This window comes from Vibrio gazogenes (genome assembly GCF_002196515.1).
Classification (GTDB): domain Bacteria; phylum Pseudomonadota; class Gammaproteobacteria; order Enterobacterales; family Vibrionaceae; genus Vibrio; species Vibrio gazogenes_A.
In genome coordinates this window covers 1,441,788-1,557,130 of sequence record NZ_CP018835.1, presented here as the reverse complement: position 1 = coordinate 1,557,130, position 115,343 = coordinate 1,441,788, and the positions used below count along the sequence as shown (strand labels likewise).

Sequence of the window (115,343 nt, the reverse complement as noted above, 5' to 3'; positions counted from 1 at the left end):
CTATATTACTGAAGCTGGTAAAATCGTACCAAGCCGTATCACTGGTACTAGCGCTAAATATCAGCGTCAGCTAGCTCGTGCTATTAAGCGTGCTCGCTACCTAGCTCTATTGCCATACACTGACAAACATCAGTAATCGGCACCGTTTATTAAGAAAGAGGATTAAACAATGCAAGTTATTCTACTTGATAAAATCGGTAACCTAGGTGGTCTTGGTGATACAGTCAACGTAAAATCTGGTTATGCTCGTAACTTTCTTATCCCTCAAGGTAAAGCAGTTATGGCAACTAAAGCAAACGTTGAGATGTTTGAGCACCGTCGTGCCGAATTAGAAGCTCAAGTCGCTGAGCAACTCGCTGCTGCACAATCACGCGCTGACCAAGTAAACGCTCTGGAAGCTGTTGTGATTGCATCAAAAGCTGGTGAAGAAGGTAAACTGTTCGGTTCTATCGGTACTCGCGATATTGCTGATGCAGTGACTGCTGCTGGTGTTCAAGTGAGCAAAAGTGAAGTTCGTCTTCCTGAAGGCGCGCTACGCAATGTTGGCGAGTATGACATCAGCATCCAACTTCATTCTGAAGTGTTTGCAGACGTTAAACTACAGGTTGTTGCTGAATAGTTATCCAGTTGCTCCAGTATTGAAAAACACCAGCTTATGCTGGTGTTTTTTTATGTTTTCAAAACATAGAAAATATTGTTTTAGCATTCAGAAATGGTAGACAACATTGATTGACGTTGCGCTGTCCGCTTTTTTGAGACTATCAGGGACGCGTGAGTGATATGAACGAGAGTAATCCAGCTTCAAAGCAAGATTTTGCGTAATATCATTGGTCAGATTGATTTTGGTAGTCAGCAATGTGTTGCTATCTCCTGAGACAACGGTGACATCTCCGCCCAGCGTCACTGTTTTTGTCAGACTCCAATCGATTCTGGCATTTCCTCGGGCAATTGGTTCTCTCACCGTTTCAGGGAAAATTAGATCATCATCATCGAGTTCATCGAGGTTTGGTTTTTGATATCGATAACCCGGACCGATTTCAAGCTCAACGGTTAGCATATCAGTATGTGTCAGCTGATAACCGTAACCTGCCGAGAAGGTATAGTCCTTAAAATAAGCACTATATTTAGAATCAATCCCATTGAAGCTACCATACACATAACCTTTTGGACTGACTTTGTAGTCAGACTGGAGTGTATAGGTCGATTTTCTTTTGTATTCACCGCCATATTTATCCAGTCGGTAAAACTCCCATTTGCCTGTTGTCCGGTGCCTCCCTTCGGTGTATTCAGCCATTATATTCACATTGAGCGATTCTGTATTTGTATTCCCTGCATGCCTTTGATAGCCGAGCTCGACCTGACCCTGAAGCGGAGCTGGCATTTCTTGTTCTGTTGATTCTTCTTCTGCATGAACAGCACTGATAATACAAAGACTGAAGGGCATCAGCCAACACCTAAGCACACGAAACCTCTAGAAACTAACCATTAAGCTAAAGACAATACTAGAGTGGATGGCCCAGTCAATAGTCAGTTCTGGGTTAATTCTGCATGAGATAATTACAAATTCTATATTCTCGTTATAATGGGCACACTTTGTTGTGTTATTGAGAAAAGTCATGGTTAATTCCAAGTTTGAAAACAGAAATCGTAAGCAAACTGACGCACAAGTTGAAGGCATTAAAATGCCTCCCCATTCGCTAGAAGCGGAGCAATCCGTTCTGGGAGGACTGTTGCTGGATAATGAGCGGTGGGACACCGTGGCCGAACGTGTGGTGACCAGTGATTTTTTCAGCCGACCACACCGTTTGATTTTTGATGGTATTAAATCAATTCTGGAAGGCGGCAAACCACTTGATTTGATTACACTCTCTGAGTTTCTGGAACAGCGTGAGCAACTGGATGATGTCGGTGGTTTTGCCTATCTGACCGATCTTGCCAAAAATACGCCAAGTGCTGCAAATATCAACGCCTATGCAGATATTGTTGCTGAACGGGCTTTGGTCCGTAATCTGATTGGTGTGGCCAATGAGATTGCCGATGCAGGCTATGATCCCCAGGGGCGCAGTTCAGAAGATTTGCTAGACTTTGCTGAAAGTAAAGTCTTTGCAATTGCAGAGTCGAGAACCAATGAAAATGAAGGCCCACAAAATGTTGATTCGATTCTGGAGAAAACATTAGAAAGAATCGAAATCTTGTACAAAAGTCCTCAGGATGGTGTCACTGGCGTCAATACCGGCTTTACTGACTTGAACAAGAAAACGGCTGGATTGCAGTCTTCCGACCTAATCATTGTTGCTGCTCGTCCATCGATGGGGAAAACAACGTTCGCGATGAACTTGTGTGAAAACGCAGCGATGGAGCAAGACAAACCGGTGCTCATCTTTTCTTTGGAGATGCCTTCTGAGCAGATCATGATGAGGATGCTGGCATCGCTATCTCGTGTCGATCAAACCAAAATACGAACCGGTAATCTGGATGATGAGGATTGGGCCAGAATTTCTTCCACCATGGGCATTCTCATGGAGAAGAAAAATATGTTCATCGATGACAGCTCAGGGCTGACACCTACAGAACTTCGCTCACGTGCTCGTCGGGTTGCCCGAGAGCATGGCGGGTTATCATTAATCATGGTGGACTACCTGCAATTAATGCGTGTTCCGGCACTGTCTGATAACCGGACTTTGGAAATTGCAGAAATATCGCGTTCCCTGAAAGCGTTGGCGAAAGAGTTAAATGTGCCTGTGGTTGCCCTTTCCCAGTTAAACCGCTCTCTGGAGCAGCGGGCAGACAAGCGACCCGTTAACTCGGATCTGAGGGAGTCAGGATCTATCGAGCAGGATGCGGATTTGATTATGTTTATTTACCGTGATGAAGTTTACCATCCGGATAGTGCGATGAAAGGAACTGCCGAAATCATACTTGGTAAGCAGCGGAACGGTCCGATTGGTTCGGTGCGCTTAACGTTCCAAGGCCAATACTCTCGTTTCGACAACTACGCAGGGCCTGCGTTTGATTTTGATGATGAGTGATCATTTCACTCATCCAATTTTTCGTATCAAACCAAGCTTTAGAATGAAATTGCGGTTACTCTCCTGAAATGGTCGCAACGATCCGTCGTTGTCCACCATGATTCCGATGTTCCCCTAAATAGATCCCCTGCCAGATTCCCATGGCCAGTTCCCCTTGAGTAATCGGGATCGTCAGGCTTGCCCCAAGTGTTGATGATTTAATATGAGCAGGCATATCGTCATCACCTTCATAGGTATGCTGATAGTAGGGGGCTTTTTCCGGAACGCTACGATTAAAGTGAGCCTCCATATCAAGACGAACCGTTGGATCTGCGTTTTCATTTATGCTTAAACTGGCTGATGTATGCTGAATAAATAAATGGAGCAGCCCGATGGAAATTGATTGAATTTGAGGGAGTTGTTCGACAACTTCGTCGGTAATCAGGTGAAATCCGCGCTGTTTCTCCTGAAGATAGATGATGGTTTGTGACCACATTGTAAGCACCTATTAGAACGATTGTTAATTTCACTCGTGTCTGTATAGTGGGGTGTTTCTAGTTACCGTACAATCACTTTTTTGTACCAATGGAATAAAAATTGACTCGTTTGATTTGAGCTAAAACATAATTTCGCTCTGAAAATTAAGTATAATCAGCGAATCGGATACAAATCGGGATATGGCTGTGACCTCGTTAGATGAATTGGTACATTAGCTACAATTGATTTGTTTTTTGTCTCTGGAATTCTGTAACGATCACTCATGCTGCTCGGCAGAATAGGACCTATTAAATTCGGGATAGATACCATGCTAAAAAATATCAACCCAACAGAAACTCAGGCTTGGAAAGCACTGTCTGCTCATTTTGAATCGATGAAAGGTGTTGACTTAAAAACACTTTTCAATCAAGACAGTCAGCGCTTTGAAACGTTCTCGCAACGTTTTGGCGATGATATTCTGGTCGATTATTCTAAAAACCTCATCAATGAAGAGACCGTGAAACTCTTGTTGGCTCTGGCGGAAGAAACAGACCTGAAAAGCGCAATTGAAGCCATGTTCAGTGGTGAAAAAATTAACCGGACAGAAGATCGGTCTGTTTTGCATGTGGCGCTGCGGAATCGTTCTAATACACCGATTTATTCAGATGGTGAAGACGTGATGCCAGCAGTGAATGCGGTACTGGAGAAAATGAAATACTTTTCCGAACGTATCATCTCTGGTGAGTGGAAAGGGTATACCGGCAAAGCGATCACTGATGTTGTCAATATCGGTATCGGTGGTTCTGACTTAGGGCCATATATGGTGACAGAAGCGCTGAAGCCTTATAAGAATCACCTCAACATGCATTTTGTCTCCAATGTTGATGGGACGCATATTGCTGAAGTACTCAAGCAGGTTAATCCAGAAACAACATTATTCCTCGTTGCATCCAAAACATTTACTACGCAGGAAACCATGACCAATGCCCACACCGCGCGCGATTGGTTTCTTGCGGAAGCAAAAGATGAATCTCAAGTCGCAAAACATTTTGCAGCGCTTTCAACCAATGCTGAAGCGGTTTCTGCTTTTGGTATTGATACCGACAATATGTTTGAATTCTGGAGCTGGGTTGGGGGGCGTTATTCGTTGTGGTCTGCAATCGGTCTATCAATTATTTTGGGGATCGGTTTTGACAATTTTGTTGAATTGCTCTCTGGTGCGCATGAGGTTGATCAGGCATTTGCTTCGACGCCATTTGAAGAAAATATCCCGGTATTGTTGGCTCTGATTGGCATTTGGTACAACAACTTCTATGGTGCGGAATCAGAAGCGATCCTGCCTTATGATCAATACATGCATCGGTTTGCTGCTTATTTCCAGCAAGGAAATATGGAATCAAATGGTAAGTATGTTGATCGTAATGGTCAGCCAGTTGATTATCAAACAGGGCCGATTATCTGGGGTGAACCGGGAACTAATGGTCAACATGCTTTCTATCAGTTGATTCACCAAGGCACAAAAATGATTCCTTGTGATTTCATTGCACCTGCGATTTCACATAATCCGACATCGGATCATCATCCAAAACTGTTATCTAACTTCTTTGCGCAGACAGAAGCTTTAGCGTTTGGTAAAACGACAGAGCAAGTAGAAGCTGAGTTTATTGCTGCTGGTAAAACAGCTGAGGAAGTTGCTGAGCTTGTACCGTTTAAAGTATTTGAAGGGAACCGTCCGACCAACTCAATTCTGGTCAAGCAAATTACACCACGGGTACTGGGTCAGTTGATTGCGATCTATGAACATAAAATCTTTACACAGGGCGTAATCTGGAACATCTTCACTTTTGATCAGTGGGGCGTTGAGCTGGGTAAACAGTTGGCAAATGCAATTTTGCCTGAGCTGGAAAGTGATGAGCAAGTGACATCTCATGATAGTTCAACCAATGGACTGATTAATGCGTATAAAGCATTACGTTAAGACTGAACATTTTGCGTGATGCAAAAAAACAAACAGGGGATGGTAACGCCATCTCCTGTTTTTACATCGTTACAAATCAGAAAATTACTCGAAGCAGATTTCGATAAATGCATTTCCCCACGCAGAGGTGAAAGGCATGATAATAATCGCACCTTCGCATTTATGGCGAATAGTATGACCGCGCCCAGATACAACAACGGGGGTTGCCATATTGAAATCAAAGCCACTTTCAGCAAGAATTCTTTTGGCCCCGCCAGTCACCATGTTGGTGATTTCACCCACCATATCGGTCACTTCTTCATTCAAGCCATTCGGGCGTTCGCCCAACATGTTCTGCATGATTTCCAATGCGAGGCTTTCATCAAAAGTAATCGACATCGATCCTCGGGTTTGATCTCCGACCATACCGATCAGACCCGAAATGTCACCTCGGGCAATTTCATCTTTCTTGACTCTTGGCTTCTGAGGTTTTAATTCAAGTGAAGCCATTGTTTTTAATACGTTCATCAGAGACGCTAAAAACGGATTTACAAACTCAGCGCGCATAATCTTTTACTGTATCTCTCTTTGTTTCTGAGGAGCACGTTTGGCAAATTCCATGAGATTCAATGACATGGTTTGTAATCTTAAATCCGTGCTTCTCTGCATTATGTTCCAGTGATAAGACCAATGTCTCATCCTGAAGTTCGGTCACATCACTACATTGTTTGCAGATTAAAAGATGTGAGAAGTGTTTATGAGCATTACAAGAGCAACATGAAATGTAGCTGTTTGTTGATTCTACGCGGTGGATGAAGCCTTGCCCCATCAGGAAATCGAGTGCCCGGTAAACGGTTGGTGGTTTCGCCTGCGGTTCGCTTTGCTGTAGCGCTTCAAGCAGCTCATAGGCACTGGATGCTTTCCTACTGGAACAGATAAGCTCAAAGACCTGTTTGCGTTGAGAAGTCAACCTGACACCTCTTGCTGCGCATATCTCTTCTATCTGTTTTGTTAAACTGTGGTCCAAATTCATCACCATAACCACTGGAGTCTTTTAATAATATACTATTTCAACTGTAATATCGTTCAACTTTTCTAATATTTCCTAGCGGCTGTTGACCTTTCGTGATGGTTTTTGCAGCAATTTGTCGTGCATTTAGTCAAGACAGGTCATGTGAAGTGTAGCGATCTACATGAACCATGACCTAACGCTGGATAAATGAGCGACCAATGCTGCCCAGAGGGTTCATCTGAACGAGTCTTGCTCTTTGTTGCGGGTCATTTGCTTCGGATAGCTAAGCGGTATGCCCCGCGCCGCGATCAATACCTGTTCAGATTGAACAAAATTCAACCACGAAAGGTCAACTGCCCCTAGTGTAACAGCAATCATCCTGTCAGTAGAGTAACATTCTCTCAGATGGTTTCATTTATCTTTTCCTCCTGAGAGAAAATACAGCTGTCTGACTCAGCTCTTTTATACCGTATATCCCAATTAATAGCCTTGTTTGTGATCCAATTTATTTCAAAATCATGTTGCCATCCTGAACGCATCAGACGTATCAGAGCCCTGTTGTGATTCATATCTCTCTTCAATATCAGTGGGACTGATGCATGGTGTGATGTCTGAGCGAATCGGGTTCAAGGAAGAGGGTTTGAGTCTTTTATTACCCAAATGTGAATATTTATTATGACTGTTTATCACTAGAAGATGGGGGTAAGAGCAGTTGAGCATGGGGCGCTTTTATTATTATTTTCTATTAAATTAAAGAGGTTTTTTATCTTTTTCTAATTTAATGATTTTTTTTGAATGGTGTGAGTTTAATAATCCGACGGTGTCTATATACACATTTAATATGTATTTTTTGTGAAATTTTTCACCAAATAGCATATTAAATACATTTCATTTGGTTATTTTTTTTGAGTTTTTACACTAATTTTAGTAGCGGTATCGATATGTATAATAAATATATCAACAGCGTTATTTTTCGTCCGCTATCTATTTAATGTTATTTTTGTCATTGAGCTCCTTTATTCAATGCTATGTGAAAAAGTGTGTTTTAAATTAAAAGATCAGAGCATATAGCTGATGAGTTTATATTTAGTCTGTATTTTCATGATTGCTATGAAAAATTGTGAAAATCTTATAGTTATTATTGAGATTGATCAAACTTTTTAAAAATAGTCATTATTTGGGTTGAGAATTATAGAATGTAGGATAGTACGACGGTAAAGACTATTTTGATGAATGTGTTGTTTATTTGAATTTTTTTGGTTGTTTATTCTGTCTTTTAGTTAATTATTTTTAATATATTCTTATTTTTGTTCTGGTTAGACCATGGATCGAAGTATGATTCTTTTGTATTTATAATTTTTTGGTATTTTTGATTTTCTATATCTCTATGTTTTTTAATGATTATTCTATTTTTTGTGCAAAATTTACCCTATGAATGTGACTTGCGTTCCGCTAAATTTTCTTTGAATTTTATTATATAAAAATATCACTATCTATTCATGAGTTGTTCGGTATTTGCGTGGTTTATCCAAGAGTTTGAGTGTATTTTTGATTCTTTTATCATTATATGTGAATGATTATTGGTGTTTTTGATATTTATAATTTTGTTATTTTAATCTGTATTTATGTATCACCGTCATTTTTAGTATGACAGCATGGCGTCAAAATAATGTCACTTGATTGTCAGAGAGCGAATGAGGTAATTTGGATTGTAAATGATATCTATCAGCTCAAGTTCGTTATAAATATAAAGCCTAAGGATAGAAAATATAAATAATAATACGTTTGTCATTAACTGATTGTAATTTTTGGTTACATCATATCTAGCATATATGAGGTTTTAGTGTCTGGTATTAAACATATCAGATGCTCTTTGTCTTATGCGTAAAATACAAATAATAAAAAAATAACAAATGAAGGTTGGTGCTATATGAATTCGAATATTCGCAAAGCAAGTAAGCAAGGTTCGCATCTTCACGCTCAGTCCAATGTGTCTCCTCCTATACCACTTTCGACACCACAGAAAGGAATCTGGTTCGCTCAGCATATTGTTGACCATGTCGGCCCACGGGTATTCAAAGTGGCTGGTTATCTGGATCTGCCGGGGCAGATTAATCCTGAAATGATGGAAGCAGCGGTGAGACAAGGTGTCGGAGAAGCTGAAACATTTCATATCGAAGCGGGTTACCACGAAGAGACATTGCAGCAAACGGTTGAGTATTTTGCTGATTGGGAACTCCCTTTTATTGATTTATCTCGGGAGGCGGATGCTGATGCGGTAGCAATGGCATGGATGGAAAAACGACTTGATCATCCTGTCTCGGCTGGTGATAGAACACGCCTATTCGAGTTTGCTTTGCTAAAAGTTCATGCCGAACAATATTATCTCTACTGTAGCGCCGACCATATTACCACTGACGGATATGGCTTCATGATGGTTTTGGCGCGTTTTGCTGAAATATATTCTGCATTACATGCCGAACAGCCGATTCCTGAGTGTCAATTACTCGGGGTTGAAGCCTTGTTGGAGGCTGAAAGCGCTTATCGTGATTCTACGGGTTTTACGCGTGATCGTGAATACTGGCTGAACTATATGGCGCAGATGCAAACCTACCAACCGGTTTGTCTGGCTGGACAAAATGCGGCATGTTCTCAAGTGCTCAGTGAATGGCATCAGCTTCCCCTTGATGTTTATCAGGGATTGCAGGGATTAGCCGAACGTTACAAGACCAATCTCGCAACACTGATGACCGCGCTGACTTCGGTTTATCTACATTTGATGACCGGAGAATCATCAATGATGCTCGGTTTTACCCACCGAGGACGAATGGGGCGAACGCTACGTAAAACAACAGGTATCGCGGTCAATATTTTGCCTCTCGGTATTCATATCCATGCGGATATGACATTCGATGAGCTGCTCGAACAAGTTGCCCTACATGTTGGGAAAACATCCCGACATTCTCGTTATTACAGTGATGACCTGCGACAAGAATCGAAACATTCAGGCGAGCAAGAATGTTGGTATAGCACCGTACTTAATTTTGTTCCTTCGGAATATGAACTGTTTTTTGGCGATGTCTCCGCAACAGTCGTCAATACAGCAATTGGCCCGGTTGATGATCTATCGTTTACATTTTATGACCGCGGGCCGCAGCAGGGATTAACGCTCTATCTCAATGCCAACCATGACCTGTATGAAAGGCACGACATTCAGCGTCATTTGAAGCGATTGGAATCCTTTCTGACAGACTGTGTTCGTGCTGAATCGGATGTGACTTATCCCGCGCAGTTAAGTGTTTTGTCTCATGAAGAGCGCCATCTCGTGCTCGACACCTTTAACCAGACCGCAATGCCCTATCCCGAGCAAGCATGTCTGCACCAGTTATTTGAGTCACAAGCGGCGCAGACACCCGATGCTACCGCGGTGGTTTCAGGGAATGACTCGCTGAGTTATGCCGCATTGAATACGCAAGCCAATCAGTTAGCCCACCGTTTGATTGCACTGGGTGTCACACCGGGCAGCTATGTTGCGGTGATGGTTGAGCGCAGCTGTGCCATGGTCACGACCTTGCTGGCGACCCTCAAAGCGGGCGGTGCCTACGTCCCGCTCGACCCGTTGTTCCCGTCCGAGCGATTGCAATACATGGTGGCCGACAGCCGTCCGGTGGTTCTGATTAGCGACGGCAGCGTTGATGTTGCGCAGACATTCGGTGAGCAGGCGGCCCAGTTACAGGTGCTTGAGCTCAATCGTGAATCGCTGGCGGATGAGCCGGTGAGCAATCCCGAAGTGGCAACCCTGAGCGGTGATCATCTGGCGTATGTGATTTATACCTCTGGCTCAACCGGACAACCCAAAGGGGTGATGGTGCCGCACCGGGCCGTGGTCAACTTCCTGACCAGTCAGCAGCAGCAACATCAGGTGAGTGGTGATGACCGTTTATTAGCGGTGACAACGATATCCTTTGATATTCATGTGCTTGAAATCTATCTGCCTCTGTCCAGTGGTGCCGCCCTGCATTTGGCGGATAAAGCGCTGGCCCGTGATGGTGAAGCATTGGCTGCTTATCTGGATAATCAGGCGATTACCCTGTTTCAGGCAACCCCGGCGACATGGAAACTTTTGCTGGCAGCAGGGTGGCAGGGCTCGCCCCGTTTAACCGGACTGATTGGCGGAGAATCCTTCTCGAAAGTGCTGGCGGATGAGATTGTTGGTCGCGTCGGTCGTTTGTGGAATATGTATGGCCCGACGGAGACGACGGTCTGGTCAGCGACCCATCCTTTGCACGTCAGTGATGCGGGTGTCCTGATTGGTCAACCGATTGGGAATACCCGAATTTATATTCTGGATGAGAGACACCAGCCGGTTCCGGTGGGAGTCAGTGGTGAGATTTACATTGCCGGCGCCGGGGTAACGGCCGGATATCTCAATCGCGATGATTTAACCGCCGAGCGGTTTATCGCAGACCCGTTTGTTGCTGAATCCGGAGCGTTGATGTACCAAACCGGTGACTTGGGTCGTTGGGATAGTGAGGGTCGGATTCGCTGTTTAGGCCGGAGTGACTTTCAGGTCAAGATTCGGGGATTCCGAATCGAGCTGGGTGAAATCGAGTCGCTGATGCAGGGGTATGCTGGCATTGCAGATGCGGTGGTTGCTGCGCCTGAGATGGCGGACGGAGAGCCACGGCTGGTGGGTTATTATGTGGCGGAAGACACTGCGCAATCCGGTGAGGATTTTGAGGAAGGATTGAAGGCCGAGTTACGCCGTCGTTTGCCGGATTACATGGTGCCGGGGATTTATATTGCGTTAGATGCTTTTCCGTTAACCCCGAATGGCAAGGTTGACCGAAAGGCTTTACCGGCGGTTGATGCAAGTGACTTACCGCAACGGGCTTATGAGCCGCCACAGGGAGATGTGGAAGTTCAGCTGGCTGAGATTTGGTCGGGTCTGTTGGGTGTGAGTCAGGTAGGGCGTCATGATGACTTCTTTGAACTGGGCGGTTATTCGCTGGTTGCGATGCAGTTGATTTCCCGAATTCGTCAGCGATTTCAGGTTGAACTGGCATTAGCCACCGTGTTCAGCCAATCGATGCTATCTGCATTGGCAAGCGCGATTGATGAAGCCACACCGACGCAACAAAAAACGGTTATTGAACCGTTAGACGCTGATGTCGTGCCGCCTTTATCTTTGGCGCAACGGCGGTTATGGCTGCTATCGCAAATCGATGATGTGGCAACAACAGCGTACGTGATGGTCGGGCGTTTCACCTTGCGTGGTCAACTGGATGTCACTGCATTACAACAAGCGTTTGACCACATGCTTTCCCGTCATCACATCTTACGGACTTGTATTGATATCCACGATGGTGAGCCGGTGCAGAAAGTACTGCCGGATGGGCAGCGGATGAGGCTCACTCAGATCAATGCTGATGATGTTCAAGCGATTGCCTCATTTGCCGCCGATATGGATCTATTCTCTGGGCCGCTATTTCAGGGGCAATTGATTGCTATCGATGCAGAAACACATATTTTGCGTCTGGCGATGCATCACATTATTACCGATGGTTGGTCGATCAACCTCTTGATGAAAGAAGTTAGCCAACTTTACCGGGCTTTGGTTGAAAATACGCCGAATCCATTATCACCGTTGACGATTCAGTATGGCGATTTTGCCGCATGGCAACAGCAACATATTCAGGATGCGCTGTTACAGCAGCAAAGTGAATATTGGGTTGAACAGTTACGCGGCATTCCAGAGTGTCTGACATTGCCTGCTGACCGCGCTCGTCCATCCAAACAGTCCTTTGACGGCTCAGAAGCAAAACTTGTTCTCGATAAAACATTGACCACAGCACTGCAAAAATTGAGTCGGGCACACGGTTGTACCCTCTACATGACTTTATTAGCCAGTTGGTCCGCATTGATGGGACGTCTTGCCAGTCAGGATGATGTGGTGATTGGCTCGCCGATCGCGGGCCGGACCCGGGCTGAACTTGAGCCACTGATCGGCATGTTCGTTAATACGCAGGCGATGCGAGTCGACTTCTCTGACAATCCAAACACGATTGACCTGTTGTCACAGGTGAAAGCAACTGCTCTGGCGGCACAAGCGCATCAGGAGATTCCGTTTGAGCAGGTGGTGGAATCCGTCGCACCGAAACGCAGTTTATCGCATTCGCCGATTTTTCAGGTGATGTTCGCTTTACAGAATGTCCCTGATGGTGATTTGCAATTACCGGGGCTGTCGATCTCACCGGTTGAAGCTGAAGTCTCAACCGTACAGTTTGATTTGAGCCTATTTGTGTCTCCGACAGATGATCAGCTTGAAGCAACCCTGCATTATGCCACGGCTCTCTTTGATGCAGGCACCGTTGAACGCTATCTCGGATACTGGCACGCTTTGTTACAGCAGATGGTCTCGGTACCTACCCAAGCGGTTGGCTCACTGAATATCCTCCCGGACGAGGAACGTGACCTTGTGCTCAATCAGTTCAACCAGACCCAAACCGCATTCCCTGACGCATCCTGTCTGCATACGCTGATTGAAGCGCAGGTGGCTCGCAGCCCAGACGCGACCGCGGTGGTGTTTGACGACCAGTCGCTCAGTTATGCCGAGCTTAATGCGCAGGCGAACCAACTGGCGCACTGGCTGATTGAACAGGGCGTGCGTCCGGATAGTCGGGTTGCGGTCTGTCTGGAAAGAAGCTGTGAGCTGGTGGTATCTCTGCTGGCGATTCTCAAAGCGGGTGGCGCGTATGTTCCGCTCGACCCGGGTTATCCGAGTGAGCGACTGACGTATATGTTATCCGACAGTGCGCCGGTGGTCTTGCTGACCTGTGACAGTTTAGTGGCACGTCTGGGAGAGATTCCGGACACCACACGTTTAGTCGATTTGGCCTCTCCGGTGCAACCATGGCTTGATAGTCCGACAACCAATCCTGTGGTAGCTGAGCTGACCAACCGTCATCTGGCATACATCATTTACACGTCGGGCTCGACCGGCTTACCGAAAGGGGTGATGAACGAGCACCGCGGTGTGGTCAATCGTCTGCACTGGATGCAACAAGACTACGGGTTTGGTCCGGATGATGTGGTATTGCAGAAAACCCCGTTCAGTTTTGATGTGTCGGTGTGGGAATTCTTCTGCCCGCTTTGGTCGGGGGCGACATTACTGATGGCGAAACCCGAAGGGCACAAAGACCCGGATTACTTAAAAACCCTTATGACCACCCAAGGGGTAACGATTGTGCACTTTGTCCCCCCAATGTTGCAGAGCTTCCTTGAGGTGGTCAGCCCTGATGATTGTCCGAGCCTGCGCTTGGTGTTCTGTAGTGGTGAAGCGCTACCGGCGGAAGCGATACGCAAGAGTTATGCGCGTTTACCCCAGATTGAATTACATAACCTGTATGGGCCGACGGAAGCGGCGGTGGATGTGACAGCATGGCACTGTCCACGGCAACTAGCGGGAGACCGGGTTTCAATCGGTCGTCCGGTTGCGAATACTCAGATGTATGTCCTCGATAGTGAGGGGCATCCGGTACCGGTGGGTGTTGAAGGGGAGTTATACATTGGTGGTGTTCAGGTCGCACGGGGTTATCTCAACCGTGATGAGCTGACGGCTGAGCGGTTTGTTGCCAATCCGTATACCGCTGATGAGCACGCTCATCCGTTGATGTACCGTACCGGCGATGTGGGTTGCTGGTTACCGGACGGCACGATTGAATATCGGGGCCGCAATGATGACCAGGTCAAAATCCGTGGTTTCCGGATTGAGCTGGGTGAAATCAGCTCAGCGCTACAAGGTTGTACCGGTGTACAGGATGGTGTGGTGGTTGCGCGAGCCTTCGGTACCCGTTCTGAAAAACAGAGCGCTGATAAACAGTTAGTCGGTTACTACACGGCGGTTGACACGAATGTTGTGCCGGATGTGGCAGCCCTGAAAGCCGAGTTGTCTGAGCGCTTACCGGCGCACATGGTACCGGCGGTGTATGTGGTGATTGATGCGATGCCATTAACACCGAACGGCAAAGTGAACCGTAAGGCATTACCGGAGCCGGATATCAGCGCGGTGGTACGGCATGAATATCAAGCGCCGGTGGGTGATGCGGAGCAGCAACTGGCAGCCATTTGGTCAGAGCTTTTGGGTGTTGAACAGGTGGGTCGTGCCGACAACTTCTTTGAGTTGGGCGGTCACTCCTTGCTGGCGGTGCGGATGGCCGATCGTTTGCGACAACACGGTTATCAGTTAGTGATCCGTCATCTGTTTTCCCGTATCACACTGGCAGAATTGGCTGAAACATTAGAAATACAAGAAGCGAGCTCTGAGAACGAGATTCCAGCGAATCTGATTCCGGCTAATTGCCAGCATATCACGCCGGAGATGTTACCGTTGGTGACACTCGATCAGAAGGCGATCGATGTCATCAGTCAGACCGTTGAGGGCGGAACCGCCAATATTCAAGATATCTATCCGCTGGCACCGCTACAGGAAGGTATTCTGTTCCACCATGTGTTGGCGCAGCAAGGTGACCCTTATGTGACGCGTGTGATTCAAAGCTTCAATCATGAAGCTGATATTGATACTTTCATCACGGCGCTTCAGCACGTGGTGCAACGACATGACATTCTGCGCACTGCGGTTGTCTGGGATGGTATCGACACTCCGGTTCAGGTTGTTTGGCGCGAAGCCCCGGTTGTGTTGCAAACATTATCAGTCACTCAACTGGATGATGCTCATTGTGGCGATGATGGGGACCTTGAGCGAGTGGCGGATCGTTTATGTCGTCACTTTGAACCGGCGCACACACGAATGGATATTCAGCGCGCACCGATGATTGAAGCCTATAAAGTGGCCGATCCTGCGGAAGGCCGTTGGTTACTCTGTTTTCTGCTTCATCACTTGTGTAACGATCACACCACACTGGAATTACTGATCGAAGAGGTGCAAGCCTATATTGCCGGTCGTGAAGCGTCACTGCCAAGACCATTGCCGTTCCGTGACTTTGTCGCGCAAACAACGCTGAACGCCAATCACGATGCACATCTTCACTATTTCCGTGAGTTGCTGGGTGATATCGATGAACCTTGTGACCCATTCGGGCTACAGGCATCCGGTGACGATGCGCACGTCGAAGCAACCCATGTGGCGATAGCTGACGATGTCGCACGAACGATTCGTGAGTTGTCCCGTCGTTTCAGTATCAGTCCGGCGGCGCTGTTCCATCTTGCTTGGGGCGTGGTTGTTCAGCGAGCTACCGGACAAGACGATATCGTCTTCGGTACGGTGCTGTTCGGCCGTATGGCCGGTGGTGAAGGCGCGGATCGGGTCTTGGGGATGTTCCTCAACACATTACCATTACGGCTCTCTTTTGCGGATGCATCGGTTGAATCGGCACTGATACAGACTCAACAGCGTTTGGCTGAATTACTGGAACATGAACATACGTCTCTTGCCTTGGCACAACAGTGCAGCGGTTTGAGTAATCACACCCCACTGTTCAGTTCGCTTTTGAACTATCGTTATCAAGGGGGCAGTGCTCAGACCGATTCGGCAGACCAAGAGATACTCGGCTCCCTTGAGATTGCCGCAGAAAATACCAACTATCCGCTGACAGTCGCTGTCAACGATATTGTGACGGGTGGTTTTTCACTGGATATTCATGTCAATTCGCGTCTTAGTGGTGAGCGACTTGGTGGCATGTTGATGACCGCCTTGACCGAACTCGTGAGCACTCTTGCTGCTCAACCATCTGCACCCGTAAACCAACTCACCATTTTGGCGGATCGTGAACGCGACCTCGTGCTCAATCAGTTTAACCAGACCCAAACGTCATTCCCTGACGCATCCTGTCTGCATACGCTGATTGAAGCGCAGGTGGCCCGTAGCCCAGACGCGACCGCGGTAGTGTTTGACGACCAGTCGCTCAGTTATGCCGAGCTTAATGCACAGGCAAACCAACTGGCGCACTGGCTGATTGAACAGGGCGTGCGTCCGGATAGTCGGGTTGCGGTCTGTCTGGAAAGAAGCTGTGAGCTGGTGGTCTCTCTGCTGGCGATTCTCAAAGCGGGCGGCGCGTATGTTCCGCTCGACCCGGGTTATCCGAGTGAGCGACTGACGTATATGTTATCCGACAGTGCGCCGGTGGCCTTGTTGACCTGCGATAGTTTAGTGGCACGTCTGGGAGAGATTCCTGAAACAACCCGTTTAGTCGATTTGGCCTCTCCGGTGCAACCATGGCTTGATAGTCCGACAACCAATCCGGTAGTGGCAGCGCTGACCAACCGTCATCTGGCATACATCATTTACACGTCGGGCTCGACGGGTTTACCGAAAGGGGTGATGAACGAGCATCGTGGCGTGGTCAATCGTCTGCACTGGATGCAACAAGACTACGGGTTCAACGCAGATGATGTGGTATTGCAGAAAACCCCATTCAGTTTTGATGTGTCGGTGTGGGAATTCTTCTGCCCGCTGTGGTCGGGCGCTACATTATTGATGGCGAAACCCGAAGGGCACAAAGACCCGGATTACTTAAAAAACCTTATGACCACCCAAGGGGTAACGATTGTGCACTTTGTCCCCCCAATGTTGCAGAGCTTCCTTGAGGTGGTCAGCCCGAATGATTGTCCGAGCCTGCGCTTGGTGTTCTGTAGTGGTGAAGCGCTACCGGCGGAAGCGATACGCAAGAGCTATACGCGTTTACCCCAGATTGAATTACATAACCTGTATGGGCCGACGGAAGCGGCGGTGGATGTCACGGCATGGCACTGTCCACGGCAACTGGTGGGTGACCGAGTTTCAATCGGACGTCCGGTTGCCAATACGCAGATGTATGTGCTCGACAGTGAGGGGCATCCGGTACCGGTGGGTGTTGAAGGGGAGTTATACATTGGTGGTGTTCAGGTCGCACGGGGTTATCTCAACCGTGATGAATTGACGGCTGAGCGGTTTGTTGCCAATCCGTACGACAAGCATCACTATCCGGTGATGTACCGTACTGGCGATGTGGGTTGCTGGTTACCGGACGGGACGATTGAGTATCGGGGCCGCAATGATGACCAGGTCAAAATCCGTGGTTTCCGTATCGAGCTGGGTGAAATCAGTTCAGCACTACAAGGTTGTACCGGTGTTCAGGATGGTGTGGTAGTTGCGCGAGCATTCGGTACCCGTTCTGAAAAACAGAGCGCTGATAAACAGTTAGTCGGTTACTACACCGCGGTAGACACGAATGTCGTGCCGGATGTGGCAGCCCTGAAAGCCGAGTTGTCTGAGCGCTTACCGGCGCACATGGTACCGGCGGTGTATGTGGTGATTGATGCGATGCCATTAACACCGAACGGCAAAGTGAACCGTAAGGCATTACCGGAGCCGGATATCAGCGCGGTGGTGCGGCATGAATATCAAGCGCCGGTGGGTGATGCGGAGCAGCAACTGGCAGCGATTTGGTCAGCGTTGTTGGGTGTTGAGCAAGTGGGCCGTGCCGACAACTTCTTTGAGTTGGGCGGTCACTCCTTGCTGGCGGTGCGGATGGTGTCACGGGTGCGTGAGCAGTTGGGGCGGGAATTATCACTGACGACACTGTTTTCTCATTCGACATTACATGAAGTGGCAGCGCTGCTTGAGGATGCACAAGGTTCAACCTTACCTGCGATTACGCCACTGCCAGAGGGGCAAGCCATTCCACTATCTCTGGCGCAAAAACGCTTGTGGTTCTTATCTCAGATGGATCCTGACTCTGTTTCAGCCTATGTGATTTCCGGTGGGTTGCGTCTGGAAGGTCAGTTAAACATTGATGCATTACAGCGGGCGCTGAATCAGATTGTGTCGCGACATGCACCGTTACGGACGCACTTTGTCGATCTCGATGGTGTTCCTGTACAGGTTGTCGGTAAAGCCTGGCATGAGTTTCCGATGTCTTGGCTGGATGGGGAGACATTAATCGATGAGTTGTCACCATTCCAGCCTGAATTCGAGTTAACCCGAGGCACATTGATTCAAGGACAATTGATCCGTATTCACGAAAACGAGCATTGGCTGCGCATAGCGATGCACCATATGATTGCTGATGGTTGGTCAATTGGCGTGCTGACCCGTGAACTTTCGACATTGTATCGGGCATTCTGTCAGGGACTACCCAACCCGTTACCACCATTGCGTATTCAGTATGGTGATTATGCGGCATGGCAGCAGGCCCATTTGCAGGGCGAGGTATTGCAACGTCAACAGCAGTATTGGACGAAGCAACTGCATGATATTCCGGATTGTCTGACATTACCGACAGACCGACCTCGTCCGGCGACACAGAATTACACCGGTGCGGCGGTTTCGGTTCATTTATCGCCATCACTCACTGCGTCTTTACGTGAGTTTAGCCAACGCCATCGCAGTACGCTCTATATGACTTTATTAGCCGGATGGTCTGTGGTCATGAGCCGTCTTTCCGGTCAGGACGATATTGTGATCGGTTCTCCGGTCGCCGGACGGACGCAAACTGAACTGGAAGACCTGATTGGGATGTTTGTTAACACTCAGGCACTCCGGGTCAACTTAAGTGAACAGCCGAATAGTGTTGCGTTGTTAAATCAGATTAAAACAACGTCGTTGCAGGCACAGGCGCATCAAGATATTCCGTTTGAGCAAGTGGTTGAGGCGGTTGCTCCCACACGAAGTCTCGCTTACAGCCCGATTTTTCAGGTGTTGTTTGCATTACAAAACTTACCGGAAGAGAAGATTGAGCTTGGTGGGATGACCTTGTCGTTATTGGCTGAAGAATCCACGAGTGCCCAATTTGATCTGAGTTTAATCGTCCATGAATCAGCGGATCGCATTGAAGGGATGCTCAATTATGCAACTGCGTTATTTGAGCCGGAAACCGTGCAGCGTTACCTCAGTTATTGGATCACCGTATTAGAAGGGATGGTCCGTCAGCCTGAGTTACCCGTCGATGCTCTGCCGATGCTTACCGACAGTGAGCAGCAGCATATGCTGCAACACTTCAATCAAACCGACTTTGACTACCCGTCCGATTGTGGGGTTCATACGCTGTTCAGCCAACAGGCGAGCACTGCACCGGATGCCATCGTGCTCATCACCGAAGCGGGTGAATGGCGTTATAGCGAGCTAGAGGGAAGTGCCAATGCGCTGGCGCACCGCTTACAAACTTTGGGTGTGATCCCCGGTCAGCGAGTCGCCGTGCGGTTGCCGCGTTCAGCCGCGTTAGTGGTGGCAGAGCTGGCGATTTTAAAATGTGGTGGGGTGTATGTACCGCTCGACCCGGCAGCGCCGACGGAGCGACTGGATTATGTATTAAGCGATAGCGGCGCAACGCTCATGCTTGCAGAAGCGGGGACTGCGGATGATGATTCATCTTTACCCGTCCTGGAGATAACCTCATCGCTGCTTAATGAAACCCGTGATGAAGCCGTGTCGGTTGCGGTACAAGGTGACTCACCTGCCTATGTGATGTACACCTCAGGCTCAACCGGTCAGCCAAAAGGTGTCGTGGTACCACACCGGGCCATTGCAAGGCTGGTCCTGAACAACGGCTATATGGCGGTGCAACCTTCAGACCGGATTGCGCTGGCGGCTAACCCCGCATTCGATGCGACCACGTTAGAAGTGTGGGCACCGCTGCTCAATGGCGCGGCGGTGGTGGTGATTGAGCAAGAGACGCTCCTGAACGTCCATGCCTTTGCCCAAGTATTAACGCAGCATCAGGTCAGTATTCTGTGGCTGACGGTCGGCTTGTTTAATCAGTATGCCCAAGGGTTGCAATCGGTATTCCCCAACCTGCGTTATCTGTTGGTCGGTGGTGATGCGCTTGACCCGGCGGTAATTCGTCGGGTGCTGTCTGAGAGTGCCCCGCAGCATCTGCTCAATGGTTATGGTCCGACGGAAACCACAACATTCGCCCTGACCCATGAAATCACCGCGGTGGATGAACATGCGGTGAGCATTCCGTTGGGTCGTCCGATCGGCAATACCCAAGTGTATTTACTCAACAGTCACGGTCAGCCGGTACCGCAAGGTGTGGTTGGTGAGCTGTATATCGGCGGTGACGGGGTGGCATTGGGTTATCTCAATCAAGCGGAATTAACCGCAGAGCGGTTTGTGCCGGACCCGTATGCCTCGTCAGCGAATGCACGGATGTACCGGACGGGAGACCTGGGGTATTTACGCGCAGACGGAACGATTGAGTTTGTCGGTCGCAATGATTTTCAGGTCAAGGTGCGCGGTTTCCGGATCGAGCTGGGCGAGATTGAGTCAGCGTTAGTGTCGTGTGGCGTGGCTTCAGCGGTGGTCATCGCGACGGGTGATTCCGCATCAAAACGTCTGGTGGCTTACTTCACTCAGGGAGAAGAGAGACTGACAGCGGGTGAGCTGAAGTCCCGTTTGGCGGCATGTTTACCGAGTTACATGGTACCGGCGGCGTATGTTGCGCTGGCAGAGATGCCGTTGACGGCTAACGGTAAAGTTGACCGCAGAGCATTGCCGGAGCCGGATGAAACGGCGTTGGTTCGTCAGGAATATGAAGCACCGCAGGGTGAATTGGAAGAGATGGTTGCTGAGATCTGGCAAGCGTTACTGCCGGTAGCCGCCGTCGGTCGTCAGGACAGTTTCTTCGAGTTGGGGGGACATTCATTGCTGGCTGCCCAATTAATTTCAAGAATTCGCAATGAACTGGATTTGGAAGTGCCATTGGTTGAGCTTTTCTCTCATCCCACATTAGCCGCGTTCAGTCAACGTGTGGCTTATATCGGTCTTGCTGAGTTTGATGTCAGCGATTTAATGGATTTAGCAGAATAATGGGAGTCATACACCATGAGTACAAATGATGATTTGGGTGCATCGATGAATAACTTGTCTGGCGATGATGTCGTCAAATTATTTGAGCTGGCAAAAGCAAGAGGCCTGAAACGAAAAAAGAAAGACAAGCCTGCCGCCATTGAACCTGTCGCCCGCTCTCCGGAAGGAGAGCCTTTAGCACTGGCACAGCGACGGATCTGGTTTCTGTCTGAAATGGAGACGAGTGCATCCGACGCCTATATTATCAACGGTTCATTCCGGCTGAAAGGTCTGCTGAATATCGACATCTTACGACAAACACTGGATCACATGGTCTCCCGCCATGAAGCCCTCAGAACCATTTTTATTACGCGGGACGGGCAACCTTTCCAGCAGATGATGCCAGCGGATACCGGATTCTTACTTGATGAGATCAATCTTGATCAAGTCGATCTCTCTGAGCCTTATTTGCCCCATTTTGATCTCTCGGCAGGGCCATTGGTCAGAGCTGAATTGATCCATGTTCAACAAAATGAGTTCGTGCTGCGTGTTGCCCTCCACCATGCCATTGCCGATGGATGGTCGATGAGCGTGTTTATCCGCGAAGTCGGTACCTTATATGCCGCATTGTGTCAGGGACAAAGTAACCCGCTGCCCCCGTTACCGATTCAGTTCGCTGATTATGCCCACTGGCAACAATCCCTCGCTGAATCTGTTATTCCCCGTCAACGGGATTACTGGGTCGGACAACTGAAAGATGCACCGGAGTGTCTGGCGCTTAAAACCGATTTTCCACGTCCGTCGGTGCAGGATCATGCCGGTGCCAGTGTGAATTTTACGTTGGACCGGACGTTAACTGCTGCTTTGAAAGCCTTGGGACAGCGCCATGATACCACCCTGTTTATGACGCTGTTTGCCAGTTGGGCGACGTTAATGAGCCGTCTGGCCAGTCAGGATGATGTGGTGATCGGTGCGCCTGTCGCCGGGCGAAATCGTGCTGAGTTAGAAGGTTTGATTGGGATGTTTGTCAATACGCAGGCGCTGCGAGTTGATTTAAGTCAGCAACCCAATACGCCCGCGTTACTGGCACAAGTGAAAACCACGGCACTGGCTGCGCAGTCCAATCAGGATATGCCGTTTGAACAGGTGGTTGAGGCGGTACTGACGAACCGTAATCCAGCGTATACACCGTTATTTCAGGTGATCTTTGCCCTCCAGAATCTGCCGGACTCAACCTTGAGTCTCCCCGATATCTCTTTATCTCCGGAAGAAGAACCGTTTAGGACTGCAAAATTTGATTTGAGTCTGCTGCTCAGTGAATCTGGCGACACGCTGTCTGGTTATCTGAATTATGCGACTGCTTTGTTTGAAAAAGCGACGGTTGAACGCTATCTCGGCTATTGGATCCGTTTACTGCAAGGGATGGTCGAGCAGCCTGAGTTACCAGTGACTGCATTACCAATACTCGATGACGAGCAATTTCACACCGTCATCCATCAATACAATCAGAATCGTTACGATTATCCCGCAGATAAGGGCGTTCATACGCTGTTTGCTGAGCAGGTCAATGCATCGCCCGATGCGACAGCGGTGGTGACTGATGATGGTGATCTGACTTATGCGGTACTGGAGGCGCGGGCGAATGCATTCGCTTACCGACTGCAAACACTTGGCGTTCAGCCGGGACAGCGCGTCGCTATTCTGCTGCCGCGTTCAGCAGCTTTGATTCAGGCGGAACTGGCGATTCTGAAAGTCGGCGGGGTGTATGTGCCGCTTGATCCAACGGCTCCGACAGAACGACTGGATTATATACTGGACAATAGTGGTGCGACGGTTTTGATTGCTGAGCCCGGTGCGACAGCGGATTATCCGACGCTCACGGTATTGGAGATCGATGCATCATTGGTCAATGAGACTCGCGAGCAACCCGTGTCGGTTCCTGTCAGTGGAGATGCACCGGCTTACGTGATGTACACCTCGGGCTCAACCGGTCAGCCAAAAGGCGTTGTAATCCCTCATCGGGGCATTGCCCGACTGGTGATCAATAATGGTTATATAACCGTTCAGCCTGCGGATCGGTTTTCGTTCTCAGCCAACCCCGCGTTTGATGCAACCACCTTCGAAATATGGACACCATTGCTCAACGGTGCTGCGGTGGTCGTGATTGATCAAGATACCTTATTGAACGTCCAAGCGTTTGAGCAAGCATTGATTGATCATCAAGTCAGTGTTTTGTGGATGACGATCGGTCTATTCAATCAATATGCGCAAGATTTGAAAACCGTGTTACCGGGACTGCGCTATGTACTCTTTGGCGGGGATTCGCCTGATCCAATGGTGATCCGACGGATGCTGTCCGAGGGCGCCCCACAGCATGTGGTGCACTGCTATGGCCCCACAGAAACCACCACATTTGCGACAACACATGAAGTAACAGCCGTGGATGAGGATGCGGTGAACATTCCGCTTGGCTATCCGATTGGCAACACACAGATATATCTGCTGAACGATCAGAGACAACCGGTGCCACAAGGGGTTGTCGGTGAATTATATATTGGTGGTGACGGTGTCGCGTTGGGATATCTTAATCAAGATGAATTGACCGCAGAACGTTTTATTCCTGACCCGTATTCATCACAGCCGAATGCACGGATGTATAAAACCGGTGATCTGGGTTACAGACACCCTGACGGCACACTCGAATTTATCGGCAGAAATGATTTTCAGGTCAAGATTCGCGGATTTCGTATCGAGTTAGGTGAAATTGAAGTGGCATTGCTTTCAAGCGGTGCTGACAGTGCGGTCGTGCTTGCCCAAGGTGAAGATGCCGGCTCGAAACGGTTAGTGGCTTATTTTACCACTCAAGATCCGCAGATCACGGCAGCGGAACTGAAATCACGATTAGCTGAGCGATTGCCTGATTACATGGTGCCGAAAGCCTATGTTGCACTGGATCACATGCCGTTGAACGCCAATGGTAAAGTTGACCGCAAGGCTCTGCCGGAGCCGGATGAAAGTGCGTTTGTCCGTCAAGCGTTTACTGCACCAGAAGGTGTCGTTGAATCGACTTTAGCTGAGATCTGGTCGGCGTTACTCGGTGTTGAACAAGTGGGCCGGGATGATAACTTCTTTGAGCTCGGAGGTCAGTCGTTACTGGCTGTGCAAATGATCGAACGGTTACGTCAACAGGGCTATCAGATGGTGATCCGGGATCTGTTCGCCCGGCCAACTTTGGCAGCATTAGCTGAAACCTTGGTCGCTCATACCACGAACCCACAAAGCAAAATTCCGCCGAATCTGATTCCCGCAGGTTGTCAGCATATCACACCAGAGATGTTACCGTTGGTGACGCTGAGCCAGCCAGAGATTGATCGGATCAGTCAGACCGTCGCTGGCGGTGCCGCGAATATTCAGGATATTTATCCGCTGGCACCACTTCAAGAGGGGATCTTATTCCACCACTTACTGGCCGAACAAGGTGACCCATACATTACCCGATTTATTCAGAGTTTCAGATGTGAAGCGGAAATCGAGACATTTATCAGCGCCCTTCAGCATGTGGTGCAGCGGCATGATATTTTACGGACGGCTGTCGTTTGGGATGGACTGGAGACCCCCGTCCAAGTGGTGTGGCGCGAAGCGCCGGTCGTGTTGAAAACACTTCAGGCAGCGCAACTTGAGCACGTTGAACCGACGGGGGATGTGGCTGATGCGCTGAGTCGTCACTTTGATCCGGCCCGGACACGGATGGATATCCAGCGTGCACCCATGATTGAAATCTACAAAGTCGCAGATCCGGCGCAAGATCGCTGGCTGTTATGCTTCTTATTCCATCATCTGTGTAATGATCACACCACACTGGAGTTACTGGTTGAAGAAGTACAGTCTTACATGACGGGGCGGGAAGCGATGCTGCCCAAGCCGTTACCGTTTCGTAACTTTGTCGCGCAAACTACTCTGAACCAATCTGACCGCGATGAACATTTGCGCTATTTTCAGGCATTGCTGGGTGATCTTGATGAGCCTTGTGTGCCATTCGGCCTACAAACACAAAGTGAGCTGACGGAAGGGGTACATGTCGCGATTGATCCGCATTTGGCAGATCAGGTGCGCGTACTGGCACGTCAGAAAGGTTTGAGCCCTGCCGCGTTATTCCATCTTGCCTGGGGGCTGGTGGTGCGCATGGCGACGGGGCAGGACGATGTCGTCTTCGGCACGGTACTGTTCGGCCGGATGGCCGGCGGTGAAGGGGCTGATCGCGTGCTAGGCATGTTCCTCAATACGTTACCATTACGGATCTCTTTTGCAGGAGCATCGGTAGAATCAGCGCTGGCTCAGACCCAACAGCGATTGGGTGAGTTACTTGAACATGAACATACGTCATTGGCTTTGGCGCAACAGTGTAGTGGCTTGAGCAATCAGACACCGTTATTCAGTTCTCTTCTCAACTATCGTTATCAAGGCGGCAGCGCACAGCATACTGAGGAGAGTGATGCGCTGGGAACCGTGGTTTTTGCTGCCGAAAATACCAATTACCCATTGACCGTGGCGGTTAACGATATTGTCAACGGTGGTTTCTCGTTAGATATCCATGTCAGTCGGAGCATCGGTGGCGATCGGATTGGCGCCATGCTCGTGACGGCACTGAATGGGTTGGTGAACACGCTGATGACACCGTCTGATATCTCGCTTCCTGAGACATCCATTGACCAATTGGATCTGTTGCCTGTTGAAGAGCGCCACCTTGTGCTCGACACCTTTAACCAGACCACAATGCCCTATCCCGAGCAAGCATGTCTGCACCAGTTATTTGAGTCACAAGCAGCGCAGACACCCGATGCTACCGCGGTGGTTTCAGGGAATGACTCGCTGAGTTATGCCGCACTGAATACGCAAGCCAATCAGTTAGCTCATCGTCTGATTGCACTGGGGGTCACACCGGGCAGCTATGTTGCGGTGATGGTTGAGCGCAGCTGTGCCATGGTCACGACCTTGCTGGCGACCCTCAAAGCGGGCGGTGCCTACGTCCCGCTCGACCCGTTGTTCCCGTCCGAGCGATTGCAATACATGGTGGCCGACAGCCGTCCTGTGGTTCTGATTAGCGACGGCAGCGTTGATGTTGCGCAGACATTCGGTGAGCAGGCGGCGCAGTTACAGGTGCTTGAGCTCAATCGTGAATCGCTGGCGGATGAGCCGGTGAGCAATCCCGAAGTGGCAACCCTGAGCGGTGATCATCTGGCGTATGTGATTTATACCTCCGGCTCAACCGGACAACCCAAAGGGGTGATGGTGCCGCACCGGGCCGTGGTTAACTTCCTGACCAGTCAGCAGCAGCAACATCAGGTGAGTGGTGATGACCGTTTATTAGCGGTGACAACGATATCCTTTGATATTCATGTGCTTGAAATTTATCTGCCGCTGTCCAGTGGTGCCGCCCTGCATTTGGCGGACAAAGCGCTGGCCCGTGATGGTGAAGCGTTGGCTGCTTATCTGGATAATCAGGCGATTACCCTGTTTCAGGCAACCCCGGCGACATGGAAACTTTTGCTGGCAGCAGGGTGGCAGGGCTCGCCCCGGTTAACCGGACTGATTGGCGGAGAATCCTTCTCGAAAGTGCTGGCGGATGAGATTCTTGGCCGCGTCGGTCGTTTGTGGAATATGTATGGTCCGACGGAGACGACGGTCTGGTCAGCGACCCATCCTTTGCATCTCAGTGATGCGGGTGTCCTGATTGGTCAACCGATTGGGAATACCCGAATTTATATTCTGGATGAGAGACACCAGCCGGTTCCGGTGGGTGTCAGTGGAGAGATTTACATTGCCGGCGCCGGGGTAACGGCCGGATATCTCAATCGCGATGATTTAACCGCCGAGCGGTTTATCGCAGACCCGTTTGTTGCTGAATCCGGAGCGTTGATGTACCAAACCGGTGACTTGGGTCGTTGGGATAGTGAGGGTCGGATTCGCTGTTTAGGCCGGAGTGACTTTCAGGTCAAGATTCGGGGATTCCGAATCGAGCTGGGTGAAATCGAGTCGCTGATGCAGGGGTATGCTGGCATTGCAGATGCGGTGGTTGCTGCGCCTGAGATGGCGGACGGAGAGCCACGGCTGGTGGGTTATTATGTGGCGGAAGACACTGCGCAATCCGGTGAGGGTTTTGAGGAAGGATTGAAGGCCGAGTTACGCCGTCGTTTGCCGGATTACATGGTACCGGGGATTTATATCGCGTTGGATGCATTTCCGTTAACCCCGAATGGCAAGGTTGACCGAAAGGCTTTACCGGCAGTTGATGCAAGTGACTTACCGCAACGGGCTTATGAGCCGCCACAGGGAGATGTGGAAGTTCAGCTGGCTGAGATTTGGTCGGGTCTGTTGGGTGTGAGTCAGGTAGGGCGTCATGATGACTTCTTTGAACTGGGCGGTCACTCATTAATCGCTATTCAGCTCGTGTCTCGGATCCGAGTTGCACTTGGGCTTGAAATCTCGCTGACCACGCTGTTTGCTCATCCGGTACTGTCTGAGTTGGCTGCCACATTGCAAGACCGCGATCTGACGCCATCACAGCAACGTCTTCCTGCGATTACGCGGGATGCCAGTCAACAAACCCCACCGTTGTCGTTGGCACAACAACGGCTATGGTTCCTGTCACGGATGAATCCGGCAGCATCATCGGCTTATATTATTGCCGGTGGCACCAGACTGCACGGACGATTGAACATCGAAGCACTTCAACAGGCGCTGGACCGGATTGTCGCCCGGCATGAAATTCTACGCACACATTTCATTGAATGTGACGGGCTGGCAACGCAGGTCATCACATCTGAAACCGTTGGTTTCCCTTTGGTGATGGAAACGCAAACGGACGTCCCTTTCCAGCCTCAATTCAGTCTGGATAGCGGACGCTTACTTCAAGGACAGTTGGTTCGTATCAGTGACGAAGAGCATTGGTTGAGAATTGCGATGCATCACATCATTTCCGATGGTTGGTCGGTCAATGTGTTCATCCGTGAACTGGGAGAATTGTATAACGCGTTTACTCAAGGTGATGCGGATCCGTTGCCACCGCTGAGCATTCAGTATGGTGATTTTGCCGCATGGCAACAGCGCTATCTACAAGGGGACGTTCTGCAACAGCAACAAGCTTATTGGGCGCAGCAGTTGCAGGGCATTCCTGAATGCCTGACTTTACCGACCGATCATATCCGGCCTGCTTATCAGTCCTATGACGGTGCAGTCATTCCAGTGCAGTTTGATCAGGCCATCACTGACGGGCTGAAAGATTTAAGCCGTCGTCATGGTTGTACGCTTTACATGACTTTATTAGCCAGTTGGTCCGCATTGATGGGACGTCTTGCCAGTCAGGATGATGTGGTGATTGGCTCGCCGATTGCCGGACGTACCAGTGCGGAAGTTGAACCTTTGATCGGCATGTTCGTCAATACACAGGCGATCCGAGTTGATCTGTCTGATCATCCGAACACGATTGATTTGCTGGCGCAGGTGAAAGACACGGCACTGGCGGCACAGGCCCATCAGGATATTCCGTTTGAGCAGGTGGTGGAGTCGGTTGCACCAACAAGAAATATGTCTCATCCGCCACTGTTCCAAGTGATGCTGAGTTTGCAAAATACACCGCAAGAAACACAGGCGCTATCTGGTGTCACCCTTTCCTTATTGGAAACCGAACGTCGGACCGCGCAGTTTGATTTGAGCTTAGATCTCTTTGAAATGGATGGTCAGCTCTCCGGAACGCTGAACTATGCCACGGCTCTCTTTGATGCAGGCACCGTCGAACGCTATCTCGGATACTGGCACGCTTTGTTACAGCAGATGGTCTCGGTACCTACCCAAGCGGTTGGCTCACTGAATATCCTCCCGAACGTTGAACGCGACCTCGTGCTCAACCAGTTCAACCTGACCCAAACCGCATTCCCTGACGAAGCTTGTCTGCATACGCTGATTGAAGCGCAGGTGGCCCGCAGCCCAGACGCGACTGCGGTGGTGTTTGACGACCAGTCGCTCAGTTATGCCGAGCTTAATGCACAGGCAAACCAACTGGCGCACTGGCTGATTGAACAGGGCGTGCGTCCGGACAGCCGGGTTGCGGTCTGTCTGGAAAGAAGCTGTGAGCTGGTGGTCTCTCTGCTGGCGATTCTCAAAGCGGGCGGCGCGTATGTTCCGCTCGACCCGGGTTATCCGAGTGAGCGACTGACGTATATGTTATCCGACAGTGCGCCGGTGGCCTTGCTGACCTGCGACAGTTTAGTGGCACGTCTGGGAGAGATTCCGGCGACAACCCGTTTAGTCGATTTGGCCTCTCCGGTGCAACCATGGCTTGATAGTCCGACAACCAATCCTGTGATAGCAGCGCTGACCAACCGTCATCTGGCATACATCATTTACACGTCGGGCTCGACGGGTTTACCGAAAGGGGTGATGAACGAGCACCGCGGTGTGGTCAATCGTCTGCACTGGATGCAACAAGACTACGGGTTCAACGCAGATGATGTGATATTGCAGAAAACCCCGTTCAGTTTTGATGTGTCGGTGTGGGAATTCTTCTGCCCGCTGTGGTCGGGGGCGACATTACTGATGGCGAAACCCGAAGGGCACAAAGACCCGGATTACTTAAAAACCCTTATGACCACCCAAGGGGTAACGATTGTGCACTTTGTCCCCCCAATGTTGCAGAGCTTCCTTGAGGTGGTCAGCCCTGATGATTGTCCGAGCCTGCGCTTGGTGTTCTGTAGTGGTGAAGCGCTACCGGCGGAAGCGATACGTAAGAGCTATGCCCGTCTGCCCCAGATTGAATTACATAACCTGTATGGGCCGACGGAAGCGGCGGTGGATGTCACCGCGTGGCACTGTCCACGGCAACTGGCGGGTGACCGGGTTTCAATCGGACGTCCGGTTGCCAATACCCGGATGTATGTGCTCGACAGTGAGGGGCATCCGGTACCGGTGGGTGTTGAAGGGGAGTTATACATTGGTGGTGTACAGGTTGCGCGGGGTTATCTCAACCGTGATGAGCTGACAGCGGAGCGGTTTGTTGCCAATCCGTATACCGCTGATGAGCACGCTCATCCGGTGATGTACCGTACCGGCGATGTGGGTTGCTGGTTACCGGATGGCACAATTGAGTATCGGGGCCGCAATGATGACCAGGTGAAAATCCGTGGCTTCCGTATCGAGCTGGGTGAAATCAGCTCAGCGCTACAAGGTTGTACTGGTGTTCAGGATGGTGTGGTGGTTGCGCGAGCCTTCGGTACCCGTTCTGAAAAACAGAGCGCTGATAAACAGCTAGTTGGTTACTACACCGCAGCACAGGCGGATGCGGTGCCGGATGTGGCAGCCCTGAAAGCCGAGTTGTCTGAGCGCTTACCGGCGCACATGGTACCGGCGGTGTATGTGGTGATTGATGCGATGCCATTAACACCGAACGGCAAAGTGAACCGTAAGGCATTACCGGAGCCGGATATCAGTTCAGTGGTACGGCATGAATATCAAGCACCGGTGGGTGATGCGGAGCAACAACTGGCAGCGATTTGGTCAGCGTTGTTGGGTGTTGACCAAGTGGGTCGTGCCGACAACTTCTTTGAGTTGGGCGGTCACTCCTTGCTGGCGGTGCGGATGGTGTCACGGGTGCGTGAGCAGTTGGGGCGGGAATTATCACTGACGACACTGTTTTCTCATTCGACATTACATGAAGTGGCAGCGCTGCTTGAGGATGCACAAGGTTCAACCTTACCTGCGATTACGCCACTGCCAGAGGGGCAAGCCATTCCACTATCTCTGGCGCAAAAACGCTTGTGGTTCTTATCTCAGATGGATGCACAGGCCACGGCGGCTTATACCGTGCCGAGAAGTGTGCGTTTGCAAGGCAAATTAGATGTCGATGCATTGCAACGGGCGCTGGATCAGATCGTTGCCCGACATGCTGCATTACGGACTCATTTTGCACTTGTTGCTGATGAGCCGATACAAGTGGTGAGTGCACCGAGTGTCGGGTTCCCGTTAACCTACCTTGACGGGGAAGGCGTGATGGATGAGCTTGCGCCACTGTCGCCAACGTTTGATCTCACTCAGGGCCCCTTGATTCAGGGACAATTAATTCGCGTATCTGATCGGGAGCATTGGTTACGGATTGTCATGCACCATATGATTACCGATGGCTGGTCGATGGGGATCTTTAATCGTGAGTTGGCTGCACTGTACACCGCTCACTGCAATGGTCAGGTTGATCCGCTGCCGCCACTGACGCTCCAGTATGGTGATTATGCGGCATGGCAACAGACGCATTTACAAGGCGAGGTGTTGCAACGTCAGCAACAGTATTGGCACGAGCAGTTACGTGATATTCCGGATTGTCTGACATTGCCGACGGATCGGCCTCGCCCGGCGCATCAAGATTACAGTGGCGCAAGTTTACCGATCACGGTCAGTCGCGAGTTGACCGAGCAACTGCGTCAATTGAGTCAACGCCGTGGTTGTACGCTTTACATGACGCTATTGGCCGGGTGGTCCGTGGCGATGGGGCGTCTCTCCGGTCAGGACGACATCGTGATTGGTTCTCCGATCGCCGGACGAACCCAGAGTGATGTGGAAGGCTTGATCGGGATGTTTGTCAATAGTATGGCAATGCGGGTTCAGTTGACCGAAGGGCTCAATACACAAGATTTGCTTGCGCAAGTCAAAGAGACGGCACTGGCGGCACAAGCCAATCAGGATATGCCGTTCGAACAAGTGGTTGAAACTGTTGCACCGGTGCGCAGTTTGTCTCATGCACCGATTTTCCAAGTGATGTTCGCGTTGCAAAATACGCCGACAGATCAGATACAACTTCCTGAACTGACTCTGGAAGCGTTAGACAATGCACTTTCAACGGCCCAGTTTGACCTGAGTCTTGAAATTCATGAACACGACGGCGGCCTCAATGGTTATTTAACCTACGCAACTGCGTTGTTTGAGCCGGAAACCGTGCAGCGTTACCTCAGTTATTGGATCACCGTATTAGAAGGGATGGTCCGTCAGCCTGAGTTACCCGTCGGTGCTCTGCCGATGCTCAGCGACAGTGAGCAGCAGCATATGCTGCAACACTTCAATCAAACCGACTTTGACTACCCATCCGATTGTGGGGTTCATACGCTGTTCAGCCAACAGGCGAGCACTTCACCGGATGCCATCGCGCTCATCACCGAAGCGGGCGAATGGCGTTATAGCGAGCTAGAGGGAAGTGCCAATGCGCTGGCGCACCGCTTACAAACTTTGGGAGTGATCCCCGGTCAGCGAGTCGCCGTGCGGTTGCCGCGTTCAGCCGCGTTGGTGGTGGCAGAGCTGGCGATTTTAAAATGTGGTGGGGTGTATGTACCGCTTGATCCAAATGCGCCTGCCGAACGTCAGCGTTATGTTCTGGATGACTGTGGTGCCGAGGTGTTACTGACTGAGTCGGAAACGACACCGGATAGCTTATCACTCAAAGTCTTGACGCTGAGTGAATCACTGCTGAACGAACATCGCGAAGAAGCGGTGTCGGTTGCGGTACAAGGTGACGCACCTGCCTATGTGATGTACACCTCAGGCTCAACCGGTCAGCCAAAAGGTGTCGTGGTACCACACCGGGCCATAGCAAGGCTGGTCCTGAATAACGGCTATATGGCGGTGCAACCTTCAGACCGGATTGCGCTGGCGGCTAACCCCGCATTCGATGCGACCACGTTAGAAGTGTGGGCACCGCTGCTCAATGGCGCGGCGGTGGTGGTGATTGAGCAAGAGACGCTCCTGAACGTCCATGCCTTTGCCCAAGTATTAACGCAGCATCAGGTCAGTATTCTGTGGCTGACGGTCGGCTTGTTTAATCAGTATGCCCAAGGGTTGCAATCGGTATTCCCCAACCTGCGTTATCTGTTGGTCGGTGGTGATGCGCTTGACCCGGCGGTAATTCGTCGGGTGCTGTCTGAGAGTGCCCCGCAGCATCTGCTCAATGGTTATGGTCCGACGGAAACCACAACATTCGCCCTGACCCATGAAATCACGGCGGTGGATGAACATGCGGTGAGCATTCCGTTGGGTCGTCCGATCGGCAATACCCAAGTGTATTTACTCAACAGTCACGGTCAGCCGGTACCGCAAGGTGTGGTTGGTGAGCTGTATATCGGTGGTGACGGGGTGGCGTTGGGTTATCTCAATCAAGCGGAATTAACCGCAGAGCGGTTTGTGCCGGACCCGTATGCCTCGTCAGCGAATGCACGGATGTACCGGACGGGAGACCTGGGGTATTTGCGCGCAGACGGAACGATTGAGTTTGTCGGTCGCAATGATTTTCAGGTCAAGGTGCGCGGTTTCCGGATCGAGCTGGGCGAGATTGAGTCAGCGTTAGTGTCGTGTGGCGTGGCTTCAGCGGTGGTCATCGCTACGGGTGATTCCGCATCAAAACGTCTGGTGGCTTACTTCACTCAGGGAGAAGAGAGACTGACAGCGAGTGAGCTGAAGTCCCGTTTGGCGGCATGTTTACCGAGTTACATGGTACCGGCGGCGTATGTTGCGCTGGCAGAGATGCCGTTGACGGCCAACGGTAAAGTTGACCGCAGAGCATTGCCGGAGCCGGATGAAACGGCGTTTGTCGTCCGGCAATACGAAGCGCCGAAAAATGCCATGGAGACGACGCTGGCTGACATTTGGTGTCAATTACTCAATGTCGAACGAGTGGGACGTCAGGATGACTTCTTTGAATTAGGGGGACACTCATTATTGGCGGTCCGGCTGATTTCTGAAATTCAGCACCACCTCCATATTGAGGTGACGATTACAGAACTTTTTGAGCACTCAGTGCTATCTGCGTTAGCGATGAAGCTGGCTTACATCAAACTTTCTGCTTTTGCATCACAAGATATTGAAAATATGGCGCAGCGTTTAGCCAAAGGAAAGAAATAACCATGACTGATACACGCTTTTCTATTGATGAATTGTCACCCGAAGAAATGATGGCAATTCTGGAACAACTTGAACAAGACGGGGCTGCACAGCCCCAACTTCCCAAGCAAGATATCATCGTGGCTGCTGATGAAAGCCAACGAGAATTTCCATTGTCGCTGGCCCAGCAACGGTTATGGGTGATGTCACAAATGGATTCTGCGACAACCGCGGCTTATGTGATTGCTGCCGGGCTGCGCATTGAAGGGCCGCTGAATATGACGGCTTTAACGCAGGCGTTGGATCAGTTGGTGGTTCGCCATGCCGCTTTGCGAACGCATATTGAGGTTCGTGAGGGGCAACCGATGCAAATCATCGGTGCACCGGATTGCGGTTTTCCGCTGGAGATTTGTCACTCGGTTGCGGGTGAGGCGGAATCCGCTTATGAAGCTCCCCAGTTTGATCTCACCCAAGGGCCATTGGTGCAAGGGCGTTTGATTCGTCAAACGGACACCGACCACGCCCTGTATATCATGATGCACCACATCGTCGCGGATGGTTGGTCGATGGGTATCCTGACTGAAGAGTTAAGTGCCTTATACCATGCATATGTTCAGGATGGCATCGATCCACTACCGAAACCGACTATCCAGTTTGGTGATTACGCACAGTGGCAACAAGACCATATCCAAGGCGAAGTGCTTGAGCAACAGCAGCAGTATTGGGTCACTCATCTGCAAGGTGCGCCAGAACTGCTGTCATTACCGAGCGATCGTCCTCGCCCTGAACAGCGCGACTATCTTGGTGACAATGTTAGTGTCACGCTGGATGCCGAACTGACTGCTCGGCTGAGAGCGTTAAGTCAACGTTATGGATGTACTTTGTATATGACGCTGTTCGCCAGTTGGGCAGCACTGATGGGGCGTCTGGCAGGACAGGATGATGTGGTGATCGGCACGCCGGTCGCCGGTCGAACCCGCAAAGAAGTCGCTCACCTGATCGGAATGTTCGTCAACACACAGGCGTTGCGAGTGGACTTATCGCAACCGTTGAATACCGAGGCGTTACTGGCTCAGGTCAAAGCGACCTCACTGGCAGCACAATCCAATCAGGATATTCCGTTTGAGCAAGTGGTTGAGGCTGTCGCACCGCAACGTAGTTTGTCTTATTCTCCGGTCTTTCAGGTCTTGTTTTCCTTGCAGAATCAACCCCGCGTTGAAGCGGCATTGGACGACATGCGACTGTCTCATATTGATGTTCCCGATCATTCTGCCAAAGTAGACTTAGCGCTGCTCATGACCGAATGTGATGACCATTTGTCCGGTACGCTGAACTATGCGACAGCACTGTTTGATTCCGCCACGATCAAGCGTTATTTCGGTTACTGGAAATGCCTGCTGGAAGGAATGGTTGCTGAGTGTGATGCTGATGTCCGCACGTTGCCGATTCTGCCGCAATCCGAGCGGGATTACCTCATTACCACGTTGAATCAGACCGCTATGGCATTTCCTGATGATGCCTGTATTCATCAACTGTTCGAATCGTTTGTTGATGAAACACCGGAGGCAACCGCGCTGGTCACTGATGGTGAGTCATTGACCTATGGTGAGCTCAATATGCGGGCGAATCAATTGGCACATTGGCTGGTTGAACACGGTGTCGGTCCCGACAGCCGTGTGGCGATTGCTCTCCCCCGGAGTGCTGATTTGTTGATTGCGATGTTAGCGACGATGAAAGCGGGCGGGGTGTATGTGCCGATGGATCTCAATTATCCTGACGAGCGTCTGATTCATATGCTGACCGACAGTGCACCGCAGGTGTTGATCACTCATGCAGACGTGCTGCCGCGGCTCGGTGAAATCGCACCGGAATGCACGGTTGTAGATGTGGATGCCCATCGCCATATGTGGGCTGACTATGCGACGACCAATTTGGATGTTGCCGCGCTTGGTCTGACGGCACAACATCTGGCCTATATCATCTATACCTCCGGCTCGACTGGCAAACCGAAGGGGGTGATGATTGCCCACCAAGGGATATGTAACGTGTCATATGCGCAGCGAAATATGCTCGCTGTCGGCCGGGGAAGCCGGGTATTACAGTTCAGTTCAATCAGCTTTGATGCGAGTCTGTTTGAGATAGTCTTGGGAATCTGCTCTGGTGCCGAGTTACATTTTGCCGGGTCGGAGCAGCCCCTCGGAGAAGCGTTACTGACGATTCTCAAATCGCGCCGCATTACGCATGCCCCTTTACCGCCCGCAGCGCTGGGGAGTCTGCGCACCGATGTGTCGTTACCGGATTTGAAGATGCTGTTAACTGCGGGAGAAGCCGTCACCCGGACAGTGATTGAACCTTGGCTGACCGAAGGTCGCATGGTGTATAACGGTTACGGACCGACAGAAACTACCATCTGGGGGACGACATGCGCGTTACATCAAGGGTTTAACGGTGAACCACCGATTGGATTACCAAGACCCAACGGCACGATTTATATTCTTGACGCCCGCGGTGAGCCGGTGCCCCACGGTGTGACCGGTGAAATCTACCTCGGTGGTGTCGGGATTGCCCGCGGTTATCTGAATCGTCCTGAACTGACGGCCGAGCGCTTCTTGCCCGATCCATTCTCACCCCAAGCCGATGCGCGGATGTACCGCACTGGTGATTTAGGATGTTGGAAGCAAGACGGCCTGATCCACTATCAGGGACGCTGTGACAATCAGGTCAAAATCCGTGGCTATCGTATTGAGTTGGGTGAAATTGAAACCGCACTGCGTCGCTGCGAGGGGATTCAGGAAGCGGTCGTCACCGCGCAAAAAGATCAGCGCGGCAATCAACGTTTGGTCGGCTATTACACGCAGACTGTTGGTGTCACCGTTGACTTGGCTGCGCTCAAATCTCGTTTACATCAGAGCCTGCCGGATTACATGATTCCATCGGCTTATATGTTACTGGAACAATTACCGCTGACACCGAACGGTAAAGTGGATCATAAGGCCTTGCCTCCGGCTGATGAAAGCGCATTTGCCCACCGGATCTATGAAGCGCCACAAACCGAGGTTGAACAGTTACTTGCTACCCTCTGGTGTGACTTATTGGGCCTTGAACGGATTGGCCGCCAAGATCATTTCTTCGAACTGGGCGGGCACTCACTCCTGTCGGTTCAGTTGATCGAACAACTGCGTCAGCGTGGCTATCATCTGAGTGTCAAAGCGTTGTTCAATCATCCGACACTGGCTGCGCTGGCAAACGCGCTGACAGAAAACGCTGTGCCACTGGCTGCAAGTGTACCGAGCAATCAGATTCCTGAAGCGTGTACGCAGATTCTTCCTGAGATGTTGCCGCTCACCGAGCTGACCGCCGCAGAGATTGATGTGATTACCGCCAGTGTGTCGGGTGGCGCCGCCAATATTCAGGATATTTATCCGCTGGCCCCGTTACAGGAAGGCATTTTGTATCACCATATCCTGCAGAAGGAGAGTGACCCATACATTACGCCCGTGATCCTCACCTTTGATCAACAATCGCGGATGACGGATTTTCTCAATGCATTACAGGCTGTGATTCAGCGTCATGATATTTTACGGACCGGTATCGTCTGGGACGGACTACGGGAAGCGCATCAGGTGGTGTGGCGTCAAGCGCCACTTGCGATTCATGCGCTACAGATGGAGCAACTATTGGCGGTTTCATCTTCGCATGACGGAGCGGACAACAACGCTGCGTCGTCGCCCGACCTGGTGGCGCGACTACAGGCCTATTTTGCGCCTTCCCGCGTGCAGATGGATGTCTCTCAAGCCCCAATGTTAGCGGTTCATTATATTGCCGATCCGGCGCAACAACGTTGGGTCATGTGCTTACTTCAGCACCATTTGTGTATGGATCACACCACGCTGGAATTAGTGATCGAGGAAGTGCAGGCACATTTGCTGGGACAGGAGCATGCATTACCACAGCCCATCTCATTTAGGAATTTTGTCGCTCAGGCGCGAACCGAACTGAGTCAGCAAACATATCTCGATTATTTCCGTGAGCAGTTGGCTGACATCGAGCAGCCTTCTGCACCGTTTGATTGGCTGGAAACACAGAGTCATGGCTATGAGATTGAATCGTTACGCCACCCGGTTCATGATCGGCTGGCACAGCAGATCCGTTCTCAGGCCCGGCAATATGGCGTCAGTGCAGCGAGCCTGTTCCATCTGGCATGGGGATTGGTGGTTCGGGCCACCACGGGGCGGGATGATGTGGTTTTCGGCACTGTACTGTTCGGCCGGATGGCCGGCGGTGACGGGGCGGATCGCGCGTTAGGGATGTTTCTCAATACCTTACCGCTGCGCTTGTCTCTTGGGCAGATGAAAACCGGGGAAGCGGTGCAGATGACCCATCAGCGACTGGCCGAATTACTTAACTATGAGCATGCACCGCTATCTCAAGTACAGAAATGTAGTGGTGTCAGTGCCCCGGCACCATTATTCACGTCACTTTTAAATTACCGTTATCAAGGCGGAAGTGCCCAAACGGATATCGACGCTGCACAATCGGTTTCGGCGTGGGAAGGCATTGAGATGCTCGCCAATGAAGAACGGACCAACTATCCGGTCGGGCTGTCGGTCGATGATCTCGAAGGCGTGGGTTTTAGTTTAGATTTTAAAGTTGATCACCGTATCGGCGCGAAACGGATGGCGGAAATGGTCGAGCAAGCGCTGACCGCGTTAATGACGACCTTAACCGATGCACCGGCGCGTCCGGTTGGTCAGTTAATCGTGCTGCCCCATGCTGAACGCGACCTCGTGCTCAATCAGTTTAACCAGACGCAAACGTCATTCCCTGACGCATCCTGTCTGCATACGCTGATTGAAGCGCAGGTGGCTCGTAGCCCAGACGCGACCGCGGTGGTGTTTGACGACCAGTCGCTCAGTTATGCCGAGCTTAATGCACAGGCAAACCAACTGGCGCACTGGCTGATTGAACAAGGCGTGCGTCCGGACAGCCGGGTTGCGGTCTGTCTGGAAAGAAGTTGTGAGCTGGTGGTATCTCTGCTGGCGATTCTCAAAGCGGGTGGCGCGTATGTCCCGCTCGACCCGGGGTATCCGAGTGAGCGACTGACGTATATGTTGTCCGACAGTGCGCCGGTGGCCTTGTTGACCTGCGACAGTTTAGTGGCACGTCTGGGAGAGATTCCTGAAACAACCCGTTTAGTCGATTTGGCCTCTCCGGTGCAACCATGGCTTGATAGTCCGACAACCAATCCTGTGGTAGCTGAGCTGACCAACCGTCATCTGGCATACATCATTTACACGTCGGGCTCGACGGGTTTACCGAAAGGGGTGATGAACGAGCATCGTGGCGTGGTCAATCGTCTGCACTGGATGCAACAAGACTACGGGTTCAACGCAGATGATGTGGTATTGCAGAAAACCCCGTTCAGTTTTGATGTGTCGGTGTGGGAGTTCTTCTGCCCGCTGTGGTCGGGGGCGACATTACTGATGGCGAAACCCGAAGGGCACAAAGACCCGGATTACTTAAAAAACCTTATGACCACCCAAGGGGTAACGATTGTGCACTTTGTCCCCCCAATGTTGCAGAGCTTCCTTGAGGTGGTCAGCCCTGATGATTGTCCGAGCCTGCGCTTGGTGTTCTGTAGTGGTGAAGCGCTACCGGCGGAAGCGATACGCAAGAGCTATGCGCGTCTGCCACAGATTGAATTACATAACCTGTATGGGCCGACGGAAGCGGCGGTGGATGTCACCGCGTGGTACTGTCCACGGCAACTGGCGGGTGACCGGGTTTCAATCGGACGTCCGGTGGCGAATACGCAGATGTATGTCCTCGACAGTGAGGGCCATCCGGTACCGGTGGGTGTTGAAGGGGAGTTATACATTGGTGGTGTTCAGGTTGCGCGGGGTTATCTCAACCGTGATGAGCTGACGGCTGAGCGGTTTGTTGCCAATCCGTATACCGCTGATGAGCACGCTCATCCGGTGATGTACCGTACCGGCGATGTGGGTTGCTGGTTACCGGACGGCACGATTGAATATCGGGGCCGCAATGATGACCAGGTCAAAATCCGTGGTTTCCGGATTGAGCTGGGTGAAATCAGCTCAGCGCTACAAGGTTGTACCGGTGTTCAGGATGGTGTGGTGGTTGCGCGAGCCTTCGGTACCCGTTCTGAAAAACAGAGCGCTGATAAACAGTTAGTCGGTTACTACACCGCGGCACAGGCGGATGCGGTGCCGGATGTGGCGACACTGAAGGCCGAGTTGTCTGAGCGCTTACCGGCGCACATGGTACCGTCGGTATATGTGGTGATTGATGCGATGCCATTAACACCGAACGGTAAAGTGAACCGTAAGGCATTACCGGAGCCGGATATTAGTTCAGTAGTGCGGCATGAATATCAAGCACCGGTGGGTGATGCGGAGCAGCAACTGGCAGCAATTTGGTCAGCGCTGCTGGGTGTTGAGCAAGTGGGTCGTGCCGACAACTTCTTTGAGTTGGGCGGTCACTCCTTGCTGGCGGTGCGGATGGTCGGTGAAGCGCAGCGACAGGGGATGACGCTGGACTTGGCGAGATTAATGACAACGCCTGTTCTGCATGAACTGGCAGCAACATTTGCTCAGGCGCAGGATGCAGCGACCCAAGACGCTGACAGTACCGCGCAGCACGATCACGATCAGGCCATCCCGTTCCGTACCACCGGGAAACAACTGCCGCTGTTTATCGTCCCTGAATTCAGCGGAGAATTGTTATACGGACCGACGTTGACAGCGAACATCGATCCAGATATTCCGGTCTACGGATTATCGGCACCGGATCGGATGCAGACCTCATTGAAAACCTATCAACGGATGGCAGAACGTTATGTCAGTATGATCCGTCAGATCCAGCCGCAAGGGCCATATCGTCTGTTTGGCTGGTCTTCCGGTGGTGTGTTGGCTTATGAAGTGGCGGCGCAGTTACTCGGTCAGGATCAGCAGATTGAATTTATCGGTATGTTAGATAGCTGGGTACCGAGCATCATTGAACAGCCGGTGCAGACTGATGACGAGATGATCACGGCGCTGAGCCATCATATCGTCGAATATCTTGCCGGACAGATGCGCGGTGCTGCTGTTGAACTGCCAAAGCAAGACCACTGGCAGGACTACTATCGCATCGGATGTACTGAGGGCTATTTACCTCAGGCGTGGACGGAAACGTATTTTCATCAGATGTTAATCCATCAGAAAGACTTTCTCCGCGCAGCGTATCAGCCATTGCCTTTACCGATTCACCTCGACTTGATTGCGACACAACAATCACTGGATATTGAGCCGCTGCTTGGGTGGTCACAAATTCTACCGCGTGAAAATATCCACTGTGTCACCGTCCCCGGGACACATTATGAGTTGATGAGTGCCCCTTATATTGCAGATGTCGGTGCAGCGATTTCACAAGTGATTGCCCATCGCGCAGATTTTTATCGGCACAATCCAGTATATCCGGTCGCGGATGAGACCCCGGTGATGAAATTGCAGAACGGTAAATCCGGTCAACCACTTGTCGTCTGTATTCCCGGTGCCGGGGATAATGTGTTCTCGTTTGTTGATTTTGTTCAGACCATGCCATCTGACTGGACGGTTCTGGCGATTCAACCGCGGGGATTATGGGGTGGCGGTATTCCTCATAGCAGTGTTGAGGCGGCGGCATCTTTCTATCTCGATGCATTACGAGATCAACTGGGCGCACATGAGCTGCACATTGTCGGTCACTCATTTGGTGGCTGGGTCGCTCTGTCGCTGGTGACTCAGATGGAGGCACAAGGCATTCCGGTGAAATCACTGACAATCGCAGATTCCCGGGTGCCGATGCGCACCTATCATCAGGAATACAGTGATCTTCAGGCTTTGATCCGTCTGATTGAGTTATTTGAAATGCGCGGCTGTTCACTCGGTTTAACATCAAGCGAGCTGGCACCGCTCTCGTATCATGCGCGTCTTGCGTTGACGTTAAGTCGTTTGATTGACAGCGGCCTGCTGCCGAAAAGCACCCGGAACAGTGACTTTGAAGCGATTTATCGCGCTTTTGCAACGCACATTCGTATTTGGTTTACACCGGCGGTTTTACCGGAAACGCCGACCACGCTGGTGATCGCACAAGGTTCGTCACCGGAACGTTTTGTCGGTTGGAAGACACTGATGCCTGACATCAGCGTGCGACAAAGTTTGGGAAATCATATGACATTATTAAAGCAACCCGACGTTCGTCTGCTGACGGATACGATTCAGGGTCAGACTGCTATTTAACTGAAGATGTTGTGGCCACTGTATTCGAGCGTGCAGCCACATTCAAATAGATGAGGAATTGAGATGTTTAAATCCATTTTAAGTCGTTTTAAATGGCAGATCTTCGCAGCAACCGTCCTGAGTGTGGTTGGTGCGTTAGCGGGGATTATGATGCTGAGAATCATCACGGCTCAGGTCAGCCTGATTGGTGCCGGAAAATCACCCGGCCCAAATGCGTTTCTGATTTTTGTCGGTGTGGTGGCGACGGTATTATTGTTCAGCCTCGCCTCCCGTTATCTGTTGGCAAAATTGAGTGCCCGGGTGGTGTATGAGTTTCGTGATTCACTGGCGAAGCGGCTGCTTTCAACATCGTATGCGATGCTGGAACAGATTGGTGGTCACCGTGTAATGGCGGCGATGAAAACGGATGCAGCCAAGTTATCTGACGGACTGTTGATGTTGCCGGGCTTTATCTACAGCTTAGTGACGGTGATGCTGTGTCTCGGATATATGGTGTATACCTCATGGGAACTGTTCTCGGTCGTCTTCGTCTTGATTGCGTTGATTGTCGTGATTGCTAAGTTTTTCCTGAAACGCGGATTCCACCATTACATGCTGCTACGTGAGTATGAAGATGATATGTTCAGTGGTCTCAAAACCTTGGTTGACGGGATTAAAGAGCTGAGTATCAATGCCAATCGTCGCCGTTTTACCTACAATCAGCTCCTGGAGCCGAACTTTAAAGCGATTCGTGAGCGGAGCGTTAAAGTGTCGGTGATCTTTACCATGATGGGCAGTATGGCTTCGACGTTAGTGTTCTTCGTGATTGGCATTATTGTCTTCGGCAGTCGGATTTATTTTCCCAATGTGCCGCTGGAAGTGATCGTCACGTTTGTCCTGACCATTCTGTATATGGTGAATCCATTGCAGGGTGTGATTGATTCGATGAGTCGCTTCAGTGACTGTTCAAGCTCTTACCGCAATATCGAGAGCCTTGAACTGGCGGAGCTGGAAGATTTTCAGCGCACCACGGAAGCGGAGAAAAAACCACCAGCGGAAAATGAATCATGGCAGCGCCTGACCGTTCGGGACATGATGTTTCAGTATCAATCGGAAGATGATGAATATTCATTCCATGTCGGCCCCGTGAATGCTGAATTTCAGCGTGGTGAGGCGATTTTCCTGACCGGTGGAAACGGTAGTGGTAAATCGACATTTGCCAAATTGTTGGTTGGCTTGTATCGCCCGAATCAAGGTACGATTCAGCTCGATGATAAAGTGGTCTCGGAGTCAATTGATATGCATGAATATCAACAGATGTTCTCGACTATTTTCTCGGATTTCCATTTATTTGAGCATGTTCTCAATGGTGAGGGTGAGCCGGAAAAAGACGAAGTGATCCAAAAATATCTCGCTGATCTGGAACTGACCACGAAAGTCACTTCCAAGGATGGCAAGCTCTCCTCCGTTGCGATGTCTCAGGGACAGAAAAAACGGTTGGCATTACTGATGTCATATATCGAAGATACGCCGATCTGTCTTTACGACGAGTGGGCTGCGGATCAAGACCCGCGTTTCCGCGAGATCTTCTACACCCGGATCATTCCTGAACTGAAACGTCAGAATAAACTGGTGTTGGTCATCAGCCATGATGATCGTTATTTCCATCTTGCCGATCAGCTGATTAAGTTCGAAAGCGGCAATATTGTGGAAAATCACATTCAGAATAGATACAAGGGCGCAGCAACCGAAGCTGTTGAGGAAGAAGAAATGATGACGATATCGGTTTAACGTCAAGCGACAATTGAACCGGAATAATTCTAGGGCGGCAGTTGATCAACTGCCGCCCTAGTGCGTTTAAAGCGGTCAGCAATATATCGATTACAACATCAATAAAAAATTCCTTTTTCTGAAGATATTTCAAATGAATTAAAAAATGGACTCAATTCTGTTTATTTGTCGAAAGTGACCATCTTATTATCTCTGTTTTGATTCAGATGAGAATAAAGGTTATGGCTAAAGGCGCAAAAGTTGGTGATATGGGAAGCGATCACGATGGGTTTCCGCCAACGCCTATTATATCTGGCTCACCGACGGTCAAATTTGATGGGATTCCAGCGGCTCGCGTTGGTGATCCGCTGACCGCCCACGATAAGCCCAAACATTCCCCGCATCCAAGGACGATTTCTTCTGGCTCATCAATGGTGATGATAGATGGCAAACCAGCAGCAATGTCCGGATGTTCTATCAGTTGTGGCGGTATCGTCAATGTTGGCAGTGGTACAGTCAATATCGGTGATGGCCCGGGCGGAACAGCAGCAAGTACGCCAGTAAAACCGCTGGCAAAAATAGCAAACCGGACAAGTCAGCCTGCTTCATCCGTTGCCGCGCAGTATTCAGAAAGTATATCCAGTGTTGCCAGTCGTACCTCAAGTGTGACTCAGACCGGAAGCAATACTCGCACGATTAAAATAAATCCGAACAATATGTACTGGCCGGAATATGGTTTATCAAAAGAGGTACAAGTTGTCTACGAGCAGGAGACGGTGAAATTTGCGGTTTTGGCACCGGAGGAGTGGAAAGTTTTCTTTGATAGTCTGGATGCTGCCAAAACGGTCAAAGACACGGTAACCGGGTTATATAATGCCAGAGACACAGCGAAGGCTTTGGGTGGTCTGGGAAGCGTTGCTTTTATTAAAGAAGTCGACGGAGTTGAATACTTGCTCCTGAAAGATTATGACAAATGGAAGCAAACTTTACTTTATGGTGGTGTGTTTAAAGCCAACAATGAACAAGTGGTAAAATTAGGACTTGGGGCGCTGGATTCCACAAAAGGCATGGTACGGTATGTGAAAGTGTCAGGATCACTAGAGATATTAGTTGGATCTGCAATTAATTCACTCCAGTTCATTGTCAATGATGCATATACTCTTAGAAAGCTAGGAATAGACGAAGCGAAATTGTTGGTGAATGCTTTTGCAATTGCAAGTGGTCAGCTTCTTGCGAGTGCTATCATTGCTCCGCAAACGATAGTCGCAAAACTAGCAATTCTTGTTATCGTATCTTTTAGTATTTGGGCTGTTGACAAAGTTACAGATTTTGAAAAGAAAATCGTAGAAAAAACAATAGAAACATTTGATGAAAAATGAAATTAAAGTGAGACAAATCATAATCATAACCCTTGGGGTTATATTTATTTTATTAATGGCTTGGGTTATATGGGAAGCATTCCTTCAAACGTTGTTTAGGAGTACCAACGCTGTTATGTTTTCTTTTTCTGGCATCATCCCAATGAGCTGTTTTGTTCTTGTTGTATGGCTTTCTATAGGTACTTACTGCCGTTCATATGAATTGGTTCAAAATAAAAAATATGGTGATATTAAACCGAAGAGTAATGTTTTGATAACATTGTTAATAGCGTCTGCTATGTTAGGACTCAGTATTAACTATGCTAATTATTTCTTAATTATTAAAGCAAATAACTTCATAGAGTGCCCACGTAAAAGTGGATACAAAGAAAATCTCATGCGTGATTATGTAAAAGACATAAGTCAGTGTGAAAGGCTTTGAATGATGAGGGCTCACAACATGGTGAGCCTTTTCGTATCAATTATTTGTCTTATTCCATATGCCATATGGCGGTGACTCACTCCAATATTTCCATTATCCATTATAAGACGGAGCCTGACATTTGGTTTCCGTGACACTTGCTACATAAAATCGGGATGATGCAAGTTTTGAAAAACTTGTGAGCTTGAGCATAGAAGTGTTTTTAATGACTTAACCGTCGGACTTTAGCAGCGTCTTCAGTATAATGTCCCCAATGTCGTATTCAACGCTTTTGGGCTATTCTCGATGACTAACAACAACTTCTCTCAAACCGCCGCTTTTATTTGGTCGGTGGCTGATCTGCTGCGCGGTGACTTCAAACAATCTCAATACGGTCGTGTGATCCTGCCGTTTACCCTGCTTCGTCGTCTTGAGTGTGTACTGGAACCGAGCAAAGATTCTGTAGTTGCCGAGCATGAACGCATCAAAGTGATGAATCTGCCAGAAGAAGCACAAGAAAAATTCCTACTACGTGCTACGCAGTCACCAGCACAGCCAGATGGCTTGGCTTTCTTTAATACCTCGCCGATGAACCTTGGCAAGATGGGGCAAAGCAACATTAAGGCGAACCTTGAGAAGTACATTCAATCTTTCTCTAAAGATGCGCGTGAAATCTTCGAGCACTTCAAGTTTGATGAATTTGTCGGTCTGCTGGAAGATGCCAACCTGCTTTATAAAGTGGTGAAGAAGTTTGCCACCACCGATCTTAGCCCAACCAAGATCTCTAACTATGAGATGGGTTTAGTGTTTGAAGAGCTTATTCGCCGCTTTGCGGAAAGCTCGAATGATACTGCTGGTGAGCACTTTACTCCGCGTGACATCGTGCGTTTAACCACCTCTTTGGTGTTTATGGAAGACGACGAAGCCCTAACCAAAGATGGCATCATCCGCACCATCTATGATCCAACAGCGGGTACAGGCGGCTTCCTTTCTTCTGGTATGGAATACGTACACGAACTCAACCCGAAAGCGGTAATGCGTGCGTTTGGTCAGGAGCTAAACCCGGAGTCCTACGCTATCTGTAAGGCAGATATGCTGATCAAAGGGCAAGACGTTAGCCGCATCAAACTGGGTAACACCCTGTCTAATGACCAACTGCCAGCAGATCAGTTTGACTACATGCTGTCTAACCCGCCGTTTGGTGTGGATTGGAAAAAGATTGAAGGTGAAATCAAAGACGAGCACCAGCAAAAAGGCTTTGATGGGCGCTTTGGCGCAGGCTTGCCGCGTGTGTCTGATGGTTCGTTACTGTTCCTGATGCACCTTATCAGCAAGATGCGTGATAAGAAGAATGTCGACAACCAAGTGATCGATGGCGGTCGTATTGGCATTATCCTTAATGGTTCTCCACTATTTACTGGTGGTGCGGGTAGCGGTGAGAGTGAAATACGCCGCTACATCCTTGAAGCTGATCTACTTGAAGCGATTGTCGCACTGCCTACCGACATGTTCTACAACACAGGCATTGCGACCTATGTTTGGGTACTGAGTAACAAAAAAGACCCTGCACGTAAGGGCAAAGTGCAATTGATTAATGGCGCTAACTTAAGTACAAAAATGCGTAAGTCATTAGGCTCTAAGCGTCACTATTTAACTGATGACGAAATTCGCACTATCACGAAAAACTTTGGTGACTTTGAAGAAATCGATACCTTGACCCAAGATGGTGTGACGGACAACCAAAAACACTTCGCCAGCAAAATCTTCGAGACGCATAAGTTTGGCTATCGTCGCCTCACTATTGAGCGCCCACTGCGTCTGTCAGCACAAATCACCGATGAAGCTGTGGCATCATTGCGCTTTGCACCTAAGCCATTGAATACCGTGATGCAGGCAGTTTTTGAGCAGTTTGGCTCGGAGTGGACGGAAGACACGTACGGCTCACTAACTGATGTGGAAAAAGAAGTTCGTGTCTTGATCAAAGCCGACTTCCCAGAGCTAAAAGAAAAGCAAATTAAGGATGTGCTGGATAGCAAACTGTGGCTCAGCCAGAAAGCCCTGATGGATGATGCCAAAGCCCTGCAAGTAGCCGTTGGCGACAGTCTTGGCGGAAGGGCGCAGCAATCCGACGACTTCAACCAATTTGAACTGACCTTGAAAGGCGCATTCAAGACCACTGGCATCAAGTTCGATGTCAAGCAGAAGAAACAATTGATTGATGCGGTCACATGGAAAAATCCAGATGCTGAGCCGGTGATCAAAAAAGTGCTCAAAGAAGACGCACAGCCGCTATACGGGGCTTTTGATTACAAAGGCAAGGTTGTTGAGTTCCAGCAAGATGGCGACCTACGTGATAACGAGAACGTGCCACTTGATCCATCTGTGACAACATCAAACTTAATCGAAAGCTACTTCAAGCGCGAAGTGCAGCCACACGTTGCCGATGCGTGGATCAACGCGGATAAGCGCGATGACCAAGATAATGAGATTGGTGTAGTCGGCTACGAAATCCCTTTTAACCGCCATTTCTATGTCTATCAACCACCCCGTAATTTGGCAGAAATTGATGCTGATTTGGATGCCGTCAGTGCCGACATTATGAAGCTGCTGCAAGAGGTGCATTCGTAATGGGGAAGTATCAGGCATATTCGGAATATAGAAGCTGGAACAACGAATGGATAAGTCGCTTACCAGCATCATGGCAGCTTGTACCATTGAAGTATATTTGTTCTGGTTTTGTAAAAGATGGCCCTCATGAGACGCCTAAATTTATGGACGATGGTATTCCCTTTTTATCAGTTGATGGAATTCAAGATAACAAATTGGTTTTTAATGGTTGCCGATATATATCAGAAGAAGACCATATACGTTACTCAATGAAATGCCATCCAAAGCAAGGTGATGTTTTGCTGGGTAAGGCCGCATCGGTGGGAAAGGTTGCCTATGTTGACAGTAATATAGATTTTAATGTTTGGTCGCCTTTAGCTGTCATCACAGCAAAGAGTAACAGATATGGGAAATATATATATTACTGCCTGCAATCAAATATGCTTCAAGCCCAATGTGAAGTATTTGCTAATTCAAACACTCAGAAAAACTTGGGCATGAACACAATCGATAACCTCGACATGCCGTTACCGAGTGAAAATGAAGCAGATGTTATAACTAACTTCCTCGATCACGAAACTGCCAAAATTGACACCTTGATCGAAAAGCAGCAGCAACTGATTAAGCTGCTGAAAGAAAAACGCCAAGCGGTGATTAGCCATGCGGTGACTAAAGGATTGAACCCCCAAGCACCCATGAAAGATTCTGGTGTAGAGTGGTTAGGGGAAGTGCCTGAGCATTGGGATGTGGTGCCGTTAAAATATTTAGTAGATGAAAAAGCCGCTGGTCCGTATGGAGCCTCGTTAACAAAAGCAATGTATACAATATCTGGAATCAAAGTATATGGGCAGCAACAAGTCATCAGCAATGATTTTACCGTTGGTGATTACTTTATTTCTGAAGATAAATATAAAGAAATGACAAGATATACAGTATTTCCTGATGATGTTCTTGTATCAGTAATGGGAACTGTTGGCAAAGTTGCTGTAGTTCCTAAGAGTGCAGAGTTTGGCATCATAAACCCTCGACTTGTCCGGTATAAATTTGCTTCAACGAAAATATTACCTCGTTTTGTTCAAGCGTTAATAATGAGCCTACGTTATCAAAGTCGCTTAAGTGAAGCTTCTCAAGGATCGACGATGGAAGGTTTGAATATGGGAATCTTGGGTGATTTGCCACTAGCTTTCCCAAATTTAGAAGAGCAGGCACAGTTGTTAGACTTTATTGATAAAAAAATAACAAAGTATTCAACTGCAATAAACAAAGCTCAGGAGTTCGTTGAGCTATCTAGTGAACGCCGAACAGCGCTTATCTCGGCTGCAGTCACAGGTAAGATTGATGTGCGTAACTGGCAAGCACCAACATCTCAGAATCAAGCGTTGGAACAAACCGCTTAAACCTATTGCCACTCTAGCTTAAGGAAGCAGAGTGTTTTTTTCTCTTTGGTTGGCTAACAAGAATTAGAAGAACAAGGTTATGAAAGACACAACACAAGAACGGGCACAAACACCACAAACTAACATGGCAATGGATATAACGCTTTGGAGTAAATTAATTGGTTACTCCTCAATTAAAAGCTATCCATTATTGCCTTGTCCTCACTGCCAAAAAAACGAACTAAAACTAGAGCATGAGAGTATTCAAAGTAGACAGCTTAGCAAAGAGTCTCTTGCTAAAAATCGCAAGTACAAAGCGGAAAAGGCAAAACTTCTTCAATCAAGTGAACCAATGACACAGTCTATAAAAGCAGAAGATATTACTTTGTGGAAAATCATTGGAGCGGTAGCGTCAGTGCATGACTCATATACCAATCCTATCAATGGAAGCCCACATTTACTGAACTGCTTTTTTACTTGCCAAAGTTGTCAAGAAAGCGTTTCAGCCTCTGGAATTAAGTTGATTCCTGAAAAAGGTTTCTTAAATTCAGATGATGTTATTCCACACGTGAAATTTGATCACTTTTCTCCTCCGCTGGTGATGTTTCCCATTTCTAAAAATGTTCCTGACAGCATTAGCGAAGAGCTTTTTGATGCCTTCAAATATTTCCATTTTGATCCATCCTCTTCTGCTGCGAAGTTACGCAGAGCCATGGAGCGATTTTGTGACCATCAACAAATCGAAGGTAACAACCTAAATCGTAAAGTACAAAATTTAGCAAAGCCTCATCCAGAAGAAGCCATGTATCTTGAAGCACTGAAACTGGTTGGAAATGAAGGCACTCACGGCAACAATGTTGATGAATTAGACTTACTCTATGCTTTTCAGATTTTTGAATTCGTACTCGAACTCTATGACAGACAAGCACGCTTTGATGCTCTGCAAAATGTATACGATAAATTAGCGGAGAAAGTAGGTAAGGAAAAGCTTCAGCTTAAATATGAGCCTCCGATTATGCATGAGGCTTTGCCCACCAAATGCGATAAACAGGGTTAAAGTATGACTGACGCGACAAGGGAAAAAATATTTCAGGACGACATCATCAGTCAAATGGTGGCTAATGGCTGGGTGCAGGGTACTGGTGAAGGCTACAACCGCGAATCGGCTCTCTATGAAGCGGATGTGCTGACGTTTATCAAAGAGACTCAGCCGAAAGAGTGGGAGAAGTTTTGCAAAGTCTTCCCGACCGACTCAGAGCGCCACTTCCTTGATGCCTTGGTCACGCAGCTTAAAAAAGCCGATGAAAATGCTACCGACCGCGCATCACGCACTTTTGGCACCTTGGGCGTGCTTCGTCATGGTTTAAAAATCCGCAATGCCCGTTTTGAATTGTGTCAGTTTAAGCCAGAGCATGACCTCAACCCTGAAACCTTGGCGCGTTATCAGCAAAACATCTGTCGTATTGTGCCAGAGCTGGTTTATAGCCCTTATGCTACGCAAGCTGAATTCGAGGCGACTGGTAAACAGGCTAAGAAATGGCGCATTGACTTAGTGCTGTTCGTTAATGGCTTGCCAGTTTCTACCCTCGAGTTGAAATCTGAGTTCAAACAAGCAGTAGAAAACGCCATTGCGCAATACAAACTGACCCGTTTACCGAAAGACCCTGCCACCAAAAAGCCAGAGCCACTATTGAGTTTTAAACGCGGTGCATTAGTGCATTTCGCGGTAAGTCAGTATGAAGTTCACATGGCAACCAAGCTTGTGGGTGAAGAGACATTCTTCTTACCGTTTAACAAAGGCACACATGATGGCGGTAAGGGCAATGACATTCCCGAAGATGAAAACCGCTACGCGACTGATTATCTGTGGAATGAAGTATTAACGCCAGACAATCTGCTCAATATCATCGGGCGCTTTATCCATCTTCAAATTGAAGAAAAAGAAGATTGGGAGGGTCGTAAGACCAAGAAAGAAACCCTGATCTTCCCGCGTTACCACCAGTGGGATGTCGTCACCAAGCTGGTTAATGCCGCGATTGAAGAAGGCACAGGCAATAAGTACCTCATCCAACACAGTGCAGGTTCGGGCAAGTCCAACTCGATTGCATGGACAGCGCACCAACTTTCGACCTTGCATGATGCCAACGGCAACAAGCAGTTTGATTCGGTGATTGTGGTGACTGACCGCACCGTTCTGGATGATCAGCTACAAGATACCATCTATCAGTTTGAACATGCTGATGGCGTGGTGGGGCGCATCAACCGCAAAGAGGGGGATGGCTCTAAATCAGAGAAGCTAGCAACAGCATTGGAAACCTCTCAGCCTATCATCATCGTGACCATTCAAACGTTCCCGCATGTATTAAAGGCGATCGAGAATTCAACGTCACTGAAAGAGCGTCGTTACGCCATTATTGCCGATGAAGCGCACTCGTCACAAACAGGTGCAACCGCTCGCCAGCTCAAAGAAGTGTTGATGACGGATGAAGCCGATGATGATACCGAACTTTCCTCAGAAGATATTCTTGATGCCACCGTTGCGGCTCGTCGGGGCAGTGCTAACCTGAGTTATTACGCCTTTACCGCCACACCAAAGCCAAAGACTCTGGAGTTGTTTGGTCGCAGACCTGACCCAGAGCAGCCAGCATCTAAACGCAATTTGCCAGTGGCTTACCACATCTATTCAATGCGTCAGGCGATTGAGGAAGGCTTTATTCTTGATGTTTTGAGGAACTACACCAACTACAAGGTGATCTATCAGCTCAAGCAAAAGCTGGAAGCGGAAGATAAAGAGGTCGATTCAGGAAAGGCCAAGCTGAAACTCAATAACTGGGTGCGCCTACATGACCACAATATCTCGCAGAAAGTGAAAGTGATTGTTGAGCACTTCAAAAAGAACGTGATGGGCTTATTGGGTGGTCAAGCTAAGGCTATGGTGGTCACTAGCTCTCGTAAAGAGGCTGTGCGCTACAAACTGGCTTTTGATAAATACGTGGCAGAAAATAGTTATGCGGGGATTCGTGCGATAGTCGCGTTCTCTGGAGAAGTGGAATTTAATGCCGCCGACCCAGACAGCACGGCGTTTATGGATCAGAAATTTACTGAGCACAACATGAACCCTGATCTTAAAGGTCGTGAGATGCGCAAAGCCTTCAACACCGATGACTATCAAGTGATGTTGGTTGCCAACAAGTTCCAGACAGGCTTTGACCAACCGAAACTCTGTGCAATGTATGTAGATAAGAAGCTGGCTGGCGTTGAGTGTGTACAGACACTTTCTCGCCTCAACCGTATCTATCCGGGGAAAGCAGAATGCGGTACTTTCGTGCTCGACTTCTATAACGATCCGCAAGATATTCTTGATGCTTTCCAGCCTTATTATCAAGTGGCAGAGCTGGAGGATGTCACTGACCCTGACAAGATTTTTGACCTATCAGAGAAGCTGCGTGCTAGCGGTATTTTCTTATGGTCGGAGGTCGAGCAGTTCGTTGATGCTTTTTTTACCAAGAACAAGTCTAATGCGGCCATCAGTAATATCTGTAAGCCAGCCATTGATCGATGGCGCAAGCGCTATACCTCTGCGGTCGAAGAATATATTCATGCCAAAAACGTGTTTGAACGCACCAAGAAGACTGGTGATGCGGTGTTAATTGCCAATGCAGAGAACACCTTTAAAGCGTGTAAGCAGGAAAAAGACCGTTTAGAAATCTTCAAGAAGGATTTAGGCAGTTTTGTTCGTTTCTATGAGTTTATGTCGCAGATTGTTGATTACGACGACAAAGAGCTAGAGAAACTCAGCCTTTATGCGCGCCATCTTCGTCCAATGTTGCGCGAGAAGGTGATTGAAGAGGATGAGCTTGATCTGGGTAATGTGGTGATGAGCCACTATCGTCTGTCGAAGATCCGTCAACAGGACATTCAGCTAAAGGAAAATACGCCTGAGTACAAGTTGCACCCAAGTAACGATGTAGGCACAGCCAAACCAAAGGATAAGAAAGAAGAGTTCCTGTCTCACATCATTGAGCGACTGAATGAAGTGTTTGTCACTGACAATCTGACCGATAAAGACATGATCAATTATGCCTTCACCGTGCGTGACAAGTTGACTGAAAACGAAACGGTGATGAGCCAAATCGCCAATAACACTCGCGAGCAAGCCATGTTAGGTGACTTTCCGCGGGCGATTGATGACGCAATTCTGAATAGTAGTGATGCCCACCAAGAGCAGATGATGCAGCTACTATCCGACCCGAATAAGACCAAGCAATTTGCTCGGGTGATTTTTGATTTATTGAGCGGAGTGAAGTAATGGCAATTTATGAGTGGGCTGACGATGCTCTCGTTCCGGTAGAGAGCACTTCATTTGAAGCAATTGGTGGCGGTATGTATAATCCCGCCTCCTTAGACTCGAACGACCTGCATCGTGTCTCTAGATTTGCCTTGCTTGGCTATAGTGGCTTGTATAGCTAAGGTTCTGAAAAATAGTGAGATTTAAACTATGTATCCTACTTGCCGCTTTTCCGTTGCACCCATGCTCGACTGGACGGACCGTCACTGCCGCTATTTTCATCGATTGCTGACTTCGCAGGCGCTGTTGTATACCGAGATGGTGACGACCGGGGCGATCATTCATGGGAAAGGTGATTTTCTCGCTTACAATGATGAGGAACATCCGGTTGCACTTCAGCTCGGTGGCTCGAATCCACAGGATCTGGCAACGTGTGCTAAATTGGCTGCTGAACGTGGCTATGATGAAATTAATCTCAACGTTGGTTGTCCGTCTGACCGAGTCCAGAATGGCCGGTTTGGTGCGTGTTTGATGGCTGAGCCTCAGCTGGTTGCTGAGTGTGTCGCTGCAATGAAAGCTGAAGTCGATATTCCGGTGACAGTGAAAACAAGAATCGGGATTGATGAGCAGGATTGTTATCAATTTCTGACGGATTTCATAACGATCGTGGCTGAACAAGGTGGCTGTGAGCAGTTTACCATCCATGCGCGTAAAGCCTGGTTGAATGGCCTGAGCCCGAAAGAGAACCGGGAGATCCCACCGTTAGATTATCCCAGAGCTTATCAGTTAAAACGGGATTTTCCCCATTTGCAGATTGCTGTGAATGGCGGTATCAAAAGCCTCGAAGAAACCAAAGCCCATCTGGAGCAACTTGATGGCGTGATGGTTGGTCGTGAAGCATATCAGAATCCATATTTACTGGCGGAAGTCGATCAGCAGATCTTTGGGCTAGAGACGCCAGTGAAAAAGCGCTCACAGGTTGTCGAGGAAATGTATCCGTATATTGAATCGCAATTATCGAAAGGTGCATATCTTGGGCACATCTCTCGTCATATGATCGGGTTGTTTCAGAATATGCCCGGAGCCCGACAATGGCGTCGTTACATTAGTGAGAATGCGCATAAAAAAGGCGCGGGAATCGAAGTGATTCAAACAGCACTGTTGAAAATCCCTGAATCTTTAAATGTGTAAATTTGACCAGAGATTCGTCAGATTGACCGATTGTCAGCGATTGATTTGGCATAAGGTCATTCTGAGGCTCGGAAAATCAGTGGGTTCAGGTTGTGTTGAGTTGGCCTGATTTCTGCTTACTCATAGAAAATAAAGCTGGGAAAATAAAGGAAAAGAATGATGATTGAACTGCTGTATTTGTTGATCTTTGCAGGCGTGCTATTTTTTACAGGTGTGACGCTGTTTGGGGTTATGTTGTCGATTGGCTTGTCATTCTTGTTTGTCTTGGCGTTTGGTATGTTCGCCATGTTGATTAAGATGCTGCCTTGGTTACTTGTGATTGTGCTTGGTATTTGGTTATTTAAGAAATATGCATAATTGCTATTTCTTTTGGTTATTAATTGGTATCTTTATATTTTATTTTTATATATTTATCGGTAAAAGCTTAACTTTTCGTCCATCATCTTCCATGATGACATAAGCGTGTTGGTGATCAGCATGGAGGAACAAGAGATGACGCTTGAAGAACTGAGAGCCCTGTATCGGGAAAACCTTTTGGTGGAAGCGATTGTCGAGCCTTTTTCTGACAATGGTATGTGGATTGTTGAGTTCAGACACGCGCACGGACCTTTTATTCTGTTAACCGATGACGATGGCGAAGAGTGCCATTACACCAATTTAGATATGGCTTCTAAATCCGCGATGGATGTCGGTTTTAAACAAGTCCGAATCGAATCTCTTGAGTTATAGCCTTTCTTACTCCCAAAAGTTATAAAACATTCTCATCTATTCTTTCTTGTTATTAGTGAGCTTGGTTACTCTATCGTCATGCAATGAATAGGGAAGTCGTGACGATGTCTTCAGCTAACAATAATATTTCCAACCAGAGTGGTTTATTTTCTAGTCCACTCAACGATACGCAACTTAATCAGTTGCAACACACTGTTTCACAACTGTCGCCGCAGCAATTAGCTTGGGTCAGCGGATATTTCTGGGGATTGAGTCAGTCTCAGACTGGTGAGGTTGCCGGTGCGGCGACGATGTCTCCGCTTGCTGCCGCAAAACCTGCCGATAAACTCACTATTATTTATGCTTCCCAAACCGGGAATGCAAAAGGGGTTGCTGAAGCACTGGAACATGAGGCACAAGCACAGGGGCTGCCGGTACAGATTTTTGATGCCAGTGATTACAAAGGTAAAGATCTTGCCAAGGAAACCCATGTTGTCATCGTGGCTTCAACCAACGGTGAAGGTGAAGCGCCTGATAATGCTCTTGAGCTGCATGAATTCTTACAGTCCAAAAAAGCACCGAAACTACCGAATCTACAGTATGGTGTGATTGGTCTGGGTGACTCAAGCTATGAGTTCTTCTGCCAGACGGGTAAAGATTTTGATGCTTTCCTCGCCAAATTGGGTGCAAAACCATTTTTGGAACGGGTTGACTGTGATGTGGACTATGACGCTCCGGCAGCAGAGTGGCGTCAACAAGCGCTGGGGATTCTTAAAGAATCGATGTCGGAAGGGCAGGGTGAAGTTGTGCCGCTACCGATTCATTCCGCAGGCGGTGCTACTGCCGAATATACCAAGCTGAAACCTTATACTGCGACGTTGCTGACCAATCAGAAAATTACTGGCCGGGATTCGGGTAAAGATGTCCGCCATATTGAAATTGACCTTGAAGGATCAGGTATTACTTATCAACCGGGCGATGCATTAGGGGTTTGGTATGAAAATGATGCTGACTTATCCAGCCAGATTTTGAGCTGTGTCGGATTATCTGGCGTGGAGAGTGTCGAGGTTGATGGTGAAAGTATTTCGGTTCACAGTGCTTTAATTCGCCAGTTCGAAATCACCTCATCCAATCCTCAGTTGATTACTCGGGTGGCGGCGTTATCTGAATCGACATTCTTGAAAGAGCTTGTCGAAGATAAAGATAAACTGCGTGAGTATTCCGCGCATACACAGATTATTGACGTGTTAAAACAAGCCGCTGTGCAGTTATCGGCAGATGAATTAGTCGGACTACTACGTCGTTTGACCCCTCGTCTCTATTCCATCGCATCCAGTCAAAGTGAAGTCGATGAAGAAGTTCATCTGACGGTTGGGGTGGTTGAATATGACCAAAATGGTGAAGCCCGTCAGGGAGGCGCCTCCGGATTTTTGACGCATCGTCTTGAAGAAGGCGACAACATCAAAGTTTTCATTGAGCATAATAATAACTTCAAACTTCCTCAGGATGATGATACTGCAATTATCATGGTGGGGCCGGGAACAGGGATTGCGCCATTTAGAAGCTTTATTCAGGAAAGAGATAACCGTGGCGCTTCAGGGAAAAGTTGGTTGTTCTTCGGTGACCGGACATTCACGCAAGATTTTCTCTATCAGGTTGAATGGCAGAAATATCTGAAGTCAGGTGCACTCACTCAGATGGATGTTGCGTTTAGCCGCGATCAGGCCGAAAAAGTTTATGTTCAGCATCGCTTGCTGGAGAAAGCCGAGCAGATTTGGGAGTGGTTACAGAGTGGGGCCTATCTTTATGTCTGTGGTGATGCAACCCATATGGCAAAAGATGTTCACGAAGCCTTGATTACGATTGCCGAACAGCAAGGCGGTTTGGGTCGGGAACAAGCTGAAGAATATGTCAACGAACTCCGTAAAGCGAAGCGTTATCAAAGGGATGTCTACTAATGAGTGCGAATCAAGAAACCAAAGACCAAGAAGTATTGGGACAAGTGCTGGGGCCATTGTCTGATAACGAGCGGCTGAAGAGAGAGAGTAATTTTTTACGTGGCACGATCACGCAAGATCTTCAGGATCCGCTTACCGGTGGATTTACGGCAGATAACTTTCAGTTGATCCGGTTTCACGGGATGTATCAGCAGGATGATCGTGATATTCGGGCTGAGCGGACAAAACAGAAGCTGGAACCGATGCATAATGTGATGCTTCGTGCTCGGATGCCCGGTGGCATTATTCAGCCCCAACAATGGCTCGCGATCGACCAGTTTGCAACGGAACATACGCTATATGGCAGTATCCGTCTGACGACCCGACAAACCTTTCAGTTTCATGGTGTGCTGAAGCCTCAAATTAAAATGATGCATCAGATGCTCAATAAAACCGGGATTGATTCGATTGCTACTGCCGGTGATGTAAACCGTAACGTGCTGTGTACATCGAACCCGGTTGAATCAGAACTTCATCAAGAAGCTTATGAATGGGCGAAGAAAATAAGCGAGCATTTACTGCCGAAAACCCGGGCTTATGCTGAAATATGGCTGGATGGCGAAAAACTGGAAACAACGGATGAAGAACCGATTCTGGGAAGTAACTATTTACCCCGGAAGTTTAAAACAACCGTTGTGATTCCACCGCATAATGACATTGATGTGCACGCGAATGATTTAAATTTTGTGGCGATTGCTGAAGCTGGCAAGTTGATTGGATTCAATGTGCTGGTGGGTGGCGGTTTAGCGATGACGCATGGTGATACTTCAACCTATCCTCGTCGTGCAGATGATTTTGGCTTCATCCCGCTAGAAAAGACACTCGATGTTGCTGCCGCGGTTGTCTCGACACAGAGAGATTGGGGAAACCGTTCTAACCGTAAGAACGCGAAGACTAAGTACACATTAGATCGCGTTGGTATCGACGTATTTAAGGCTGAAGTTGAAAAAAGGGCCGGTACCCATTTTACAGAAAGCCGACCTTACGAGTTCACCAGTCGTGGTGATCGTATCGGATGGGTAGAAGGGATTGATGGTAAATTCCATCTGACCCTCTTTATTGAAAATGGGCGGCTACTGGATTATCCGGGTAAGCCATTAAAGACAGGTGTTGCTGAAATCGCGAAAATCCATCAGGGAGACTTCCGGATGACCGCCAATCAAAATCTGATTGTCGCTGGGGTTACCGCTGAGCAAAAAGAGCAGATTGAATTAATTGCCAAAGCGCATGGTTTGATGGATGACGGTGTGAGTGAACAACGCAAGAATTCAATGGCGTGTGTTGCATTCCCAACATGCCCGTTAGCCATGGCTGAGGCTGAACGTTTCTTACCTGAATTTGTCACCGATGTTGAAGGTATTCTGGAAAAACATCAGTTAGGAGAAGATGAGAATATCATTTTGCGCGTCACCGGCTGTCCCAATGGATGTGGCCGAGCCATGCTCGCGGAAGTTGGACTCGTCGGAAAAGCGCCGGGGCGTTATAACCTGCATCTTGGTGGTAATCGCGCAGGTACGCGGATCCCGAAAATGTACAAAGAAAATATTACAGAACAACAGATATTAGCAGAGCTCGACCAATTAGTAGGACGTTGGGCGACAGAGCGTAATGAAGGTGAATATTTTGGTGACTTCGTGATTCGAAGTGGAATCATTGAAGAGGTCGTCATCTCAAAGAGGGATTTCTATGCCTGATAATATGTTATATCAGCCCCAGCTTTCTGAGTTACTCAGTATGACAAAAGTGGAGCAGTCGCTGCTCTTGGCTGAATTAAACGGGTATCTGGAAAGTTTGTCGGCTCAAGAAAGGATCATTTGGGCATTTGAGAACTTACAGGGAACATTTGCAGTCTCTTCTAGTTTTGGTATTCAAGCTGCATTGATGTTACATCTGGTTTCTCAAGTTAAAAATGATGTTCCGGTTATCCTGACTGATACAGGATATATGTTTCCTGAAACATATCAGTTTATTGACTTGTTGACGGAAAGGTTGAACCTCAATCTGAAAATATATCGTGCGGCGCTTACACCTGCTTGGCAGGAAGCTCGTTACGGCAAGTTGTGGGAACAGGACGTTGAGGGGATTGAGAAATACAACCGACTCAATAAAGTTGAACCGATGAGAAGAGCTCTGAAAGAGTTGGAAGTTGGTACTTGGTTCTCTGGACTGCGTCGTGAGCAGTCGAAATCTCGTGCTCATCTACCGGTGCTTGCGATCCAGAATGGTGTTTTTAAATTCTTGCCGGTGATCGATTGGACGAATAAAGATGTCCATTATTATCTGAAAGAATATGACTTGCCTTATCATCCGCTATGGGATGAAGGTTATCTCTCTATCGGTGACGTGCATACCACTCAAAAATGGGAACCCGGTATGTCAGAAGAAGAAACACGCTTCTTTGGTTTGAAAAGAGAATGTGGGCTTCATGAAGATGATGGTGAATCTTATGGCTCAGGTATTTAACCTTCACTGAATAAAAAAAGCTGCGATTGCAGCTTTTTTTATATCTCTCTTTTTATATCCCATCCATGTCAAAAAGGATAATTCTGTGGATAACTTGTGACTTATCTTTGAGTAAATTGGTATAAACAAGCCATTGGAGGTTTATTCATCGATTAACTGTTATTTTTACATTTTTTGGAAAAAAAGACTTGCGGATGTGAACTGGATCTCTATAATGCGCACTCGTTGACAGGCAAGGCTTCTACGGAATTTGAGCGAGGTCAACAAGGTTATAAAGAATGTGGATACAATCTGAAAAAAGTGTTTGACACAAAGATTTATCTCGCTAGAATAGCCGCCTCTTCAAACGGTAAATGTTCTGAAGAGTTGCTCTTTAACAATATAGACCAATCAATCTGTGTGGGCACTCGTCGATAAATATCCAATAAGATTTTATCAATGAACCGAGTGACCAATATCAAGTTGGAAAGCAGTTTACTGTAATCTGACAAGAGCACAGTCAATTCAACATTACTTATGTAATGTCACTTTTTGCTTCTGTTTTTTTAAAAAAGCGGAGACGAAAAGCAGTATTCATTGAGCCGACACTTTGGTGTCACAAAAACTTTAATTGAAGAGTTTGATCATGGCTCAGATTGAACGCTGGCGGCAGGCCTAACACATGCAAGTCGAGCGGTAACAGAAAGAAGCTTGCTTCTTTGCTGACGAGCGGCGGACGGGTGAGTAAAGCCTGGGAAATTGCCCTGATGTGGGGGATAACCATTGGAAACGATGGCTAATACCGCATAACGTCTACGGACCAAAGAGGGGGACCTTCGGGCCTCTCGCGTCGGGATATGCCCAGGTGGGATTAGCTAGTTGGTGAGGTAAGGGCTCACCAAGGCGACGATCTCTAGCTGGTCTGAGAGGATGATCAGCCACACTGGAACTGAGACACGGTCCAGACTCCTACGGGAGGCAGCAGTGGGGAATATTGCACAATGGGCGCAAGCCTGATGCAGCCATGCCGCGTGTATGAAGAAGGCCTTCGGGTTGTAAAGTACTTTCAGCAGTGAGGAAGGGTGTAGCTTTAATAGAGTTACATTTTGACGTTAGCTGCAGAAGAAGCACCGGCTAACTCCGTGCCAGCAGCCGCGGTAATACGGAGGGTGCGAGCGTTAATCGGAATTACTGGGCGTAAAGCGCATGCAGGTGGTTTTTTAAGTCAGATGTGAAAGCCCGGGGCTTAACCCCGGAGTTGCATTTGAAACTGGGAGGCTAGAGTACTGTAGAGGGGGGTAGAATTTCAGGTGTAGCGGTGAAATGCGTAGAGATCTGAAGGAATACCGGTGGCGAAGGCGGCCCCCTGGACAGATACTGACACTCAGATGCGAAAGCGTGGGGAGCAAACAGGATTAGATACCCTGGTAGTCCACGCCGTAAACGATGTCTACTTGGAGGTTGTGGCCTTGAGCCGTGGCTTTCGGAGCTAACGCGTTAAGTAGACCGCCTGGGGAGTACGGTCGCAAGATTAAAACTCAAATGAATTGACGGGGGCCCGCACAAGCGGTGGAGCATGTGGTTTAATTCGATGCAACGCGAAGAACCTTACCTACTCTTGACATCCAGAGAAGCCGGAAGAGATTCTGGTGTGCCTTCGGGAGCTCTGAGACAGGTGCTGCATGGCTGTCGTCAGCTCGTGTTGTGAAATGTTGGGTTAAGTCCCGCAACGAGCGCAACCCTTATCCTTGATTGCCAGCACTTCGGGTGGGAACTTCAGGGAGACTGCCGGTGATAAACCGGAGGAAGGTGGGGACGACGTCAAGTCATCATGGCCCTTACGAGTAGGGCTACACACGTGCTACAATGGCGTATACAGAGGGTTGCCAACTTGCGAAAGTGAGCGAATCCCAAAAAGTACGTCGTAGTCCGGATTGGAGTCTGCAACTCGACTCCATGAAGTCGGAATCGCTAGTAATCGTGGATCAGAATGCCACGGTGAATACGTTCCCGGGCCTTGTACACACCGCCCGTCACACCATGGGAGTGGGCTGCAAAAGAAGCAGGTAGTTTAACCTTCGGGAGGACGCTTGCCACTTTGTGGTTCATGACTGGGGTGAAGTCGTAACAAGGTAGCGCTAGGGGAACCTGGCGCTGGATCACCTCCTTACGAAAAGATATTTGAGATGAGTGTCCACACAGATTGATTTGGTTTATAAGCAAAGAGAGTTTGGGTCTGTAGCTCAGGTGGTTAGAGCGTTCGCCTGATAAGCGAGAGGTCGGTGGTTCAAGTCCACTCAGACCCACCAAAATCTTCGAATAGCGGCGTTAGTTTCCTCGTTGTGTATAAACGATACACGTCCTCGAAAACTGCCTTGCTCTTCAATGATTTTACCTATAGATGGGGCTATAGCTCAGCTGGGAGAGCGCCTGCCTTGCACGCAGGAGGTCTGCGGTTCGATCCCGCATAGCTCCACCATCTTTAAGGGTTTTTAAAACAGAATCTTTAAAAATGGTTTTGTAATATACAAAATCTTTGCTCTTTAACAATTTGGAAAGCTGACAAAATAATGTGTGTTTCTTTGGAAACAGACGATTATTTGTAAAAGTTCTCAATCCTTTCTCGAAAGAGAAAGACCAACACAATCAAGTGTTCTTGGAATGACACGATTTAGTGTCTATTCAATTGAGTCCGGCAAAACCAGTCTCTCACTCATGTAAAATAATGAGAGACACCTAGGTTACTGATAATGCAGCTCGAAACTTCTTCGGGTTGTATGGTTAAGTGACTAAGCGTACACGGTGGATGCCTTGGCAGTCAGAGGCGATGAAGGACGTACTAACTTGCGATAAGCGTAGATGAGGCAGTAAGAGCCACTTGAGTCTACGATTTCCGAATGGGGAAACCCACATGCAGCAGCATGTATCATCAGGTGAATACATAGCCTGATGAGGCGAACCGGGAGAACTGAAACATCTAAGTACCCCGAGGAAAAGAAATCAACCGAGATTCCGAAAGTAGCGGCGAGCGAAATCGGAGTAGCCCTTAAGCTTTTACAGCGTTAGGTGAAGTGTCTGGAAAGGCACGCGATAGAGGGTGATAGCCCCGTAACCGAAGGCGTTGTTTAAGTGAAAACGAGTAAGGCGGGACACGTGATATCCTGTCTGAAGATGGGGGGACCATCCTCCAAGGCTAAATACTCCTGACTGACCGATAGTGAACCAGTACCGTGAGGGAAAGGCGAAAAGAACCCCTGTGAGGGGAGTGAAATAGAACCTGAAACCGTGTACGTACAAGCAGTAGGAGCACCTTCGTGGTGTGACTGCGTACCTTTTGTATAATGGGTCAGCGACTTATATTCAGTGGCAAGGTTAACCGATTAGGGGAGCCGTAGCGAAAGCGAGTGTTAACTGCGCGTTTAGTCTCTGGATATAGACCCGAAACCGAGTGATCTAGCCATGGGCAGGTTGAAGGTTGAGTAACATCAACTGGAGGACCGAACCGACTAATGTTGAAAAATTAGCGGATGACTTGTGGCTAGGGGTGAAAGGCCAATCAAACTCGGAGATAGCTGGTTCTCCCCGAAAGCTATTTAGGTAGCGCCTCGGACGAATACTACTGGGGGTAGAGCACTGTTAAGGCTAGGGGGTCATCCCGACTTACCAACCCTTTGCAAACTCCGAATACCAGTAAGTACTATCCGGGAGACACACGGCGGGTGCTAACGTCCGTCGTGGAGAGGGAAACAACCCAGACCGCCAGCTAAGGTCCCAAATTACAGCTAAGTGGGAAACGATGTGGGAAGGCTCAGACAGCTAGGATGTTGGCTTAGAAGCAGCCATCATTTAAAGAAAGCGTAATAGCTCACTAGTCGAGTCGGCCTGCGCGGAAGATGTAACGGGGCTAAGCTGTAAACCGAAGCTGCGGCAATGCGATTTATCGCATTGGGTAGGGGAGCGTTCTGTAAGCCGTTGAAGGTGTGTTGTAAAGCATGCTGGAGGTATCAGAAGTGCGAATGCTGACATGAGTAACGACAAGGGGGGTGAAAAACCTCCCCGCCGGAAGACCAAGGGTTCCTGTCCAACGTTAATCGGGGCAGGGTAAGTCGACCCCTAAGGCGAGGCTGAAAAGCGTAGTCGATGGGAAACGGGTTAATATTCCCGTACTTGTTGTGAATGCGATGGGGGGACGGAGAAGGCTAGGTGGGCCTGGCGACGGTCGTCCAGGTTCAAGTGCGTAGGCTGTGGGATTAGGCAAATCCGGTCCCACAATAGGCTGAGACACGATGTCGAGCATCTACGGATGTGAAGTCATTGATGCCATGCTTCCGGGAAAAGCCTCTAAGCTTCAGTTCACAAGAAATCGTACCCCAAACCGACACAGGTGGTCGGGTAGAGAATACCAAGGCGCTTGAGAGAACTCGGGTGAAGGAACTAGGCAAAATGGTACCGTAACTTCGGGAGAAGGTACGCTCTTGACGGTGAAGTCCCTCGCGGATGGAGCTATTGAGAGTCGCAGATACCAGGTGGCTGCAACTGTTTATTAAAAACACAGCACTGTGCAAAATCGTAAGATGACGTATACGGTGTGACGCCTGCCCGGTGCCGGAAGGTTAATTGATGGGGTTAGACTTAGGTCGAAGCTCTTGATCGAAGCCCCGGTAAACGGCGGCCGTAACTATAACGGTCCTAAGGTAGCGAAATTCCTTGTCGGGTAAGTTCCGACCTGCACGAATGGCGTAATGATGGCCACGCTGTCTCCACCCGAGACTCAGTGAAATTGAAATCGCTGTGAAGATGCAGTGTACCCGCGGCTAGACGGAAAGACCCCGTGAACCTTTACTACAGCTTGGCACTGAACATTGAGCCTACATGTGTAGGATAGGTGGGAGGCTTTGAAGCAGTCACGCTAGTGATTGTGGAGCCGACCTTGAAATACCACCCTTGTATGTTTGATGTTCTAACTTGGCCCCGTTATCCGGGGTGAGGACAGTGCCTGGTGGGTAGTTTGACTGGGGCGGTCTCCTCCCAAAGAGTAACGGAGGAGCACGAAGGTGGGCTAATCACGGTTGGACATCGTGAGGTTAGTGCAATGGCATAAGCCCGCTTAACTGCGAGAGTGACGGCTCGAGCAGGTGCGAAAGCAGGTCATAGTGATCCGGTGGTTCTGAATGGAAGGGCCATCGCTCAACGGATAAAAGGTACTCCGGGGATAACAGGCTGATACCGCCCAAGAGTTCATATCGACGGCGGTGTTTGGCACCTCGATGTCGGCTCATCACATCCTGGGGCTGAAGTCGGTCCCAAGGGTATGGCTGTTCGCCATTTAAAGTGGTACGCGAGCTGGGTTTAGAACGTCGTGAGACAGTTCGGTCCCTATCTGCCGTGGGCGTTGGAGAATTGAAAGGGGCTGCTCCTAGTACGAGAGGACCGGAGTGGACGAACCTCTGGTGTTCGGGTTGTGATGCCAATCGCATTGCCCGGTAGCTAAGTTCGGAATCGATAACCGCTGAAAGCATCTAAGCGGGAAGCGAGCCTTGAGATGAGTTCTCCCTGGCGCTTAAAGCGTCCTGAAGGGTTGTTCGAGACTAGAACGTTGATAGGCAGGGTGTGTAAGCGCTGTGAGGCGTTGAGCTAACCTGTACTAATTGCCCGTGAGACTTAACCATACAACACCGAAGGGGTTTTAGGGCTCATAAGAGACTTGATTGTGTAGAGAGAATCAGCTTTTCGAATTGAAAGAATTTGCTTGGCGACGATAGCGTTTTGGACCCACCTGATTCCATGCCGAACTCAGACGTGAAACGAAACAGCGCCGATGGTAGTGTGGGGTCTCCCCATGTGAGAGTAGGACATCGCCAGGCTTTAATTTTGTTACTTGCTTCAACAGAAGCAAGTCACCATAAAGCTTTTCAGAAGATGAAAGTTTTATGTTGACTTTCAAAGTAGGTGGCGTATTATACGCGTCCTGCCTAAGTGCTAAAGCACTGAAAGCAAAGCTCTTTAACAATATAGACCAATCAATCTGTGTGGGCACTCGTCGATAAATATCCAATAAGATTTTATCAATGAATCGAGTGACCAATATCAAGTTGGAAGCAGTTTACTGTTATCTGACAAGAGCACAGTCAATTCAACATTACTTATGTAATGTCACTTTTTGCTTCTGCTTTTTTTAAAGCGGAGACGAAAAGCAGTATTCATTGAGCCGACACTTTGGTGTCACAAAAACTTTAATTGAAGAGTTTGATCATGGCTCAGATTGAACGCTGGCGGCAGGCCTAACACATGCAAGTCGAGCGGTAACAGAAAGAAGCTTGCTTCTTTGCTGACGAGCGGCGGACGGGTGAGTAAAGCCTGGGAAATTGCCCTGATGTGGGGGATAACCATTGGAAACGATGGCTAATACCGCATAACGTCTACGGACCAAAGAGGGGGACCTTCGGGCCTCTCGCGTCGGGATATGCCCAGGTGGGATTAGCTAGTTGGTGAGGTAAGGGCTCACCAAGGCGACGATCTCTAGCTGGTCTGAGAGGATGATCAGCCACACTGGAACTGAGACACGGTCCAGACTCCTACGGGAGGCAGCAGTGGGGAATATTGCACAATGGGCGCAAGCCTGATGCAGCCATGCCGCGTGTATGAAGAAGGCCTTCGGGTTGTAAAGTACTTTCAGCAGTGAGGAAGGGTGTAGCTTTAATAGAGTTACATTTTGACGTTAGCTGCAGAAGAAGCACCGGCTAACTCCGTGCCAGCAGCCGCGGTAATACGGAGGGTGCGAGCGTTAATCGGAATTACTGGGCGTAAAGCGCATGCAGGTGGTTTTTTAAGTCAGATGTGAAAGCCCGGGGCTTAACCCCGGAGTTGCATTTGAAACTGGGAGGCTAGAGTACTGTAGAGGGGGGTAGAATTTCAGGTGTAGCGGTGAAATGCGTAGAGATCTGAAGGAATACCGGTGGCGAAGGCGGCCCCCTGGACAGATACTGACACTCAGATGCGAAAGCGTGGGGAGCAAACAGGATTAGATACCCTGGTAGTCCACGCCGTAAACGATGTCTACTTGGAGGTTGTGGCCTTGAGCCGTGGCTTTCGGAGCTAACGCGTTAAGTAGACCGCCTGGGGAGTACGGTCGCAAGATTAAAACTCAAATGAATTGACGGGGGCCCGCACAAGCGGTGGAGCATGTGGTTTAATTCGATGCAACGCGAAGAACCTTACCTACTCTTGACATCCAGAGAAGCCGGAAGAGATTCTGGTGTGCCTTCGGGAGCTCTGAGACAGGTGCTGCATGGCTGTCGTCAGCTCGTGTTGTGAAATGTTGGGTTAAGTCCCGCAACGAGCGCAACCCTTATCCTTGATTGCCAGCACTTCGGGTGGGAACTTCAGGGAGACTGCCGGTGATAAACCGGAGGAAGGTGGGGACGACGTCAAGTCATCATGGCCCTTACGAGTAGGGCTACACACGTGCTACAATGGCGTATACAGAGGGTTGCCAACTTGCGAAAGTGAGCGAATCCCAAAAAGTACGTCGTAGTCCGGATTGGAGTCTGCAACTCGACTCCATGAAGTCGGAATCGCTAGTAATCGTGGATCAGAATGCCACGGTGAATACGTTCCCGGGCCTTGTACACACCGCCCGTCACACCATGGGAGTGGGCTGCAAAAGAAGCAGGTAGTTTAACCTTCGGGAGGACGCTTGCCACTTTGTGGTTCATGACTGGGGTGAAGTCGTAACAAGGTAGCGCTAGGGGAACCTGGCGCTGGATCACCTCCTTACGAAAAGATATTTGAGATGAGTGTCCACACAGATTGATTTGGTTTATGTAGAGTGCATTGCAATATGATTTTTCTGAGTTCGAGGAAGGCAATTGACGAAGGAAGGCGTTTACTGTTGTAAACAACTGACTGAGGATAAGCCGCCTGACACGGAAATAAGAGAAAGCATGAAGCAAGAAATTGTCCCGTTCGTCTAGAGGCCTAGGACACCGCCCTTTCACGGCGGTAACAGGGGTTCGACTCCCCTACGGGATACCACTTCCCTAGTGAAGTCTGGGTCGTTAGCTCAGCTGGTAGAGCAGTTGGCTTTTAACCAATTGGTCACAGGTTCGAATCCTGTACGACCCACCATTTTCCTCCTGTTTGAGGAAACGCCTGAAAGTGGGCGATTAGCTCAGTTGGGAGAGCACCTGCCTTACAAGCAGGGGGTCACTGGTTCGAACCCGGTATCGCCCACCACTTTCTAACTATTTTTGGCTCGACAACTCAAACCAGCGGTTTTAACCGATGTGGTTCGATTTTGTGGCGCTGAAAGTCATTAGAAAGTGTTGCTTGAAGTAACAAGTATTGCACTTTGCTCTTTAACAATTTGGAAAGCTGACAAAATAATGTGTGTTTCTTTGGAAACAGACGATTATTTGTAAAAGTTCTCAATCCTTTCTCGAAAGAGAAAGACCAACACAATCAAGTGTTCTTGGAATGACACGATTTAGTGTCTATTCAATTGAGTCCGGCAAAACCAGTCTCTCACTCATGTAAAATAATGAGAGACACCTAGGTTGCTGATAATGCAGCTCGAAACTTCTTCGGGTTGTATGGTTAAGTGACTAAGCGTACACGGTGGATGCCTTGGCAGTCAGAGGCGATGAAGGACGTACTAACTTGCGATAAGCGTAGATGAGGCAGTAAGAGCCACTTGAGTCTACGATTTCCGAATGGGGAAACCCACATGCAGCAGCATGTATCATCAGGTGAATACATAGCCTGATGAGGCGAACCGGGAGAACTGAAACATCTAAGTACCCCGAGGAAAAGAAATCAACCGAGATTCCGAAAGTAGCGGCGAGCGAAATCGGAGTAGCCCTTAAGCTTTTACAGCGTTAGGTGAAGTGTCTGGAAAGGCACGCGATAGAGGGTGATAGCCCCGTAACCGAAGGCGTTGTTTAAGTGAAAACGAGTAAGGCGGGACACGTGATATCCTGTCTGAAGATGGGGGGACCATCCTCCAAGGCTAAATACTCCTGACTGACCGATAGTGAACCAGTACCGTGAGGGAAAGGCGAAAAGAACCCCTGTGAGGGGAGTGAAATAGAACCTGAAACCGTGTACGTACAAGCAGTAGGAGCACCTTCGTGGTGTGACTGCGTACCTTTTGTATAATGGGTCAGCGACTTATATTCAGTGGCAAGGTTAACCGATTAGGGGAGCCGTAGCGAAAGCGAGTGTTAACTGCGCGTTTAGTCTCTGGATATAGACCCGAAACCGAGTGATCTAGCCATGGGCAGGTTGAAGGTTGAGTAACATCAACTGGAGGACCGAACCGACTAATGTTGAAAAATTAGCGGATGACTTGTGGCTAGGGGTGAAAGGCCAATCAAACTCGGAGATAGCTGGTTCTCCCCGAAAGCTATTTAGGTAGCGCCTCGGACGAATACTACTGGGGGTAGAGCACTGTTAAGGCTAGGGGGTCATCCCGACTTACCAACCCTTTGCAAACTCCGAATACCAGTAAGTACTATCCGGGAGACACACGGCGGGTGCTAACGTCCGTCGTGGAGAGGGAAACAACCCAGACCGCCAGCTAAGGTCCCAAATTACAGCTAAGTGGGAAACGATGTGGGAAGGCTCAGACAGCTAGGATGTTGGCTTAGAAGCAGCCATCATTTAAAGAAAGCGTAATAGCTCACTAGTCGAGTCGGCCTGCGCGGAAGATGTAACGGGGCTAAGCTGTAAACCGAAGCTGCGGCAATGCGATTTATCGCATTGGGTAGGGGAGCGTTCTGTAAGCCGTTGAAGGTGTGTTGTAAAGCATGCTGGAGGTATCAGAAGTGCGAATGCTGACATGAGTAACGACAAGGGGGGTGAAAAACCTCCCCGCCGGAAGACCAAGGGTTCCTGTCCAACGTTAATCGGGGCAGGGTAAGTCGACCCCTAAGGCGAGGCTGAAAAGCGTAGTCGATGGGAAACGGGTTAATATTCCCGTACTTGTTGTGAATGCGATGGGGGGACGGAGAAGGCTAGGTGGGCCTGGCGACGGTCGTCCAGGTTCAAGTGCGTAGGCTGTGGGATTAGGCAAATCCGGTCCCACAATAGGCTGAGACACGATGTCGAGCATCTACGGATGTGAAGTCATTGATGCCATGCTTCCGGGAAAAGCCTCTAAGCTTCAGTTCACAAGAAATCGTACCCCAAACCGACACAGGTGGTCGGGTAGAGAATACCAAGGCGCTTGAGAGAACTCGGGTGAAGGAACTAGGCAAAATGGTACCGTAACTTCGGGAGAAGGTACGCTCTTGACGGTGAAGTCCCTCGCGGATGGAGCTATTGAGAGTCGCAGATACCAGGTGGCTGCAACTGTTTATTAAAAACACAGCACTGTGCAAAATCGTAAGATGACGTATACGGTGTGACGCCTGCCCGGTGCCGGAAGGTTAATTGATGGGGTTAGACTTAGGTCGAAGCTCTTGATCGAAGCCCCGGTAAACGGCGGCCGTAACTATAACGGTCCTAAGGTAGCGAAATTCCTTGTCGGGTAAGTTCCGACCTGCACGAATGGCGTAATGATGGCCACGCTGTCTCCACCCGAGACTCAGTGAAATTGAAATCGCTGTGAAGATGCAGTGTACCCGCGGCTAGACGGAAAGACCCCGTGAACCTTTACTACAGCTTGGCACTGAACATTGAGCCTACATGTGTAGGATAGGTGGGAGGCTTTGAAGCAGTCACGCTAGTGATTGTGGAGCCGACCTTGAAATACCACCCTTGTATGTTTGATGTTCTAACTTGGCCCCGTTATCCGGGGTGAGGACAGTGCCTGGTGGGTAGTTTGACTGGGGCGGTCTCCTCCCAAAGAGTAACGGAGGAGCACGAAGGTGGGCTAATCACGGTTGGACATCGTGAGGTTAGTGCAATGGCATAAGCCCGCTTAACTGCGAGAGTGACGGCTCGAGCAGGTGCGAAAGCAGGTCATAGTGATCCGGTGGTTCTGAATGGAAGGGCCATCGCTCAACGGATAAAAGGTACTCCGGGGATAACAGGCTGATACCGCCCAAGAGTTCATATCGACGGCGGTGTTTGGCACCTCGATGTCGGCTCATCACATCCTGGGGCTGAAGTCGGTCCCAAGGGTATGGCTGTTCGCCATTTAAAGTGGTACGCGAGCTGGGTTTAGAACGTCGTGAGACAGTTCGGTCCCTATCTGCCGTGGGCGTTGGAGAATTGAAAGGGGCTGCTCCTAGTACGAGAGGACCGGAGTGGACGAACCTCTGGTGTTCGGGTTGTGATGCCAATCGCATTGCCCGGTAGCTAAGTTCGGAATCGATAACCGCTGAAAGCATCTAAGCGGGAAGCGAGCCTTGAGATGAGTTCTCCCTGGCGCTTAAAGCGTCCTGAAGGGTTGTTCGAGACTAGAACGTTGATAGGCAGGGTGTGTAAGCGCTGTGAGGCGTTGAGCTAACCTGTACTAATTGCCCGTGAGACTTAACCATACAACACCGAAGGGGTTTTAGGGCTCATAAGAGACTTGATTGTGTAGAGAGAATCAGCTTTTCGAATTGAAAGAATTTGCTTGGCGACGATAGCGTTTTGGACCCACCTGATTCCATGCCGAACTCAGACGTGAAACGAAACAGCGCCGATGGTAGTGTGGGGTCTCCCCATGTGAGAGTAGGACATCGCCAGGCTTACTTCCTTGTTTTCAGATTTTGAAAAATCTGAAGGCAAAACTAAATAAAGCATCTAATCAATAAGACTTTATTTGGTAAAAAATTGAGTGGAGCGGTAGTTCAGTTGGTTAGAATACCGGCCTGTCACGCCGGGGGTCGCGGGTTCGAGTCCCGTCCGCTCCGCCACTTATTTTGAAACCTTGGTCGTGATACCAAGGTTTTTTTGTATCTGGCGTAAAGACCGATTCCTATTGTTTCATCAACAGTCCAAGTGGCGCGGTCGTTCAGTGGGTTAGCCTTCTTTTTTAAAACAGCGGCCTGTCACGCCGGGGGTCGCGGGTTCGAGTCCCGTCCGCTCCGCCACTTATTTTGAAACCTTGGTCGTGATACCAAGGTTTTTTTGTGTCTGGCGGATAAAGAATGCCACTGTCCACTTATTTGAAACCCTGATAGCAGTTTGGGGTTTCTGTTAGCTTCATAGCGGTAGCAAGTGCGAGACGTCTTCAGTTTTTGAGAATGCAATTGATACCTACCCTATTGTTTTATTGTTAAATGATGTTAGTTTATTTGCTGATTTGGATGAAGAGATATTGATTAATGACAAAAAAATATAGCCATTTTGAGTATTTATTTCTGATATTTCTGGGGCTTGGTGGTTTCCTGCAAGCAGCGGAAAATGAAGAGCAAGAGAACGTAAATGATGAGTCTTTAATCGAGCAAAGAGTTGCTGAAGAAAAGTCAGTAGAGAATAAAGAGTTTGTCATTATTCCCCATAAGGAAAATTATATACTTCCTATTACATATAACCCGCATCCCAACAGTGAGCCTTATTCTGAAGTTGATACTTTTAACCATAAACCACTGGATAAATATGAGGCAAAATTTCAGATTAGTTTTAAGATGCCGATATCCAGTCACTTAATTGGTGATACGGGAGATCTTTATTTCGCCTATACAAATCAATCTTGGTGGCAAGTCTACAATCGGGGGAGTTCATCACCATTTCGTGAGATAGTTCATGAGCCCGAACTCTTTATGCAATTTGATAATGACTGGAAGATCGGTAATCTGACCAACTCTTTATGGTTATTGGGGATTAACCATCAGTCCAATGGTCAATCTGGAACATTATCAAGAAGTTGGAACCGAATCTATGGTCAAATGGTTTTTGACAATGGTCCACTAGCTTTGAGTTTGAAAACGTGGTGGCGAATTCCTGAGCGAGACAAGAGTTCTCCGACGGATACATCGGGAGATGATAATCCAGATATCCGACATTATATGGGGAACTTTGAATTTGTCTCTCTGTATGGTGTCGGTCAACATCGTTTTACCTTACTACTCCGGGATAATTTGGAGAAAAATAACCGTGGCGCATTACGTTTGAGTTGGAGTTATCCAATATTAAAAGATGCCAATAACCTGAGATTTTATATGCAATACTTTAATGGTTATGGGGAAAGTTTGGTGGATTATAATGTTCATACTCAGCGGATCGGCATTGGTATTGCACTGAATGATTTGTTGTAATGAATTGTATTGAAATCTCTACTCTATTTTTAAGATGGTTCACGCAAGTGAACCATCTTTTTTGAGTCCATTAAGCTTGATTTTCTTTAGCTTGAGCTGCTTCTTCGATTTCTTTATCAAGTTCTGCCTTTTTGGCTTTTTCAACCATTGGTGTAATAGTTGATCCCTGAACCAAGATAGAGAAGACAACAACAGCATAAGTCATTACCAGAATAATCTCTTTCACATCAATAAGCTTTTCCGGAATGATAAGAACACCCGATGGAATAGAAAGTGCCATCGCTAACGCTAATCCACCACGCAGCCCGCCCCAAGTTAATATTTTTACTGACCATTGGTTGTACTTGCGGTAGCGTTTGAATCCGATATATGACACGTAAACACTTAAATAGCGTGCTAGCAGTACTAATGGGACAGCAATCGCCATCATGATCCAATCTTCTTCGTGGAATCTGAAAAGTAGCATCGACATGCCGATTAAAAGGAAAAGCACACCATTGAGAAATTCATCAACGAGTTCCCAGAAATGATCCAAATGTTCTTCACTCTCTTTGGAAAAACCGATAAACCGCGTCCAGTTACCAATCATAATTCCAGAAACAACCATTGCCAGCGGGCCTGAGACATGGAGGATTTCGGCAAATGCGTAACCGGCTGTGGGAATACCGATGGTGAGTAATAATTCCATCGAATGGTCATCTGTCGCACTGATCAGATAATGGAAAATCATACCCAGAACGAAGCCATAGGCTATGCCTCCAATTGCCTCTTGCATAAACAACTGGGAAACACTGATAACTGTTGGTGGCTCTGAACCGAAAGCAATTGTAAATATCGTGACGAAGATGACTAAGCCGAAACCATCATTGAATAAGGATTCGCCTTCAATTTGCGTTGAGATTCTCTTCGGGGCATTCAGTTTTTTCACAATAGCGAGAACGGCTATCGGGTCGGTCGGAGAAATCAGCGCACCAAATAGCAGGCAGTACACCAGGTCAAATTGGATCCCGATCAACTGACAGATGCCATATAAAGAGAAGCCGATGAAGAAAGTCGAGAAAAGTGTGGCACCAAGAGCAAGTATCGTGATCTCCCATTTCTGATCTCTTAAGTTAGGGAGTTTGATCCCCAGACCACCGGCAAAAAGAAGAAACCCTAAAATGCCTTTGAGCAGAAAGTTTTCAAAGTTGATGCTACTCATGGTCGTTACCGCAATTTGGGTCAAATGGAACCAATTATTTTGACCCGCAATTAAGATCAGTAAAGACAGCATCATTGAACCTGCAGTAATTGCGATAGTGGTTTGCATCTTACTTATTTTACTGTTTAGAAAAGCAATCAGCATTGCAGCAGCAGCAAGAAAGCATAGTGTATGGTAGACCGACATCTTTTTCTCTTCACATCTTGAACACGGAGGCTGAAATTTTCCTTTGATGTCGGATAAATAGCAATCACTTTTTCTGATCGTGAGGATATCTCTTTGCGGTTAAATTGTTCTATCATATGACTATATAGACGTCTATACTTCTAAATGTTGTGTGGTAGGATGAATAAAAAGCAGGGATAGGGCGAAAAAGTGACTTGTATAAAGCATCGGATAGCAAAGCAGCTTCAACAACGTATTTTATTGATTGATGGTGGCATGGGCACCATGATTCAGGGATACAACCTACAAGAGGATGATTATCGCGGAGAACGTTTTGCTGATTGGCACTGCGATGTAAAAGGTAATAATGATCTTCTTGTATTGACTCAACCCGATTTAATTAAAGAAATTCATTCGAGTTATCTTGAAGCGGGTGCTGATATTATTGAAACCAACACATTCAACGCAACCGCTATTGCTATGGCTGACTATGATATGCAGTCATATAGTGAAGAGATCAACTTTGCCGCTGCTCAGTTAGCTCGTGAGACTGCAGATCAATGGACCGCGAAAACCCCGGATCGTCCTCGCTATGTTGCGGGGGTACTGGGGCCGACTAACCGAACATGTTCGATTTCTCCTGATGTGAATGATCCGGGGTTTCGTAACGTCACTTTTGATAACTTAGTCAAAGTTTATTCTGAATCGACTCGTGCCCTGATTAAAGGCGGTGTTGATCTGATCATGCTAGAGACGATCTTTGATACGTTGAATGCGAAAGCTTGTGCCTTCGCGGTTGAGAGTGTGTTTGAAGAATTACATACGACTTTGCCTGTCATGATTTCCGGTACTATTACCGATGCTTCAGGCCGAACCCTATCCGGCCAGACAACAGAGGCATTTTATAACTCACTACGCCATGTTCAGCCCTTATCATTTGGATTGAATTGTGCGCTTGGTCCCGATGAATTGCGACCTTACATCGAAGAATTATCCCGAATTTCTGAGTCTTTTATCTCTGCTCACCCCAATGCCGGATTACCCAATGCTTTCGGTGAATATGATTTGTCTCCCGAAGAGATGGCGGAGCATATTGGTGAGTGGGCCAGGGCCGGTTTTCTGAATTTAGTCGGTGGATGTTGTGGAACGACTCCTGAGCATATCCGTCATATCGCTTTAGCCGTAGAAGGGGTTAAACCCCGTTCCCGACCCGATATTCCCGTAGCCTGTCGATTATCAGGATTAGAGCCGCTGCTGATTGAGAAGGACTCACTTTTTGTCAATGTCGGAGAGCGGACAAACGTTACGGGTTCGGCCAGATTTAAACGACTTATTAAAGAAGAACAGTACGATGAAGCTTTAGATGTTGCCAGACAACAAGTCGAAAATGGTGCTCAGATTATCGATATCAACATGGATGAAGGCATGCTCGATGCAGAATCCTGTATGACACGTTTCTTAAATTTGTGCGCATCTGAGCCTGACATTTCCAAAGTTCCGGTGATGGTTGACTCATCAAAATGGGAGGTTATTGAATCCGGATTAAAATGTATTCAGGGCAAAGGAATTGTGAATTCAATTTCTTTGAAAGAAGGTAGAGAGAAATTTATTCATCAGGCGAGATTGATCCGTCGCTATGGCGCTGCCGTCGTTGTAATGGCATTTGATGAGGCTGGTCAGGCAGATACCCGCGAGCGGAAAATTGAAATTTGTACCAAGGCCTATCACATACTCGTTGATGAGGTTGGTTTTCCTCCGGAAGATATCATCTTTGATCCTAATATTTTTGCTGTTGCAACGGGGATTGACGAGCATAACAACTATGCGGTTGATTTTATTCATGCTGTCGGTGATATCAAAAGAGAACTGCCTTATGCGATGGTCTCGGGCGGGGTTTCGAATGTTTCTTTCTCATTTCGCGGTAACAATTATGTGCGCGAAGCGATTCATGCCGTATTCCTTTACCACTGTTTTAAGAATGGTATGGATATGGGGATCGTCAATGCCGGTCAGCTTGAGATCTATGACAATGTTCCTGAAAAACTGAGGCATGCGGTTGAAGATGTCATTCTCAACCGAAGAGATGATGGGACAGAGCGTTTGCTGGAAATAGCAGATGAGTATCGTGAAAATGCGGTGGGTAAAGCAGATGATGCCTCAGCATTAGAATGGCGGACATGGCCTGTATCTAAGCGTCTTGAACATGCATTAGTGAAAGGGATTACGGAGTTTATTACTGAAGATACAGAAGAAGCGAGACAACAAGCGTCGAAACCATTAGAAGTGATCGAAGGTCCTCTCATGGATGGGATGAACGTCGTCGGAGATTTGTTCGGTGAAGGGAAAATGTTTCTCCCTCAGGTGGTTAAATCGGCTCGGGTGATGAAACAGGCGGTTGCCTTTCTTGAACCGTACATTAATGCGGAGAAACAAGCTGGCAGTACCAACGGGAAAATATTACTGGCCACCGTGAAGGGGGACGTACACGATATTGGGAAAAATATCGTCGGGGTTGTATTGCAATGTAACAACTATGAGATCATTGACCTTGGGGTAATGGTCCCTTGTGAACAGATACTCAAAGTTGCGAAAGAAGAGCAGGTTGATATTGTCGGTTTATCTGGATTAATTACCCCATCATTAGATGAGATGGTTCATGTTGCCAAAGAGATGGAACGGCAAGGGTTTGAGTTGCCGTTGCTGATTGGCGGTGCAACAACATCGAAGGCGCATACCGCGGTGAAGATTGAGCACAATTACCATCAGCCAGTGGTTTATGTAAACAATGCCTCCCGGGCTGTGGGGGTTTGTACCTCTCTGCTTTCGAATGATTTACGGCCGGGATTTGTTGAGAAGCTGAATATTGACTATGAACGGACCCGGGATCAACATGCCCGTAAAACGCCTAAAACCCGCCCGGTCACACTGGAAGACGCACAGGCCAATCGTGTCGCGATTGATTGGGACAATTATACGCCGCCTGTACCGGTGAAAACTGGTGTACACGTATTTGATGATTTTGAAATTGGGACATTACGTCGATATATCGACTGGACACCATTTTTTATGACGTGGTCACTGATGGGCAAGTACCCAGCTATTCTGGATCATGAAGAGGTGGGGGATGAGGCGCGTCGTCTGTTCAACGATGCCAATGAATTTCTCGATCGCGTTGAGCGCGAAGGCCTCATGAAAGCACGAGGCATTTGTGCTTTGTTCCCTGCGGCAAGCGTTGGTGATGATATTGAAGTCTATTGTGATGAATCTCGTCAAGACGTCGCCCACCGTTTACACCATTTGCGGCAGCAAACACACAAGCCAAAAGGGTATAACTATTGCCTGTCTGACTATATCGCACCAAAGAGCAGTGGTAAAAAAGACTGGATTGGTGCTTTTGCTGTTACGGGGGGAATCGGTGAACGAGAACTGGCTGATGCATATAAAGCGCAAGGCGACGATTACAATGCCATCATGGTTCAGGCTGTTGCCGACCGATTGGCTGAAGCATTTGCTGAATATTTACATGAACGGGTACGCAAAGAGATCTGGGGATATGCCGCTGATGAGTGTTTGACGAATAATGAATTGATCCGAGAAAAATATCAGGGCATTAGACCCGCTCCCGGTTACCCTGCTTGTCCGGAGCATACGGAAAAAGCCACCATCTGGGATATGCTTCAAGTGGAAGAAAAAATTGGGATGTCTTTAACAACCAGTTATGCAATGTGGCCTGGTGCATCTGTGTCTGGCTGGTATTTCTCTCATCCTGATTCCCGTTATTTTGCTGTGGCGAAAATTCAAGAAGATCAACTGTTGAGCTATGCTGAACGAAAAGGTTGGGGACGGGAATATGTTGAAAAATGGCTTGCACCGAATATGGCATAACTAATTTTGGTACGACTGAGTAACAATAAGGCCCCGCATCGCGGGGCCTTATTGTTATATGATTTACCCGATAGTCAGGGTATTAAAAACAGAAGCCTAGAATGGAATATCGTCATCAAAATCCATTGGTGGCTCATTGTATTGTGGTTGCGGTGCTGATTGTTGCTGCTGATGCGCTGCTTGTGATTGTGGCTGTTGAGGCTGTCCCCATCCACTGTTTTGTTGCTGAGCTTGCATCCCTGGCTGAGACTGAGCTTGACCACCAGAGCCTTGGCGACCACCGAGCATTTGCATCACACCGTTAAACCCTTGAACAACAACTTCAGTTGTATAACGTTCCTGACCACTTTGATCTTGCCATTTCCGCGTTTGCAACTGCCCTTCAATATATACCTGAGAACCTTTGCGTAGGTATTCTCCTGCGACTTCTGCCAATTTACCGAACAGGGCGACACGGTGCCACTCGGTTTTTTCTCTTTGCTCACCCGTTGTTTTATCGCGCCATGTTTCCGACGTCGCAATCGTGATGTTCGCAACTGCACCGCCACTTGGCATGTAACGAACTTCAGGATCACTTCCAAGGTTCCCAACTAATATAACTTTGTTTACTCCACGGCTTGCCATGCTTTGCTCCGTCATCTCATGATGTATCTATTCAGCGCATAGGATACCACGCTTGATAAAGGTCTCAACTACCTTACTGAATTCTGATCGCATTTCATCTAAAAGTCTCGGAAATCACACCATTTTTTTCAATCCCACTCGATTTTTTTAAAACTGATAGACTTCATGTTTTCAAGGCCACAAGACGTTGCACGATAAACAATTGATTGAATTAGAAGAGTTTTTTCTGTTCTGGCATGTTGTTCGATATTCCATCAGACACCGACAGACCTATGAAAAGATCAAATTACAGCAGAGTGCTCTATGTCCTCTATCCCGATAATCAAGAACCCTCAACGTTCTATCATGAAATCGAGGGCGCACTCGGACAGAGACTCCCCAAAATCCAACCTCGGCAGTTTCTGCTGTCCCATCAGACCGATCGGCATAAAATTCTCCTGTTTGATTATCAACAAAAAGAAGTATTGCTATCTCGCTTGAATATGGATAATGCACTGGATTTGTGCCTCGAAACCGTAGTTATCAATGTTGAGAAACGCCCGAGAACAGAGGAACTTCTTCAACTCGGTAATTTGAAAGGGTTGTTTTATCGTAGTGATCCGATTGAACTGATCATTGCTGCTTTGCGTGAAATCCGAGAAGGGCAAATTTATTTACCACGACATATTTGTGGTCAGCTTCTTCATTACTATCGCCATTTATTTAACAATAAAAATGTTACTGCGGCGATCTCGCTGACGTCCAGAGAGTTGGAAATCCTGCGCTGTCTGAAAACGGGGGCATCGAACACTCAAATTGCAGATAATCTGTTTATCAGTGAATTCACGGTCAAATCACATCTGTATCAGATCTTTAAGAAAATCTCGGTGAAAAACCGCACTCAAGCCACAACATGGGCAAAACAAAATCTAGTCTCATAAATGAGTCAGTAGTATGATTTGACAGTGTCTTTTCAATCCCTAAATCACCCTGCTGAGTCAGTCGTGATATAGTGAGTAAAGTTGATGAAAAACCTGAATACAACAAGGTAATGAAATATGATTAAAAAATGTCTCTTCCCCGCAGCTGGCTATGGAACCCGTTTTTTGCCCGCAACTAAATCAATGCCGAAAGAAATGATGCCAGTCGTGAACAAACCTTTGATCGAGTACGGGGTTGATGAGGCGATTCAGGCAGGTATGGATGGAATGTGTATTGTGACTGGGCGAGGAAAGCACTCGATCATGGATCATTTTGATATGAACTATGAACTGGAGCACCAGATCAAGGGAACCAACAAAGAGAAGTTGCTTGTCGATATTCGTAAAATCATTGAAACCACAAATTTTACTTACATTCGTCAGCGTGAAATGAAAGGGTTGGGTCATGCCATTCTTACCGGGCGGGAACTTGTTGGAGATGAGCCGTTTGCTGTTGTACTTGCTGATGACCTGTGTGTCAGTGAAGGCGATGGGGTTCTTGCCCAAATGGTGGCGTTGTTCAAACAATTCCGCTGTTCAATTGTCGCGGTGCAGGAAGTTCCAGAAGATGAAACACATAAGTACGGTGTGATCGCTGGTGAGATGATCAAAGATGATCTGTTCCGGGTTGATGATATGGTCGAAAAACCAGAGGCGGGTTCTGCTCCAAGTAATCTGGCCATTATTGGTCGTTATATTCTGACGCCGGATATCTTCGATCTAATCGAACAGACGGAACCGGGTAAAGGTGGCGAAATTCAAATTACCGATGCTTTGCTAAAACAGGCGAAAGCCGGTTGCGTACTGGCCTATAAATTTAAAGGGCATCGTTTCGATTGTGGGAGTGTCGAAGGTTATATTGAAGCCACGAACTACTGTTTTGAACACCTTTATCAGAAGAACTCAGACCAAGTTGAACTCAATAAACATTCAACGCAGAAAGGTGAACAAGCGGTTTCAGCTTGATCGGATGACCCGCGAGAATGAGCGTCATCCGGCGCTCATTCTTTTAGCTAAATACTGTTTTTTTATACAGCAATACTTTGCTCATATCTGACTCTATGTAATACTAGGTTATTGCCACATGTTACCAGAGCATAGAAGATGGATAGTATTGACGTTCGGGGTGCTCGTACCCACAATTTAAAAAATATCAGTCTGACTCTTCCGCGTGACAAACTCATCGTTGTCACTGGGTTATCCGGCTCAGGAAAGTCTTCCCTCGCTTTTGACACGTTATATGCTGAGGGGCAAAGACGTTATGTTGAGTCTCTGTCGGCTTATGCCCGACAATTTTTGTCCTTAATGGAAAAACCCGATGTGGATCATATCGAAGGTTTGTCTCCAGCCATTTCCATTGAACAAAAATCCACCTCTCATAACCCGCGTTCAACGGTTGGTACTATCACTGAAATCTACGATTATCTGCGTCTGCTGTATGCACGGGTCGGGGAGCCTCGCTGTCCGGAACATCATACCCCGCTGGCTGCACAGACGATAAGTCAGATGGTGGATAAAGTTCTTGAGCTTCCGGAAGGGGCAAGGCTGATGTTGCTTTCTCCCATTGTCAAAGAACGGAAGGGAGAACATGTAAAAACACTGGCAAACCTTGCTGCACAGGGATTTATTCGCGCCCGAATTGATGGTGAAATCAGTGACCTTTCCGATCCACCGACATTAGAACTTCATAAGAAGCACACAATTGAGGTGATTGTTGACCGTTTTAAAGTGCGTTCAGATTTGCAGCAGCGTTTGGCCGAGTCTTTTGAAACTGCGTTAGAATTGTCCGGTGGGATCGTGGTTGTCGCACCGATGGATGAAGCGGGTGATGAAATTGTATTTTCATCGAATTTTGCCTGTTCACATTGTGGGTACAGTATGCAGGAGCTGGAGCCGCGACTATTCTCATTTAATAATCCAGCCGGCGCCTGTCACACCTGTGATGGGTTAGGCGTACAACAATATTTTGATCCATCCCGCGTCGTTCAGGATAAAAGTCTCAGTTTGGCAAATGGGGCGATTCGTGGTTGGGACAAGAAGAACTTCTACTATTTTCAAATGTTGACGTCACTTGCTGAACATTACAATTTTGATTTGACGACACCTTTCGAAAAACTACCGAAGAAAATTCAAAATGTTGTTCTGCAAGGATCAGGAACACAGTCGATTGAGTTTAAATATGTCAATGATCGCGGTGATACCCGGATAAAATCCCATCCTTTTGAGGGGATTCTGAGTAATCTCGAAAGGCGATACCGAGAGACCGAATCGAATTCAGTCCGGGAAGACCTGATTAAATTTATCTCGACTAAACCTTGTGCCAGTTGTCACGGAACTCGGCTTCGACAAGAAGCTCGCAATGTGTTTGTCAATGAAACTACGCTTCCTGAAGTTGTTGAGCTGAGTATCGCTGAAGCTCTGGCTTTCTTTGAGTCGTTGCAATTGACGGGTCAAAAAGCACAAATAGCTGAAAAGGTCATGAAAGAGATTAATGACCGACTCCAGTTTCTGGTTAATGTCGGCCTCAATTATCTCAATCTCTCTCGCAGTGCTGAAACTCTGTCCGGTGGTGAAGCACAAAGAATTCGCTTAGCAAGCCAAATCGGAGCGGGCCTGGTCGGGGTGATGTATGTGCTGGATGAACCTTCGATTGGGTTACATCAGCGTGATAACGAAAGATTACTGCAAACGCTGACGCACTTGCGTGATTTAGGTAACACCGTAATTGTTGTTGAACATGATGAAGACGCGATTCGGACTGCTGACTACATTGTTGATATTGGACCGGGAGCCGGTGTGCATGGCGGGCATATTGTTGCTCAGGGAGATGTCGAGCAAGTGATTGCAACACCGGAATCGTTGACGGGCCAATATTTAAGTGGTGCAAAATCAATAGCCATTCCTGCACAAAGAACCCCATATGATGCCAAGAAAGTTGTCGAACTCTCCGGCGCCAGTGGCAACAATCTCAAAGATGTTACTTTGACGATTCCTATTGGACTGTTTACCTGCGTAACTGGTGTTTCAGGATCGGGTAAATCGACTTTAATCAATGATACGTTCTATAAAATTGCCCACATTGAACTCAATGGTGCCAGTGCTGAAGAGCCAGCGCCTTACAAGAAAATCAAAGGACTGGATCAACTGGATAAAGTCATTGATATCGACCAAAGTCCTATTGGTCGGACACCACGTTCTAATCCGGCAACCTATACCGGAATCTTTACACCGATCCGTGAGTTATTTGCCGGAACACAAGAGTCTCGTTCCAGAGGTTATAAACCCGGGCGGTTCAGCTTTAATGTCCGGGGCGGGCGTTGTGAAGCATGTCAGGGTGATGGCGTGATTAAAGTGGAAATGCATTTCCTGCCAGATGTCTATGTGCCATGTGATATCTGTAAAGGGAAACGTTATAACCGAGAAACTTTGGAAGTGAAATATAAAGGTAAAACCATTGACGAAGTGCTTGAAATGACAGTGGAAGATGCCAGAACTTTCTTTGATCCGGTGCCTGTGATTGCCAGAAAATTGCAGACATTGATGGATGTCGGGCTTTCTTATATTCGTTTGGGTCAGGCCGCAACCACGCTTTCCGGTGGTGAGGCTCAGCGGGTCAAGCTTGCCAGAGAGCTTTCTAAGCGCGATACCGGTAAAACCTTGTACATACTTGATGAGCCGACAACAGGGCTACATTTCGATGATATTCAGCAATTGCTGACGGTCCTTCATCGATTGAGAGACCATGGCAATACAGTGGTCGTGATTGAACATAACTTAGATGTGATTAAAACGGCCGACTGGGTTGTCGATCTGGGGCCAGAAGGCGGGCAAGGTGGCGGCGATATCATCGCTCAAGGGACACCGGAAGAGGTGTCCAAAGTTACGGGCTCTCATACCGCACGTTTCTTGAAACCTATGTTAGAATAGCTTCCATAAAATACGTCCTGTAGGGAGACGCAGCGTAACGATGTGATTTTATGTTGTTACATCGTCTCCCCCACAACATGAATGAGACTATGGCGACACTGATCGTGCGGGGAACGAGGCTCGAGCCATCTCCGGTAAAACTGCCTTTAAATCGACCTTTTTTATTTGTTCTCGGGATGCTATATCTCATTTTCTTGCATTTTCCGAGTGACCTGAATATTGGTGCTGGTTTAACACTGTTGTTTAATATGACGACTTGGTTTTGGGTCAGTACTGCTATTTCTGTCGGTATATTTCAGGTAAGCAGGGCCGGGAGGATCAGGTATTCAAAACTGACGTTCGGCCTCTTGATCTGCTGCTTACTGCTGACACTACCGCTGTTTTATGATCACGCCTCTGCCTCACAATCAGCATATCGAGTGATTGCTTTATGGGGGGGATTTCTTCTCTTTGTGGTGCTTCAGCAGTTTCGCTTTAGCAACAAGCATAAACACCGGCTCATCTGGTTGATCGTGTTATCTGCATTGGTTGAAAGCGGGTTAGCTTATTATCAGTTATTTGTCGATCCGGCCCAAGTGCCACTGGGCGTATTTCCCTCGGTCAATACATTCGCAACGTATCTTGCAACTGGTCTTTTGGCATCAGGATATTTGCTTTCCCGACATTTAAAAAAGTATCAGGCTCAATTTAGCATTGCCAGTCTGCTCTATGTCACGCCATTACTGTGTATGCCTCTATTGGTGTTACTCCGCTCGGTTACAGGGTGGGGCGTGACTCTGATCGGTATTGTGATGATTTTTCCTTACCTGTATCGATTTGCCAGTCGGAAAAGACTTTGGGGATGGAGCATCTCCATTATGTTGGGTTTGCTGAGCGGACTGATTCTGATTCAGGCGCTTTACGCGACACCGTTTAACACTCAGTCTATCAAATGGTTATCACCGTTATCGGACAGTCTGGCGCAGACCGTCGATATGTTTATCGAGAAACCGTTTACGGGGTATGGCTACGGTCACTTTGAAGAAGAATATGTACTTTATAGTGCCCGGCAACATCAATTAAATCCGAACTATCCGTCACCGTTAGCCGGGTTGTCACACCCGCATAATGAAGTGCTTTATTGGGGGATTGAAGGTGGCATTCTACCGATTTTCGCAATCACGTTAGCCGCTTTATTTGTTCTGGGGCGTATTTATGGTGCAAAACCTAAAACCCGTCTTGCGACTGTGTCGCTGCTTTTTCCTATTTTCATGGCTAGTCAGGTCGATGATGTGTTCAGCCAGTCTGCAATTCACTGGGTTACCTTCATCATTCTCTTGTTTTGGGTTGATCAACGTGTCGCAAAATATAGAAGTGTTCCTATCCATCGTCTGACAATTCGAGGGTTAAATGGGGTGGGAATCTTACTTCCGATTTTAGCATTGCTGTATTGTGGCGCATTGCTTCGGGCACAAAGCTTATTGATGCAATACAAACAGGGGCAACATCTCTCGCTTCAGGCACAAAAGTATGTGCCGAGCGTTTGGCATGATCAGTTGATGAAAGTGCAGTTGATTGACCAGTTGAAGCAAAAGAATCCGCAACAGCATAGTCAGACACTGAGTACCTACGTACCTTGGCTGCTTGAGTTGATCCAGCGGCAGCCAAGGCCGGAATACTATCAGTTGCTCATGGCGTTATATCAGCATATCGGAGATATCAATCGTGCCGAGCAATCACGGATTGAGGCTGAGTTTTTATTTCCTCACTATCCTTTTGTGCTCCCGGACACACAACCGATTGTACGGTCCAATCCTGAGTAATTTCATTGCCTGCTCTGTGTGAGCGCATCTTCCAATGCTTTGAGGCAGAGGGCGATATTTTCGGGGCGGGCGCTATATCCCATCAGCCCGATTCGCCACGCGTTACCGGCAAACTGGCCTAATCCTGCACCAATTTCCAAATTATACTGGTGCAGCAAATAATTTCTGACCCACGCATCGTCAATCCCTTCAGGAATCCGGACTGTATTCAGTTGTGGCAACCGCTCTGATGCTTCAACGACAAACGTCAGCCCCAGTTGTTCGAGCCCTTGTTTTAATTGTTGGTGCATTTGCTGGTGGCGATGCCATGACGACGCCAGTGATTCTTCTTGTAACAGCACTAGCGACTCATGGAGTGCGTATAACGTATTTACCGGTGCAGTGTGGTGATAACTTCGTTTCTGTTGACCGCTCCAGTACCCCATGACCAAGGTTTGATCGAGAAACCAACTCTGGACCGGGGTCTTACGAGCTTTAATGGTTTCAATTGCCGCCTGGGAAAATGTCAGAGGAGAGAGACCGGGAACACAGGAAAGACACTTTTGGCTCCCTGAGTAAACCGCGTCGAGTTGCCATTCATCCACCGCTAAAGGGACGCCACCTAGTGAAGTGACTGCATCCACGATGGTCAACAAACCGTACTGCTTGGCTAAATGGCCTAGCGCTTTCGCATCACTGAGTGCTCCGGTTGAAGTCTCGGCATGGACAAACGCTAATACTTTCGCATCCGGATGTTCTTGAATGGCCTGTTCGACTTTTTCAACGGATACACTTTCTCCCCATGCGTTATCCACCAGCACTGCGTTGGCCCCACAGCGCACCACATTTTCCCGCATTCGTTCGCCAAAAACGCCGTTTCGGCAGACGATTACCTTGTCTCCCGGCTCAAGTAAATTAACGAAACAGGCTTCCATTCCGGCACTGCCGGGGGCCGAAATCGCAATTGTAAATTCATTTTCGGTCTGAAATGCATATTGTAGGAGAGACTTCAATTCATCCATCATTTGAATAAATAACGGGTCAAGGTGCCCGATTGTCGGTCGGCTTAAGGCCTGTAAAACCCGAGGATGAATATCAGACGGGCCGGGGCCCATGAGTGTTCTTTGCGGTGGGAAAAAACTGTGTACAGTCACAAGCTGACTCCTTTCATTGACGCTGTTCGGCAAGTTATCAGGCTAACGCTTATTGGTGAGGAAAGCTATCCGACACAAGTCTAGTCGTAAATTTTTCTGCAATCTGATGGTTTGGATAAAAATTGACCTGCTTGGTTCAATTTGTCATTGACATTGATAGGACAAAAACGTTCAATACCTAGGCTATTAAGCAGAAGAGGAGCACTGCCCAGGCAGGTATTCTGTGGAGCCTCAACTCCAAGACAGAATATTCAGGGGGAGTAGTGCCGAGACGGTCCAGAGTTGTGGATTTGGATTGTCGGGTGAATGGGCTGAATCCCGTCAACTGTCATCAGTGCTAACTGATGAAGAGCTTCTGAGGTCTACTCTCATCGAATCGCCTCTATTTTTGCTCTAGAAATACTCTCTTCGAACATTGGACGTTGGTTACCCAACACAACATTTTTTATTTTAGGAAGTCGTGGGAGAAATGCCGTGAGTGCATTCAATGTCGCCAAATTTGGCGGAACAAGCGTGGCAAACTTCGAAGCAATGAGTCGTTGTGCTGCCGTCATCGAAAGTAATCCGGACACCAAGCTTGTTGTCAGTAGTGCCTGTTCTGGTGTGACAAATCTGCTGGTTGAACTTGCCAACGGTGTTCAGGATGCAGAAAGACGTACCTCTATCTTAGAACAATTAGCTGATATTCATTTTTCAATTATTGAATCATTGCAAGAACAAGACTCAGTCAAAGAAGCAGTACAGGCGATTCTTGACACGGTGACGAGTCTCGCGGACGCGGCATCGTTTCAGACCAGTAATAAGCTGACCGATCATTTGGTTGCCTGTGGTGAATTAATCTCAACGCATATTCTGACTCAGGTTCTCAAAGAACGCGGTATCGATGCCGTCAGATTTGATATTCGTGATGTATTACGCACCGATGGTTACTATGGCAGGGCCGAACCACAAGTCGAAGTTACGGGCATGCAAGCGAAAGAGAAACTGGCACCATTGTGTAAAAAACAGCTGGTGGTAACACAGGGATTCATCGGTTCGGATGAGCAGGGTAATACAACCACGTTGGGCCGCGGTGGGAGTGACTACTCAGCGGCACTGATTGCAGAAGCGGTTCAGGCATCCGGGCTGGAAATCTGGACGGATGTTCCCGGAATTTATACCACGGATCCACGCATTGTGCCTAACGCTGCCCCGATTCCTGAAATTAGCTTCAATGAAGCTTCAGAAATGGCAAACTTTGGCGCAAAAATCTTACACCCTTCAACGTTGCTGCCTGCGCTTCGGCACGGGATTCCCGTTTTTGTCGGTTCATCGAAAGAGCCGGAGAAAGGGGGGACATGGATTCGGAAACGTGTTGAAAACTCGCCTTATTTCCGCGCGTTGGCATTACGGGCCAATCAAACCATGGTGACGATTCGCAGTGCTAAAATGTTCCACGCATATGGCTTTTTGGCCAAAGTTTTTGAAATTCTGGCCAAGCATAAGATCTCAGTCGATTTGATTACCACATCAGAGATTAGTGTCTCGATCACGCTGGATAAAACGGACACAGCTGGTGGTGCGCCAGAGCTTCCTGCGGCTGCCCGAGCAGAGTTGGAAGAACTCGCTCATATTGAAGTCGAACGAAATCTGAGCCTGGTGGCTTTGATCGGGAACCATATGGAGACCAAAGGTTATGCCAAAAAGGTGTTCAGCACGCTGGGCGATTACAACATGCGTATGATTTGTTATGGCGCCAGTGATCATAATCTGTGTTTTCTTGTTGATGCTGACGACGCAAAAAGTGTCATCCAGAAACTGCATCAGGATCTGTTTGAGCCGCAAGACAACGACTAAAACCATAAAGAAAACAAGTCTGAAGATTCATAAGAGGTTGGCGATGCCAACCTCTTTTTTTATGCCATTTTTCGGCTTGCTCGTACTTCGTCAATAGTGTCGAGACGAAGTGTCGAGCGTGATTAATTGGGTGGATGATTCGTTTACGATATAGGGATTTTTAAACCTTATTTTTATTTAAATAATTGATTTATAATAAATAAAAAACAAATTAATACGAATGGCATGGTTATTGCCCCCTGAGTTGATTATTTAGCTGTCAGGGGATGCTATGAAAAAATTTGTAGTTGCCGATCCTAAGAAGTGTATCGGATGTCAAACATGCATGGCTGCCTGTTCTGATGTTCACCAGAAAGTCGGATTGCAAAGTCACCCGCGTCTGACTGTGGTGAAAAATAACGATACAACGGTTCCGGTCATGTGTCGTCATTGTGAAGATGCACCGTGCGCAACGGTCTGTCCGGTTCAGGCAATCACCAAAGAGGCTGATCGGATCTTTCTGAATGAATCCATTTGTGTCGGATGCACATTGTGCGCGGTGGCTTGTCCGTTTGGTGCGATAGCACTGGATGGGAGTCGTCCGGTTTCTCATGCCAATAGTTATGACACGTATATACCGTCAACACCACGTTCCAGCAATCCATCGACTTCTGTGCCCCAAACATTTGGGCATGATCTCTTGGCTTGGGAACCGGGGGTTAAAAGTATCGCGGTGAAATGTGACTTATGTGAATTCAGAGAGGAAGGGCCCGCCTGTATGGAAGTCTGCCCGACTGAGGCAATTGTGTTGGTGAGTGATGAAGCCACAGAGCGTGCCCGCAAGCTCAAGCGAGAAGTGACGGCCAACAGCTCACCGATTGTGGATATGGAGAAATAACATGATGAGTCCTTTATCGCTGTTGGCTTTATCGATGGGATGTTATCTCATCGCCTGTGTTGTGGCCTTATTTGGCAATTCTCGACGAGAATCTTTTTGTGTCTCTCTTGCAAGTCTGTGTTCCACGGTTGGGGGAATTTCCGGTGCGATCAGCGCTGGGTATGCGTTGGTCAGCCATCAGGTGTGGCAGGCACAGCTTTTTAGTCCTTTCCCTTTTGCGCAATTACTCATTCGTTTTGACGGATTAGCGGCATTTATGGTGCTGGTTATTTCTCTGATTGTCATTGCTGCCTCTATATACGGCTTACATTACATGAAAGAGTATCAGGGCAAAGGAGCATGGGGGATCAGTCTTTTCCTCAATCTGTTCGTCGCGTCGATGGTCGCGTTAGTTGTGGCAGATAATGCATTTTACTTCATCGTCTTTTTTGAAATGATGTCTCTGGCATCCTACTTTCTGGTGTTGGTTGAGCAGAGTGAAAAAAGTATTCGTGCGGGCTTGCAGTATTTTCTCATTGCCCATGCCGGTTCTGTGCTGATCATGATTGCCTTCTTTATGCTTTACCGAGCCGCCGGAACGCTCAATTTCACTGATTTTTCCCATCTGTCCTTACCCGCGTGGGAGTCGTCAGTCATCTTCTTACTGGCATTCTTTGGCTTTGGGGCAAAAGCCGGCATGATCACGTTACATAGCTGGTTGCCTCAGGCGCACCCTGCCGCTCCTTCGCATGCATCGGCACTGATGTCTGGTGTGATGGTTAAAATTGGTGTGTTCGGCATCATTAAAGTCGGACTTGTTTTTCTCGGTGGTGCAGAAGTCTGGTGGGGATATCTGGTGCTCGCCTTTGGCGCTTTCTCCTCCGTGCTGGGCGTCATGTATGCACTGGCAGAGCATGATATCAAACGCTTGCTCGCCTATCACACCGTGGAGAATGTCGGCATTATCTTAATGGGGGTCGGTGTGGCAATGATCGGGACAGCATCCGGTCATCCGGTTCTTGCGGCTTTAGGTTTGCTGGGCGGGCTTTATCATCTGCTCAATCATGCGGTGTTCAAAGGCTTACTTTTCCTTGGTGCCGGCTCGGTCATCTCTCAGGTTCATACCAAAGATATGGAAAGCATGGGAGGGCTAGGCAAGCTGATGCCTTATACCGCAATCACTTTCTTGATTGGCACCATGGCGATTTCTGCATTACCGCCACTCAATGGGTTTGTCAGTGAATGGTTTATTTATCAATCTTTGTTTCAAATGAGTCAGCAACATCATGTCTTGATGGTGACCGCAGGACTCGGCGCTGTTGTCATGCTGGCGATAACCGGGGCTTTGGCATGTATGTGTTTTGTGAAAGTTTATGGTATCTGCTTTACCGGAGCGCCACGAACCAAAATAGGTAGTCAGGCACGAGAAGTCGGATGGTCGATGCTTGTTGGCACGGGATTTCTTGCTTTGCTGTGTGTGATTCTTGGTGTCGGCTCTCCGTGGATTTCGCCTTACATTTCTGACGTTGCCACCAACACGCTGGCAATCACCCCGATTGATGTCCAGCAGGGAATGGCACTTCATCCGGTCTCAACCACGCAGGCCATTCTTTCGACACCGATCATTACCATCAGTTTGATTGTCCTGTTGATTGTCCCGTTTTTGGTCTTGTCTCTGTTTAAGAAGCATCGTCTCGAACGACGTCATCAAGGCCATCCATGGGCGTGCGGATATGCTTATGAACAACGCATGACGGTTTCTGCGAGCGGATTTACGCAACCCCTGCGCTATATGTTCTCCCCGATCTATCGTTTACGGATCTTGCTCGACCCGTCTGGCTGGATGAAACGAACCTACCAGCAGGCGACCATTTCAGCAGCGGCTGTTGAGCCGGTATTTGACCGATTCTTAGTTCGACCTTGTTGTGATGCGGCGTTGAAGCTCGGTGACTGGGGAAGAAAGCTACAGGGCGGGGATTTTCGAATCTACTGTCTCTACATTGTGATAGCACTGATTGTGTTACTTATTATTCCGTTTGAATCAGGAGTGAAATGATGCCTGAACTACATATGCCTGAGATGAGCTGGATGGTGCTTGCATTTGGTCAGGCTCTATTCATGCTGCTTTTGACACCGCTAGCCACCGGATTTTCACGTGTACTCAGAGCCAGAATTCATTCCCGACGCGGACCGGGGTTACTACAAGATTATCGGGATATCGCCAAGTTACTGCGTCGTCAGCCGGTTGCTCCGGAGAATGCCGGTGGCATTTTCTGGGCGATGCCGTGGATCCTGATCGTCACGATGTTACTGATTGCGATGGCATTACCGACTTTGACGCAAGTGTCGCCGTTTCCGATCTCCGGTGATGTGATTACGGATATCTATCTGTTGGCGATCTTTCGGTTCTTTTTTGCCTTAGCCGGGATTGATGCCAATAGCATGTTTGGTGGTATCGGTAGTAGTCGCGAGCTCACATTGGGGGTTCTGGTTGAGCCGATTTTAATGCTGGCCATTTTTCTGATGGCGCTGATGGTGGGTTCGACCGATTTGGGGTACATCAGTCAGGGCATGTTAACTGAAAGTCTCAATCAACCGATTCCCGTGGTTCTGGCCGGTGTTGCCTGTGCTTTTGCTGTGTTTATCGAAATGGGAAAACTACCGTTCGATGCTGCTGAAGCTGAGCAAGAATTGCAGGAAGGTCCGGTGACTGAATATTCCGGTTCGGGATTAGCGATGGTGAAGCTGGGACTGGGGCTGAAACAACTGGTGGTTGCTCAGCTATTCTTGGCGATTTTCTTTCCGTGGGGAAAGGCAGCTGAACTGACGTTGACTGCTTTGGTGATCGCGGGTGTGATTCTGGTGGTCAAGCTCATCGTGGTGTTCTTTCTGGCGGCATTGGTTGAAAACAGTATGGCACGTGTCCGTTTTCTGAATACTCACCGGCTGACCTGGTCCGCCTTTGCTTGTGCGGTTCTGGCACTCGCATTTTATATTATTCGATTGTGAGGTATTAAACGATGGAAATCATTGGATTACTCACTATTGGACTTCCTTTTCTGGGGGCAATTTTCATCTTGTTTGCCTCCGAACAGTCTGCAAAGTGGATTTGTCAGTTTTTTGCAGTATTGGCGACATTGGGAACATGGGGATTGTCTTATCTCTTTTTCTCGACAGGTGGCGAAGCGGTTTCGGTGCCTCTGTTGCATGTAGGACATGTCCTGATTTTTGGTCTGGTTTTCGATAAAGTCAGCACCCTGATTGCCGTGGCGGTTGTCGGGTTAGGGCTGATCGTCGCGTTCTATTCTCTGGGGTATATGAGCGCCGGAAACAAAGAACACGCACAACATGGCGCGAAGCGATATTATGTGTTTCTGCTGATCTTTATCGGTGCTATGGCTGGTCTGGTCTTCTCTTCAACCATTCTGGGACAACTGCTGTTCTTTGAAATTACGGGGGCTTGTTCTTGGTCTCTGATCGGTTATTACCAGACACCGTTGGCGTTTCGTTCGGCACTGAAAGCCCTGATTGTCACTCATATTGCGTCATTGGGGTTATTCATCGCTGCGGCGACCCTGTTTGTTCAGGCGGGGACGTTTGAACTGACCGCAATTGCAGGGCTAAACCCAATCGCCAAAATGGTGGTGTTGTTTGGCATCATGTTTGCCGCGTGGGGGAAATCGGCTCAACTACCGATGCACATGTGGCTGCCCGATGCGATGAATGCACCGACGCCGATTAGTGCCTATTTGCATGCTGCTTCGATGGTCAAAGTCGGTGTTTACATTTTTGCCCGCAGCATTCTGTCTGCCGGCACCATTCCTGAAGTCGTTGGAATTGTCGGGATCATCGGGGCGATGATCACCATGATCTACGGTTTTTTGATGTACTTGCCGCAGAAAGATATGAAGCGGTTGTTGGCTTACTCAACGATCACTCAGTTAGCCTACATTTTTCTGGCACTCTCGATGGCAGCAATGGGGTCATCACTGGCACTGGAAAGCGGCGTTGCTTACATCTTCAACCATGCCTTTGCCAAGTGTTTGTTCTTCTTTGTTGCGGGCTCATTCAGCTATGCCTGCGGCACCCGAATGCTTCCTCAACTGAAAGGGGTGATTCGAAAATCACCGCTATTAGGGGTTGCATTTTGTATCGCTGCCATGGCAATCGCAGGGGTTCCGCCATTGAATGGCTTCTTCAGTAAATTTCCGTTGTTTGAGGCCGGATTCCATCTCTCTTCGACTCATACCTGGCTGACACCGCTGTTGATTCTGGCGCTGGTTGAGTCTATCGCGACATTTGGCTGGCTGCTGTATTGGTTTGGTCGCACCATTATCGGTGAGCCTTCTGAAGCGGTTGAGCGAATGTCTCCCTTACCCCGTTCAATGAAAATAACGTTAGTTGTATTAATCGCAATGTCGGTGCTATCGAGTGTGATTGCTTCAACATGGCTTCAATAGGAGATGCATAATGGATGATCTCATGATGAATAATCTTGCCGGATTGTTAGTCATCACGTCTTATTTTGTGGTGATTGCCCGTCAGGTGAGAACTGCATCTTGGCTGTATGCCGGTCAGTCTTTGGTGTTGGTACTGCTCTTTGTGGTTATTGCTGACCATTATGACGCGAGTGATTTGTACCTTTGGTCGATAACCGCTTTTATTTCGAAAGTGGTTTTGTTACCGACGATTTTATATATCCAGTTAGGAAAAATGCGGGATGCAGAGGCTGAAAAGGTCATGTTTCACCCAGCGTTGATTGCGGTCTTCGTCGCGGTGATTAGTCTGGTTTGTCTCTATATTATCCAGCCCGTGGCACTGCCGATGGTTGAAACGCTCAAACCTGTACTCGCTGTATCGCTGGCACATTTCTTTATTGGGTTGCTTTGTATTATCACGCAAAGAAACATTCTCAAGCAGTTATTCGGCTATTGCCTGATGGAGAATGGTTCATCACTGATGTTAGCGCTGGTTGCACATCGCGCCCCTCACTTATTGGAAATCGGTATCACCATTGACGCGATCTTTGCGGTGATTGTGATGGTGATTCTGGCTCGGTTAATTTTTCGCAGACTCAATACGTTGGATGTGAAACAACTGACTGTATTGAAAGGGTAACTGTATGATGTCAATGAATCATTTATTTCCGTTCTTGCTTGGCATTCCCTTCATCGCAGCAATGATTGCTTTTGTTTGTATTGCACTGCGAGAGCAATTCCGGCAATTATCGATGGTGATCCACCTTGTCAGTGTCGTGGCAACTTGGGGGATCAGTTGGGGGATGGCCGCGGCAGTGTTCGAGCATGGTGCGATTTTCTCTGCCGGGCATTGGCTGATGCTTGACGGACTATCCGCACTGTTCCTTGCGGTGTTGGGGCTGGTGGCATTGTGTACCGGGATTCATTCGATCGGTTATATCGGGCATGAATATCAACACGGTGAATTGTCAAGTAAGCAAGTCTCGCTGTTTTACGGGCTGTTCAACCTGTTTTTGGCGACCATGCTGGTTGCTTTAACGGCCAACAATATCATGATGATGTGGGTCGCGATTGAAGCAACAACCGTGAGTTCTGTCTTTTTGGTTGGCTTGTATTATCAACGCTCATCACTGGAAGCAGCTTGGAAATACATCATGTTGTGCAGCGTCGGGGTTGCGTTTGGCTTATTTGGCACGGTGATGACCTATGCCAATGCCGTTGCCGTATTCGATGCGCCGGAGCAGGCGTTGTTATGGACAACGCTACGGGATCACGCGCATTTGCTAGATCCGCGCCTGATGCAAATTGCCTTTATCTTTATCGTGATTGGGTTTGGGACCAAAACCGGTTTATTTCCCATGCACACTTGGTTGCCGGATGCGCACTCCGAAGCGCCCAGCCCGGTTTCCGGATTGCTTTCAGCCGGGTTATTAAACTGCGCGCTGCTGATCATTTTGCGTCATTTCGCCATCAGTTCTATCGTGCTTGGCAGTGATTTTGCCCGCTCTCTGATGCTCGGATTCGGGCTGCTATCGGTTGGGGTGGCTGCATTATTCATTTTGGTTCAGCAAGATATCAAGCGGTTGTTAGCTTACTCCAGTGTCGAAAATATGGGATTAATCGCCTTCGCGATTGGTCTTGGTCCGCTGGGGATTTTTGCCGCACTGCTGCATATGATGAATCACAGTCTTGGGAAAACACTGATGTTCTGTGGCGCTGGCAATATCATGTTGAAGTACGGTACCCGGGACATGAGTATCATCAAAGGTGTGGTCCGGATTGCACCATGGACCGGTATTCTGTTTGGCGCCGGTGCCCTCGCGCTTGGCGGTGTGCCCCCATTTAACCTCTTCGTCAGTGAATTTTTGATTATTTGTTCCGGGTTGTATGCCCAACATCCGGTGTTCATCATCATTTTACTCCTACTGTTGACGCTGGTTCTGGCTGGATTTGCCCGGATGGTTGCGGGATGCGTGATGGGAGCCGCCCCTGAGCATGTTGAAAAAGGGGAAGTGAATTATCTGACCGTGTGTCCGCTGGTGGTGCTGATTGTGCTAATGGTTGTGATGGGGACCCATATTCCGAACACGATTTTGCATGGTGTCGAGCAAGCGACACAAATTGTCATTAATCAACCCGATCACCCCCTCCTTGAAACACTCAATCTCCCTTGGCAACAAGGGATAGAACACATTTCTTCAAGCAGTGACAGTCTATCGGCTGTTTCTCTGACTGAATCGATCAACTAGAGGCCTTATGACATGGACCAATTGAACAGAAATACGCAACATCAGATCGGGAAGCGCTATGTCGATGGGGTACGTCAACATTTTCCTGCGGCAATCGAGGATGAAGCTTGGCAGGCTGACAATCAGGTGACGTTGACCGTCAAAATGACCTCGTTGGTTGAGGTGATGAAATGGCTCTACTATGACCAAGGGGGATGGTTATCGGTTTCTTTTGGCAATGATGAACGTGTATTGAACGGATGCTTCGGTGTTTATCATGCCTTATCGATGGAAGGCGAAGTCAAAAGCTGGGTGATCGTCAAAGTCTTGGTCAATGCCAACGATCAGGAATTTATTTCGATCACGCCTGAGATCCCAGCCGCCGTGTGGGGAGAGCGTGAGATTCGGGATATGTTCGGTCTGCGCCCCATCGGTTTGCCGGATGAACGTCGTCTGGTTCTTCCTGATGACTGGCCGGAAGATTTGCACCCTTTACGTAAAGACGCCATGGATTATCGTCAGCGTCCGCAGCCGACAACTGATACGGAAACTTATCCGTTTATCAATGAATTGGGGAGTGATTCTGACCGCATCGTTCCCGTCGGCCCTTTGCATATCACCAGTGATGAACCCGGCCATTTTCGCTTATTTGTTGATGGTGAAGATATTATCGATGCCGATTACCGGATGTTTTATGTCCACCGCGGCATGGAAAAATTAGCAGAGACGCGGATGGGCTACCATGAAGTGGGCTTTCTTGCGGATCGGGTGTGTGGGATTTGTGGATTTACCCATAGCGTGGGATATAACAATTCCGTCGAGACGGCTCTGAATATTCAAGTCCCGGCGCGCGGCAAGATGATTCGGACGGTATTACTGGAAGTCGAGCGCTTGCATAGCCATTTACTCAATATCGGTTTGTCGAGTCACTTTGTCGGTTTTGATTCCGGTTTCATGCAATTTTTCCGCGTTCGTGAGAAAACCATGGAACTCGCGGAGTTACTGACCGGTGCCAGAAAAACCTATGGTATGAACTTGATTGGCGGGGTGCGGCGTGATTTTCTCAAAGAACAGCGAATCAAGGGCATTGCCATGATTCGTGAAGTTCGTCAGTCGTTTACCGAGTTAGTCGATGTCCTGCTTTCGACCCCGAATATTGACAGCCGGATTTCAGGCGTCGGTGTACTTGCGAAAGACATAGCCCGTGATTTTAGTCCGGTGGGGCCTTTGGTTCGCGGGAGTGGGTTTGCCCGGGATGCCCGGGTTGTGCATGGTCAATCACTGGAATCTTACGGTCAGGTACCGCTTGATTTACACCATTTTGATAGTGGTGATGTGCAGGCGCGTCTCCTGATTCGAATTCGTGAAGTGTTCGACTCACTCAATATTGCTGAATTTGGCTTAGACCATCTCCCCGAAGGCGCTATCTTGACTGAAGACTTTCAGTACGTCCCTCACCGGTTTGCTTTGGGATATACCGAGGCCCCACGGGGTGAAAATATCCACTGGAGCATGACGGGGGATAATCAAAAGCTATTCCGCTGGCGCTGTCGGGCGGCGACTTATGCCAACTGGCCGACGTTACGTTATATGCTGCGCGGCAATACGGTTGCCGATGCGCCCCTGATTATCGGGAGCCTTGATCCCTGTTACTCCTGTACGGATCGCGTCACCATCATTGATACCAAGAAAAAGCGGTCTCAAACCGTGCCTTATAAAACGATTGAGCAGTACAGCATCAATCGTAAAAAGTCCCCCCTGAAATCAATGTGAGGTTGTGATGTTAAAGCTACTCAAAACCGTTTTAAAAACAGGAGATGCAACGGCCAAGTATCCGTTTGCACCGTATGAAGTCTCTAGCGACTTTCGGGGTAAACCAGAACTGGACGCCGCGCAATGTATTGCGTGTGGTGCCTGTATGAGGGCCTGTCCTGCCAATGCGTTAGTGATGGAGACCGATGAACAGAAGGGCACCCGTCGCTGGGAGCTTTCATTGGCGCGTTGTATCTATTGCGGACGCTGCGAAGAAGTCTGTCCGACTCATGCGTTGGTCTTGTCACAACAGTTTGAACTGGCTGTGACCAACAAAGCAGATTTGTATGAACAGGCTGAGTTCGAGCTGGTCAATTGCAGAGAATGTGATCGTCCTTTCATCGCTAAAAAATTATTCGATTATGTTATGGAGACGCTTCAGCACGCTGGGTTGAGTGATGAGTCGCTGGAAATGCGTCGCCATCAGTTGGAAAGTTGCCCTGAATGTCGGCGTCAGGCCAACATGCTTGACGGGCAGAATTTAGCATGTCACCGCTACGTCACAGCAGAGCCGATACCGGTCAAACATATCGCTGCAACGCATCAGCCCGATCCCTGTCCGTCAGAGAACCATTGTTCTGCGAACCACATGCCCAACATCAATCCCACCGATATTCATCGTGAGGAGGTACAGTGAAAGGTATTCAGCAATTATCGGGTGTTCATCATACGCAGACACAGCCTGTTGAAGTCACCCCTGAACATCAAGCATTGAAGCAAACACTTTTAAAACAGATCAAACGGTCAGCCTATGTTTATCGGGTGGACTGTGGGGGATGTAATGGTTGTGAAATTGAAATTTTTGCAGCCACCACGCCCGTTTATGATACCGAACGATTCGGTATCAAGGTGGTTGCCAGTCCTCGTCATGCCGACATTTTACTCTTTACCGGTGCGGTCACACGGGCAATGCGTGCGCCTGCGTTACGCGCCTATGAAGCGGCCCCCGATCCGAAAATCGTGGTGTCGTATGGCGCATGTGGGTGTGATGGCGGCATTTTTCATGACCTCTATTGTGTCTGGGGCGGTACAGACAAAATTGTGCCGGTTGATGTTTATATTCCCGGTTGCCCTCCGACACCCGCCGCCACGCTTTATGGATTCGCGGTCGCTTTAGGGTTACTTGAACAAAAAATGCATGCCAAAACCCATGATGCAGAGGCAACCCCTGCCAGCATCAGTCATGCCGGTATTCCACAGGATATTCGCGTCATGATCGAACGGGAGGCGCGTTTATTGGCTGGTTATCGTCAGGGTAACCGGATTGCCGATGAGCTGATGTCTGTGCTGGAAGGGTGTCATGCCGATAATGTCGATGCGCAGATCCAAGCCTATATTCATCAGCATAACGATCCGCGTTTGACCGAGATTGTTGAAACGCTCATGCGGTCGGTGATGAAACAGCTTGTCGGTGATGCGCTGAAAGAAGGAGGTCCTTGTCATGGTTGTGGCTGATACGCAAACCGAAACACACTCAAGGCACTTAAAGGAACGGGTGCGCTTTTATCGGTTAACGCGCAAGTTTGTTGATGAAAAAGAGGTGCCTAAAGAAGCGCAACAGATCATGTACTACAGTCTGGCTATTGGACATCACCTTGGCATTGTGGATTGTCTTCAGTCAGAGATGGATTGTCATGGTGAAGAGTATTTGGCGTGGATTGAGGGATTACCGAAAGACAGTGAGGCATACCGGAAGATGGAAGGGTTTCTCAAATTTGGAGAGATTACGATTTTTCCCGAGCACATTCATATGTTGGCGCTGGCATTCCAGAAAATTAGTCCGACGACACAGTCTGAGACGTCACAACGTTTGACCGCCGGATTGATCGAAATTCTCAATGCTATTCATCGAGAGCCGACAATGTATTTGATGATTCGAGGGACGGTGCAATGAGCAGACAAATATTGTTGACGGTCGGGAACACCATGATGGGTGATGACGGAGCCGGTCCTTTACTGGCCAAACGTTGTCTGGAACAACCGATAGACCGTTGGGAAGTGTTAGAAGGCGGCACGATGCCAGAAGATACATTGCATCGGATTCGTCACATCAAGCCAGAGCGTGTAGTGGTCGTTGATGCGGCAGATTTCGGTGAAAAAGCCGGAGAGATTCGCATCATTGATCCCGACACGATTGCTGAAATGTTTATGGTCTCCACCCATAGCTTACCGCTGAACTTTTTAATCGATGAACTGAAAACCTTTGTGCCTCATGTCACGTTTATCGGTATTCAACCCGCAATTGTGGCATTTTCGGCCCCAATGACCGATATGGTCAAAGACGCCGTCGATACAATTTATCAAGCTTTGTCTGAATGGCATGACGATATGGATTTTGGTCATTGCTAATGCAATGCGGCAAAAGTGTCGAACCTCGACACTTTTGTCATTGGACAATCAGGTCAAAAGAAACGCTGAGCTCCCTGATTGGCTTTGTTTTTTTAATTTTTCACTTATTTATGCTTATAAATCATAAGATTAAATGATTTTAAATCGTAGCTCCCGGATTGGCACGTGTTGTGCCTGTAATGATTAACCACCCCCAGAGTCTGAAGATACTCTGTTGTATTGACACAAAAAGGATACAGCATGAATCGATTTGTATTTGCTGACGCCAATAAGTGTATTGGTTGTCGAACCTGTGAGATTGCATGTGCGGTCGCTCATCAGGATGAGTCATCGGGTACTTTGAATGGAACCGAGGAATTTGCGCCACGCTTACAACTGGTGAAAAACGCAGAAGTCTCTGTCCCTGTGATGTGTCGTCAGTGTGACGATGCCCCATGTGCACAAGTTTGTCCTAATCATGCCATTGTTCATGAAGATGGTTACGTGAAGGTAATTCAGTCCCGTTGTATTGGCTGTAAGACCTGTGTAATTGCCTGTCCGTATGGCGCGATGAGTGTCATGACCCGGATGAAAAATACGGTGTCTGAACATGCCGCGCTTTTCCAAAAACAAGTGCCTCAATCCCAAGCGCTGAAGTGTGATTTGTGTTCACAGCGAGAAGAAGGACCTGCTTGTGTTGAGGTTTGTCCAACAGAGGCCATTCGGTTGATCGCACCTGAGTCACTGCAACAAACCAGCCAACAGAAACGAGAAGCGGCAGCGAGTCAGGCGTCTGTTATTTCGGCTTGAAGCAGCACGAGAATGGAACATTGGGGATAGTGAGATAATTATGATCGAAAAAAAATTAGTCGTGTGCCCCTATTGTGGTACAGGATGTAAGTTAAACCTACTGGTTGAAAACAATAAGGTGGTTGGTGCCGAGCCAGCGAATGGCAGAACGAATGAAGGCCAACTGTGTTTAAAAGGATACTATGGGTGGGATTTTTTAAATGACACCCAACTACTGACACCACGTTTGAAACAACCCATGATTCGTCGCACCAAAACTGACAAGCTTGAAGCGGTTTCCTGGGATGAAGCATTGGATTTTGCAGCAGAGAAGTTGTTGGCAATCAAGCAGCAATATGGTCCTGATGCGATTATGACGACCGGATCAGCCCGGGGGCCGGGTAATGAATCCAACTATGTGATGCAAAAATTAGCCCGCGCGGTGATTGGTACCAATAACGTTGACCACTGCGCAAGGGTTTGTCATGCCCCTTCGGTTGCCGGTTTGGAATCCGTGGTGGGTAATGGTGCAATGAGTAATGCCATCCCTGAAATTGAAGAAGCCAAATGCTTGCTGATCTTTGGTTACAACGTTGCTGATTCTCATCCCGTGATTGCGAGACGCATCTTTAAAGCGCGTGACAATGGTGCGAAAGTCATTGTCTGTGACCCGCGAAAAATTGAATCGGTTCGGGTGGCTGATCAATGGCTGGCGCTTAAAAACGGTTCTAACATGGCGGTTGTCAATGCGTTGGCTTATACGCTGATTGATGAAAACCTCTACGATAAATCGTATGTGCAAAATTACACCGAAGGGTTTGATGAATTCCGTAAGATCGTCATGGATTATGCGCCTGAAAAAGTCGAACATCTGACCGGACTGAAAGCGGCTGAAGTTCGGCAAGCAGCCCGGACTTATGCCAAATCTTCCGGAGCGATGATTTTATGGGGCATGGGCGTTACCCAGTTCGGTCAGGCGGTTGATGTGGTACGCGGTTTGGCGGCTCTGGCGTTAATGACAGGTAACTTTGGCCGTCGTGGCGTTGGTTGTGGTCCGGTTCGGGGCCAGAACAATGTTCAGGGGACCTGTGATTTGGGGATGTTACCCCATCAATTTCCTGGGTATCAGCCGGTCACTGACGATCAGATTCGTGAAAAATTTGAGCAGGCTTGGGGCGTCAAGCTATCAGCAACTCCTGGCTATCGTATGACTGATATCGGTCATAAAGTTGCTGACGGCACTTGTAAGGCGTTCTACATTTTTGGTGAGGATCCGGCGCAGACCGAAGCTGATCTGAATGCGATGCGCGAAACCATGCGTCAGTTAGACCTCGTCATTGTGCAAGATATCTTCATGACCAAAACCGCTGAAATGGCTGACATTATTTTCCCATCAACCAGTTGGGGGGAACATGAAGGTGTGTATACCAGTGCTGATCGGGGATTCCAGCGCTTCTACAAAGCCGTCACTCCGCCAGAAGGTGTCAAACCTGACTGGGAGATCTTCAGTCTGCTAGCCACGCGCATGGGCTATCCGATGCAGTATCAAAATACGCAAGAAATCTGGGATGAAATGCGGGCACTGACACCATTATTTGCCGGCGTTACCTATGAAAAAATGGAAGGGCTGAAATCTGTGATGTGGCCTTGCCCGACAGAAGATCACCCCGGAACGTCGTTCTTGTTTGAAGGCAATAAGTTTGCGACCCCATCAGGAAAAGGGAAGTTTATCGGTGCACCTTGGCGTCCACCGTTGGAACAAACGGATGCCGAGTATCCTTTAGTTCTCTCCACTGTTCGTGAAATTGGTCATTATTCATGCCGTTCGATGACGGGGAACTGCAAAGCACTTTCAACGCTGGCAGATGAACCGGGATACGTACAGATGAATCCACTCGATGCGAAACAACGGGGCATCGCAGATCAGCAACTCGTTTGGGTGTCCTCCCGGCGAGGCAAAGTGATTACGCGCGCCAATGTTTCAGAACGGGTTAATGTCGGTGCGGTTTACATGACTTATCAATGGTGGATCGGTGCATGTAACGAGCTGACTATTGAGCATGTTGATCCGATTTCGAGCACACCTGAATTTAAGTATTGTGCTGTCAAGGTTGAGGCGATTGAGGATCAAGCATGGGCTGAAAACCATGTTCAGTCAGAATATAGTCAAATGAAAGCGCGACTTAAATCACATGTTGCATATGCGTGATTAGATCAATATGGGCTCTTTACGTATGTGTACAATGTTCTGTATATATTCATCTGGTGTAAAGAGCCTTTGATTGAGTCGTGACTGATTATGAATAGAATTGCTCAAGAGTTGATGAACTTTTCAAAAGCCATGCTATCGATTCACGATATGTCTGACTTATTGAAATTTCTAAATGATGAGGAATGTTCATTTCTGCAAGTCGAGCGGATGAACATTATCCTGCATCGGGACGTTTCTGATGAATTGCTTCTTTACTATGTTGATAGCGATCAGCAAGTTCAGCATGAGACATTTCATCCTCAAGAGATAGGTTTATATCATCAGTCTTATGATGATGGCGTCTACGAACTCGATCGTGACGGCTTTGCTTATTACTATCCTCATTTTGCTGATCATCCGGCTTACCGGGACATTGATCATTATTGCAAAATGCCGCTGAACACAGTCAGTCAGCAACTGGGAGTGATTGAGTTTATCAACCCTAAGCTCAGTCATATGGCGGATGGTGAAAAGCAGTTTCGCATGGTCAGTAGTATTCTCGTCTCTTTCATTGCACATGTTGTTGAGCATGAATTAGCGTCGAATGTGGCTCAGCAACTGAGCCATGAACGAGATAACTATCATATTCTGGTGGACGTGACGAATGCAGTTATCAGCCAAAATAGTAAAGAAACATTACTCAATTCTTTGCTCCGTTGTCTGAAGCAACATTTTGCGATGCATCATTTAGCACTGATTGAACCTTATCAAGGGCATTACATTCAGTACACCAGCGATTTGATTCAGGGCGACATTCATCATCATTGCCATTTTTTTAGTGATGACAGTGCGTTTCACAATACGAAAGATCCTTATTCGCCCGTATTCATTCAGGGCGATGATTTAAGGCCATTATTTTTTCAGAAGAATGCAATTGAGTTTGCAGAAGATATCGAACAGCTGATCGTGATTCCCATGGTATTCCGGACCAATCGCGTCGGATACATTGCCTATATGCTGCATAAGAACGATCAAAATGTGGCGCTCGATCTTGACTTGCTTCAGCAAATTGCGGCGCGGGTTGCGATGGCGATGCATAGTTTAAGTGTGCATGAAACGCACACGAAAGTGCTGCCGAAAAGTGAATACATTTCGATTGAGTCAAAAGATGAGAAGCAGCGTATTTTTGACGATATTATCAGCCAGAGTGAAGCGATGAACCGAGTGCTTGATCAGGTTGCGATGGTCGCTGATTGTGATAGTACGGTTTTGATTCTGGGTGAAACCGGAACCGGTAAAGAACTGGTTGCCCGGGCGATTCATAAGATGAGTCGGCGTAGCCAAAAACGGATGGTGAAAATGAACTGTGCCGCCGTGCCGGAGGGATTATTTGAGAGTGAGCTTTTCGGGCATGAGCGTGGTGCGTTTACCGGAGCCGTCCATCAGCGGGTTGGACGTTTTGAGCAGGCCCATCAAGGGACGCTGTTTTTAGACGAAATCGGTGATATGCCGTTGGCGTTGCAACCGAAGTTGTTGCGGGTATTACAGGAAAATGAAATTGAACGGGTCGGGAAAAACCAGTTGATTCAGGTTGATGTGCGGATCGTAGTTGCAACCAATGCAGATTTACTCTCTATGGTTCAGGAAAAAACGTTTCGCAATGACCTGTATTACCGATTGAATATTTTCCCGATAGAAATCCCGCCGCTCCGTCAGCGGCCGGAAGATATCCCCTTATTGGTAAAGCATTTTACACGGGTGATTGCCAAGCAAATGGGGAAGCATATTACTGCGATTACCAATGAAACGATGCGTGCACTGACCGCATTTGCCTGGCCGGGTAATGTCAGGCAGTTACGTAACTTTATTGAGCGATCTGTGATTTTAACGCGTGGTGATGTGCTGAATGTTCCATTGGACGAATTAGTGAAATTAGGCTTGGAAGTCCCGAAAGCTGAATTGCAGCAACAGGAGCATGCCACAGACGCTCAGCGAGAGAAAACCGATACGATTGAAATAAATCGTGATACGGTGATTCAGGCGCTTAAAGAAAGTAATGGTATTGTCGCTGGCGCCCGTGGTGCGGCTGCAAAACTTGGTTTAAAAAGGACCACATTACTGTCACGAATGCAACGGATGGGGATTAGTAGCAAGGACTATTTGCCTGAGACTGAATCAACCTCGTCATGAATCAGGATTGACCTATGAATGAACCTTTCACGGTACAGAATATTGATTCTGTCAGTCATAAAAAAATTGTTCGCTATCGGCAGGAGCGTCAGTGTCATCTGGTTGACGATACGCTGATTCAGGAAGTGCCTGTTGCTTTGGAATATAACGGGGTGGCTTACACCGTCATGATGTGTACCCCCAGAGATTTGGATATGTTTGCTGTCGGGTTTTCGCTGACCGAAGGCATCATTGATCATGATCGTGATATTCATGATATCAACATTCAGATGAGCCCTGATGGCATCACGCTCTCGATCGATATTGCCAACCGCTGTATCAGCCGTCTTCAGGAAAAACGGCGGACAATGGCGGGGATGACCGGATGTGGTCTCTGTGGTACGGACCAGTTGGCTCATGTTTGTCGTGTACAAACACCACTGGAAAGCCATACAACATTTCATTTGCAGAAATTGGATGATGCTTTAAATCGTTTGCAGCAGAGCCAGCAACTGAATCAACTGACCGGATCTTGTCATGCGGCGGCATATATGAACACACACGGTGAATTGGAAACATTATTTGAAGATGTCGGACGGCATATTGCGCTCGATAAATTAATCGGTTGGGTCACCAAGCATCATAAACGGAAAGGGGTGGTCTTGGTTACGAGCCGGGCCAGCTTTGAAATGGTGCAAAAAGCCGCAGCTGGTGGGGTGGAGATTTTATGTGCCATCTCAGCCGCGACTGATATGGCGGTTGATTTAGCGGAACGTCTCAATGTCACGTTGTGTGGTTATTGCCGGCCGGGACAAGCCAATATTTATACGCACGCAGAAAGGATTCTCGGGTTGAATCAATAGTTGGGAATATATTTAGTCTTAGAGAAAGAGATCAACATGAAAATAAAGAATTTACTCCTTGGGTTACTGGTTTTGTTTTCTCCACTGGCATTCGCACACTCCGGTCATGGGGGAGATCATGGTTTTGAAAGTGGCATCTTGCATCCACTGACTGGTGTCGATCATCTTAGTGTGATGATCAGTGTTGGTGTCTTGGCGGCTTTATTTGGGGGAAGAAGTCGCTGGCAGATGCCGCTTTCTTTCATCGCATTGATGATTGTCGGTGGCATTTTAGGGGTGTCCGGTTTAGTGATCCCGAGCGTAGAACTGTATATCGCGCTCAGTGTCGTCGTGATGGGCATTTTGCTCTGGCGGAGTGTGCAAGTTTCTCATTTATGGGTCACGGTTTTAGTCATGGCATTTGCGGTCTTTCATGGGATGGCACACGGTGCAGAGATGCCGTTCAATAGCCATGCATTGGCTTATTTCAGTGGCTTTGTACTTTCCACGTTCTTGTTACATATGACCGGTATTGTCATTGGCAGTGCTGTGTTGCGTTTTTCAGCCAGTGGCCGCTTGGTGAAAATGCTTGGCGCTATTGTCGCCATGCTGGGTGGTTCGTTTCTACTCTCTTGAGTGGGCAGGGTTTTCTTCCATAAGAAAGTGTTTTCAATGAGCAGACTTTTCGTTCTCTCGTCTCTTTAGTTCTCAGGGCTGGTTGTGCCATGAATGAACGATATTTTATTTGTGTCTCCGGGGTTGTTCAAGGGGTCGGTTTCCGCCCCTTTGTCTATCAGCTTGCGGTTCAGCATCATTTATCCGGCTGGGTGATGAATAGCTCTGCCGGTGTCAAAATTGACGTTCAGGGGCGCAAAGAGGCACTTGATTTGTTTGTTCGGGCGCTGCATGAACGTCCGCCCCGGCTTGCCAGAGTTGATGATGTTGCTTGCTCGCGTCAGCATCTGGGGCGCGCACAAGGGTTTACCATTCATCCGAGTCAGCATGAGACGCATGTCGCTGTCAGTGTTGCTCCGGATCAGTCGATCTGCCCTGAATGTTTGTCTGAAATGAATGATGAACGTTCTCCTTATTATCACTATCCATTTATCAACTGTACCCATTGTGGTCCCAGATATTCGATTATTGAGCAACTGCCTTATGATCGGGTAAACACCTCAATGAAAGCGTTTGATTTCTGCCCGTCATGTTTACAGGCCTATCAAGAGCCGAGCAATCGACGCTATCATGCGCAGCCCACCAGTTGTCACCATTGTGGACCGAGGGTTTCTCTGCGTGATACTCAGGCTACCCGGTATGATGAGGTATTTGAACACGCTGCCGAGATACTCAGCCGTGGCGGTGTGATCGCTGTGAAAGGGATTGGGGGCTTCCATCTGGTTTGTGATGCAACCTTGCCAGCCAGTGTGATGAAATTGCGCCAAATGAAGCACCGTCAGCGTAAACCCTTTGCTGTCATGGTCGATTGTGTCGAAACCGCGATGCAATATGTCAGTGGGGAAACTGCCGAATGGCAGGCATTAGCCGCCAGTGCTGCCCCGATCGTGTTGATGAAGCGTCGCTCTCATCCGCATCTTGTCCCCGACGTTTCGTGCGACAGTCCTTATTTGGGCGTGATGCTCCCTTATACCCCGTTACATCATCTGCTGTTTGAGCAATATCGTCGCTACCGGAGTGAGCCGATTCTCGTGATGACCAGCGGCAATCTTTCCGGGATGCCACTAGTGACTGACAGCGATGAGATGTTGCGTCTGTTTGGCGAAGCTTTAGACGGTGTGTTGGATCATGATCGGCCGATTGCCAATCCTTGTGACGATAGTATTGTTCATCAGGCCGGTCACGCTATTCGGGTGCTGCGGATGGCAAGAGGTTATGCACCATTCAGTCATCACTGTGATTATCAGGGGGCGCCTGTTGTGGCAATGGGGGCTCAGCAAAAAGCGACGATTGCTATGGCCTTGTCCGGACAGGCTATGTTGTCGCCCTATATCGGTGATCTGGATGATCTGGATACACAACAACGGTATGAAAAGACGATTTCGTTATTTCAACATCTATACCAGTGTGAGCCTTCACAATGGGTTTGTGACTATCACCCGGGATATTTTTCAACCCAGTCCGCTAAAGCGCAATCCGGCAACCTTTTACAGGTACAGCATCATCACGCTCATATTCTGGCGGTGATGGCAGAATATCAGTTAACCGGCCCCGTATTAGGATTTGCATTTGATGGTACCGGTATGGGCGATGATGACACGGTCTGGGGCGGAGAAGTCTTGCTGGCGGATACGCAAGGTTATCAACGTTGTGGTTGTTTAAAGCCGTTTCGCTTGATTGGCGGAGAGCAGGCCATTCGTGAGCCCGCCCGGATTCTTCTGGCGATGCTACTTGAATGTTATTCACTGCAAGACATCCAGTCACTGGCACATCCGGCATTTCAATCGTGGCATGAACATGACTTTTTCAACCTTCATCAACTGTGGCTGTCCGGTCAACACTCACCACGGTGTACTTCTGTCGGGCGACTGTTCGATGCGTGGGCCTGTTTAGGTGCATTGCTGGGGCGGCCTGATTTTGACGGCGAAAGTGGCTTACTGGTGGAATCTGCAGCAATGACAGCGGGGCAAGCCGATACACCGTGGGAGATGAACTGGGAAGACGGGACTTCGCTACTGGATTGGCAACCGTTGTTGATTCGGGGGATTGAATCGAAAATTTGGCTCAGCCAAGAGGCCGTGTCCGATGCTTGTCAGGGGCTGATTGCAGCGCTGGCCGGGGCGATTCAGCAGATGGCGGGTCGTTATCCATCACTGCCGGTGATTGTCAGTGGCGGCGTTTTTCAGAACCGATTGTTGATGGATATCTTGTGGCACAACTGGGATGAACACACACAGCCGATATATAGCGGCACTATGGTTCCGGTCAATGATAGCGGTATTGCGATGGGACAGCTCTGGTATGGCATTCACCAGCGCTGAGTAATTGAGAATGATCCGATGGGGCAGTCCTAGGGGCTGATTGATCGGGCAACAGAGAGTAATGAGAGATGTGTTTATGTATTCCCGCGAGTGTTGTCAGTGTCGATCAAGAACAGATGACCGCTGTCGTCGATACATTAGGTGTCGAGAGAGAAGTTAGTACCCACTTGATATCAGAACCCATTCAGGTTGGTGAACACTTACTGATTCATGTGGGGTTTGCGATCAGTAAAATTGATCAGCAAGAAGCAAAGGAAAGTCTGCAAACCTATCGCGAACTGATCAGTCAGGTTAGTTCTGATGACATGTGGGTCGGGTGAAGTGATGAATGACGAAACAACGGTGACAGATTCGGTCCGGACTTTGTATCAGGGCTTTCGGCAACCAGCAGTGATTCGTGCTTTGGCGGAGCAAATTCGACATAAAGCACGTGACTTACCGGAGCCGCTTTACATGATGGAGGTGTGTGGCGGGCACACACACACCATTATGAAATATGGCATTCAGCAACTATTGCCGGAGAATTTACATTTTGTGCATGGGCCGGGGTGTCCGGTTTGTATCATGCCGAAAGAACGGATTGATCATGCCATTATTCTGGCACAGACCGAAGGGGTCATTCTGGTGACCTTAGGCGATATGATTCGGGTGCCGGGTTCTCGTTTGTCTTTGGCCGAATGTCGGGCCAATGGCGGTTCGGTTGTGCCGATTTATGACCCGATGGATGTGCTTGAGATTGCACAACAGAATCCACAGCAGAAGGTGGTTTATTTCGCTATCGGTTTCGAAACCACAACCCCCATGACTGCGGTTTTAGTACAACAAGCGCGACGTCTACAACTGACCAATCTCAGTTTTCACATTAATCATGTACTGGTGCCACCTGCAATGGATGCAGTGATGGCGGATTCAATGACGCGCGTGAATGCATTTCTCGGCCCGTCGCATGTCAGCGTGATAACTGGTGCAAAAATTTATCAACCGATCGTTCAGCATTACCAGATTCCGGTGGTGGTGGCCGGTTTTGAGCCTGTCGATGTGTTGGAATCGGTATTGATGCTGGTTGAACTCGCTTTGAGTGGCCAGCCTGCCTTGCAGACGCAATACTCGCGAGCGGTTTCATTTGAGGGGAATGCGGTTGCTCAGACATGTATTGCCGATGTTTTTGATGTTCGCGCTGCATTTAACTGGCGTGGGTTGGGGAATATTCCGCAGTCTGCCCTGAAGCTTCGGGCGCAATATGCGGATATGGACGCGGAAGTGTTGTTTGAATCGCTGCTACCACAAGCCCCGGTACCGGATCACAAAGCGTGCCGCTGTGGGGATATTTTACGCGGGCTTGCCAGTCCGACGGATTGCAAAGTTTTTGGTAAAGCATGTCAGCCGAGTCGGCCGATGGGGAGCTGTATGGTGAGCTCTGAAGGTGCTTGCAATGCTTATTATCGTTATGCCGGTTTTCACACAGCGCCACAGGAGTAATCATTCATGAACAAACAACCGACAGTTCAATTGAGCCATGGTGGCGGTGGTGTGGAGATGAATCACCTGATCCGGCATCTGTTTTGGCAACGGTTTGGTAACGATATTCTCAATCAGGCTGAAGATGCTGCCACATTGAATATGCCGTCACCGCTGGCCATGACCACCGACAGTTTCACCGTTTCTCCCCATTTTTTTGCCGGTGGCAACATCGGGACACTTGCGGTCGCCGGGACTTGTAATGACTTGGCGATGGTTGCAGCAAAACCGACTTATTTGAGTTGTAGTTTCATCATTGAAGAAGGCACGCTCATTCGTGAGTTAGAGGCAATTGTCGATGCCATGGCAACAGAGCTTGCTGTCGGTCAGACCCAAATCGTCTGTGGTGATACCAAAGTCGTGCCCAGAGGCATGGCTGATAAGGTGTTCATCAATACCACGGGTATCGGTGCAATACAAAAAGCAGATGTCTCGGCTCACCGAATCATGGCAGGGGATGTGATTTTGGTTTCCCGGGATATCGGGTGCCACGGCGCTTGTATTCTGGCTGCCAGAGAATCACTACGGCTTGCGCACCCCATCATCAGTGACTGTGCCGTATTGTGGCCAGTGGTTGAGGCGTTGTTAGCCGATTCCATCGATATTCATGCGATGCGTGATGCAACGCGTGGGGGACTGTCTGCGGTGTTGAACGAGTGGTGTCAGTGTAGCGGGATGCAACTGGCGATTCAGGAAGCACAAATCCCAGTCGATGATGCCGTGCGGGGCATCTGTGAATTATGTGGCTTTGAGCCCTGTGATTTGGCGAATGAAGGGACGTTTGTCATTGCGGTCCCTGCGGCACAGGCACAGCGGACGCTCGAAGTCTTGCAGCAGTTTCATTCACAGGCAGCGGTGATTGGCGAAGCTGTCTCGTTATCGCCGGCGAAACCCGTCTTGCATACCGCGTGGGGAAGTCGGCGCTATCTTGATTTCCCCGCAGGCGAGTTATTACCGCGTATTTGTTAGGAGTCAATCATGCATGAATTATCTCTGAGTCTGAAAACGATTGATCTTGTCGTTGAACATGCCCATCAGCGCCAATCTCATCGGGTAACGGCAGTGACCTTGGGAATCGGCGTGCTTTCTTGTATTGAGCCGGATGCGTTATTGACCGGCCTGCAATTTGCGAGTCGCGAGACTTTAGCGGAAGGTGCGCAATTTTTAGTGGAGATGATTCCTGCCACCGCTTGGTGTGAAGAGTGCCAACAGCAAGTTGATATTGAGACCCATTATACCGGTTGTCCGCTTTGTCATTCATATCAGTTAATCGTTGAAACCGGACAAGAATTAAAAATTAAATCGATAGAGGTAGAATCTTATGTGTAGTGTTTGCGGTTGTGGCGAAAGTCACTTGGACGAGCATCATCATGACCATCATGACCATCATGACCATCATGACCATCACGGTCACTCTCATCCTCATCCTCATGCTGAACCGCCAAAAGTACAGCCGTTGGTCGTTCATCATCATTACAGTCATCAGGGCGATGTCCACCATCATATTCACTATCATGTGCATCAGGATGAATTGTCGTCAGAGGTGAATACGGTGCATGAGTCTGCGGGTGCTCATCACCACGAAGAAGCCCATCAGCCGACAGTGACGGTACAGGGAGATCTTCACTATGGTCAGGGGGCCGCTCAAACACATGTTACCGGGGTGTCTCAGCGTCAGTTAATCCATCTGGAACAAGATATTCTGAGCCAGAATGATCAAATCGCTGATGAGAACCGCGCTCATTTTCAAGCCCATGGTCAACTGGTTTTGAATCTGATGTCGAGTCCGGGATCCGGTAAGACGACCCTTCTGGTCGAAACGCTGAAGCAGTTGCAATCCAGCTATTCATGTGCGGTGATTGAAGGGGATCAACAGACCAGTCAGGATGCAAACCGAATTCGGGCAACTGACGTACCCGCGATTCAGGTCAATACCGGCAAAGGCTGCCATCTGGACGCTCAGATGATCCACCGTGCCTATCATCAGCTTGATATGCAAACATCCGGTATCTTGTTCATTGAAAATGTCGGTAATTTAGTTTGCCCTGCGAGTTTTGATTTGGGAGAGCAGCATAAAGTCACTATTTTATCTGTCACGGAAGGAGAAGATAAGCCATTGAAGTATCCGAATATGTTTGCTGCTTCTCAGTTAATGCTGGTGAATAAAATTGATCTGTTGGATTACGTCGATTTTGATATCGAAGCCTGTATCGCGAACGCGCGTCAGATCAATCCGCAGATCCAAGTGATCAAATTATCTGCCACCACCGGTGAAGGAATGTCTGCTTGGATTGATTGGCTCTCTCAGCAGCAGAAGCAACTCGCGTCCTGATTGTGCGGTCGTTAATGCTTTGCTTTATGGGAGGAGTCTCTCAAATTTACGTTGAACCATCTTGGTGAGGCTAAGTTAGAGAAAAGCGGTTATTACGACGGATATCTTGATGAAATGGGGGAAATTATCTGAGAAAAGAAAGGAACAGGCAGAATTAAACCAAGCTTGCGCGTAAAAAGTGAATGAAGGTGTTCTTTTGGATACTTCGGTTCAGGTATATATTGTCCCCGATAGAAGGGCAGTGTTTCCCCTGTTATTTTTGATCATGTTATACGACTCACCGTCATATGACATGATTTGTTGTATCCTGAATGAAAGACAATTCAATTTTTCAATGAATATAAAAGGATTTGATATTCATGAGATATACGCCAACGCTCAAGCTCAGCACCCGATTGGTTGCGGTGGTCACGATGATTGTGACTGGGGCGATTTTTATCTTGTTTATTGGCGGAACCCTTTCTTTTCAACGCTTGGGACATGAATATCTCAATCACTACCTATATGGTGTAGTTGAAGTCATTGATAAAGAATTAGATGAGCCTGATGCTGCCTATTCCATGCAGCGCTGGGTTCCCAAGTTACTTCATGCCAGTAATATCGTTGAAATGACACTCACTTCGAAAGCGGGGGTCGTGTACCGATTTAAAGATACTACCTCCTCGGTTGAGGACAGTCGGTTGTATCGTGCGAATTTTGATCTGAAACGCAATCATGATTACACCTTACATTTTAAGGCTGTCCCGCCCTATATCGGTTTTACTTACTCTTTCAGTGCCATGTGGTCTACAACCTTTGCGGTGGTTTTGATCATTGTGTGTCTGCTCAGAGGTGTAAAATGGTTACAGGCTCAATTGCTTGGTTCTGAATTGCTTGAAGAACGCGGTAGAATGATCCTTGCAGGGCAGGTAGAACGTTATGCAAAGGGGGATGAGCGAGAGTGGCCTTATACCGCGAGTGAGGCGCTCGATCGACTGATTGAAGAGCTTCAGGATGCCCGACAGGAACGAAGTCGTTTTGATACATTTATCCGCACGCAGACATTCTTGGATCAACTGACGGGGACAGCCAACCGGGTGTTATTTGATAGCAAGCTCGAAGCCGCTTTACTTGAAAATGATGCTCGTGGCGGTGTCCTGATGTTACAGATCGATGAGTTGGACGGGCTTGATAAAACGGAATTTGATCATCTGGTTGTTCAGGTCGGGGAATGTATTTCGAATGTGATCCAACGTTATCCGGATGCTATCCTGTCGCGTTATTATGACGCGGTTTTCTCGGTGTTGCTCCCCCACCAAAGTTCAAAAGAAGTGGCTCAAGTCGCGGTTCAATGCTTGAAAGGTATTGAGCGGCTTAGTCCGCCTGTGCCGCTGGACCGGAGTAACTGGTGCCATATCGGCATCACGATGTACACCGAAGGTGAACAATGGGGGAGAATCATTGATGAGGTGGAGACCGCATTAAAAAGTGCCCAGTTGGAAGGTGTCAATGCGTGGAGCCGTTTTAACAAGGTTA

General features: G+C 48.3%; 56 protein-coding genes, 7 tRNA genes, 6 rRNA genes, 1 pseudogene and 1 riboswitch (2 of these 71 cut by a window edge). Of the genes and pseudogenes, 63 read left to right on the top strand and 7 right to left on the bottom strand.

Annotated features, from left to right (window positions below; translation table 11 throughout):
- Nucleotides 1-136, top strand: the 3' portion of a protein-coding gene (gene rpsR / locus BSQ33_RS06970) for a 30S ribosomal protein S18 (RefSeq protein WP_000090471.1). 92 nt of this gene lie to the left of the window's left edge; the window shows 136 of its 228 coding nt (coding positions 93-228); its start codon lies beyond the left edge, outside the window; it ends in the stop codon at nucleotides 134-136.
- A 33-nt stretch (nucleotides 137-169) separates the two neighbouring features.
- Complete coding sequence (gene rplI, locus BSQ33_RS06965) at nucleotides 170-619, top strand: 50S ribosomal protein L9 (RefSeq protein WP_021021815.1); 450 nt, start codon at nucleotides 170-172, stop codon at nucleotides 617-619.
- An 87-nt stretch (nucleotides 620-706) separates the two neighbouring features.
- On the opposite strand, the gene BSQ33_RS06960 is transcribed toward rplI, so the two are convergent.
- Nucleotides 707-1,462: a DUF481 domain-containing protein gene (locus tag BSQ33_RS06960; RefSeq protein ID WP_198298166.1), complete on the bottom strand. Its 756-nt coding sequence runs from the start codon at nucleotides 1,460-1,462 to the stop codon at nucleotides 707-709.
- 154 nt (nucleotides 1,463-1,616) lie between these two features.
- On the opposite strand from BSQ33_RS06960, the gene BSQ33_RS06955 reads away from it, so the two are divergent.
- Nucleotides 1,617-3,029: a replicative DNA helicase gene (locus BSQ33_RS06955; protein ID WP_021021817.1), complete on the top strand. Its 1,413-nt coding sequence runs from the start codon at nucleotides 1,617-1,619 to the stop codon at nucleotides 3,027-3,029.
- Nucleotides 3,030-3,084: 55 nt separating this feature from the next.
- Here BSQ33_RS06955 and BSQ33_RS06950 read toward each other — a convergent pair whose 3' ends face one another.
- Nucleotides 3,085-3,504 (bottom strand): secondary thiamine-phosphate synthase enzyme YjbQ, encoded by a 420-nt coding sequence (locus tag BSQ33_RS06950; protein ID WP_088133724.1) that lies wholly within the window; start codon nucleotides 3,502-3,504, stop codon nucleotides 3,085-3,087.
- Between the two features lie 309 nt (nucleotides 3,505-3,813).
- Here BSQ33_RS06950 and pgi point away from each other — a divergent pair, with 309 nt between their 5' ends.
- Complete coding sequence (gene pgi / locus BSQ33_RS06945) at nucleotides 3,814-5,463, top strand: glucose-6-phosphate isomerase (protein WP_088133723.1); 1,650 nt, start codon at nucleotides 3,814-3,816, stop codon at nucleotides 5,461-5,463.
- Nucleotides 5,464-5,547: 84 nt separating this feature from the next.
- Here the strand turns inward: pgi and BSQ33_RS06940 are convergent, their stop codons facing one another.
- Nucleotides 5,548-6,009: a chemotaxis protein CheX gene (locus BSQ33_RS06940; protein ID WP_021021820.1), complete on the bottom strand. Its 462-nt coding sequence runs from the start codon at nucleotides 6,007-6,009 to the stop codon at nucleotides 5,548-5,550.
- Nucleotides 5,999-6,481 (bottom strand): zinc uptake transcriptional repressor Zur, encoded by a 483-nt coding sequence (gene zur / locus BSQ33_RS06935; RefSeq protein ID WP_027694417.1) that lies wholly within the window; start codon nucleotides 6,479-6,481, stop codon nucleotides 5,999-6,001. Before zur ends, BSQ33_RS06940 begins: the two co-directional genes overlap by 11 nt.
- A gap of 1,903 nt (nucleotides 6,482-8,384) precedes the next feature.
- Here zur and BSQ33_RS06930 point away from each other — a divergent pair.
- The 30 genes and pseudogenes from BSQ33_RS06930 to BSQ33_RS06785 all read left to right on the top strand — a co-directional run bounded on the left by BSQ33_RS06930 (nucleotide 8,385) and on the right by BSQ33_RS06785 (nucleotide 73,757).
- Nucleotides 8,385-21,260 (top strand): non-ribosomal peptide synthetase, encoded by a 12,876-nt coding sequence (locus BSQ33_RS06930; protein ID WP_088133722.1) that lies wholly within the window; start codon nucleotides 8,385-8,387, stop codon nucleotides 21,258-21,260.
- 15 nt (nucleotides 21,261-21,275) lie between these two features.
- Nucleotides 21,276-34,169: a non-ribosomal peptide synthetase gene (locus BSQ33_RS06925; protein WP_088133721.1), complete on the top strand. Its 12,894-nt coding sequence runs from the start codon at nucleotides 21,276-21,278 to the stop codon at nucleotides 34,167-34,169.
- 2 nt (nucleotides 34,170-34,171) lie between these two features.
- A complete protein-coding gene (locus BSQ33_RS06920) occupies nucleotides 34,172-42,430 on the top strand; it encodes a non-ribosomal peptide synthetase (protein ID WP_088133720.1) in 8,259 nt (2,752 codons plus the stop codon).
- 63 nt (nucleotides 42,431-42,493) lie between these two features.
- Nucleotides 42,494-44,200 (top strand): cyclic peptide export ABC transporter, encoded by a 1,707-nt coding sequence (locus BSQ33_RS06915; protein ID WP_088133719.1) that lies wholly within the window; start codon nucleotides 42,494-42,496, stop codon nucleotides 44,198-44,200.
- A 221-nt stretch (nucleotides 44,201-44,421) separates the two neighbouring features.
- A pseudogene (locus tag BSQ33_RS21955) lies at nucleotides 44,422-44,706 on the top strand (type VI secretion system PAAR protein); the annotation flags it as partial.
- 841 nt (nucleotides 44,707-45,547) lie between these two features.
- Nucleotides 45,548-45,979: a hypothetical protein gene (locus BSQ33_RS06905; RefSeq protein WP_088133717.1), complete on the top strand. Its 432-nt coding sequence runs from the start codon at nucleotides 45,548-45,550 to the stop codon at nucleotides 45,977-45,979.
- Between the two features lie 285 nt (nucleotides 45,980-46,264).
- The gene (locus BSQ33_RS06900; protein WP_088133716.1) at nucleotides 46,265-48,586 is read left to right on the top strand and encodes a type I restriction-modification system subunit M; all 2,322 of its coding nucleotides are present in this window, start codon (nucleotides 46,265-46,267) and stop codon (nucleotides 48,584-48,586) included.
- Nucleotides 48,586-49,962: a restriction endonuclease subunit S gene (locus BSQ33_RS06895; RefSeq protein ID WP_088133715.1), complete on the top strand. Its 1,377-nt coding sequence runs from the start codon at nucleotides 48,586-48,588 to the stop codon at nucleotides 49,960-49,962. The genes BSQ33_RS06900 and BSQ33_RS06895 overlap by 1 nt, the downstream gene beginning before the upstream one ends.
- A gap of 79 nt (nucleotides 49,963-50,041) precedes the next feature.
- On the top strand, nucleotides 50,042-50,998 hold the full coding sequence (locus BSQ33_RS06890; protein WP_088133714.1) for a DUF4145 domain-containing protein: 957 nt from the start codon (nucleotides 50,042-50,044) through the stop codon (nucleotides 50,996-50,998).
- Nucleotides 50,999-51,001: 3 nt separating this feature from the next.
- The gene (locus tag BSQ33_RS06885; protein WP_088133713.1) at nucleotides 51,002-54,250 is read left to right on the top strand and encodes a type I restriction endonuclease subunit R; all 3,249 of its coding nucleotides are present in this window, start codon (nucleotides 51,002-51,004) and stop codon (nucleotides 54,248-54,250) included.
- 189 nt (nucleotides 54,251-54,439) lie between these two features.
- A complete protein-coding gene (dusA, locus tag BSQ33_RS06880) occupies nucleotides 54,440-55,420 on the top strand; it encodes a tRNA dihydrouridine(20/20a) synthase DusA (RefSeq protein WP_088133712.1) in 981 nt (326 codons plus the stop codon).
- Between the two features lie 156 nt (nucleotides 55,421-55,576).
- Entirely contained in the window at nucleotides 55,577-55,777 is a 201-nt protein-coding gene (locus BSQ33_RS06875; RefSeq protein WP_232471960.1) for an envelope stress response protein PspG, read from the top strand.
- A 135-nt stretch (nucleotides 55,778-55,912) separates the two neighbouring features.
- Entirely contained in the window at nucleotides 55,913-56,149 is a 237-nt protein-coding gene (locus BSQ33_RS06870; protein WP_027694418.1) for a hypothetical protein, read from the top strand.
- Nucleotides 56,150-56,253: 104 nt separating this feature from the next.
- On the top strand, nucleotides 56,254-58,086 hold the full coding sequence (locus BSQ33_RS06865; RefSeq protein WP_232471959.1) for an assimilatory sulfite reductase (NADPH) flavoprotein subunit: 1,833 nt from the start codon (nucleotides 56,254-56,256) through the stop codon (nucleotides 58,084-58,086).
- Nucleotides 58,086-59,819, top strand: coding sequence for an assimilatory sulfite reductase (NADPH) hemoprotein subunit (gene cysI, locus BSQ33_RS06860; RefSeq protein ID WP_088133709.1), 1,734 nt, complete (start codon nucleotides 58,086-58,088; stop codon nucleotides 59,817-59,819). Before BSQ33_RS06865 ends, cysI begins: the two co-directional genes overlap by 1 nt.
- The gene (locus BSQ33_RS06855) at nucleotides 59,812-60,588 is read left to right on the top strand and encodes a phosphoadenylyl-sulfate reductase (RefSeq protein WP_088133708.1); all 777 of its coding nucleotides are present in this window, start codon (nucleotides 59,812-59,814) and stop codon (nucleotides 60,586-60,588) included. The genes cysI and BSQ33_RS06855 overlap by 8 nt, the downstream gene beginning before the upstream one ends.
- Before the next feature lie 607 nt (nucleotides 60,589-61,195).
- A 16S ribosomal RNA gene (locus tag BSQ33_RS06850) occupies nucleotides 61,196-62,737 on the top strand.
- A 62-nt stretch (nucleotides 62,738-62,799) separates the two neighbouring features.
- A tRNA-Ile gene (locus BSQ33_RS06845) sits at nucleotides 62,800-62,876 on the top strand.
- 94 nt (nucleotides 62,877-62,970) lie between these two features.
- Nucleotides 62,971-63,046 (top strand) — tRNA-Ala (locus tag BSQ33_RS06840).
- A 300-nt stretch (nucleotides 63,047-63,346) separates the two neighbouring features.
- Nucleotides 63,347-66,236, top strand: a 23S ribosomal RNA gene (locus BSQ33_RS06835).
- Nucleotides 66,237-66,315: 79 nt separating this feature from the next.
- Nucleotides 66,316-66,431: ribosomal RNA gene (gene rrf, locus BSQ33_RS06830) — 5S ribosomal RNA — on the top strand.
- A 370-nt stretch (nucleotides 66,432-66,801) separates the two neighbouring features.
- Nucleotides 66,802-68,343, top strand: a 16S ribosomal RNA gene (locus tag BSQ33_RS06825).
- Nucleotides 68,344-68,525: 182 nt separating this feature from the next.
- Nucleotides 68,526-68,601: transfer RNA gene (locus tag BSQ33_RS06820), tRNA-Glu, on the top strand.
- 17 nt (nucleotides 68,602-68,618) lie between these two features.
- Nucleotides 68,619-68,694: transfer RNA gene (locus BSQ33_RS06815), tRNA-Lys, on the top strand.
- A gap of 32 nt (nucleotides 68,695-68,726) precedes the next feature.
- Nucleotides 68,727-68,802 (top strand) — tRNA-Val (locus BSQ33_RS06810).
- A 358-nt stretch (nucleotides 68,803-69,160) separates the two neighbouring features.
- Nucleotides 69,161-72,050, top strand: a 23S ribosomal RNA gene (locus BSQ33_RS06805).
- A 79-nt stretch (nucleotides 72,051-72,129) separates the two neighbouring features.
- Nucleotides 72,130-72,245, top strand: a 5S ribosomal RNA gene (gene rrf, locus BSQ33_RS06800).
- The 16S, 23S and 5S rRNA genes sit together here with 7 tRNA genes alongside, the layout of an rRNA operon.
- Nucleotides 72,246-72,336: 91 nt before the next feature.
- A tRNA-Asp gene (locus BSQ33_RS06795) sits at nucleotides 72,337-72,413 on the top strand.
- A gap of 87 nt (nucleotides 72,414-72,500) precedes the next feature.
- Nucleotides 72,501-72,590: transfer RNA gene (locus tag BSQ33_RS06790), tRNA-Asp, on the top strand.
- A gap of 234 nt (nucleotides 72,591-72,824) precedes the next feature.
- On the top strand, nucleotides 72,825-73,757 hold the full coding sequence (locus tag BSQ33_RS06785) for a phospholipase A (RefSeq protein ID WP_088133707.1): 933 nt from the start codon (nucleotides 72,825-72,827) through the stop codon (nucleotides 73,755-73,757).
- A gap of 70 nt (nucleotides 73,758-73,827) precedes the next feature.
- Here the strand turns inward: BSQ33_RS06785 and BSQ33_RS06780 are convergent, their stop codons facing one another.
- Entirely contained in the window at nucleotides 73,828-75,144 is a 1,317-nt protein-coding gene (locus tag BSQ33_RS06780) for a cation:proton antiporter (protein ID WP_021019719.1), read from the bottom strand.
- Nucleotides 75,145-75,333: 189 nt separating this feature from the next.
- On the opposite strand from BSQ33_RS06780, the gene metH reads away from it, so the two are divergent.
- Nucleotides 75,334-79,008 (top strand): methionine synthase, encoded by a 3,675-nt coding sequence (gene metH / locus BSQ33_RS06775; protein ID WP_088133706.1) that lies wholly within the window; start codon nucleotides 75,334-75,336, stop codon nucleotides 79,006-79,008.
- A gap of 96 nt (nucleotides 79,009-79,104) precedes the next feature.
- Here metH and BSQ33_RS06770 read toward each other — a convergent pair whose 3' ends face one another.
- Entirely contained in the window at nucleotides 79,105-79,632 is a 528-nt protein-coding gene (locus BSQ33_RS06770) for a single-stranded DNA-binding protein (RefSeq protein WP_088133705.1), read from the bottom strand.
- Nucleotides 79,633-79,904: 272 nt separating this feature from the next.
- Here BSQ33_RS06770 and BSQ33_RS06765 point away from each other — a divergent pair, with 272 nt between their 5' ends.
- The 4 genes from BSQ33_RS06765 (at nucleotide 79,905) to BSQ33_RS06750 (ending at nucleotide 86,320) form a co-directional block, all read left to right on the top strand.
- Nucleotides 79,905-80,552 carry a response regulator transcription factor gene (locus BSQ33_RS06765; RefSeq protein WP_027694103.1) on the top strand — a complete coding sequence of 216 codons (648 nt, stop codon included), beginning with the start codon at nucleotides 79,905-79,907 and terminating at the stop codon, nucleotides 80,550-80,552.
- 117 nt (nucleotides 80,553-80,669) lie between these two features.
- Entirely contained in the window at nucleotides 80,670-81,557 is an 888-nt protein-coding gene (gene galU / locus BSQ33_RS06760) for a UTP--glucose-1-phosphate uridylyltransferase GalU (protein ID WP_021019723.1), read from the top strand.
- A gap of 138 nt (nucleotides 81,558-81,695) precedes the next feature.
- Nucleotides 81,696-84,518: an excinuclease ABC subunit UvrA gene (gene uvrA, locus BSQ33_RS06755; protein WP_088133704.1), complete on the top strand. Its 2,823-nt coding sequence runs from the start codon at nucleotides 81,696-81,698 to the stop codon at nucleotides 84,516-84,518.
- Between the two features lie 89 nt (nucleotides 84,519-84,607).
- Entirely contained in the window at nucleotides 84,608-86,320 is a 1,713-nt protein-coding gene (locus tag BSQ33_RS06750; RefSeq protein WP_198298165.1) for a PglL family O-oligosaccharyltransferase, read from the top strand.
- Nucleotides 86,321-86,322: 2 nt separating this feature from the next.
- Here BSQ33_RS06750 and BSQ33_RS06745 read toward each other — a convergent pair whose 3' ends face one another.
- Nucleotides 86,323-87,453 (bottom strand): pyridoxal-phosphate-dependent aminotransferase family protein, encoded by a 1,131-nt coding sequence (locus BSQ33_RS06745; protein WP_021019726.1) that lies wholly within the window; start codon nucleotides 87,451-87,453, stop codon nucleotides 86,323-86,325.
- A gap of 186 nt (nucleotides 87,454-87,639) precedes the next feature.
- Nucleotides 87,640-87,816, top strand: a riboswitch (Lysine riboswitch).
- A 111-nt stretch (nucleotides 87,817-87,927) separates the two neighbouring features.
- Between BSQ33_RS06745 and lysC the strand changes: the two genes are divergently transcribed.
- The 24 genes from lysC to csrD all read left to right on the top strand — a co-directional run.
- The gene (gene lysC, locus BSQ33_RS06740) at nucleotides 87,928-89,289 is read left to right on the top strand and encodes a lysine-sensitive aspartokinase 3 (protein ID WP_021019727.1); all 1,362 of its coding nucleotides are present in this window, start codon (nucleotides 87,928-87,930) and stop codon (nucleotides 89,287-89,289) included.
- Nucleotides 89,290-89,560: 271 nt separating this feature from the next.
- The gene (locus tag BSQ33_RS06735) at nucleotides 89,561-90,166 is read left to right on the top strand and encodes a 4Fe-4S dicluster domain-containing protein (RefSeq protein ID WP_021019728.1); all 606 of its coding nucleotides are present in this window, start codon (nucleotides 89,561-89,563) and stop codon (nucleotides 90,164-90,166) included.
- 1 nt (nucleotide 90,167) lies between these two features.
- The gene (gene hyfB, locus BSQ33_RS06730) at nucleotides 90,168-92,201 is read left to right on the top strand and encodes a hydrogenase 4 subunit B (protein ID WP_232471958.1); all 2,034 of its coding nucleotides are present in this window, start codon (nucleotides 90,168-90,170) and stop codon (nucleotides 92,199-92,201) included.
- Nucleotides 92,198-93,154, top strand: a complete 957-nt coding sequence (locus tag BSQ33_RS06725) for a respiratory chain complex I subunit 1 family protein (protein ID WP_269768122.1) — start codon at nucleotides 92,198-92,200, stop codon at nucleotides 93,152-93,154. Before hyfB ends, BSQ33_RS06725 begins: the two co-directional genes overlap by 4 nt.
- Before the next feature lie 11 nt (nucleotides 93,155-93,165).
- Complete coding sequence (locus BSQ33_RS06720) at nucleotides 93,166-94,605, top strand: hydrogenase 4 subunit D (RefSeq protein ID WP_021019731.1); 1,440 nt, start codon at nucleotides 93,166-93,168, stop codon at nucleotides 94,603-94,605.
- A gap of 22 nt (nucleotides 94,606-94,627) precedes the next feature.
- Nucleotides 94,628-95,263, top strand: coding sequence for a hydrogenase 4 membrane subunit (gene hyfE / locus BSQ33_RS06715; RefSeq protein WP_232471957.1), 636 nt, complete (start codon nucleotides 94,628-94,630; stop codon nucleotides 95,261-95,263).
- 4 nt (nucleotides 95,264-95,267) lie between these two features.
- Nucleotides 95,268-96,872 (top strand): hydrogenase 4 subunit F, encoded by a 1,605-nt coding sequence (locus tag BSQ33_RS06710; protein WP_198298164.1) that lies wholly within the window; start codon nucleotides 95,268-95,270, stop codon nucleotides 96,870-96,872.
- A 12-nt stretch (nucleotides 96,873-96,884) separates the two neighbouring features.
- Nucleotides 96,885-98,624, top strand: a complete 1,740-nt coding sequence (locus BSQ33_RS06705; protein ID WP_021019734.1) for an NADH-quinone oxidoreductase subunit C — start codon at nucleotides 96,885-96,887, stop codon at nucleotides 98,622-98,624.
- A gap of 7 nt (nucleotides 98,625-98,631) precedes the next feature.
- On the top strand, nucleotides 98,632-99,300 hold the full coding sequence (locus tag BSQ33_RS06700; RefSeq protein ID WP_088133702.1) for a formate hydrogenlyase complex iron-sulfur subunit: 669 nt from the start codon (nucleotides 98,632-98,634) through the stop codon (nucleotides 99,298-99,300).
- Entirely contained in the window at nucleotides 99,297-100,118 is an 822-nt protein-coding gene (locus tag BSQ33_RS06695) for an NADH-quinone oxidoreductase subunit B family protein (protein ID WP_021019736.1), read from the top strand. The genes BSQ33_RS06700 and BSQ33_RS06695 overlap by 4 nt, the downstream gene beginning before the upstream one ends.
- Nucleotides 100,105-100,557, top strand: coding sequence for a formate hydrogenlyase maturation HycH family protein (locus BSQ33_RS06690; protein WP_021019737.1), 453 nt, complete (start codon nucleotides 100,105-100,107; stop codon nucleotides 100,555-100,557). Before BSQ33_RS06695 ends, BSQ33_RS06690 begins: the two co-directional genes overlap by 14 nt.
- Nucleotides 100,554-101,012 (top strand): hydrogenase maturation peptidase HycI, encoded by a 459-nt coding sequence (gene hycI, locus BSQ33_RS06685; RefSeq protein WP_021019738.1) that lies wholly within the window; start codon nucleotides 100,554-100,556, stop codon nucleotides 101,010-101,012. Before BSQ33_RS06690 ends, hycI begins: the two co-directional genes overlap by 4 nt.
- Nucleotides 101,013-101,252: 240 nt before the next feature.
- On the top strand, nucleotides 101,253-101,801 hold the full coding sequence (locus BSQ33_RS06680) for a 4Fe-4S dicluster domain-containing protein (RefSeq protein WP_021019739.1): 549 nt from the start codon (nucleotides 101,253-101,255) through the stop codon (nucleotides 101,799-101,801).
- A 43-nt stretch (nucleotides 101,802-101,844) separates the two neighbouring features.
- Entirely contained in the window at nucleotides 101,845-103,989 is a 2,145-nt protein-coding gene (gene fdhF / locus BSQ33_RS06675) for a formate dehydrogenase subunit alpha (protein WP_027694107.1), read from the top strand.
- Between the two features lie 90 nt (nucleotides 103,990-104,079).
- Nucleotides 104,080-106,161, top strand: coding sequence for a sigma 54-interacting transcriptional regulator (locus tag BSQ33_RS06670; RefSeq protein WP_088133701.1), 2,082 nt, complete (start codon nucleotides 104,080-104,082; stop codon nucleotides 106,159-106,161).
- A gap of 14 nt (nucleotides 106,162-106,175) precedes the next feature.
- Nucleotides 106,176-107,003 carry a formate dehydrogenase accessory sulfurtransferase FdhD gene (gene fdhD, locus BSQ33_RS06665; protein WP_088133700.1) on the top strand — a complete coding sequence of 276 codons (828 nt, stop codon included), beginning with the start codon at nucleotides 106,176-106,178 and terminating at the stop codon, nucleotides 107,001-107,003.
- 36 nt (nucleotides 107,004-107,039) lie between these two features.
- A complete protein-coding gene (locus tag BSQ33_RS06660) occupies nucleotides 107,040-107,618 on the top strand; it encodes a HupE/UreJ family protein (RefSeq protein ID WP_021019743.1) in 579 nt (192 codons plus the stop codon).
- An 89-nt stretch (nucleotides 107,619-107,707) separates the two neighbouring features.
- Nucleotides 107,708-109,978 carry a carbamoyltransferase HypF gene (hypF, locus tag BSQ33_RS06655; RefSeq protein WP_088133699.1) on the top strand — a complete coding sequence of 757 codons (2,271 nt, stop codon included), beginning with the start codon at nucleotides 107,708-107,710 and terminating at the stop codon, nucleotides 109,976-109,978.
- 68 nt (nucleotides 109,979-110,046) lie between these two features.
- A complete protein-coding gene (locus BSQ33_RS06650; protein WP_021019745.1) occupies nucleotides 110,047-110,298 on the top strand; it encodes a HypC/HybG/HupF family hydrogenase formation chaperone in 252 nt (83 codons plus the stop codon).
- 4 nt (nucleotides 110,299-110,302) lie between these two features.
- Nucleotides 110,303-111,457, top strand: a complete 1,155-nt coding sequence (gene hypD / locus BSQ33_RS06645; RefSeq protein ID WP_088134549.1) for a hydrogenase formation protein HypD — start codon at nucleotides 110,303-110,305, stop codon at nucleotides 111,455-111,457.
- Between the two features lie 6 nt (nucleotides 111,458-111,463).
- Entirely contained in the window at nucleotides 111,464-112,465 is a 1,002-nt protein-coding gene (gene hypE, locus BSQ33_RS06640; protein WP_088133698.1) for a hydrogenase expression/formation protein HypE, read from the top strand.
- A gap of 9 nt (nucleotides 112,466-112,474) precedes the next feature.
- Nucleotides 112,475-112,825: a hydrogenase maturation nickel metallochaperone HypA gene (hypA, locus tag BSQ33_RS06635; protein ID WP_088133697.1), complete on the top strand. Its 351-nt coding sequence runs from the start codon at nucleotides 112,475-112,477 to the stop codon at nucleotides 112,823-112,825.
- Nucleotides 112,818-113,828 (top strand): hydrogenase nickel incorporation protein HypB, encoded by a 1,011-nt coding sequence (gene hypB, locus BSQ33_RS06630; RefSeq protein ID WP_088133696.1) that lies wholly within the window; start codon nucleotides 112,818-112,820, stop codon nucleotides 113,826-113,828. Before hypA ends, hypB begins: the two co-directional genes overlap by 8 nt.
- A gap of 413 nt (nucleotides 113,829-114,241) precedes the next feature.
- A protein-coding gene (gene csrD, locus BSQ33_RS06625; RefSeq protein WP_027694110.1) for an RNase E specificity factor CsrD crosses the window boundary here: on the top strand, nucleotides 114,242-115,343 show its 5' portion. It continues 833 nt past the right edge of the window; only the first 1,102 of its 1,935 coding nucleotides appear in the window; the start codon lies at nucleotides 114,242-114,244; its stop codon lies off the right edge, out of view.

What these genes read in the sequence shown, in the direction of transcription:
- hypB (WP_088133696.1), top strand. Translation starts at nt 112,818, where the DNA reads ATGTGTAGTGTTTGCGGTTGTGGCGAAAGTCACTTGGACGAGCATCAT.
- BSQ33_RS06865 (WP_232471959.1), top strand. Translation starts at nt 56,254, where the DNA reads ATGTCTTCAGCTAACAATAATATTTCCAACCAGAGTGGTTTATTTTCT.
- BSQ33_RS06650 (WP_021019745.1), top strand. Translation starts at nt 110,047, where the DNA reads ATGTGTTTATGTATTCCCGCGAGTGTTGTCAGTGTCGATCAAGAACAG.
- BSQ33_RS06785 (WP_088133707.1), top strand. Translation starts at nt 72,825, where the DNA reads ATGACAAAAAAATATAGCCATTTTGAGTATTTATTTCTGATATTTCTG.
- BSQ33_RS06660 (WP_021019743.1), top strand. Translation starts at nt 107,040, where the DNA reads ATGAAAATAAAGAATTTACTCCTTGGGTTACTGGTTTTGTTTTCTCCA.
- hypE (WP_088133698.1), top strand. Translation starts at nt 111,464, where the DNA reads ATGAACAAACAACCGACAGTTCAATTGAGCCATGGTGGCGGTGGTGTG.
- BSQ33_RS06870 (WP_027694418.1), top strand. Translation starts at nt 55,913, where the DNA reads ATGACGCTTGAAGAACTGAGAGCCCTGTATCGGGAAAACCTTTTGGTG.
- BSQ33_RS06855 (WP_088133708.1), top strand. Translation starts at nt 59,812, where the DNA reads ATGCCTGATAATATGTTATATCAGCCCCAGCTTTCTGAGTTACTCAGT.
- fdhD (WP_088133700.1), top strand. Translation starts at nt 106,176, where the DNA reads ATGAATGAACCTTTCACGGTACAGAATATTGATTCTGTCAGTCATAAA.
- BSQ33_RS06690 (WP_021019737.1), top strand. Translation starts at nt 100,105, where the DNA reads ATGGTTGTGGCTGATACGCAAACCGAAACACACTCAAGGCACTTAAAG.
- BSQ33_RS06930 (WP_088133722.1), top strand. Translation starts at nt 8,385, where the DNA reads ATGAATTCGAATATTCGCAAAGCAAGTAAGCAAGGTTCGCATCTTCAC.
- BSQ33_RS06720 (WP_021019731.1), top strand. Translation starts at nt 93,166, where the DNA reads ATGGAAATCATTGGATTACTCACTATTGGACTTCCTTTTCTGGGGGCA.
- BSQ33_RS06940 (WP_021021820.1), bottom strand. Translation starts at nt 6,009, where the DNA reads ATGCGCGCTGAGTTTGTAAATCCGTTTTTAGCGTCTCTGATGAACGTA.
- uvrA (WP_088133704.1), top strand. Translation starts at nt 81,696, where the DNA reads ATGGATAGTATTGACGTTCGGGGTGCTCGTACCCACAATTTAAAAAAT.
- galU (WP_021019723.1), top strand. Translation starts at nt 80,670, where the DNA reads ATGATTAAAAAATGTCTCTTCCCCGCAGCTGGCTATGGAACCCGTTTT.
- hyfB (WP_232471958.1), top strand. Translation starts at nt 90,168, where the DNA reads ATGATGAGTCCTTTATCGCTGTTGGCTTTATCGATGGGATGTTATCTC.
- dusA (WP_088133712.1), top strand. Translation starts at nt 54,440, where the DNA reads ATGTATCCTACTTGCCGCTTTTCCGTTGCACCCATGCTCGACTGGACG.
- BSQ33_RS06890 (WP_088133714.1), top strand. Translation starts at nt 50,042, where the DNA reads ATGAAAGACACAACACAAGAACGGGCACAAACACCACAAACTAACATG.
- BSQ33_RS06780 (WP_021019719.1), bottom strand. Translation starts at nt 75,144, where the DNA reads ATGTCGGTCTACCATACACTATGCTTTCTTGCTGCTGCTGCAATGCTG.
- hypF (WP_088133699.1), top strand. Translation starts at nt 107,708, where the DNA reads ATGAATGAACGATATTTTATTTGTGTCTCCGGGGTTGTTCAAGGGGTC.
- hyfE (WP_232471957.1), top strand. Translation starts at nt 94,628, where the DNA reads ATGATGAATAATCTTGCCGGATTGTTAGTCATCACGTCTTATTTTGTG.
- cysI (WP_088133709.1), top strand. Translation starts at nt 58,086, where the DNA reads ATGAGTGCGAATCAAGAAACCAAAGACCAAGAAGTATTGGGACAAGTG.
- BSQ33_RS06710 (WP_198298164.1), top strand. Translation starts at nt 95,268, where the DNA reads ATGATGTCAATGAATCATTTATTTCCGTTCTTGCTTGGCATTCCCTTC.
- BSQ33_RS06750 (WP_198298165.1), top strand. Translation starts at nt 84,608, where the DNA reads ATGGCGACACTGATCGTGCGGGGAACGAGGCTCGAGCCATCTCCGGTA.
- BSQ33_RS06885 (WP_088133713.1), top strand. Translation starts at nt 51,002, where the DNA reads ATGACTGACGCGACAAGGGAAAAAATATTTCAGGACGACATCATCAGT.
- hypA (WP_088133697.1), top strand. Translation starts at nt 112,475, where the DNA reads ATGCATGAATTATCTCTGAGTCTGAAAACGATTGATCTTGTCGTTGAA.
- BSQ33_RS06950 (WP_088133724.1), bottom strand. Translation starts at nt 3,504, where the DNA reads ATGTGGTCACAAACCATCATCTATCTTCAGGAGAAACAGCGCGGATTT.
- rplI (WP_021021815.1), top strand. Translation starts at nt 170, where the DNA reads ATGCAAGTTATTCTACTTGATAAAATCGGTAACCTAGGTGGTCTTGGT.
- BSQ33_RS06735 (WP_021019728.1), top strand. Translation starts at nt 89,561, where the DNA reads ATGAAAAAATTTGTAGTTGCCGATCCTAAGAAGTGTATCGGATGTCAA.
- BSQ33_RS06770 (WP_088133705.1), bottom strand. Translation starts at nt 79,632, where the DNA reads ATGGCAAGCCGTGGAGTAAACAAAGTTATATTAGTTGGGAACCTTGGA.
- hycI (WP_021019738.1), top strand. Translation starts at nt 100,554, where the DNA reads ATGAGCAGACAAATATTGTTGACGGTCGGGAACACCATGATGGGTGAT.
- BSQ33_RS06765 (WP_027694103.1), top strand. Translation starts at nt 79,905, where the DNA reads ATGAAAAGATCAAATTACAGCAGAGTGCTCTATGTCCTCTATCCCGAT.
- BSQ33_RS06670 (WP_088133701.1), top strand. Translation starts at nt 104,080, where the DNA reads ATGAATAGAATTGCTCAAGAGTTGATGAACTTTTCAAAAGCCATGCTA.
- BSQ33_RS06700 (WP_088133702.1), top strand. Translation starts at nt 98,632, where the DNA reads ATGTTAAAGCTACTCAAAACCGTTTTAAAAACAGGAGATGCAACGGCC.
- BSQ33_RS06920 (WP_088133720.1), top strand. Translation starts at nt 34,172, where the DNA reads ATGACTGATACACGCTTTTCTATTGATGAATTGTCACCCGAAGAAATG.
- BSQ33_RS06925 (WP_088133721.1), top strand. Translation starts at nt 21,276, where the DNA reads ATGAGTACAAATGATGATTTGGGTGCATCGATGAATAACTTGTCTGGC.
- BSQ33_RS06900 (WP_088133716.1), top strand. Translation starts at nt 46,265, where the DNA reads ATGACTAACAACAACTTCTCTCAAACCGCCGCTTTTATTTGGTCGGTG.
- BSQ33_RS06955 (WP_021021817.1), top strand. Translation starts at nt 1,617, where the DNA reads ATGGTTAATTCCAAGTTTGAAAACAGAAATCGTAAGCAAACTGACGCA.
- zur (WP_027694417.1), bottom strand. Translation starts at nt 6,481, where the DNA reads ATGGTGATGAATTTGGACCACAGTTTAACAAAACAGATAGAAGAGATA.
- BSQ33_RS06725 (WP_269768122.1), top strand. Translation starts at nt 92,198, where the DNA reads ATGATGCCTGAACTACATATGCCTGAGATGAGCTGGATGGTGCTTGCA.
- BSQ33_RS06905 (WP_088133717.1), top strand. Translation starts at nt 45,548, where the DNA reads ATGAAAAATGAAATTAAAGTGAGACAAATCATAATCATAACCCTTGGG.
- BSQ33_RS06895 (WP_088133715.1), top strand. Translation starts at nt 48,586, where the DNA reads ATGGGGAAGTATCAGGCATATTCGGAATATAGAAGCTGGAACAACGAA.
- BSQ33_RS06915 (WP_088133719.1), top strand. Translation starts at nt 42,494, where the DNA reads ATGTTTAAATCCATTTTAAGTCGTTTTAAATGGCAGATCTTCGCAGCA.
- BSQ33_RS06875 (WP_232471960.1), top strand. Translation starts at nt 55,577, where the DNA reads ATGATGATTGAACTGCTGTATTTGTTGATCTTTGCAGGCGTGCTATTT.
- BSQ33_RS06680 (WP_021019739.1), top strand. Translation starts at nt 101,253, where the DNA reads ATGAATCGATTTGTATTTGCTGACGCCAATAAGTGTATTGGTTGTCGA.
- pgi (WP_088133723.1), top strand. Translation starts at nt 3,814, where the DNA reads ATGCTAAAAAATATCAACCCAACAGAAACTCAGGCTTGGAAAGCACTG.
- BSQ33_RS06705 (WP_021019734.1), top strand. Translation starts at nt 96,885, where the DNA reads ATGGACCAATTGAACAGAAATACGCAACATCAGATCGGGAAGCGCTAT.
- hypD (WP_088134549.1), top strand. Translation starts at nt 110,303, where the DNA reads ATGAATGACGAAACAACGGTGACAGATTCGGTCCGGACTTTGTATCAG.